The organism is Arthrobacter sp. FW306-06-A (assembly GCF_021870055.1).
Classification (GTDB): Bacteria; Actinomycetota; Actinomycetes; order Actinomycetales; family Micrococcaceae; genus Arthrobacter.
The window spans coordinates 2,451,618-2,562,941 of record NZ_CP084552.1 but is presented as its reverse complement, the minus strand read 5'-3'; the positions used below and the strand labels follow the sequence as shown (position 1 = coordinate 2,562,941).

Sequence of the window (111,324 nt, the reverse complement as noted above, 5' to 3'; positions counted from 1 at the left end):
CCATCGCGGCCGCCAACATGTTCACGCGCAACATCTACCGCGACTTCATTCGTCCCGACGTCGATCCCAAGACCGAGGCGAAGGTGTCCAAGATCGTCTCGCTGGTGGTGAAGGTGGGTGCCCTGGTCTTCGTGATCGCCATGGACCAGTCGGCAGCCATCAACATGCAGCTGCTGGGTGGCATCTGGATCCTGCAAACCTTCCCGGCGGTGGTGGCAGGCCTCTACACCCGTTGGTTCGACCGCTGGGCGCTCCTGATCGGTTGGGCGGCTGGCATCATCTTCGGCACCGTCTCCGCCTACAACGTGGTCAACCCGGTCACCAAGGCACACTTCGGCGGCTCGGTTGCCCCCATCCCCGGAACCGACCTCAGCGTCTACATCGCGGTGTCAGCCTTCGCGCTGAACCTGATAGTCGCCGCCGTCCTGACCCTGGTGATGCGGGCCCTGAAGGTCCGGACAGGCGAGGATCTCACCAGGCCCACGGACTACGAGGCGGACGAAACGGACCCGAAGGTGGTACAGATCGAGAAGACACAGCATTTCACCCAGCCGGGCGGCCCTTCACCGGTCGCCTGAGGGGCTAGACCGCCCTCCTGCCGGGTTACGTCCCGGCAGGAGGGCGCCCACATTACAGCCAGGCGTTCCGCCGCAGCGGCGGTTCTTCCCCGCCCGGCCGCCGGACCAGGACCTGGTTGACCCCGGTCAGCCCGTTTTCGAATCCCAGTGCGCTGGCCGCCATGTACAGCCGCCACACCCGCGCGCGCCCTTCGCCAACCAGCCGCACGGCCTCGTCCCAGTTCTGTTCCAGCCGGCTGACCCAGGCCCGAAGTGTCAGGGCGTAATGGCGCCGGAGGGCCTCCACGTCGAGGACTTCGAACCGGGCGGTCTCCAGGGCGGAGACCATCTCGCCGAGGCTGATCATTTCGCCGTCCGGGAAGACGTACCGGGGGATGAACGAGTCCGGGTCGGGGCTGGTGGGTCCGGCATTCCAGGAGATCGCATGGTTCAGCAGCCGGCCGCCGGGGCGCAGCAGCGCGAAGAGCGCCGTGGCGTAGGCAGGGGTCTGGGCCCGTCCCACGTGCTCGGACATTCCGATGGAACTGATGGCGTCGAACGGTCCGTCCTGCACGTCCCGGTAATCCTGCACGCGAATCTCCACGCTGTCGGTGAGACCGGCGTCTGCCGCCCGCTTGCGCGCCAGAACCGCCTGCTCCGCCGAGAGCGTCACGCCCACGACTGTGACGCCGTACCGGGCTGCAGCATGGATGGCGAAACTGCCCCACCCGCAGCCCACATCCAGGACCCGCATCCCGGGTTGAAGGCCCAGCTTCCGGCACACCAGATCCAGCTTGGCTTCCTGCGCGGCATCGAGGCCGCAGTCTGCGCCGCCGCGCCCGTCAGCGTCCAAGCCGCCGCGGCCCTCAGTGACCACGCCCTGGGCTGGATCCGCGCCCAGGCTGCTGCCAGCCGGCCGTGCGGCCGCATCGGCGGGCCATACCGCGCATGAATACACCATGGACGGGCCCAGCACCAGGGCGTAAAAGTCGTTGCCGACGTCGTAATGGTGCGAAATGGCAGCCGAGTCGCGGCTCCTGGAGTGCATCCTGCCTTTCCTTGCGACGCGCGCTTCCTCCGGCGGAGGGGCCGGGTTGGGCCCGACGGCCCCGAGCCGGACGGCGGTGCGCAGGAGCAGCCAGAGTTCGCCTGGGGAGAGCGGGCGGAACGGACCGGGCTCGGCGAACTTTCCAGCCGAACTCAAGGCCGTGAACGCGGCGAAGATATCGCCTGGGGCATCGATGTCGCCGGCTACATACGCCCGGCTCAGCCCCAGTTGCCCGGGCGACCAGAGCATCCGCCGCAGGGCCTTCCGGGATTTGAACTCCAGGACCGGGGCACCCGCTGGACCCGCCTCCGACCCGTCCCACGCCCGCAGCCGCAGTGGTATCTGCCCGGTGCCCAGCACCACCCCCAGGGCTTTTTCCAGCCGGGCGGCGTGGCCCTTGCTTCCGTTTCCGTTTGGTACTGCTGCTCCCGTCTCCATGCGCCCACCCTAAGGCCGCGCTGCCCTCCGCGACTATCATGGGGGAGTGATTCCTGACCCAACCGATGTGGTGGTCATCGGGGCGGGCCAGGCCGGCCTGTCGGCCGCCTACCACCTCCAGCGCCGGGGGCTCGACTATGCCGTGCTCGACGCCGAGGAAGGTCCGGGCGGCGCGTGGCGGCACCGCTGGAAGAGCCTGCGCATGGCCACCGTCAACGGGATCAGCGACCTGCCCGGCATTCCCAAGCCCGAGGTGGATCCCGCCGAACCCAGCTCCGAGTTCCTGACCCGCTACTTTGGCACCTATGAAGCGGAGCTGGGTCTCTCCGTCCGCCGTCCCGTCAAGGTGCGCGCTGTCAGGCGGGAAGACGACATCCCCGCCGGGCGGTTGCGAATCGAAACATCCGACGGCGACTGGAGCGCCAAGGCACTCATCAATGCCACCGGTACGTGGACCCGCCCCTTCTGGCCCATTTATCCCGGCCAGGACTCGTTCCGCGGCCGCCAGTTGCACGTTGCCGACTACGTCTCGGCGGACGAGTTCCGCGGCAAGCACATCATCGTCGTGGGTGGGGGCATTTCGGCCGTCGGCCTGCTTGAGGAAATTTCCCGCGTCACCACCACCAGCTGGTTCACCCGCCGGGAACCAGTGTGGCGGGACGCGCCGTTCGATGCCAAGGCAGGCCACGACGCCGTGGCGCTGGTGGAGGAACGGGTCCGCCGTGGGCTTCCGCCACAGAGCGTGGTTTCCGTGACGGGACTGATCTGGACGCCTGCGCTGCGCGCCGCCAAAGAACGCGGCGCACTCGACCGGCAGCCGATGTTCACCTCGATCGAGCCAGATGGGGTCCGCCGGGCGGACGGGAGCCTCCTGAAAGCCGATGTCATCCTCTGGGCCACCGGCTTCAGGGCCGAACTGGAACACCTCGCCCCGCTTCACTTGCGGGGACCCGGCGGAGGGATCGCCATGGAGGGCACCCAGGTGGCAGCCGAGCCGCGCGTCCACCTGGTCGGCTACGGCCCGTCGTCGTCCACTATCGGCGCCAACCGCGCAGGCCGCGCAGCCGTGGCGGCGATTATGGGACTGCCTGGAATGGCGGCAGCGGCAGAACCGGTAACGTGGGGGTGATGCCCCGGGCGCCGGGGACGGCAATCGCAACAGAAGGCGGCAGGGCACCGGTGGCAGCAAACAGCTTGGAGGACGTTTTCCGCGTCCTGCGCCGGCGGCCCGACGTGGAGGCCCCCAACCTTCAGGCCTGGGACGCCACGGACCGGCTGCTGCTGGAGACAGCAGTGCAGCTCGGGAGGTCCGGCAGCAGCTTCGCTGTCATCGGAGACCGTTACGGCGCCTTGACGCTCGGCGCTTCCGCAGTGCTTGCCCCCGCGTCCCTGCGTGTGCACCAGGACCTCATCACCGGGGAAAGGGCGCTGCGGCTCAACGCGGCCGAGTTGTCGAATGGGTTGCAAACCGGCCGGGAGGCTGCCGAAACCGAAGGTGCCGAAACCGGGTTTGTCCAGCTGCCCCTTGGCCGGGAGCTGCTGGAGGGAGCAGAAACCGTCCTGCTGCAGCTTCCCAAGACCCTTGCCGAACTGGAGGAAATTGCTACGGCCGTAGCGCGGCACGCGGCACCGGACGTCCGGTTGCTGGCAGGGGGCCGCATCAAGCACATGTCACTGGGCATGAACGCGGTCCTGGAACGGTACTTCGTGTCGGTGCAGCCGCAGCTCGCCCGGCAAAAATCACGGGTCCTGCTCTGCGCCGGGCCCAGGCCTGCCAGCGCCGCCCCACGTTTCCCCGTGGTGGAGCACGTTGCCGAGCTGGACCTGGACGTGGCCGCGCATGGAGCCGTGTTCGCCGGCCCACGGCTCGACATCGGCACACGCTTCCTGCTGACGTTCCTGCCCGCCATGAAACCGGCACGGCACGCCGTGGACCTTGGATGCGGCACCGGCATCCTCGCCGCAATGTACGCCCGGAAGTTCCCTGCCGCATCCGTAACGGCAACGGACCAGTCCGCAGCCGCCGTCCGGTCCGCCCTCGCCACCGCCCAGGCGAATGGCCTCGCCGACCGGATCACCGTCCTGCAGGACGATGCGCTCAGCAGCTTTGCCGATGCGTCCGTGGACGCCGTGCTGCTCAACCCGCCCTTCCACGTCGGCGCCGGTGTCCATGCCGGAGCCGGCCTGAAGATGATCGAGGCCGCCGGCCGTGTCCTGGCTCCCGGCGGCGAACTGTGGACGGTCTTCAACCGGCACCTGGCCTACCAGCCGGCACTGGAACGCTGTGTAGGGCCCACCGTGGTGGAGGGCCGGAACACCAAGTTCACCGTCACCCGGAGCACCCGCAGCCCCTGCTGACGGGAAAAAAGACATCGCGCCGCGCCGCCGTTCCCGCATGTGGGCGGCGGCGCACCCGTAACGTACGATTCAAAGCATCACCATCACCGGTAGCCGAAGACGTTTAGGGGACACAGTGTCTGAGATCCGCCAATCCTCTCCGAGACGCGGAACCAACTTGCCCAGGATGGGGGACTTCAACCTCACTGTCATCCTTGATGCAATCCGCAGGACCTCCGGTGGTCTCAGCCGGGTGGAGCTGGCCCAGATCGTGGGTCTGTCCCCCCAGACCATCTCCAATATTTCCCGCCGCCTCCTGGACCAGAACCTGATTGTCGAGGCCGGCAAGGAGGGCACCGGTCCGGGCAAGCCGCGCACCATCCTGCGCCTGAATCCCGGCGGCATGTACGCCCTGGGGGTCCACCTGGACCCGGCTGTCACCACTTTCGTGGTGCTGGACCTCGTGGGAGCAGTGGTGCGGCATTCAAGCATCAAAACCCCCGGCGGCAACGATCCCGCCGCGGTCATCGCTACCATCACAGCGGAAATCGCCCAGCTCGTGGAGGACTCGGGCGTGGACCGGGGCCGGATTGCGGGACTGGGAGTGGCCGCCCCCGGCCCCATCGACCTGGACCATGGAACAGTGGTGGACCCGCCCCTGCTTCCCGGCTGGGACAGGGTGGAACTGCGGGACGCGCTGGCCAGGGCCACCGGCTACTCAGTACTTGTTGACAAGGACGTCACCAGCGCCGCAGTGGCGGAAACCTGGGCGGGTGGCGCCAGTGGAGCCGGCAGCTTCATCTTCATGTACATGGGCACAGGCATCGGCTGCGGCATCGTGCTCAACGATGAGGTTGTCCGCGGCACCTCCGGCAACGCCGGCGAGATCGGCCACATCGTGGTGGACCCGGACGGTCCGCTCTGCGACTGCGGCCAGCGCGGCTGCGTCAAGTCCTCGGCCATCCCGCAGGTCCTGGTGGCCGAGGCCGAAGCCGCCGGCATCCTGGACGGCACCCGCGCGGGGAACAGCGGCGCCGAAATCCAGCAAAGTTTCTCCCGGCTGTGCGAACTTGCCGATGCCGGCAACGAAAAGGCCGCCGCCATCCTGGATAAGTCCGCGGTCCTGGTGGCCCGGGCGGCGTCGGTGGTCACAAACGCCCTGGACGTTGAAAGGGTTGTTTTCGGTGGCCCCTTCTGGAGCGGGCTGGCCGAACGCTACCTTGAACGGATCCCGCCGCTGCTGGACGGAAACAGCGCTGCCCGCCTCATCCACCCCATCGAGGTGGTGGGCACAGGCGTGGGGGAGGACGTGGGAGCCATCGGGGCCGCGTCCCTGGTCCTGGAACATACCCTCGCCCCCCGCGCCCAGCGGCTCCTGCTGGAGAGCTGACCAGCATGTTTCGACGGGCATCCAAGACAGCATCCCTGCTGGCCGCCGCGGTCCTGGTCCTCGCAGCCTGTACGCCCGCAGATCCGGGCGGCGGCGACAAGACCATCAAGGTGGCCTACCAGAAGACAGACTCGTTCACCGCCCTGGACAGCATGCTGCAGGAGGCGAAGAAGGAGTTTGAAGCCGCCAACCAGGGCGTGAAAGTCGAACTGCAGCCCATCCAGGCCAGCGACGAGGATTACGGCACCAAGCTGGCCCTGGCCCTGCGGTCGCCCTCGACTGCCCCGGACGTCTTCTACGAAGACACCTTCAAGGTCCGCTCCGATGCGGACGCCGGGTACCTCATGAACCTGGACAGCCGCTTGGCCGGCTGGGGGGACTGGGGCGCTTTCGACAACGCAGCGAAGGAAGCGGGGAAAGCGGACGACGGCGGCACGTACGCAGTGCCGTTGGGCACCGACACGCGGGTCATCTGGTACAACAAAAAGGTTCTTGCGGCAGCAGGCATTGGACTGCCCTGGCACCCGTCCAGCTGGCAGGACATCCTGGACACCGCGCGGAAGATCAAAGCCGCCAACCCGGACGTGATCCCCTTCAACATGTACGCCGGAAAGGGTACCGGTGAAGGAACCGTAATGCAGGGGTTCTACGAACTCCTGTACGGCACCGGATCAAGCCTTTACGACCAGGACTCCAAAAAATGGGTCGTAGGCTCGCCCGGCTTCAAGGACTCGCTCACCTTCCTCGAGACGCTCTATGGGGAGAACCTGGCCGTTCCTCCGGCCGAAGCGCTGGACCCGAACGTCTGGAAGAAGGTGTTCGGCGAGTGGTTCCCCAAGGCAAAACTGGGAGCAACCGTGGAAGGCTCCTACGCGCCGTCGTTCTGGCAGGCCGGCGGGAGCTACGCTTGGCCCGGCTACGAGCAGGAGATGGGCGTCGCACCGTTCCCCACGCAGAAGGGACAGGCGCCAGGCAAGGTCAGCATGTCCGGGGGATGGACGCTGGCCGTTGGCGCGGAAACCAAGCAGCCGGACCTGGCCTTCAATTTCCTCACCACCGCCCTCAACGCAAAGAACTCGCTGGCATTCACGCTGGCCAGTTCGCAGATCGCCGTCCGCAACGACGTCGCCGCCGACCCCGGCTACCAGTCCGCCAACCCGTTCGTGAAGGATGTCTCCGGCCTGGTGTCCGTCACCCGGTTCCGGCCCGCCACCTCCGACTATCCCCGGATTTCCGCTGCCGTCCAGGAAGCCACCGAGGCCGTCATCACCGGCAACCGGACCCCTGAGCAGGCGGCGGCCGACTATGACACGGCCGTGACCGGCATCGTGGGCGGCGACAAGACCATCCGGAAGTAGCGGTGGCCGCCAACCACCGCGGCCGGCAGGTGCTCCGCTACCTGCCGGTCCTGCCCGCCGTCGTGCTGCTGGCCGTGTTCCTGGCCGGCCCCGTGCTGTGGGCCTTCCACGCCTCGCTCACCAACGCCGGACTCACCGGCAAGCACGCCAGGAACCCCGAGTGGGTGGGGCTGGAGAACTACCAGCGGCTGCTGCAGGACCCCGCCTTTCCGCTTTCGCTGGCGCTGACCGTCCTGTTCGTTGCAGGCTCGGCCATCCTGGGCCAGAACGTGCTGGGACTGGCCCTGGCCGTCCTCATGCGGCGCGCACGCCCTATGGTGTCGGCAACTGTTGGCACCGCCGTCGTGGCCGCCTGGGTCCTGCCGGAGATCGTGGCTGCCTTCGCCGCCTACGCCTTCTTCAGCCGGGACGGGACGCTCAACCAGTTGCTTGGCGCGTTTGGGCTGGCGGAAACCGACTGGCTTTACAGCGTTCCGATGGTGGCCGTGATCCTGGCGAACACCTGGCGCGGGACGGCCTTTTCGATGCTGGTGTACCGGGCCGCGCTGAACGGCGTCCCGGCCGAGCTGACCGAGGCTGCACAGATGGACGGTGCCGGTGCCTGGCAGCGGCTGGTGTTCATCACCCTGCCGGTGATCCGGGGCAGCATCGCCACCAACCTGATGCTGGTCACGCTGCAGACGCTGGCGGTCTTCACCCTGATCTGGGTCATGACGGCCGGTGGCCCTGCCAACGGCAGCACCACCTTGCCTGTCCTCGCCTACCAGGAGGCCTTCAAGTTTGGCGACATCGGCTACGGTACGGCCGTCGCCGTGGTCCTCATCCTGATCGGGGCCGTGTTCGGGCTGGCCTACCTGCGCCTGCTCAGAGAGCAGAAACCGTGACAGGCCGGCATGGACGTACCCGGAGCGTGTGGGCCGACGTGGTCCTGCTGCTGATCGGTGCGTGTTTCCTGCTGCCGCTGCTGTGGCTGGTCCTCGGTTCCCTGGACCCGGCCGCCGGACACGGCACCAAACTTCCGCAGCAGCCCGGGTTCGACAACTTCGCGGCCGTCTTCACTCCGGAGCTGCTGTTCCGGCCACTGTGGAACAGTTTGCTGCTGTCGGCCGGAACCGGCATCGTTACGCTGGTGGCAGCCGTGCTGGCCGCGTATCCACTCTCCCGCTACCGGTCCCGGTTCAACACTCCGTTCATGTCGGCCATCCTGTTCGGCACCTGCCTTCCCGTCACCGCCATCATGGTGCCGGTCTACGGATTGTTCGTCCAGCTTCGGCTGCTGGACTCCATTTTCGCAACGGTGCTGTTCCTGGCTGCCACCGGCCTTCCCATGGCCATCTGGATGACCAGGAACTTCATGGACGCCGTGCCGCTGGCACTTGAGGAAGCGGCGTGGGTTGACGGCGCATCAAGGCTGTCCGGGCTGCGGTCCATCGTGCTTCCGCTGATGGGACCGGGCCTGGGCGTGGTGTTCATCTTTGTGTTCATCCAAGCCTGGGGAAATTTCTTTGTCCCGTTCGTGCTGCTGCTGTCCGAGGCCAGCCAGCCCGCGGCTGTGTCGATCTTCAGCTTCTTCGGCCAGCACGGCGCAGTGGCCTACGGCCAGCTGGCCGCCTTCTCGATTCTCTATTCCGTTCCGGTCCTGGCCCTGTACGTCATCGTGGCGCGCGGGTCCGGCAACGCACTGGCCCTTGCAGGTGCTGTCAGGGGCTAGTCAATGTCCTCGAGCACCACGCCGAAGGGCAGGGTATCGTCGAGGTGCGCCTGGTGGCCGGTGGGATTGTTCACCACCCGGACTCCGTGCAGCTTTTCCGCCGCAGACTGCATCAGGACCGGCCGGACCGTGTCGACGAAGTGCTCGCTTTTACCGGCGAGGTATTCCTTGTAGCTGGCTGGAAGCTCAATCATGGCAAAAGGATAGACCTGCCTGCCACCAATGGGGAGGGGTGCCCATTGCCGGACTCCCGGTGCCCGGCTTGGATAGGATGGCGGACGGGACATGGCCGGCCCGGCCAGCGCGACCAACGCCGTCATCAGGGGGAATACAGTGCTTTCGACCAGCGTGCCTGCAAGAATCCAGCCGGCGGAGCTGGCCAGGGCGCAGCAGGTGGTGGCCAATATTTCCCGCAATTTCGATGCAAAAGTGGTGGGGCAGTCCCTGCTGCGGGAGTCGCTGCTGGTGGGACTGCTGACCGGCGGCCATATCCTCCTGGAAAGCGTCCCGGGACTGGCCAAAACCACGGCGGCACAAACCCTCGCCGAAGCTGTGAGCGCCGAATTCCGCAGGATCCAGTGCACCCCTGACCTGCTGCCCAGCGACATCGTGGGAACCCAGATCTACGACGCCGCCAAGGGCAGCTTCCACACCCAACTCGGCCCGGTGCATGCCAATATCGTGCTGCTGGATGAGATCAACCGCTCCAGCGCCAAGACCCAAAGCGCCATGCTGGAAGCCATGCAGGAACGCCAGACGTCCATCGGAGGACAGGACCACCCCCTGCCCTCGCCGTTCCTGGTCCTGGCAACCCAGAATCCCATCGAGCAGGAGGGAACCTACCAGCTGCCCGAGGCGCAGATGGACCGGTTCATGCTCAAGGATGTGCTGGACTATCCCACTCCCGCGGAAGAAGCGGAGATCATCCGCAGGATCGATGCCGGCGTCTACACCCGCGAACAAAAGCCCGCAGCTGCAGCCTCCCTGGACGCCGTCACCGAAATCCAGGCTTTGGTGGGACGGGTCTACCTCGACCCGTCGGTCATCAACTACATCGTGGGCCTCGTCTACGTGACGCGGAACGCCTCCCAATACATCGACGCCCGGCTGGCCGGCTTCATTGAATTCGGCGCCAGCCCGCGCGCCAGCATCGCCTTCAGCCAGGCGGCGCGGGCGGTGGCGCTGCTGAACGGCCGCGACCATGTCATCCCCGAGGACGTCAGGTCGCTGGCCCACCGGGTACTGCGGCACCGGTTGATCCTGAACTTTGACGCCGTGGCCGAGCAGGTCCCGGTCGAATCGGTGATCGACGCCGTCGTTGCCGCCGTCCAGACTCCGTGACCCCGGATGGCCAGCCTCCTCCAGCGGGTGAAGTCGAAGATGGCCATCTTCGCGCACCGCAAAGCGCGTGGAATGCTCGACGGCGAGTACGGTTCCGTATTCAGGGGCCGCAGCCTGGACTTTGACGACCTGCGCGCCTACGTGCCGGGTGACGAGGTACGCGACATCGACTGGAAGGCCACGGCCCGGCACGGTTCACCCCTGATCCGGCGCTATGTGGCCGTCCGCCGGCAGACCGTCCTCCTGGTCACCGACACGGGACGAAACATGGCAGCGGAGTCCCGGTCCGGGGAAGTGAAAAAGGACATCGCCGTGCTCGCACTGGGAGTCATGGGTTACCTGGCCCACCGGCACGGTGACGTGGTGGGCCTGGTGTGCGGCGACTCCACCGCAACCCGGTCCCTGCCGGCAAAGAGCGGCGAAGCCCACCTGGAACGGCTCCTCAGGCACGTGGATTCCCTTACGGGCCTCGATGGGGCGCCCAGCAGGATCCAGGACCAGCTGGGCTACGTGGCACGCAACGTCAAGGGCCGCCACCTGCTCTTCGTCGTCGCCGACGAACTGGCTGCGGACGCTGCCACGGCCCAGCTCCTGCGCCGGCTCCGCGCCCAGCACGAAGTCCTGTGGCTGACCGTGCGGGACGCGGACCTCGCGCCATCCTCCAAGCGCACGGATCCCAACGCCCCCGCGGCCTTCAGCGCTGCCGACGATTCCCTCCTGCCCTGGCCGCCGGGGATGTCCGCCGCAGTGGAGGCCGCCTATACGAAAGCGGCCTCGGAGCGTGATGCGGACCGGCAGGCCATGCTGCGCGCGGCCGGGATCACTGAAGGGGACGTGTCAGGCAGCGGGGATGTCATCACCGGACTGTTCACGCTCCTCGAGAGGCACCGCCGTGCAGGTTGATCCCGGGTTCTTCGGCCCGCTGCAGTACAGCACCGCCTGGGCATGGTGCGGGGCAGCGCTGCTTGCCCTGCTGGCAGGGTGGTACGTCTTCGTGCTGGCCACCACCCGTGCAGCCAGGCGCTCCGAGCCGGCCGGCAGTGCCCAGGGACGGTCCGCGCTGACCGACCTGCCTGCGCTCAAGGCGGCCTACCTGCAGCGCATCCACGATGTGGAGCAGGCAGCGGCGGAGGGCGCCCTGGATGCGCGGCCCGCCCATCAGGAGATCAGCCTCCTGCTGCGCGGTTTTGTCCGGGACGCCACGGGCGTGGACGCCACCAGGATGACCCACCAGGACCTCGCCCGGCACCCTCTTCCCGCCGCGGCCGACGCGGTCCAGGCCCTTTACCCGGCTGAATTCGGTCCCGGGCCGCTGCCTTCCGTTGCTGCGTCTGCGGCAAGAGCCTCGGCGGCGGTGCGCGCGTGGAGCTGATGTTCTGGTGGCTGCTGCCCCTTGCGGCCGCCGCGGCGGGCGTGGCGGCAGGGGTTGCGTTGCGCAGCAAGAGGCGGGGCAACGTACGACGCCGGCCCGTGGCCCACGCGGACAGGCTCACCGCGCTGCCGGAATACCAGGCAGCCCTCCGGCGGTACCGGCGGTGGCTGGCCCTGGCCGCAACTGCGCTGGCCCTGTTGCTGGTGTCCACCGCGGTAGCGGCGGCCCGTCCCGTCTCGGTGGATACCGTCCGGCCGGAGCAGCACAACCGCGACATCATGCTCTGCCTGGACGCATCGGGCTCCATGAGCAGTGCCGACGCTGCAGTAGTGGAAGTCTTTGCCAAACTGGCGCGCGAGTTCGACGGCGAACGGGTCGGCCTGACCATTTTCGACAGCAGCGCCATCCAGGTCTTTCCGTTGACGGACGATTACGCCTACGCGCAGGAGCAGCTCCAGGGTGCCAAGGACGCCTTCGACGGCAAACCCGGAAGCTCCGGATTCCTTGACGGCACGTGGAGCGGCAGGGGCTCCTCCCTGATTGGCGACGGGCTGGCGTCCTGCCTCAACAGTTTCCCAGGGGCCGGCAAGCCCCAAGGGGCCAGCGGCGGGGGTACCAACTCCCAGCGCTCGCGGTCGGTGGTGCTGGCGACCGACAACTTGCTGTCAGGAAAGCCCATCATGGCGCTGGGCCAGGCGGCCGCGTTGGCCAAGGATCGGTCCGTCCGCGTCTATGCGCTGAACCCGGCAGACCTGGACTACGGCCCCGGTCCGGACCAGCCGGGTGCCCAACTGCGGGCCGCCGCAGAATCCACGGGCGGCGCATACTACGCCCTTGACCGCCCGGACGCCGTGGCCGGGATTGTCACCGGGATTGAGCAAACCGAGACATCGGCCATCCACGGCGCACCCCGGGCTGTGTTCGCAGATGTACCTGGCCTGCCGCTGGTTGCTGCGCTGCTGTCTGCTCTTGCCCTTTGCGTTGTCCTTTGGCGCCTGCAGGGCATCCGCCTCCGCAGCAAGGCGTGGCTGCGCCGGGGAGCAATTGTGCTGCTGCTTCTTGCAGCGGCCCTGCGGCCACACCTGCCGGGCGGCACCGTCCAGGCCGCCAGCGCGGACCTGAACGTTTTCTTCGTGGTGGACACCACCACCAGCATGGTGGCCGAGGACTACGACAACGGAAAACCGCGCCTGGAGGGCGTCCGGAAGGACATCATGGCCATCGCTGAACAGTTGCCCGGCGCCCGGTTCTCCGTCATCACGTTCGACACCACCGCGCACGTCCGCATGCCGCTCAGCACCGACACCCTTGCCCTGCAGACCATCACGGACGTCCTGGAACCGCAGGTGACCGCTTATGCCAAGGGCAGCAGCATCACCGCAGCACGGCAGGTGCTGTCCGAGCGGCTGGCAGCGGCCAGGGACAGCCACCCGGGCCGGCCCCGGCTGGTGTACTACCTGGGCGACGGTGAGCAGACCAGCGGCAGGGAGCCGGATCCCATGAAAGTCGACGGCGGATTGGTCGCCGGGGGAGCGGTGCTGGGTTACGGCACATCCGGCGGCGGCCGGATGAAGGAGAACACCGGTTTGGCGGACGACGGCGGGACAGGCGGGGGAGGGGAGGCCGGCACCCGCAGCGGCGGCTACGTCCAGGACACCCGGCCCGGCAGCAACGGTGATGCACTGTCGATGATTGATGAGGGACGGCTGCAGGCCATCGCCGGGCAGCTTGGGGTGCCATATGCCCACCGCGTTGCCGGCGCCCCAGTGGCGGACATGATGCAGCAGGCGCACCCCGGCAGGGCGGAACGCGCTGACGGGCAAGGGCAGCTGGCCGCCGGGACGGAGCTGTACTGGATCCTCGCCGCCGGCGCCTTCCTGCTGGCCCTTCCGGAAGCCGTGGCACTCGCGCGGCAGCTTCGCGGACTTCCGCGTGCGGGCCTGAAGGAGGAAAAGCGGTGACCCCACAGTCGACACCACGGTCCCGCAGGCGCCGCCTGCTGCTGTGGTCGGCGCTGCCGGTGCTCCTGGTGCTGTGCACCGCCATCAAACTGCTCAGCCTGGGCATCCTGGCTGACCGCGCCGCCGCCGGTTTTACCGCCGGGAACGCTGCCGCCGTTGATGCCGCCGCCCGGGGCCTTGGTTTCGCAAACGTCGTGGAGCCGCACAAGGCGACGTTCGCCGCCGGCGACGCAGCCGTGGCGGAGGAAGACTATGCGACTGCCAGGACACACTTCGAACAAGCTCTAGGCATGGTTCCCGCCAGCTCGGGGGACGCGTGCACCATTCGGGTCAACCTTGTGCTGGCGATCGAACGCCTGGGTGACCAGCGGCAGCTGGCCGGGGACGCGGCGTCGGCCGTTCTGTTGTTCAAGGAAGCGCTGGCAACGGCCGGGCAGGCGCCGGAAGGGTGCCTCGCCGGGAGTGCCGAAACCGGCGGCCGGCTGGCCGCGGCAAGGGAGCGGCTGGAGAGCAAACTCGGCGCTGCCGGACAGGGCGCGGACGGGACGCCGGCACCAGGGGAGGAGCCATCGCCGGACACGTCGGCGGACCCCCGGCAGGGCCAGCTGGACCAGCTCCAGGACAGCGCACGGCAGGCGGAACGGGAGCGCAACAGCGGGCGTGAGCGGGAAGAGTATCTGGACAGCAGCGGCGGGGCAGCTGTGGAGCGCCCCTGGTGAAGGCGCGTACTGGCGAAGAAAATTCTGTTGCCTTGGAAAACGGCCTGTAAAACAGTGTCTTAATTCGGTGCCGACTTGTTCCCTGCCGGTCACAGCCCATAGAGTCGTAGACAAGTTACCGCGGTAACGTGTCAGCGATCCTCCGATCTGGAGGGTGTGGGTGCCCCCATGTGGGCCTGACATTTGCTCACGGACTACTTCATGCAAGGCGTAACAGTCGCGGCTGCGTCCCTGGTGGAGTCCCTCCGTGTTCCCCAAACTCAATTCATTGCCGGTTTCGCGCCGTTTTTTCGGCGGAAAGCAGGCGATGGCCCAAAGCCAAGGACGCAAATGTCACCACCAAGTTTGATTGACGCACACCCGAACCTCTCCGACACCGCCCCGGTGGCGTTGTCCTATGAGCTGTTCCCGCCCCGTTCCCCTGCAGCAGCGGAAACCCTCTGGACCACCATCCGGGAACTGGAAACCACTGAGCCGGACTATGTCTCCGTGACCTATGGCGCCAGCGGCTCCAACCGGGACACCGCCGTCGAACTCATTAATCGGCTCCTGCTCGAGACCACGCTGCGGCCGCTGGCCCACCTGACCTGCGTGGGCAACAGCCCGCAGGAACTAGCCACTATCGTGGGCGAACTGCTGGACACCGGCGTACGGGGCATCCTTGCCCTGCGCGGAGACCTTCCCAAGGACGCCGGCGCACCCGCCGCCGGATCCCTTCGGTACGCCCAGGACCTCATTGAACTCATCCGCCGCGTGGAGCAGCGCCGTTCGGCCCTGCTCTGTGCCGGCAAGATCGCGGTCGGCGTGGCGGCGTATCCCGCCCGCCATCCGGAATCGCCCAGCGAGGAGCACGACGTCGAGGTGCTGCTGGCCAAGCAGCGTTCCGGCGCCGACTTCGCCATCACACAGGTGTTCTTTGAGACCAGGCACTATGCCGACCTGCTCACCAGGGCCCGGCGCGCCGGCGTGACCATCCCTATCATTCCCGGCGTCATGCCGCTCACCAGCCTCCGCCGGCTCAACCGCCTGGGACAGCTCACCGGCGTGGAGCCCGCGCCGGAACTGATGGCCAAGCTGGCCGCCGCCGAGACCGACCTCGAACGGCTCCACATCGGGGTCGACGCGACGGTGGACCTGGCCAACGCGGCCCTGGATGCCGGGGCTCCCGGCATCCACATCTACACCTTCAACGAGCATCAAAGCGCGCTGGAAGTGCTGGACAAGCTGGCCCTGCCCGGGCGAAGCCGACCCGGCAGCCAGCACGGCCGGCGGGAATCCGCCGCCCGCATCCAGCTTGCCAGCTGAGCGTTTCGCGCTCCGTACACACCTTTACCCGACCAGCCCGACGTTAGGGCTGCCCAAAAAACTTAGGATCTTCCATGTCTGAGCTGACTGCACCCAAAAACACCCCGTTCCCGTCCGCTTCACTTCTCGGCTACCCCCGCATCGGCCGCCGCCGCGAACTCAAGAAGGCCGTGGAGGCCTACTGGGCCGGCAAGATCGGCGCCGCTGCCCTGGACGCCGCCGCCAAGGACATCCAGCTGGCCGCCGCCCGCCGCCTCCAGGAACTCGGGCTCACCGAAGCCGCCGCCGTGCCGGGCACCTTCTCCTACTACGACCAGGTCCTCGACACCACCGCGCACCTGGGTGCCGTTCCTGCCCGCTTCGGCAAGCTGCTCAATGCCGACGGGCAGCTGGACATCGACGGCTACTTCACACTGGCCCGCGGCAACAAGGAGCAGCAGCCGCTCGAAATGACCAAGTGGTTCGACACCAACTACCACTACCTGGTGCCGGAAATCGGCCCGGAGACAGAGTTCACCCTGGCCTCCACCGCGAAGGTTGACGAGTTCGCGTTCGCCCTGGCCAACGGGATCGAAACCCGCCCCTACATCGTTGGGCCCGTGACCTACCTGCTCCTGTCCAAGGCTTCCGACGACGCCCAGGCCGGTTTCGCGCCACTGTCCCGCCTCGAGGACATCCTGCCCGTCTACGTCGAGCTGCTCGAAAAGCTCGCCGACGCCGGCGCCAACTGGGTGCAGCTCGACGAGCCGGCCCTGGTGGTTGACCAGGAAACCCCTGCCGCCGGCATCGAAGCAGCCGTTGCGAGGGCTTATGAGGTCCTGACCGCCGCGGCCAACCGTCCGCAGATTCTGGTTTCCACCCCGTACGGCTCGCTCGAAGGCCAGCTGGGCACCCTCGCTGCCACGAACATCGATGCCCTTCACATCGACGTCTTCAAGGGCGCCGTTCCCTCCGCCGCAGCGCTGGCTGGCCTGGGCAACAAGACCCTGGTGGCCGGCGTCGTGGACGGCCACAACATCTGGCGCAACGATCTCGCCGCGTCCGCCGCCAAGCTGGACCAACTGAAGGCCGCCGCCGGGAAGGTTGCCGTCTCCACCTCCACGTCCACCCAGCACGTCCCCCATGACGTCGCTGAGGAGACCCAGCTGTCAGAGCAGCTCCGCAGCTGGCTGGCCTTCTCCGACCAGAAGGCCGTGGAGGTCAAGACCCTGGCGTCCTACCTCGCGGACCCGGCCGCGGCGAAGGTTGCCATCAAAGAAGCCACCGCCGTGATCGGTTCCCGCGCCACCGCGGAAGGGGTGCGCCGCGCTGATGTCCGGGCCCGGACCGAAGCGCTTACCGCCAAAGACTTCACCCGCTCGGCCTACGAAGTCCGCGAGGCCGCCCAGGAAGAAGCGCTGCACCTGCCGCCGCTGCCCACCACCACCATCGGCTCCTTCCCCCAGACCTCCGAAATCCGTTCGGCCCGCGCCCGCAACAGCAAGGGCGAGCTGAGCGATGAGCAGTACGAACAGCTCATGAAGGACGAAATCAAGCGCGTAGTGGACCTGCAGGAAGAGCTGGGTTACGACGTCCTGGTGCACGGCGAGCCGGAGCGCAACGACATGGTGCAGTACTTCGCCGAGAACCTCGAAGGCTTCGACGTCACCGTCCATGGCTGGGTCCAGTCCTACGGCTCACGCTGCACCCGCCCTTCGATCCTGTGGGGCGACGTCACCCGCAGCGCTCCCATCACCGTCAAGTGGGCGGAATATGCACAGTCGCTGACCGGCAAGCCGATGAAGGGCATGCTCACCGGTCCGGTCACCATCCTGGCCTGGTCCTTTGTCCGGGACGACCAGCCGCTGGCTGAAACCGCCAACCAGGTTGGCCTGGCGCTGCGCGACGAGATCGCCGACCTCGAAGCCGCAGGTATCAAGGTCATCCAGGTGGACGAGCCCGCCCTGCGTGAACTGCTTCCGCTGCGCAAGGCAGACCAGGCCGACTACCTGAAGTGGTCCGTTGAATCCTTCCGCCTGGCGACCGCGGGCGCTGCCGACGCCACGCAGATCCACACCCACCTCTGCTACTCGGAGTTCGGCGTCATCATCGACGCGATCGACGGCCTGGACGCCGACGTCACCTCCATCGAAGCCGCCCGTTCCCGCATGGAGGTTGTCCACGACCTTGAGTCCCACGGCTTCGGCCGCGGGGTTGGTCCGGGTGTTTACGACATCCACTCACCCCGCGTTCCGGGCGAGGCCGAGGTCACCGAGCTTCTGTCGACCGCGGTCAAGCACGTCCCGTCCCGCCAGCTCTGGGTCAACCCGGACTGCGGGCTGAAGACCCGCGGCTATGCCGAGACGGAGGAGTCGCTGCGGAACCTGGTCAAGGCCACGCAGACGGTCCGTGCGGAACTGCTGCAAGCGGCCAAGTAGCGGACCCACGACGGCGGCTGGTCACCTGGGGTGCCCGGCCGCCGTCGTCTCCTTAATCCTCCAAGCGCTGACTGCCAGCCAAACACTTGCGGCGACAATCGCCACAATGCCGACCAACGTAGGCACTGAGTTGGCGTTGGAAAACCCTGTTTCGCCGATGATCCATCCCTGCGCCAGGTAGGCCAGCCCGGACAGCGCCATGAGCAGTCCGATGATCCGGGGAACGCGATGTGTGGCGGTCACAACAACGCCCAGCAGCAACAGTGCCGTTCCCAGCAGGAAGCTTTGGTAGCTGCGCGTGCCCCACTCCAGCCAGCGAATGCCCTCCGCCGTGGCGAAACGCGCCGCCTTTTCAGGCTCTGGAGCTGCGGCCCAGGCGTCCACCGCCTGCTTCAGGGCAACCCCGTCCACCGCCTGGAGTACGGCGTGAAGTGCCAGGGCGGCCGCGGCGGCAAGGGCACCAAAGCGGGCAAGCCAAGCCACGGCGTGCTGCTGGACGCCAAGGGCTGCCCACAGGGACACCAGGCCCGCGCATACAAGCGCCATCCCCACGAACTGGCCCAGGTGCACGGCGGTCCAGATGCCGCTGTTGGCGTAGGCGGTGAAGGAAGCGGCGTGGTCGTTGGCGTCGTGGGACTCGGCATGGAACACGCCGGCGAGTATCGAGGCCAGCACACCGGCCAGGAGCAGCGACGCAGCCAGCCGCCACGTTCCGGCTTTCACATCATGCATGAGATCCATCGTGGAACCGGCCGCTCAGCAGCGCCAGGGTCAAACGCCCTTCAGGACTCCCAGACGATCTCGTCGTCCACCACTCCGTCCTGGTCGGCGGAGGCCACCAGGACCTCATCCGTGAAGTGCTGGCCCAGGGTGAAGTCCAGGACGAAGTAGCGCTCGGGCTGGCCGGGGTAGATCCCTACGTGGCCGAGTTTCAGCGCCTTGAGGAACACCTCGTTGGTGAGCTGTTTGCGGTCCTGGACGCCGAACACCTTGTGCAGATGCTCGTCCTTGAGGGCGTTGCAGTGGAAGTGCAGGTACTCCTGGGGGCTGGTGCCCTCTTGCTCAAGTTCCTCGGCGATCATGGCCCGGACTTCGTCCACCAGCTCGGGAAGGAAGCGCAGCCGGTACTCGACTTTCCGCAGCGCGGCTTCATCGAAGTGGTCGTGCGCGTTGATGTTCAGGTCGAGTTCCAGCGGGTGGCCTCGCAGCTCGTGCTTGGCCGCGAAGAGGTGATCCCTGCCGTGGTTGAGCTCAATCTCCCCAAAGTGCTGGCTCGCTACCTTGTTCATATTCTCAACATAGACCCGAAGGGCAGACCATTCCAGCGTTCGGCCCTAATTCACCGCTGTGCGCATCCCGGCAAGGGTTTCAGCCAGCAGGTCCACGAAAAGCTGCACACGCGCGGTCTTCCGGTCGTTGATCAGCAGCGCAAACACGTTCCGTGCCAGCCGGATCTCGGGCACGTCCAGCACCACCACGCCTGCCGGCTTGTTCCGCAGCGCCAACTCCGGAACCAGGGCTGCACCCAGTCCTGCGGCGGCCATTTCCAGGCTGGCGTGGAAGTCATCACTGTGTGCCACCACGCGGGGATGCAGGTTGCAGCCGGCGAACAGCCGCTCGATCACCATGGCGTCACTGGTGCCGGGGTGATGCATGATCCACGGCATTTCCGAGAGATGGTCCGCCGCCACCTTGGCATCGGCCCGGAAGCCCCAGCCTGCCGGCAGCACCACGCGGAAGTCGTCGTCACCGATCCACTGCCGGTTGATGGTGTTGGGCCAGGCGAAGCCGGTCTGGCCCACCTGGAACACCACCGCGAGGTCCAGGTCGCCGCCGGTGCGCAGGCCCTGGATAGTCTGGCCGGGCTCCGCCACCGAAACCCGCAGGTCAATGCCGAGCTTCTTCCAGGCCGGATTCTTGAGGATCCGGGGCAGGACATAGGTGGCCAGGCTGGGGAAGATCCCCAGCCGCAGCTCCTGGCTTCCGGTGTCCTGGGTCCTTGACGCGGCAGCCATCAGTGCCTCGATGTCGGTGAGTACCTTGGCGGCATGGCGGGTCATGACGACGGCGGCTTCCGTAGGGACCACGGCGCGCGCCGAGCGCTGGAAGAGGGTTACGCCCGTTTCCCGCTCCAGCGCGGACATCTGCTGCGAGACGGCCGAGGCCGTGTAGCCAAGCGTTGCGGCTGCCGCAGCGAACGAGCCCAGCCGCGTGACCTCCAGGAGGGTCTTCAGGTGCACGGGATTTACCACGAGCCAACAGTACTGCACCCATCCGCGGCCGCTCCTGCGCCGAATTGCCGTCTGTATACCCGGCCCAGCGACAAATGTTCAGCAGAGGAGCATAAATTGTCACTTAACCCAGCAGGAAGTGCAGGCAGGCGGCGCATCGCCGTCATTGGCAGCGGCGTGGCGGGATTAACCGCCGCCTACCTCCTGAACAGGCAGGACGACGTCACCCTGTTCGAGGCGGACTCACGGTTGGGCGGCCACGCCCACACCCATGACATGCCGCAGCCGGACGGAAGCGTCATCGGGGTGGACACCGGATTCATAGTGCACAACGAGCGGACCTATCCCACCCTGCTGCGGCTGTTCGCCGAACTCGGCGTGGAAACGCAGGACTCGGAGATGAGCATGTCCATCCGCTGCGACGGCTGCGGGCTGGAGTACGCCGGTGCGCGGGACGGTGCCCGGGGAATCATCGCCAAGCCTTCCAGCCTGCTGCGTGGCCGCTACCTGCTGATGCTGCTGGAGGTCACCCGCTTTTACCGGAAGGCGAGAGAGCTGCTCAGGACGGCGCCGCCGTCGGCCGTCAGCGATGAGGTGGAAGTCCCGGAACTGACGCTGGGCGCGTTCCTGGAGCGGGAGAAGTTCAACCCTTACTTCATCTCCCACTTCATGACCCCGGTGGTCAGCGCCGTATGGTCCTGCGATCCCACCACCGCCCTTGCCTATCCCGCGCGGTACCTGTTCACCTTCCTGGGCCACCACGGCATGCTGGGCATCAAGGGCTCACCGCAATGGCGCACGGTCACCGGCGGATCCGCCCGGTACGTGGAAAAACTCGCTGCAACACTGGGCGACGTTCGGCTGAACACGCCCGTCACGGCCATCCGGCGTCTGCCCAACGGCGTTGAGCTCGCAACTGACAACGGACTGGAAGACTTTGACGCCGTGGTCATTGCCACCCATCCTGCCCAGGCACTTGGGTTCCTGGCGGACGCCACGCCTGAGGAGAAGGAAGCGCTGGGCGGGATGCCCTACTCGGTGAACCACACCGTGTTCCACCGGGATCCCGCCGTCCTGCCGGCGTCGGACAATGCGAGGGCGTCCTGGAACTATCGGCTGCCGGCTTGCGACGCCAGGCCGGACAAGGTCTTGGTGAGCTATGACCTGACCCGGCTGCAGCGGCTCACGCCGGCGGACGCCCGCCCCTACCTGGTGAGCCTGGGTGAATCGGAGCTGATCGCCGACGACGCGGTGCTGGAACGGATGGTCTATGAGCACCCGCAGTACACGCCTGAATCCCTGAAGGCCCAGCAGGCCATCGCGGCGCTAAGCAACAGCAGGATCGCGTACGCCGGGGCCTACCTTGGCTGGGGCTTCCACGAGGACGGCGCCCTCTCCGGTGTGCGTGCGGCAGAAAAGCTGGGCCGCACGTGGCCGCTGCCGCTGCCCGAGTCGGGCGACGCCACCGGTGAAGGGGAGCGGGAACTCGCCGCGGAACCTGCATGACCATGGGCGCCTCGATCTACCGCACGTCCATTTCCCATGTGCGGCGCAGTCCCTTGAAAAACGCCTTCACGTACCGGAGCTACAGCTGGTTCGTTGACGTGGACGCGATTCCGGCGCTGCCGTTCCTGCTCCGCCCGCTGGCAGTGTTCCGCGCCGGGGACCACCTGGGCAATCCGGAGGCCAGCATCCGGTCGAACGTGGAGCGGTACCTGCGCACCCAGGGCATAGAGCCCGACGGCGGGCCCATCCACATGCTGGCCAGCGCCAGGGTGTTCGGTTACGTCTTCAACCCGCTCACCCTGTTCTGGTGCTACCGCGCCGGCGGAGAGCTGCAGTGCGTGGTGGCCGAGGTCCACAACACCTACGGGGAACGGCACTGCTACCTGCTGCGGACCAACCCGGCAGGGCGGGCGTCGGTGCCGAAGGCGTTCTACGTTTCACCCTTTAACGACGTCGATGGGCAGTACCGCATGAAGCTTCCGGCGCCGGGCGAGCGGCTGGCGGTCTCCATCATCCTGGAGCGGGAGGGGCAGCGGCCCTTCGTCGCCACCATGGTGGGACGGCGGAGACCGGCCACCATCCCGAACATCCTCGCCGCCGCCTTGACGGTGCCCGCGGCGCCGCTGCTGGTATCCGCCCTTATCCGCATACAGGGCATTAAGCTCTGGGCAAGACGCCTGCCCGTCGTTGCCAGACCACACCACCCCTCACAGGAGGCAGTTCAATGACAATGACCGACGATAACGGCACCACTGCCCACCTCGAAGACCCGGCCCAGACCGCCGCGCACACCCCCGCAGCCTGGGGCGCAACCGGTGTGCCGGCGTCGCCCGCCACCATCGATCCTGACCGCTGGCCCGGTGTTGCCACGCCGCCGTCGGGCCCCAAGGCTGAGGTGGCCGGGAAAGCCGCCGGCCTGCTGTTCAAGGGAGCCGTCAAGCGGCTGCCGCTGCGGGTGGAATACCCGGACGGAACGGCCCTGGGGACCGGCGGTCCCGACGCCCCGGTGATGACCATGGTGCGGCCGGACGCGTTCGAGAAGCGGATCGGCGACAACGGGCTGATCGGACTGGGGGAGTCCTTCATGGCCGGCGACTGGGAAGCGTCGGACCTGGCTGCGGTGCTTGAAGTCTTCGCCGCCTCCGTGGACGCACTGATCCCGATGCCGCTGCAGAAGCTGCGCTCGCTGTACCTGCCCCGGACGCCCCGCCAGGAACGGAACGCCGAACAGAACACCCGGAGCAACATCTCCAGGCACTATGACCTGTCCAACGAGCTGTTCTCCAACTTCCTGGACGCCACCATGAGCTACTCATCGGCGCTGTTTCCCGAGGCAGCCGGCCCGCTGTCCTCGGTGAGTTGGGATTTCCTGGCGGCGGCCCAGCAGGCCAAGATCGACAGGCTGCTGGACAGGGCCGGCGTGGGAGAGGGGACCCGGCTGCTGGAAATCGGCACGGGCTGGGGTGAGCTTGCTTTGCGTGCCGCGGCCCGCGGCGCCACCGTTTACAGCGTCACCCTGTCCAGCGAGCAGCAGGCGCTGGCCCAGGAACGCATTGCGGATGCGGGGTTCGCGGACCGTGTGACGGTGGCGCTGCAGGACTACCGCGCGGTGGAAGGCGAGTACGACGCCGTCGTGTCCGTGGAGATGATCGAGGCCGTGGGCTACGAATACTGGCCCATCTACTTCCAGACGATCGACCGCGTCCTGGCCCCCGGCGGAAAGGTGGCCGTCCAGGCCATCACCATGCCGCACGGGCGGATGCTGGCCACCCGCAACGCCTACACATGGGTGCACAAGTACATCTTCCCCGGCGGGTTCCTGCCCTCCGTCCGGGCCATTGAGGGCGTGACGCAGCAGCACACCACCCTGCGCGTCCGGGAGCGCATGGGGATGGGCGACCACTACGCCGCCACGCTGCGGTTGTGGGAGGAACGGTTCCTTGCGCGGTCCCGGGAAGTGGGGGAGTTGGGCTTCGACGCGGTGTTCCAGCGGATGTGGCTCTTCTACCTCTGCTACTCCCGCGCGGGGTTCCAATCCGGTTACCTGGACGTGCAGCAGATTGTGCTGGACCGCCGGGAGGCGCAGCTTTAGTTTTGCCTTGGTGTTAAGGAAGGGGAGGGACAGGCATGAAACTTAGGACACTGGCATGGACGACGGCGGCGACGGTCGCCACTGCCGCCGCAGGCGGGGTTGCCACGGACCCCAGCTGGTACCTGAAGTTGCGGAAGCCGGAGTGGCAGCCACCGGCAATTGCGTTTCCCGTGGTGTGGACTGCCTTGTACGCCGATCTGGCGGTGACGTCCGCCGTCGCGCTGGACCGGGCTGCCGAACTGGACAGTGCTGCCGACAGTCCCGACCCGGTCAGAAAGAACCACCGCTGGGAGCTGCGTGCCTACCAGGGCGCATTGGCCGCAAACCTTGTCCTCAACGCATCCTGGAGCTGGTTCTTCTGGCGCTCCCGCCGGCCGTGGCTGGGCGCTGCCGAAGCGGCAGTGCTCGCGGCCAGCAGCGCGGACCTGGTGCGGCGGACCTACCGGCTGAACCGGACTGCCGGCGTTTCGCTCGCTCCGTACGCTGCTTGGTGCGGATTCGCCACCGTACTGTCCACGGCAATCGCCAGGCTCAATCCCGGCGCGAAGTAGGAAGCGGAGGCAATCTCTCACTGTCGCCTGCCGGACGGAAGGGTCCCTCATCACTACATGTAGTGATGAGGGACCCTTTTCCTGTGGCGGGACAGGTGGGCGACACGCCGGTGAATCACGACACGCGGACTGTGCAAAAGTGGGCAAGCCCGTCCACAGGGTGTGGACCAAGCCCGCAAAAAACCCGGGATCCCGGGCATTTTTCCGGCTCCTGCCTGTGGATTAACGGTGCATTAAATGACATACTTGTAATACATCATCTTGGGGTTCCAAAGAGGCGTCTGCACTACATGTAGTATCTACATACAGCTGGACGGGGACACCGAACCAGCAAGAGTTTAACTAAGGGGACAGGGACAATGACCGTAACGGTTTACACGAAGCCTGCTTGTGTTCAGTGCAACGCCACTTACCGCGCGCTCGACAAAAAGGGCATCACCTACCAGAGCGTTGACATCTCCCAGGACGCCGAGGCACTCGAGCGCCTGAAGGCACTGGGCTACATGCAGGCTCCCGTTGTGGTCACCGACCAGGACCACTGGTCCGGCTTCCGCCCGGACAAGATCGAAGAACTGGCACTCTCCGCCGTTTCTTCCGTGGCCTAGGAGCCACAGCTTTTTCCTGCCGGCGACCAACTACCAGCTGAGGTGACTCCCATGGCACCAACAGCACAGCGCGACCACACGGCTCAGCGTGTGGAGGTGTCCCCGCCGGCCGCAGATCGGAACGATCCCGGGCAGGCTCTCACGGAGAGCCAGCTCATCTACTTTTCCTCCACATCCGAGAACACCAGCCGCTTCGTTGCGAAGCTTGGCCGTGAGGTGGCCCGGATCCCGCTTTACGCAAAGGACGCACCCCTCCTCGCCACCCGGCCATTCGTGCTGGTGGTGCCCACCTATGGCGGCACCGGGGGAGAGGGGTCCGTTCCCAAGCAGGTCATCCGGTTCCTAAACAACCCGCAGAACAGGAAACTGCTCCGCGGCGTCATCGGCGCCGGCAACACAAACTTTGGGGACAACTACTGCATGGCCGCGGACATCATCGCCGCCAAATGCCAGGTACCCCACCTTTATCGATTCGAACTTATGGGAACGCCGGAAGACGTCACCCGGGTCAACCAAGGATTGGACAAGTTTTGGACACGACTGTCGCAGACACAGAAGTAACCAGGGCCCAGGAGCCTGAGATGCCCGCCGCCTACAAGGGGCTGGGCTATCACGAGCTGAACGCCATGCTGAACCTCTACGGTCCCAATGGCGAAATCCAGTTCGGCGCCGACCGTGAGGCTGCGCACCAGTACTTCCTGCAGCACGTGAACAACAACACCGTGTTCTTTCATGACCTGGAGGAGAAGCTCGACTACCTGGTGAAGAACCAGTACTACGAGCGCGAAACGCTGGACCAGTACACGATGAACTTCATCCGTGAGCTGTTCAACCGCGCCTACAAGAAGAAGTTCCGCTTCGAGACCTTCCTGGGCGCGTTCAAGTTCTACACGTCCTACACGCTGAAGACGTTCGACGGCAAGCGTTTCCTGGAGCGCTACGAGGACCGCGTCTGCATGGTTGCCCTGCACCTTGCCCGCGGCAATGAGCAGCTGGCCCTGCAGATGGTGGACGAAATCATCGAAGGCCGCTTCCAGCCGGCCACCCCCACGTTCCTGAACGCCGGCAAGAAGCAGCGCGGCGAATTGGTTTCATGCTTCCTGCTCCGCATCGAAGACAACATGGAATCGATCGGCCGCTCCATCAACTCCGCCCTGCAGCTGTCCAAGCGCGGCGGCGGCGTGGCCTTCGCACTGACCAACATCCGCGAAGTCGGTGCCCCGATCAAGCAGATCGAGAACCAGTCCTCCGGCGTCATCCCCGTGATGAAGCTCCTCGAAGACAGCTTCTCCTACGCCAACCAGCTGGGCGCCCGCCAGGGTGCCGGTGCCGTGTACCTGCACGCCCACCACCCGGACATCTACCGGTTCCTGGACACCAAGCGTGAGAACGCGGACGAAAAGATCCGCATCAAGACCCTCTCCCTGGGCGTTGTCATCCCGGACATCACGTTTGAGCTGGCCAAGAAGGACGAGGACATGTACCTGTTCTCGCCCTACGACGTCGAACGCGTCTACGGCATGCCGTTCTCCGATGTCTCCGTCACCGAGAAGTACTACGAGATGGTGGACGACTCCCGGATCAAGAAGACCAAGATCAAGGCCCGCGAGTTCTTCCAGACCCTCGCCGAGATCCAGTTCGAGTCCGGTTACCCGTACATCATGTTCGAGGACACCGTCAACCGGGCCAACCCGATTGACGGCAAGATCATCATGTCCAACCTGTGCTCGGAGATCCTCCAGGTTTCCCAGCCCACCACGTACAACGATGACCTCTCCTACGCCGACACCGGCAAGGACATCTCCTGCAACCTGGGTTCGCTGAACATCGCGAAGACCATGGACTCTCCGGACTTCGGGCTGACCATCGAGACGGCAATCCGCTCGCTCTCGGCGGTGTCGGACATGTCCAACATCACCTCGGTGCCCTCCATCGCCAAGGGCAACGATCAAAGCCACGCCATCGGCCTGGGCCAGATGAACCTGCACGGCTACCTGGCCCGCGAGCGGGTCCACTACGGTTCCGAAGAGGGCCTGGACTTCACCAACATCTACTTCTATTCCGTGGTCTACCACGCGGTACGGGCGTCGAACCTGCTGGCCATCGAGACCGGCCAGACGTTCGGCGGGTTCGAGAAGTCCAAGTACGCGTCGGGTGAATACTTCGACAAGTACACGGAGCAGGAGTGGGTGCCGCAGACCGAGAAGGTCCGTGAGCTGTTCAAGGATGTGCACATCCCCACGCAGGCTGATTGGCTGGCGCTGAAGGCCTCAGTCATGGAGCACGGCATCTACAACCAGAACCTGCAGGCTGTCCCGCCCACGGGCTCGATCTCCTACATCAACAACTCCACCTCCTCGATCCACCCGGTGGCGTCCAAAATCGAGATCCGCAAGGAAGGCAAGCTGGGCCGCGTGTACTACCCGGCTCCGTACCTGACGAACGACAACCTGGAGTACTACCAGGACGCGTATGAAATCGGCTACGAGAAGGTCATCGACACCTACGCTGCTGCCACCCAGCACGTGGACCAGGGCCTGTCCCTGACGCTGTTCTTCAAGGACACCGCCACCACGCGAGACATCAACAAGGCCCAGATCTATGCCTGGAAGAAGGGCATCAAGACCATCTACTACATCCGTCTCCGCCAGCTCGCGCTGGAAGGGACTGAGGTCGAGGGCTGCGTCAGCTGCATGCTGTAGTTACTCCTTCAACTAAAGGTGCCAGTACGACGGCGGGTGGCCGCCCGCCGTCGTACGCTTTAACTTAGTGAAACCCACCCAACGCTTAGGGGATGACATGACCGAGAAGGTCAAGCTGCTTAGCCACGTCGAGGCCATCAACTGGAACCGCATCCAGGATGACAAGGACGTCGACGTCTGGAACCGCCTGGTGAACAACTTCTGGCTGCCGGAGAAGGTGCCGCTGTCCAACGACGTCCAGTCGTGGAATACGCTGACCCCGGCTGAGCAGCAGCTCACCATGCGCGTGTTCACCGGCCTGACCCTGCTCGACACCATCCAGGGCACTGTCGGCGCCGTCTCGCTGATCCCGGATGCGCTGACCCCGCATGAGGAAGCCGTTTACACGAACATCGCGTTCATGGAGTCGGTGCACGCCAAGAGCTACTCGTCCATCTTCTCCACGCTGGCCTCCACCAAGGAGATCGACGAGGCATTCCGCTGGTCCACTGAGAACGAGAACCTTCAGAAGAAGGCGCAGATCGTCATGGACTACTACCAGGGCGACGATCCGCTGAAGCGGAAGGTGGCCTCCACGCTGCTGGAGAGCTTCCTGTTCTACTCGGGCTTCTACCTGCCCATGTACTGGTCCTCACGCGCCAAGCTGACGAACACTGCTGACCTGATCCGCCTGATCATCCGCGATGAGGCCGTGCACGGCTACTACATCGGCTACAAGTTCCAGCGCGGCCTGGAGGCTGTCTCCCCGGAGCGCCGCCAGGAGATCAAGGACTACACGTTCGAGCTGCTGTTCGAGCTGTACGAGAACGAGGTCCAGTACACCCACGACCTGTACGACGGCGTGGGCCTGGCCGAGGACGTCAAAAAGTTCCTGCACTACAACGCCAACAAGGCCCTGATGAACCTGGGCTACGAGGCGATGTTCCCGGCGTCCGTCACCGACGTTAACCCGGCCATCCTTTCGGCGCTGTCCCCGAACGCTGACGAGAACCACGACTTCTTCTCGGGGTCCGGTTCCTCCTACGTGATCGGCAAGGCCGTGAACACCGAGGACGAGGACTGGGACTTCTAGCCCCATCCGCCCACGCACCTTCCCGTCATGCCTCCGAGGGGGACTCCGCACACGTCGTGCGGAGTCCCCCTCGGAGGCATCCCCGGCAGCTTATTTGGCATCGAGGTAGGCGCGGAGAAACTCTTCTCCAGCCGAAGGCGGTATCTGAAGGTAGTCCACGGTCCCACCCAGAGCGGCGGGCATAGGCGTGCAGGGCCGTTGTGGTTGCCACTGACCGGCTATTGGCGCGAACGAAGACGGCCATTGTGGCGGTTCCCAGTCCTGGTGTTCGCTTTTGTACTTCCGCCCTGAAGGTGAAACCCAGCCGGGCGGCTCATTTTTCGTTGCCGGCGTCGGTGTCCAACCGCTGGCGTGTTTGAGTCTGTGGTGCCGGGGACAAGGTTGTCCCAGGTTGGCGATCCCGGTGGTTCCGCCGTGGTGCCAGGCCAGGAGGTGGTCGGCTTCGTTGTCCAAGGAGTGGTTGCTGCATCCGGGAAATGGGCATTTGCCGTCGCGCATCCGTAGCCAGTTCCGCATAGCCTTTGTGAGCCGGTAGCTGGTGCGCCCGATTTCCAAAGGTGCCCCATCGCGAGGGTCCACGAGCACGCGATGGAACGAATCCGCTCCATTGGCCACCAGATTGCGTGCCATGGAGGCGGGTATGGGTCCGAACCCGTCCAGCATCGCTGGCTCCTCCGTCAGTCCGAGCAGGGAGAACACAGGTACGGTGACCAGGACCTCGGCCCGGGGCGTGGGGATATCGGCTGGACCGTCGGCTGCTGCGCTGCTGCCGGTACTGCCGCTGCTGCAGCGGGTGCAGCCGACTTCGCTGCGGAGGGCTGCCGTTGCGAGAATGTCTACCCGCAACTGGGTGAGCGTTCGGTCCTCGAGGGGTCCCTGGAGGCCCCGCGCGATCGCGGTGATGCGGTTCCAGATCGCGGCTGCTTGGTCCGCTGGCAGGTAGGCGGACACCCGGGCCATCCCGTCCTGTTCGGGGGTGTATTCCAGGCATCTGTCCTGCGCACCCTTCGCATGGCGTTTTTCGATGCTGTCAGGGTGGTGCCGTTCGCGCCACGTCCGGGCCTTCCGCCGGAACCTAAAGGCCGGCATCTCGCCGACCGGGCAGCCGCGGACAGGGTTGAGCGCGCCGACATCGAGGAATTGGGCTTCAAGTGCACCCGCTGCGTCGCGGTCAAGGGTGGCGGTCTCATCGACGATCACCTTGGCGTGTTGCCACGAAACTGTTCCCTCCTGAAGTGCCGCCAGGGTAAGGGGTAGGAACGTAGTCAAAGCGTGGGATTGCTCAAGCAGCGTGCCTGCGGCCCGATCGCCGATGGCCAGTACGCAACCCACCTCAGCGGCTATGGCCATCTCCTGGGCCTGGACCGGCATGTCCAAGGGGGCCGCCGATCGCGCCGATTCCGCATACGTAGCCGTTGCCTCGGCCTTCAAGGCCGCGACGCGAGCCTCAACCCGTGCGCTTAAGGCAAGGACGTCCAGGCATCCGTCAGCGACAGAAGCCAGGGGGTCAGTGTCCGACGCCGGCCCAAAATGTAGCCCAGCCACTGCAGCGCGGATGATGGCAATGGCGTCGTCCATCGCCCCAAACGCCTTTTCCACTGCTTCGCTTGCCATGTACTCATTATTGAGGGAGGGTCCGACATTCACGCGGGCATGTCTTAAGGACGTGCAACTACATCCGGCGGACCCTGACTCCGTAGCCGGGAGAGGAATTCTTCCTCGCCCGGAGTGGTTCCAGCAGTATGAGCCTTCCCCTTCCGCGGATTTCCATTCTCGACCGTGCCAACGCCCGGGAGGGGTTTCCTGCTGCCGACGCCCTGAACCGGGTGCTGGAACGGGCCCAGCGGGCCGAGGAATGGGGTTACCACCGCTTCTGGGTCGCAGAGCACCATGCGGTGCCGGGCATTGCCGGTTCCGTACCCGCCGTGCTGATGGCCGCCGTTGCTGCCAGGACGCACTCCATCCGGGTCGGTTCTGGAGGCATCATGCTTCCCAACCACCAGCCACTCGTGGTGGCCGAGCAGACGGCCACGCTGGAGGCTCTTCATCCCGCGCGAATTGACTTGGGCGTTGGCCGGTCTGTCGGTTTCACCCCGGCAGTCCGGGATGCGCTTCGTGCCGGGAAACAGGAGGCTGAGCGGTTTGAAGACCAGGTGGCCGAACTGCTTGCCTACCTGTCCGGAACCGCATCCATCACAGCCCGGCCGCGGAACGACTCGGCTACACCGGTATTCGTGCTGGCCACGGGTTCGGGAATCGAAATTGCAGCCCGTGCCGGCCTGGCTGTCGTGCTGGGCGGGCCAGCCGTGTTCCGGACAGACCAGAGCGGCAGACTCCCGGCGCTGGACAGGTATCGCTCACAGTTCCGTCCATCACGCTGGTTCCAGCGGCCCTACATCATGGCTTCCGCGAACGTAGCGGCGGCCGCGACTCACCAAGCGGCAAGGGAGCTGCTTTTGCCCGAAGCCATCGCGCTGGCCCGTTCCAGGACCACCGGTGAATTCGCTGCCCTGGCGCCCGTGGGTCCGACCGAGTGGGCGGGGCTGACTGTCCGGGAAAAGGAAGCGGTCGAAAGAAGCCTGTCCACATCGCTCTACGGCACGGCCTCCGAGGTACGGACCCAAGTCCAGCACCTGCTAGCGACCTCCGGAGCTGACGAGTTACTCGTCACAGGCGGAGCCTTCGACGTCGCGGCACAGGCGGAATCGGATCGGATCCTGGCCGGGCTCTTTCCCCAAGAAGAGCTCCCCAGCATGGACGACCGTCGGGGATTCGTAGCATCCCGTTGACGCGCACGCCACGCTGAGCGGAACCATCGCCGCGTGCGGGGGCAGTCTGGGTGACCCGGGTTTAAGGGCCGGCGGCGGTTTGGGGGGCTGCATCCGGTCTCGGGATGCTGCGGCCGCCGGCCCTGTCCCCATGTGTAGAACCTGCCCCAGCGACAGGATCTTGCCTTCAAAGATAGGACCCGTTCCTAAACGGCAGCCCACGATGGGCACAAGGTTTGCTCAAGAGTGGCCAGGTCACTACCGCTGGGTCCCAGATTGCTGGCCGTCGGATAGGATGCCAATTCCACCAACGATAGAAAGACCGCAGTGAAGCAGAGTATTTTCTCCCGTGTCGCCCAGCTCGCCAAGGCCAACCTGAACGCCCTTCTCGATTCCGCCGAAGACCCGCAGAAGATGCTGGACCAGATGGTCCGCGACTACTCGGAAAACATCCGCGAAGCCGAGTCCGCAGTCGCCCAGACGATCGGCAACCTCCGCATGGCCGAAGACGACTACAAGCGGGCAGTGGACGACGCCAACACGTGGGGCAACAAGGCCATCGCAGCCTCCCGGAAGGCCGATGAGTTCCGCGCCGCGGGGAACAGTGTTGACGCGGACAAGTTCGATGCCCTCGCCAAGGTCGCCATCGGCCGGCAGCTGACTGCCGAATCCACCGCGAAGGCCCAGGCACCTGCTCTGGCCGCGCAGAACCAGGTGGTCGACCAGCTGAAGAACGGCCTGGACATGATGAGGGGCAAGCTCGGGGAGCTGACCGCTAAGCGCAACGAGCTGGCCAACCGCGCCCGGGTCGCGGCCACCCAGTCTCAGGTGAACGAGGCGCTCAAGGCCCTGGACGGCGGCGACCCAACTTCGGCGATCGGCCGTTACGAGGACAAGGTCCGGCGCCAGGAAGCCACCGTCCGCGGCCAGCAGGAACTCGCCGCCTCATCACTGGACGCCCAGTTCGCCTCCCTGGAAGACCTCGGCGAGCAGACCGAAGTGGAGGCACGGCTTGCGGCGCTGAAGTCCATGGACCGGAAAGCCATCGACTACTAGGACGTGGTCTAGGGCGGCGCGGCAAATTCCGTCAGACCAGCCAGCGCCACCAGCGTGGCTGCTCCGGCTCCGGTATCGGTTCGGGTTCCGGTTCTTCGCCCAGGGCCAGTGCGGCCTCAACGATGTCGTCCGCGGTGAGCGTCATGACTGCCTCACGATCGAGTGCGTCGAGACTTTGTTCCTCGTCAAGCGACAGCCGCAGCGCCTGGCGGTTCAGCGCCTGCTCGAACAGCGTGCGGGCGAACCGCGCATTGCCGGAGTCCTCACCCGCGTGGAGCCCGGCGAGGATGCGGCGCAGCATCTGGTCCGCACCCGGCTCCAGCCTGTACTCGTGCTGGGCCAGCATCTGACGGAAGATCGTCTGGAGTGCGTCGACGGAGTAGTCGGGGAATGTGATCTCGCGGGCGAACCGGGAGCGCAGCCCCGGGTTCGAAAGCAGGAAGGATTCCATCAGCCGCGGGTATCCGGCCACGATCACCACCAGGCGATGCCGGTGGTCCTCCATCCGCTTCAGCAGGACCTCGATCGCCTCGGGGCCGAAGTCCATCCGGCCGTCCTCCGGAGCCAAGGCGTAGGCCTCGTCGATGAACAGGACGCCGTCCAGGGCACGGCGGATGACCCGGTCCGTCTTGATGGCGGTCTGTCCGACGTACTGCCCCACCAGTCCGGAACGGTCCACCTCCACCAGATGGCCTTTCTGCAGCAGCCCTACCGCGCGGTACATCTCCGCCAGAAGCCGCGCCACAGTGGTCTTGCCCGTGCCTGGGTTTCCCAGGAACACCAGGTGCTGTGATGTGGCCACCTCCGGCAGGCCGTGGGCCTTGCGGCGGGCCTGGACCTGGAGCAGTGCGACGAGTGCCCGCACCTGTTCTTTGACCGTCTCCAGCCCGACCAGCGCGTCGAGCTCGGCCTGCACCTCGGACAGCGGCCGGGCCGGCCCGGGCCTGGGACCAACGAGATCGCCAACGAGGTCGTCGACGCGCTCCGAACCGGGCAGCTTGAGCTGATCGGCCAGGTGGCCGATGGTTTCGCGCAGCTCGTCGAGCGGTTTCCGACTGGCAGCCATGCCTCCACTGTAGTACCCGATTCCGGCCACGAACGTTTTCGTCCTGCTCCCAAACGACGGGCCGTAGCGGGGGAAAGGGTCCGGCCCTAGGATGGCGCCATGAGGAAGTGGGGCGAAATGCATCCCGCGCTCCGTGCAGTTTTGGTGGGCGTTGTGGCCTGCGCCGCCATCCTGGCGGCTGGTCTCATCCTTGGGGGCACTCTCGAAGACGCGGTCGCCAATGCCGTCTTCTATGCGCTGATGATCGGCGGCGGCGTGTTCTTTATGACGACGCGGTTCCCGACGGACGCGGCCAAGCCGGATGAGCCCGGCAAATTTGTCATCTTCCTGCGCTTCCCCGACTCATCGCCGGGTTCGCTCAGCAGCACATGGCAGATGGGCGTCGCCAGCCCAGGCCCGGGACGGATCGATTTCCAGCCGACCGTCCACGACGAACTCATAGCCAGTGGCCGCAGCAAGGCTCTTACGGGACTTAGGGCCACGGAGTTCCCACCGCGGAAGGCCAACCGCCAGGATGCCAAGCAGGAAGTGCCGTTGGACTTTCACGTCCTCAGCCTGAACTCGGACGCTGGCGTTATTGACATCGCAGCCAGCCCGGCCACTCTCCAGAATCTTCAGCGCGTCGTATTGGCGCCCTCGTAGGCGATGACGGCGTTCAAGGCGCTGCGCCGGCTATCGGCCGGTGCGCCCCATCAGTTTTCGGGAGGGGAGCAGACGTGACCCTCGGCGTCCATGGGGAACCCGCAGAGCGGGCATAGTGGACGCCCGGCGCCCACCACCTCACGCGTGCGCTTGGTGAATGCGCGAGCGGTGCCCACCGGCATTCTCACCAACACCATTTCGGGTACCTCAGCGTCGTCCTGGTCAAAAGATTCGTCATCACCAGCACCATCGACATCGCTGATGGGGTAAGCCTCTATGACCACCTGCGCCGTCGTTGGGTCCCACCCCAGGCTCATGGCGCCGGTTCGGAATTGCTCTTCAACGACCTCAAGCGGGTCGTTATCGACCAACTCGATAGGAGTACCCGTGGGGACGCTGAAGGGATTGCCCTCAAGGGTGTTGAGCTGGTCGAGAATTTCGTCTATCTTCTCTGCGAGCAGAGCTGCCTGCTGCTTTTCCAGACCGATGGTTACGATTTGCCTGCCTGTCCGTACTTGCAGGTAGAACGTACGCGCCCCCGGAACACCGACGGTGCCGATAACGACCCGGTCAGGCCAGGAAAACTCGTGAACAAGTGTAGGCATGGCAGTAGTCTAGGCGACATGAGCTTCGTCGGCCGGTGGGCCGGAACCATCGCATGGGCGCTGCTGGTCCTCGGTTCGATAGCCCTGATCGTCATCGGGCTGTCGAGGAGTATGTTCTTTATCTGGGCTCCGGAACCAGCGCTCGTCAAAACGGCGAGTATCGCCAGCCTCTACATTCACGCAGGGTGCGTATTGTCCGTGACCGCCGCTGTGTTGTCACATGTTCGGGGTAACCCTGTATGGGTCACGATTTGCGTGGGCCTGCCAGGGATCCTGGTGGGGTGGGCCGCATGGACGAACCCCTTCAGCTTGCTACGCCACTTGGCCGCCGCCGTGACCGTCCCACTTGCCTTGGGCGGCGTCGCCGAGGTCCTGTGGGCACGCGGGTACCGACAGAGGTAACTCTGTAGCGCGCGGGCCCGACGGATCCGTCCTGCTGGGTAGTGTGAATAGATGCACTTCTCTTCGGAACTCCTTGAAGGCGTTGTCCTCCGGCCAGTCCAGAAGCTGGACGCCAGGGCGCTGGCTGAGGCGTTTCAGAAGAACCGCGCCCATCTTGCGCCGTGGGAACCGATTCGGCCCGACAAGTTCTACACAGTCCAGGGACAACAAGAGGTGATCATCAGGCAGCGACGGGAACTTTCTGCGGGCACCGGCCTTCCAATGGTGTTGGTGCGTAAAGATGAGGTCGTCGGCCTGCTGACCCTGAGTTCGATCGTGCGGGGTGCCTTCCAAAACGCACATCTGGGTTACTGGGTGGACCAAGCTTTGCAGGGTTCCGGGATCATGACGGCGGCGGTGGCAGCCGCTGTCAACATCGCCAAACATGACCTCGCGCTGCACCGTCTTGAGGCCGCGACCCTGGTGCACAATACGGCATCACAGCGGGTGCTGGAGAAAAATGGATTCGAGTCCTACGGCACCGCGCGAGCCTATTTGCGGATAGCCGGGTTATGGCAGGACCACCGCATGTTCCAGCGGATTCTCTAGACGACAGGAGTAGGAGGGAAGGCTCATTGGGCGGCTGAGTGCGGAATCGCGGCAGTCATGAGTTCGACGGGGATGCTGACGGCCCGTCAAAACTACTGCACACCATCTCAGGGCATGGGATGGGCAGGGGCCGGTTAGTCCGCTAAGGAGTAGGAAGAGCCCGAAGGGGTGCGCTGCAGGACGCCGAAGTCGACCATGTAGCGGCGCAGCAGCACCACGTCATCGGTATAACTGAGCAGCCGCTCATTGACCTGCCTTTCAGCGAGCTTTTCGCCGGGTGCGATGGCCTCGGTGGCGATCCTCGCCAACAGCGCCCTCCGTTCTGCCAGGTTCGCCGGATATCTCTCTATTCGGCCCAGTCGCATGAACCTGTCCAGCCCGGTCTGTTGCTGCCGGCGGGGTTGCTGGGCCAGCAGGTCCCGGAAGATGGTCTCCTCCGCCACCAGCTCACCGGATGCCCGCCGCTGGACGAGCCCAGACTCCAGCAGCGCGGCGATGGCCCGGTGGCGCCGCTGCTCCTTCACGTCAGGCAGGATATCGTTGGGGGCCGCCCCCAGTACTATCTGGGCATAGGCGGTCCTGGTATCACTGTTGCCCAGCGCCGCCAGCACGCGACGCCAGTGGGGTCCGTTCATTTTCGATCCTCGGGCCACGCCATTCTCCTCCTGTGCCGTCGAGCTGTGCCGTCGAGCCACACCATTGCCTCGAGGCGTGTTGGCGATCGTAGCCCGCGGGCCGCAGTTCCCGGAAGCTGGCTGCACGCTAAGACAAACCGCAGCGTTGCCCAAGTATTCGGGAAAGATGCTGCCAGGAAACCCAATAACCGGTCCGGACACGCACTGCAGCCCCTACGCTCATCATGCACGCATCACAAAGTGGGGGAGAAAACCGTGAGCAGTCATTCAGCACCGCCACACTTGGGGGCCCGTGTACCCGGCCAGGCCGTCATCGAGGAGTTGCTGGCATTGCAGGGCAGGGTGCCGCCGCGCTCTACGCTTCAGCGGATCCTCGGAGTGAGCCCCCTCAGTGCGGAAAGCTCACCCTGGTACCGAGGTGCCCTCGGTGAGCTGGTGGTTGGAGAGATTCTGGAAAATCTGGGACCCGAATGGCTGGTTCTCCACGCCGTCCCGGTCGGGGCAGGTTCTTCCGACATAGACCACGTGCTGATCGGCCCCGCCGGCGTCTTCACCATCAACACGAAGAACCATTCCGGCCAGTCGGTCTGGGTGGCAGGCAGGACCCTCATGGTTGCCGGCAGGAAGACCCGGCACCTCTACAATGCGGCCCACGAAGCTGCCCGCGCCTCAAAGCTGCTGACTGCCGCGGCGGGCCTTCCTGTTAAGGTGACTGCCGTCGTCGTTATAGTCGAGCCCAAGACGCTGACTATAAAGGCGCGCCCCGAGCAGGCGGTGGTGGTCACCGACGCCCAATTGGCGGGCTGGCTGCGCAGGTCCAGCCCCGTGCTCGCCTGGGCGGAACTGGCCCGTATCTCCGGCGTCGCCGTCCAGCCTGGCACTTGGCACAAGCGTCCGGCAGCACAAAATGACCCGCAGCTGCTTCAACAAAACTTCGACGCGCTCAGGCACCTTGTTGTCCAGGCACGACGGCGGCGCGCGGCATGGGCGCTTGGCGTACCGGCGGTGATCCTCCTGGCGTTGGTGAACGGGGCCTCCCTTGGCGCGGCTATCCTGCACCGGTTGGCCGGGCACTAAGAGGCACCGGGACATTTGGCACTGTTCCGGGTCCGGGTAGCGCTCCACACTGAGGGGATGCGACTCCCGACGCGCTTCCTCCCTGTGCTGGGGACCGCGGCCGTGGCGGGCGCCTACATCCGCTGGTTTCGTCCCTGGCAACTCACTTGGGGCGCCACGCCTGAAGAGGTCTCGCGGGCGATGCCCGGCGACGAACTGGTGCCCAAACCGACGTTCAACGCCACGAGGGCCATCACCATCGGCGCAGCGCCGGAACGGATATGGCCATGGCTGGTCCAAGCGGGGCTTGGCCGCGGCGGTTGGTACAGCTACGACATCCTGGACAACCTGGGGCGCCCGAGTGCACGGCGCATCATCCCGGAGCTGCAGGACCTTACCGTAGGTGACATTGTTCCCATGAGCCCCGACGGCAAACACGGCATCCCGGTCCAGAGGATGGACCCGCCACTTTCCATGGTCTGGGGCACGCCGGGGGATAACAGCTGGACCTGGCAGCTTGAGCCCATGAGCGACGGTTCAACCCGGCTTGTCAGCCGTATCCGCGCCCGCTACCGCTGGTTTTCACCCGCAATTTTGTTCTCCGCACTCGTTGAATTCGGCGACATCTGGATGATGCGGAAGATGCTGCTCAACCTCCGCCAGCGCGCCGAAGCCGCATCGAGGTGAGGTATGGACCCTCGCTACGCCTCCTCAGCTTTCGCATAGAGCGCGAGCAGGTCGCGGCTGAACTCGTGCGGGGACGTTTCGCAGGGGCTGTGCCCGCCCCGGTAGACGCCGATCCGGGCACGGATTGCCTGCGCGAACAGCCGGTGCAGCTGGAGCGGCCACAGGTCATGCTCGCCGACGGCCACGAACTTCGGAAGCGGAGCTTCGGCCAACTGCGGGCGTAGGTCCGGTACATGCTGCATCAGCGTGTAGATATCGCGGATGGAGGAGCGGCGCGTGAAACGGAAGCGGTAGTTTACGAACCGCTGCCTTCCGGGCGGTACTTGGGCCACCCTGCCGCTGCGGATTCCCCAAATGAGCAGCGCGGCGCCTGCCCTGCCGTTGACCCACGTGCTGAACCGGCCGATGCGGCTCACCCCCCGGAAACTCGGGCCCGGTTCCGGCGGGCACCCAAGGAAGGTGATGGACCGGAAGAGGTCCGGCCGCTCAACATAGGCGAGCTGGGCGATGATGCCCGCGAAGGAATAGGCCACAACGTGCACAGGGGTTGCCGTAGATTCCATAACCGCCAGGAAGTCGTCCACGAACAACCGGTAGTCGTAGTGCTTCCGGGGCGGCACCAGGTTCTCCGGCCCTGCGCCCGCCGACTGGTACTGGCCGGAAAGATCGTACGTCAGGGCGTAGTACCCCGCGCCGGCCAGGTCCGGCAGCATGAGGGAAAAGTCCTCTTTGGATCCGGTGGCGCCGGGCACCAGGACGACGCACGGATCCTCCGGATTGCCCAAGGCCATGGCCGCGAGCTTGCCGCTGGGGACGTCCAGCGTAAAGTGCACCGAGCCAGGCGGCGGCACCGACCAGTCGACGTCCCCCAGCTCCGCATCCAGCAGGGCAGCCGCATCCACGCGGGCAGAGCCAAATTCCTCGGGGTCAACCCCGTGCTCTCGTTGGCCCGGCTCCGACATGGTCCCAAGATAACCCAGCCGGCGGGGCCTAGTCAGCGGCAGAGGGTGGACCCGCCACGTTGCCCACGAAGGCATGGAGCCGCCGGTACACTTCCTGGGATTCCGGGTAGCGGTAATCCTGTTGCCAGGTATGTTCGGTGTTGGCGCTGGCCCAGGGGTAGATGAGGGCATCCACGGGAACGCCATGGTCCTGCAGTCGCTCGATGAAATTGAGGTTGGACCGGTAAAAGAAGTCGCGCTCGGAGGTGGTGACGAAGACCGGCGGGTGGCTCCCGTCCAGCCATTCGATAGGGGACAGGTACCCGGCTGCAGACTTCAGTCGTGCTGGTGTCAGGGGAGCCGTGGCCGGCAGCAGCATGCGAACGAAGTTCAGGCTGAGGACAAAGCCGCTTTCAAAAAACACCGAGAAATCAACGGCGCTGCAGTGCTGGACAAGCCCTTTCACATGCCCCGCCGGAACGGCCGGCAGCAGCGAGTAGTGCGTGGCCAGCTCAGGGCGCAGGCTGATGGCGGTGAGCAGGGCCGAAATCTGTCCGCCCGCGGAGTCCCCGCCCAGGATCAGGCGCGCAGGGTCCCCGCCGTACTCCTTGATGTTGGCCACAACCCACGCAAGGGCGGCGTTCGCGTCCTCGAGCACGTGCCCCATGTGGAACCGCGGCGCGTGCCGGTAGTTGACGTTGACCACCACCATCCCGCCCAAGGCCTGGTTGGCGCAGTACTTGGTCAATGCTGACTTGTCGCCGGACGTCCATCCTCCGCCGTGGAAATAGACGTAGACCGGCAGGCCCCTGCCATCTGCCACCGCACCTTGAGCCGACGCCTGTGCCACCGACAAGGGTGTCACTACATCCAGGCGGTGGGCGCGCAGGCCATCGCCCACATAGTCGAGGTCGTGGACATAGGCCACCTCGGTGACGGGATCCGTGTTGAACCGGATCCGCTCCCGCGAGCTGACCGAACGCATCAGCAGCCGCCACGTCCACACAGGTACCCGGCGCAACGCGTTCCGGGCCCGGCGGGCCAGCGGGAACGCGCCACCGGAATGGGCAGCCACCGTCATTCCTCCATTTTACGAGCCGATGGCCCGGGCCTACCCCTACCCGCCGTCCATGATCCGCCGCGCATCCTCCTGGGCCTTCAGGGCCAGGGCTGTCACCACCTCACCCCTCATCACCGGGCTGGAGGCGGAGCCCATGTTCCGGAGTTCGGACACCGTGCGCGGCGGGTTCACGCTGTGGGCCACCACATGGCAGTTGGGGCACAGCGGAATGAGGTCGGCTATGGGGTCCAGCTGGTATCCGCTGTCCAGCATGTCCGGCGGCACCACATGGTGCACGGCGAGCGCCTCTGGGGCGTTGCCGCCGTAGGCGGACTCGAAAGAGAACCCGCAGGCGGCGCACGATGTGCCGTGAAACGCAAGGCAGACGCGCCGCGCGTCAGGGTCCCGTTCGTAGCGGCTTACCTGGACAGTGCTGACGGCGTCGGGCTGCAAGCTGCCCCCGACCACCTCGGCGCAGCCCGCCGTCGTGGGCCCGCAAGCACGCCACAGCCGGCGCAGGGGAGGCTCGTACGACGGCGGCAAGGCCACCAGGGAGGGTCCGCCCGCCTTGGGCCAGTGGTCACGGGGGAGCGCGTCGCCAAGGATGCCGGGCCGTATCTGCTCACCCAGTGCGAGCAGCGCATCGAAGGCGACGGCGACGAACCATTCGCCCGTTCCGGCCAGCTGGTACGGTTCCGACGCGACCACTCCGTGACCGATCAGGCCGCTGCCGGCTTCATTGCTGCCGCACAGCAGGAGCCAGGCTTCGGTGCCCGGGCTGAGGCCAGGGCCGGCGTCCGGGTGCTGCTCCAGGCACCACCGCTCCACCGCCCTGCCGGATTCCGCGACGTGCTCGACGACGGCACGGTAGTCCCAGCGCAGAAGCTTGTTTGTGTCGCACCCGAGAATTACCGCAGCCACTGCGCACCCAACTCCACCACGCGCCGTCGAACGTCAAACACCGGGGCGGGAATTAGATCGGTTCCTTGGCCAATGCCTTGGTCTTGGCGGGCGTTTCGCGGCCCAGGCGTTGATCGAGCGTGACGCGGAGCCGCGCCGCCGCAACCTGGACACGGTGCTCGGCGGCCGAACCGGTTTTCTTGGCGGGCTTGGCTGCGGTGTTCCGGGGAGTGTGGACGAAACGATGTTCAGGCGATGTTGCGCTCACGGTCCAACCTCCTTGGTACTGTCGTCATCCGTCGTTCCATTCTCGCCTAAGTTGCCGCCGTCGTCCACGAAGGCCAGCTCCTGCCCCGGCCCGGCGTCCACCTGGCCATCGTCCCCGTTCTCCTCGCCGTTCTCGTCCCCGGACACGCTCTTCCAGGCGATATCGAACAACTCGAGTTCCTCGGTCCGGGCCAACTCGCTCCTGGCCAGGACCTCCAGGGTCGCCAGCCCCAGTGCCTTGGTCCCTTCATCCGGGTCCAGTGCCCGGTCCAATGCCCACTGGGTGCGGCGCCACCATTCCGCCCTGCTGTCCGCCTCGGTCTTCTGCTGAAGGGCGTTGGCATCGGCTTCGCGCTTTTGATCCAGCGCTGTCTTGTCCGCGGCAGTGCGCTGTTTCAGGGTGCGCCAGTTGATGTAGAAGGCCAGCAGGGCGGCGATGAGGACAGCCAGGGGCCCCAACCCCGCAAGGATGACCCACCAGTCAGCCGGACCGGAGTGGACGACGACATCCAGCGGATCGGGGGAGGGAACTGGGGTCACCGGACCAGCTTAGGCGCCAGGTTCCGGCGGCAGCGGGACGACACTCCACCTGCATTCCCCGTCATCAGCAGATGGGCGGCTGCTTCAACTGCGCTGCTTCAACTGCCGCTGTTTTAACTTCCCCGGCGTGAGATGAGGACCGGGCCCTGGGCGTGGTGCAGGACAGCATGGGCGGTGGAGCCCATGGTTTCCCTGAGGATGCCCTGGCCCTGGGAGCCCACCACCACTATCCGGGCTTCTGCGGAGGCCTGGAGGATGGCATGCGGGACCGAGCTGTCCGTAAGGATCTTTCCGTCAATGCGGATAGCGGGTGCCGCGGCACGTGCATGGGCCAACGCGGACGACAGGATTGTCCGGGCGTCACTGTCGGAGTCCTGAGTGTCCGATCGCCGGCGGCCCGGGGGCTGGTGCTGGACATGGACTACCTCGAGTGGGGCCCGCCATGCCGTCGCCAGGGCACAGGCATCCTCCAGCGCTGTGGGGGAACCTGAAGCGTCGACGGCGGCGACGACCGGCCCGTCCGGGTGGAGGTCCTGCCGGATCACGGCGACCGGGCAGGCAGCGGTGGCTGCCAGCTCCAGGCTCACGGAACCCACAAGCAGGCCCAGGAATCCGCCCAGGCCGCGGCTGCCGACAACCAGAAGTTCTTCTCCCCTGGAAACATGGGCCAGAAGCTGCGCAGGGAGTCCGTGGAGCAACGTGCTCCTGACCTGAAGGCCTGGAACCTCTGCTGCCGCCTGTGCCACGCCCTCTTCCAGGACGGCCTGGGCTGACTGTTCCAGGCCACTGCCTGACACGCCCGGAACCGGACCCAGGTGCCTGGTGAGCAGCGGCCATAGTGAACAATGCACCACGTGGAGCCGGCGGTTCACCGCCCGGGCGTGCCTGGCTGCCCAACGGACAGCGGCCGCGGCCTCATCCGATCCGTCGTAGCCGACCACCACGGCTCTGGGTTCCTGCGTCATGTGACTCCGCTCCCATCAGACCTAGCCTCACCAGCGGGACCTTCGGCCCTTTGGCGGCCCTGCACGTTGGCCCATCCTGATTCTAAATATTGGGGAGGGATATGGGCAGCGTGGTCAGCCGGATTGCCGCGATGATGCTTGTCCTGGCTGCCCTGCTCCTGGGGTTCGCTGTCCCAGGCAGCGCAGTGGCACCCGTGGCTGTCATTGTGGAGGACACCGCAGGGGTGCTTGACCAGAACACGCTGCTGCCCGCCGTCGAACGCATCCAGTTCTACGAGCCCACCCGCGTTGCCGTCTTCACCTACAACGGAAAAGCGGAGGACAACCTCAACGAAGAAGTGCTGAAGTTTGCCCGGTCCAGGCATCCCGAATGGATCAGTGCCGACGGCCAGAAATGGGCCGACGGGCTGTTCATTTTCGCGCTGGACCCTGTGGGCCGCCACGTGGGGACCTACATGGGCGAGGACCGGAAGGTGTCGCTGGAACAGCGCAGCGACATCCAGGACGCGTCGAAGGAACTGTTCCGGGACGCCCAATGGACCGAAGGAACGGTGGCAGGCATTCGACGTGGCGCCGAGCTGATCAACCAGCCGTGGTACAGGTCCGCCGCGTTCACGATCACGGCGTGGGTCACCGGCGGCATTGCGGTGCTCGGTGCCGCCGCATGGCTGATCGTCCGGGCCGTGACCAGAAGCACCTGCCGGAAACACATCGAACGCGGGGACCGCAGCTACTCCAACGTCAGTATGGACCTGGACGTGACGGAACTGAATGCCGGGACCATCCCGGAATCGTCCCGCTATGGGAGCCAGGTCCTGGAGAAACACCGCACCTTCCTGAGCCGGTACGCCGCCGTCACAGAGCTGTCCAACCAGGTGCACGCAATGGGCAGGCGATCCTTGAGTAGCCGGAAGAACCTCAAGCTTGCCCGCCAGTTCGCGGACAGCGCCGCCGAGCTGGATGCGCTGGATGACGTCATCGCGGACAGCAACGCCCTGCTGAACCGCGCCGACACGTGGCCCACCGCCTGGGACCGGCAGCTTGCCCCGTTCCGCAGGGACTTGGCCGGACTCGAGCAGCTCCTGGCCAAGCGGCACGGACAGGGGGACTCCGCAACGGCCGCCGCGCTGCGGTCCTTCCGCGACGAAAGCCTGCGGGAGATCGAGCGGTGGACCGCAGAACTGGCAGACGGACGGATCTCGCCGGAGGAGGCCCTGGACCGGCTGTACAAAACACGTACCCGGCTCTCCGAGTTGCTGGAGAACCACGCGGAAACGGTGATCGAGGGCTTTGCCAGGAATGAGCGGGAGGCACGCCTGATGCGGGAGCAAATGGAAACCGCCCACGAAGGCCTGGACCACCACAAACAGCGGACTTATGAACCAAGCATCCTGGGGACGGTCTACCCGTCGTACCAGTTTTTCTCCGTCGCCACCTTCAACTCCGGATTCAACACAGGGGTCAGCAGCGTCAATTCGGCCAGGGGCGGCGGCAGCACCACCGGTTACGGCAGCAGCGGCGGAAGCTTTTCCGGCTCCGGCAGTTCGTCCGGCTTCTAGATTCCCCTGGCGGTAGTGGACGCCCGCTCGGCTTTGGCGCCGCGTGGCCGGCAGCAGACGCACAGGAGTGGGGCCCATCGTCAGCGATGGGCCCCACCGGTCTTCCTGGTCAAAGGGCCGTCCGCCCTGAGGCCTTGGACGGCGCTTATCTTATGCTGCCCCGACAGAGTTGAGCCGGCGGGTCCCGCGGCGTACCGCATATCGCGGATGCGGTACCGAAGCATGGAGAACGACTGGCGGAGGCGGCGCCACATCCCGGATCAGGCCGGTGCCTGCGCATTCACGTACCTCTTCGATGGCGGCGGCCGCCGCCTGCTTGTCGGTGAACTGTCCGGAAACCGCCAATACATGTCCATCGGGCATCACTAGCCGGAACCGAATCTGCGAATCATCATCGACAAACAGTTCGAACGTACCTGCCATAAGCCTGGTTCTCCTCCATCGTCCTGCCTCCGTTGGTGAGGCTACGTCCCGCGCCGGTATCCGGCGCAGTGAAATGCTGGTGCACAACCACGGCGTTGTGCACCGTTCGACCTGAACAACCATCCCAGAAGCCCGGTCCGGCTTTTAGGGACCAAGGTCCCGGATTGCAAAGGTGGGGGATGCTAGGCAGCCAGGCGCGAAAGGCGGATCAACACAATCCCTGTGGCAATGAACCACACCCAGAGCAGGATGCCGTAGCCCCAGTAGAAGTCCGGGACAGCCTGCCGAAGGACCTCACTGACCACTCCCAAAGCACCGGTGCCGATGCCGAACCACGCCAGGAGCTGTGGGAAGGGCGCCCTTGCCGTCAGCATCGCCAGTCCCATCAGGAGGATCCCGAAGGCGGAGAGGACGCCCACGATGGCAGGTGTGTTGTTCTCGGCGATGATTGCTTCAGCAGCGGTAGCGTAAGCGCGGCGTTCCTCGTCCCTCCCGGTGGCCATGTAGCGGTCGCTGAGGTAGACGAGGTTGAGGGAGCCCCTGCTGGTGACCGGGACGGCAAGCAGGAGCGCCCAAGGCAGGGCGCCAAAGATCAGCGCGATCAGGGGCAAACTCTTCCGGAAGGGCACAAGCGCCACGAAGAGTCCTGTGAAAACAAGCACCGGGAGGATGTTCGGCAGGATCCACAGGACCTGCTCGGCCACGTAGTTCGCCTTGTTCGCCGCAATGAACTCCAGGGTGGGGGCTCCGCCGTGCACCGGCGGAGGCGCCAGGAAGTCAAGCACCAGCGCGGCTACCAACAACAGGACGAACAGGATCGATGATGCCCCCGCCGTGAGATAGAGGAGCCCCCATTCCCGCTGGGCCCGGGGAGCGCCGTGCCGTTTCATCCCTGGAGCCTGCCATCCGTAGGGCGCGTCCGGTAGTGCCGATGGGCCCGGTAGACGGGTCTCCATTGCTGCCGCCGGTGACCAACGGCCCTGTTCCGCCATGCCAGTCCTTGGCAAACTGCCTTTTTGAATACCGATTACGTTCGCCGGGAGTGAGACATGTCCGTAAATGAGCCGCACACAGGCAACGGCACGGAGGAGCATCTGCGGATAGAACTGGAGGACGCGGCATCGGTGAAATGGTGGGTGCGAATCCTCTCCACCCTTGGCTCTCAATACGGACGTACCCAGCTTCGGTTCGTTGGCAGGACGGAGGACGGCCGCAGGCTTTATGTCAGTGACACGTTCCCCGGGCCGCCCCTGAACGCCACCCCTCCCGCAGAAGCCTGGGCTCCAGGCCTGGAGGCGAGCCTCAGCCAGTTGCGCGGGGAAATTGCCCGCGACGGTTGGTCGGAGACCGGCCAGGGGGCGCAGCCGTGGGAGTTAACCTACGTCCGCCGCAAGGGCTTGTTATCTTGACTCTTCTCCCATGGAGGAATTGTGTGTCCCGGCGGCGCAGGTGCGCCGGACCAGGCGTCCAGGGCGCGAAGACCAGATCCCGGCATGGATAAGTTGGGGGTTACCGGGTGCCGCCGAGCAACGTTCCAGCCTCGTCCGAAGGCTTCAGCAGCCAGTCCCGCGCCTTGTCAGCGGACGTGAAGTACCGTATCGGGAACCCGGCAGAGATCAGGGACAGGCGGAACATGGCGATGACGCGGTCAACGGGTGAGGTTCCCAGAAGTGCCATGCGCGAGATGCTGGATGCGTCGGGGAAGAGTTTCCGGGCGGCCGCGGAGTGGGTGACGCCCTGAATTTCGACCAGCATTGGCAGCCTGGCGCCCCGCGCCAGGGTGGAGATGGCTTCCAGGGCGGCCTTGGCGACGTCGATGCCGATGTAGACTCCCGGATTCCAGCGCAAGTGCAGGACCCCATCGGACAGCTCCACCGTGCCCTTGCCTTTGATGTCCACCGCGCTCCTCCCTCCCTTGTCCTGACCCGAATCCAGCCTTGACGGTAGCCGAACCGAACGGCACCTGCACCAGGACACTCCCGAACGTCGTCGGGCCGGAGACCTTTCATCTGCTCATATAGCCTAGGTGCAGCGCTCGCGGGGGGGTAACAGGAATCAGTGCTTCCCGCGTCGAGCGCGACTGTCGCCCAACCCTGTTTTACGCTGTGTCGCAGGGCGGATGAGCAGCAGCGCGAGCACCACGACCCACGCAAGGGTCGTCATGATGTTGACGCGCTTCCAGAGCCCCGCCCACGGCGTCGGCAGGTTGGCTTGGAAAGCCGGGGCATCCCCGGCGGTGAGTACGCCGAAACCGATGAGAAGCAGGATTGTGGCTGTGGTGTACAGACGGAACCACAGGTCCAACGCAACGGCTGCGGAGATCATTGCCGCCATCATCAGCGCACTGGTCACCGACACGATGATCAAATGCGCTGTGTCGGCCGCAGTGGCGCCGCCGGCGGCCAGTACTTCGCGGGTGTGCATCGAGGCGAACGGGTAGGCCAGTCCGGCCAGCACGTAGGCGGCCAGGAGGATGGCGGACACGCGAAGCGACTGGCGTCGGCTTCCGGACTGCCAGACGCCGGCTGCGAACGCAGCCATCAGGGCGCTCCACAGCAACCCCAGCCATACCCAGAGGATCCTGGTGGGGACATCCCATGCCGAGAGCTCGCTGACCGTCTGTGAGATGGGGTCGTACCCGGGATACCGGATCAGCCAGATCATGACTCCGTAAAGCACCGAGGCAGCAGGTCCGCACAACAGCAACGACCTCCGCCGGGTAGCGGTCGCGAGCAGGGAGTGCTGGACTGAACTGGACATGCCTACCTCCGGGCCTCGGCCTCGGTGTTAATGAAGCTTGTGAATTTCCTGCCTGAGCCGCTGCCGCCGGCACGCCTCTTTTTCGGTGCGTTTGATTTCATTGGTGGAGGCCCTGCCATGTGCCCTGCTACTGGTACTCAGCGACAGCGGAATACATGATCACGCCCGCCGCTACCGCCGCGGCAAGGGCGGCCGAGGTGGTGAGCCAAATCAGGACCGAGCGTTCCTTGTAGTGAATGATGCTGACGAGCCCGAGTGCTGCTGCTGCAGCTGCAGGTCCCGCGAAGGCCTGCCCAAGGGCGTGCCACACCCAAGTGGCAGACGGGAAGCCCAGCATGGGCAGCAGAACGATCCATGCAAGGAGGGAGGCCAGCACGGTGATGGCAGCGAAGAGCAGGCTCCAGCGCCCGGCTGCCGACTTTGGTGTGATTGCGAGTGACATGTCTTCTGCTTACGGGTGCGGTGTGAACATGCTGATGAAGAAGGCGAGGTCAAAGACGGCCAGCTGCGCCGGGCCGGCGACCAGTGCGGTAGCTGCCAGCACCGAGCGGTCCCGGTAACTGATGATTCCGGCCAGCGCGAGGGCCGGACCAGCCCCTGCCACCGGTGTCAGGACGGCCCACGGGCTATATGAGAGAACCAGACCGACCACCAGGAAGGCCGCGGCCCACCACCCTGCCGGTGTCGTCGGCAGGAATCGGATCCTATCTCGGTCAGCCCGGAACGCCGCGAGGATGAACAGCACGGCCGCCACAGTGAGGGCATAGGACGCGCCGGAGATCAACACGTCCGGGGTCACGGGCAACTGCGTTCCCGGCGTGAAAAGTATCGAGGCAGCAGCCATGATCACGGCCGAGAGAATGAGAAAAGCCAGGGCCCAGTAGCCCAGCCGCGTGCGGACCACGCGGTGTTCCCGCACCTGCGCTGCGATCCCTGCAACAGCGCTGAGGAAGAAACCGCCGACGACGACGCATGCCCAGACAACCTGTCCCGTTGGGGGCTCCCCAAAGGGTATCGACGCCACGGTCAGGGCCACGATGAAAAGCACAACGGCCGTTCGCGAAAGCCAGATCACCGGCAGAGCGGCCCGGTGGGGAATTGTGGATTGGATCGGGATTGCCATCGAAGGCTCCAGTGGGTTTGTGTGCTTGCGGGGTCAGGAGTGGCGAAGCGGGACCTCAGCTCCGCGTTCCCGGGTTCTCAGCCCACAGCCTCAGGCGACCGGCCACACCACCCTGGTCTGCCACGTCGCAGGATCCGGTTGCTGTTCCGGATCGGTCAGGTAGTACTCCCACATTGTGTCCGAGGGGGCGGCACCATCGGCCTCCATCCGTTGCCGGATGGCATCGTAGGTGGTACCCAAGGTGTCATAAGGGCCGGTATGGACAGCTTCGAACGCGTCCGTATCGGGCAGTGTCCCGCTGGCCACTTCGCCTGTCCCCCGGAAGTTCCCGGCGATAGGGAACCCCGCTTCAACATCCACAGTTTCGCCCGGCATCCCGTGGTACAGCGCGAACGGCGGCCCCGCCGGCCTGGCTCCCTGCATCTGGACTGCCGCCATCACGGCGCCGAAAGCGCGGCCGAAGAAGCCTGTCAGCGCGTCCATGGGGACCCTTTCGCGCACCACGGCAACGGGTTGTTCGGGAACATGGATCTTTCGGGGCTGCTGGCCATCTTCAGTCATGGCATCAGCTTTGACCTGCCGGCAACAGCGCGACAGGGCCAGAGGACTCTAACTGTCAGCCCGCAGCGCCGTACGCTTCCTGCATCCACGTCCGGACCTCGGCATCGAGTTGGGTGCTGTCAGTGAGCTCCAGGTGGTGCATCCAGGTTTGGGCCGAAGGATGCACGATCTGCTTGAAGCGCGGTGAACCCAGGTCCCGCGGCAGGGCCAAAGACAGGACAAGCGGAACCGCGGATTTCACATAAAGACCGGGCCGCCAGAGGTACGCGAACCCGCGGCGCCGGCGAAAGGAAATCTGGCTCTTGCCCACCCTTATCCCAAAGGGTCCCAGGCCCGCCGCCATTCGCTCCACCGCTTCGTAGAGGCCAAGCGCGGTGGGCGCCCCGTCGAAGAACTGTTCCACCGTCCGTAACTGCACCGACATTGCCGCCCTATGGCTCACTGGTGCTGATCGTTACGGCTTGCATGTGGGCTCCGGTCTGCGTCGGCGGCAGGTCTTCCCCCAACGTTGCCGAGACGCCCGGAGCCGTGGACAGGGCCGAAGGTCACATCGGCGGTAACAGAAGGCGGGCTGGGGCCAAATGCCCTAGCCCGCCTGACGGCAGCAGGGTAGGTTCAGTTCCATGTGCGATGACCTTCACCGCCTCGTGCCGAAGGGTCCTGGATGAGGAAGCAGGCGTCCCCAACCATGGCAACCGGCCCTGGTCCGGGCAGCCTTGATGCCGGTGAACCTGCCGGCTCGCCCATGGAAAAGGCCCGGGTCTTTCTCAGGCGGTATCCCGTCGTCGCACTGACTTTGCTGGTGCTCCTGGCCACGCTGGTGCTGGTTCAGTTCGGCCTGGAACTGCAGGTCCGCATCCTGGCGTCGGCTTACGCGGCCGTTATCGTGGTGGCGCGCGCGGCCGGCATGGTCCGGTCGCTGCGTGAAGGCCGCTGGGGCATCGACCTTTTGGCGCTGATGGCCATTGCCAGCACCGTGGCGGTGGGCGAATACCTCGCGGCCCTGGTGGTGATCCTGATGCTCACCGGCGGGGAGGCGCTGGAGAATTTTGCCCAGGGCCGCGCAGCGCGGGAACTGCGGTCCCTGCTGGACCGGGCGCCCCGCTTTGCCCACCGTGAGGAATCCGGTGGAGCCCTGGTGGACACCCCGATCGGCGAGGTTGCGCCGGGGGACATCCTGGTGGTCCGCCCGTCCGAACTGGTACCCGTTGACGGTGAACTCCTGTCCGATTCAGCCAGCCTGGATGAGTCGTCGCTGACGGGCGAAAGCCTGCCGGTGGAACGCACCCGGGGGCAACAGCTGCTCAGCGGCGCCGTCAACGGCGTGGCGGCCATCCGGATGCGGGCAGCGGCCACCGCGGCAGACTCGCAGTACAGCCGCATCATCGCCCTGGTGGAGGAGGCTTCCAACAGCCGCGCTCCCGTAGTCCGGATGGCCGACCGCTACGCAGTGCCCTTCACCCTCCTGGCCCTGGCCATGGCGGGTACGGCATGGCTGCTGTCCGGCGAGCCGCTGCGCTTTGCCCAGGTCCTGGTGGTGGCCACGCCGTGCCCGCTGCTGATCGCGGCGCCGGTGGCCTTCCTGGCCGGTACCAGCCAGGCCGCCCACAAGGGCATCATCATCAAGAACACCAGGACCCTTGAACAGCTGGCGAAGGCGCAGTCAGCGGTCTTCGACAAAACCGGAACCCTCACGTCGGGGCGTCCCGTCCTCGATGAGATCAGGGTGTCGCCCGGTCACGGTGAAACGCTGGGCAGCAGGAAGATCCTGCAGCTTGCAGCCTCCGCGGAACAGTACTCCTCGCATGTGCTGGCAGCTTCGGTGATCGAAGCCGCAAAGGCGGCCGGCATTGGACTCCTGCCCGTGACGCAGGCGACTGAAAACGCCACGCACGGTGTGGAGGCCATCTGTGACGATCAACAGGTGGTGGTGGGAAAAGCGGGCCTGGTCCGCAGTTCATCCACCGGGTTCCGGGAGGCTGCAGTGCACAGCGGTCAGCTTGCCGTCCATGTGGCCGTCAACGGCGGGTACGCCGGTGCCTTGATCATGAAAGATCCATTGCGCGGCAACGCCGTGGTTACCCTGGCGCGCCTGCGCAGCCTCGGCGTGCAGAACACGATGCTCCTGACCGGTGACGCCAAGGCCACGGCCGCGCACATTGCCGAGGAAGCCGGGATTGACCGCGTCCAGGCGGAATGCCTGCCCGAGGACAAGGTCAACACTGTGGCCGCGTTGGCGGAACGGCCGGTCCTGATGGTGGGCGACGGCGTGAACGACGCTCCCGTCCTGGCCGCTGCGGATGTTGGCATCGCGATGGGGGCCAAGGGCGCCACGGCGGCGAGCGAATCCGCGGACGTGGTGATCATGCTCGATGACCTGTCCAAAGTGGCCCAGGCCGTGGCCATCGGAAAGCGCACGGTGGGTGTTGCCCTGGTGAGCATCTGGACGGGCATAGGACTCAGCATCGTCCTGATGGCCATTGCCATGACCGGATACATTCCCGCCGTCGCCGGCGCACTCCTCCAGGAACTGGTTGACCTGGCCACCATCCTGAACGGCCTTAGGGCACTGCACGGTGCCGATAGGAAATCCGGTCCACGGAGGCCGCCGGCGGCATGACTTTTGGCCCTTCCCAGCTCAACCCGCAGCCGGGATCGTGGTGACCATGAACGCAGAAACAGGAGCCAAGCCGGTCATCGTGGGTGTGGACGGGTCCGAATACTCCTCCGCAGCCCTCCGCTACGCGGGCACGCTGGCAGCCCGCCTGGGCACACGGCTCGAAGTCATCTCATGCATCGGGATGCCGGACTACCTGGTGATGTCACGCCTCGAGGGGGCCGACCGGCAGTTCACCGCCAGGTTGGAGGACGCTGCCGGGCGCCTGGTGGAGGATGCCCTTGGCCGGGCGTTTTCCGCTGAACGGCCGGAAAACATCGACGTGACCATCAAGTTCGGATCACCGGCGAAGGTGCTGGTGGACGAGAGCCGGCGGGCACAAATGCTGGTGGTTGGACGGCACGGCGAAGGCGGCCTGCTCAAGTCGTCCATGGGCTCCGTCAGCAAGGCCTGCGCTGCCCACTCCAACTGTCCCGTGCTCCTGGTTGGTCAGGAGGCGGACGCTGTGTGAGGACCGCGGAGGGCCTGACCTCTGAACAGGCCGCGCAGCTCCTGAAACAGGCGGGCCCCAACCAGCTTCCCGCGGAGAAACCCGTTCCGCAGTGGCGGAAGCTCTGGGGCGAAATGACTCACTTCTTCGCCCTCATGCTGTGGTGCGCCGCCGGGCTGGCTTTCATCGCGGACATGCCGCAGCTCGCCGTGGCGATCATCGTCGTCGTCATTGTCAACGGAGTCTTCGCGCACATTCAGCAGGAACGCGCCCAGCACGCCGCCGCCCGGCTGCGTGGCCTGCTGCCCGCCGACGTGGTGGTCCGGCGGGACGGGAAGGTGCGCAAGGTCCACGCCAGCGAGCTGGTGGTCGGCGACGTGGTGCTGCTCGCTGCCGGCGACCGCGTCCCCGCGGACTTGGTGCTGCTGTCGGCGTCTGCCTGCGCGGTGGATGAATCCATGTTGACGGGCGAAAGCGCCCCTGTGCCCAAAATCGCGGGTGACCCGGCTTGGGGCGGCACGTTCCTGGTCAACGGCTACGCGGAAGCAGCGGTTTCCGCGACAGGTGCTGGAACCAGGCTGGCCGGCATCGCTGCCCTGACCAGCGGGGCGGTTTCTCCGCCTACGCCGCTGTCCCAGGAACTGCGCCGGATCGTCCGCGTTACCGCCGGTATGGCGCTGGGGATCGCGGCGGTCTTCTTCCTGGCATCGCTGCTAGTGGGCTTCCAATGGCGGGACTCGTTCCTGTTTTCCATCGGCGTTGCCGTGGCGCTGGTCCCGGAAGGCCTCCTCCCCACCGTCACGCTGTCGCTGGCCATGGGGGCCCAGCGCATGGCTTCGCGCAGCGGGCTGGTCCGGAACCTTGAGGCAGTGGAAACCCTGGGTTCCACCACTTTTATCTGCACCGACAAAACCGGGACCCTGACGCAGAACCGGATGAACGCCGTCGAAGTCTTCACAGCGGCTGGTCCCGTCCACGTGACGGGCCAGGGATACGCTCCCGACGGCGACGTGCAGGGAAGCGGGGTGGAAGAGGCAGCCGCGGCGGCGCTGGCAGCGCGTACCGCTTCCCAGGGCCGCGCCGAGTTCCACGACGGGCAGTGGCGGGCGCAGGGCGACCCCATGGAAGCGGCCATGGACGTCCTGGCCCGCAGGCTCACAGGCACCGAGGCCGGCGCTGCCCCGTGGCGCCGGTTGCCGTTTGATCCCGTGCGGCGGCGCGAATCCGCCCTCCTGGGAACCGATCTGTTCTGCAAAGGTGCCCCCGAAACCGTGCTGCCGGTCTGTGAAGCCGTGCCCGGCCCAGTCAAGGAACAGGTGGAGGTGATGGCCGCACGCGGGCTGCGCGTCATCGCGGTTGCGAGGCGTCGGCTCGGCGGAGCGCCTGCTGCGTGGCAGTCCACTCCAGCCTTGGAACTCGAAACGGGCATGGAATTCCTGGGCCTGATCGGACTGCAGGACCCGCCCCGGGAGGATGTGGGGGACGTGATCCGCGCGGCCCGGCAGGCAGGGTTGAGGATTGCCATGATCACCGGCGACCACCCCGCCACGGCGGCAGCGATTGCCCGCCAGATCGGCCTTACCGGGAGCCCCGAACTTGTGCTGGAAGGCGCGGACCTGCCGGAGGACGACCAGATATTGGGCGCACTCCTGGACCGCGACGGAGTGGTGGTCAGCAGGGTATCACCGGAGCAAAAGCTCCGTGTGGCCAAGGCGCTGCAGGCCCGCGGGCATGTGGTGGCGATGACCGGCGACGGCGTTAACGACGGCCCTGCTCTCCGTGAAGCGGACATCGGTGTGGCTATGGGCCTCAGTGGAACAGACGTGGCACGTGAGGCCTCGGATCTGGTCCTCCTTGACGACCATTTCGGCACCATCGTGGCCGCCATCGAACAGGGCAGGGCCACCTACGCCAACGTCCACCGGTTCCTCACCTACCACCTCACAGACAACGTGGCGGAACTGACCCCCTTTGTCATCTGGGCACTGTCCGGCGGGCAGTTCCCGCTGGCCCTGGGGGTCCTGCAAATTCTCGCCCTGGACATCGGAACCGATTTGCTTCCGGCCCTGGCCCTTGGCGCAGAACCGCCCGGCAGGCGCATTCTGGCCCGGCCGCCCGAACGACGGCACCTGATGGACCGGCAGTTGATTATCCGGGTCTTCTGCATCCTGGGTCCCGTGGAGGCTGCAATGGAAATGGCAGTGTTCTCCGCTGTCCTGGCCGGCGGCGGATGGAGCCGGGGCCAGGTTCCCGGGGCAGGGCTGCTGATGGCGGCCTCCGGTGCCGCTTTCATGGCCGTCGTGCTGGGCCAGCTGGCCAACGCCTTTGCCTGCAGGAGCGCCACGTTGCCGCCCTGGAAGCTGGGCTGGGCGACCAACAGGCTTCTGGTATGGGCCGTCCTGGCTGAACTGGCCATCCTTGCCGTCTGCCTGTACGTGCCCTACCTCGCCACGCTGCTGGGCCAGGCACCGCCAACACCGGCGGGTTTCCTGCTGGCGCTCCTTGCGGCACCTGCTGTCCTCCTGGCGGACTGGATCCACAAAACGGCGCGCGGGCGGCTGCGGCGGAGCAGGACCTAAGACTCTGCATGCCCCGGTTGGTGGAGTCCAGAATCAAGCCATGAGTGCCGCCGCAGACACGTCCCTGGCCAACGCCAACGTCAAATGGATCGAGGACACCGGGATCGCGGACATCCCATCCGTGGGAGGGAAGAACGCCTCGCTGGGCGAATTGAGCCGTGCACTGCAGTCCGCGGGGGTCAGGGTACCCGAGGGGTTCGCCACCACAGCTGCCGCCTACCGGGCGTTCCTTGCTGCGAACGGCCTGGAGCCGCTGATCAGGAAGCACATGGAGGACCAGCGCTCCGGAACGTCCACGCTCCGTCAGGCCGGGGCCGCGATCCGTGAGCTGTTCCTGCAGGCCACCTTCCCTGCAGACATCGCCGCGGACATCCAGGAACACTACCTGGCCCTGTGCGAGCGGGCCGGGCAGACCCAGGTTGCCGTTGCGGTCCGCAGCAGCGCCACTGCGGAGGACCTCCCGGATGCCAGCTTCGCCGGCCAGCAGGAAACCTTCCTGAATGTGGCAGGCGGCCGCGCGGTGTTGGACGCTTGCCGGCGCTGCTATGCCTCCCTGTTCACGGACCGCGCCATCAGCTATCGCGAAATGAAGGGATATGACCATCTGGACGTCGCCCTGTCCGTGGGTGTGCAGCGGATGGTCCGCTCAGACCTGGGCGCGTCAGGGGTGATGTTCTCGATCGACACCGAGTCCGGTTTTCCAGGCGTGGTGGTGATCAGCGCAGCCTGGGGACTGGGAGAGACGGTGGTCCAGGGGACCATCAACCCGGATAAGTACCAGGTGTTCAAGCCGCTCCTGGCAGAGGAACGCTTCAGCCCCGTGATCGAGCGCGAGCTCGGTGCGAAGGAACGCAAAATGGTGTACAGCCAGGGCGGGGACGCGCGGACCAGGATGGTCGAGACCTCCGAGCGGGAGCAGCGCTCGCTGGTGCTGGATGACCGGGAGGTTGTCCTCCTGGCCCGCTGGGCCGTTGCCGTGGAGGAGCACTATGGCCGCCCGATGGATATGGAGTGGGCCAAGGACGGGATCACCGGAGAACTCTTCATGGTGCAGGCAAGGCCGGAAACCGTGCAGGCCCGCAGGAGCACAACCACGTTCCGGACCTACCACCTTGCACAGCCCGGCAAGGTCCTGGTCTCCGGCGCCGCGATTGGCGACGCCATTGCCCGGGGCCAGGCCTGCGTGGTGCGGGATGCCAAGGACATCGAATCCTTCGTGGACGGGTCCGTGCTGGTCACCCGGATGACGGACCCGGACTGGGTGCCCGTGATGAAGCGTGCCGCGGGCATCATCACGGACCACGGCGGCCCAACCAGCCACGCGGCCATCGTCAGCCGCGAACTGGGCGTCCCCGCCGTCGTGGGCACCCGCAACGCCACCGAAGCACTGTCCGACGGCGTCCCGGTCACCTTGTCATGCGCCGAAGGCGAGGAGGGCCGCGTCTACGAAGGACTGCTGGAGTTCTCCGTGGAAGAAGTGGACATGCAGACACTTCCGGCCACCCGCACGGCCGTGATGATCAACATCGCCAGCCCGGCTGCCGCCTTCAAATGGTGGCGGCTGCCCGCCGCCGGCGTGGGCCTGGCCCGGATGGAGTTCATCATCAACAACCTGATCCGCATCCATCCCATGGCCCTGGTCCACCCGGAGAGGGTGGCGGACCCGGAGGAGGCTGCGCTCATCCGGCAGCTGACCCGCGGCTATGAGGACCCGCAGGAGTATTTCGTCGACGTGCTGGCAACCGGGATCGCCAAGATTGCCGCTCCCTTCCATCCCAAGCCCGTCATCGTCAGGTTGAGCGATTTCAAGACCAACGAGTACGGCCACCTGATCGGCGGCAGCGCCTTCGAACGCCCGGAGGAAAACCCCATGCTCGGGTTCCGCGGGGCCTCCCGCTACTACAGCAGCCACTACCGCGAAGGATTCGCCCTGGAGTGCAAAGCCCTGAAACGCGTGCGCGAGCAGGCGGGGTTCGGCAACGTCATCGTCATGGTTCCCTTCTGCCGTACCGTGCGGGAAGCAGACCAGGTGATCGCGGCCATGGAGGAACAGGGATTGGTCCGCGGCAGGGATGGGCTCCAGCTCTACATGATGTGCGAGATTCCGTCGAACGTGGTCATGGCAGCGGAATTTGCCAAGCGCTTTGACGGCTTCTCCATCGGGTCCAACGACCTCACCCAGCTGGTGCTGGGCGTGGACCGCGACTCGGAGGAACTTGCGGGGCTGTTCGACGAGCGGGACCCGGCAGTGATGGCCATGATTGCCGAGGCGATCAGCAAGGCCCACGCGGCCGGCATCAAGATCGGGATCTGCGGGCAGGGGCCCAGCAACCATCCGGACTTCGCAGAGTTCCTGGTCGGCCTGGGCATCGATTCCGTGTCCCTGAACCCTGACACCTACGTGCGGACGCTCCCTGTCATTGCCGCGGCGGAGGCACGGGCGTACGAAAGTGCCTGGCAGCCCGAGGGGTGATCCCCGGGAAGCCAGGCACCGGCGTCGTGCTTAAACTGTACTTAACCCCTGCTGATGGGGATCTTTGACGCCGCAGCTTCCTGCCCCTGGTCCGGCATCGGAGCCCGGACTTCGAGGAGGCCGTCCTTGTACGAGGCAGTGATGTCGCCTTGCTGGACGCCGCTGGGGAGGGGAATCCGGCGCATGAAGGAGCCGTAGCGGAATTCGGACCGGTAGCTGTCCTTGTCCTTGTGCTCTTTCTTTTCCTGCCGCTCCGCCTTGATCGACAGCACGCCGTCGGCAATCGTGACGTCAACGTCCTTTTCCGGATCTATGCCGGGCAGCTCGGCCCGCACCACGAGCGTGTTGCCGTCCATCATCTCCTCAACCCGAATGGCCGAGGAACCCATGTCGCCGTCGAACAGCCTCTCGATAACATCCATCGGGGAGCGCCGGGTGTCGAACCATCTCATCAGGTCAGTCATTCTTGCCTCCTGCTCATGTGGAAGCCGGACCATCGCGTTGCCCGGCAGTTCCACCTTCCCCTTCCCGGGTGGCCGCTTCCAGAGTCAAAGGTCCCAGCCCGCCTTTGTGGCCGCGCAAGGATGGCCGCCGGGTAAAACGCCCCACCAGCTCAATAGCCACGCAACCTGCTGCGGCAACGGCGGTGGAAAGGATCAGCAGGGCGGGAGGCGGCCAGTCCACGCGGAAGAAGTCCTGCGCCACCGGGACGGTGAACAACAGGACCAGCCCTGCGTACATTCCGGCAAGGATCAGGACCTTGGTTGGGCTGAGGGGGCGCGATGTCATCACCAGGATCCACGCGGCCACCAGGCCCAGGGTCAGGGTGGCCGCAGACTGCGCAGACTCTTCGCTGTATCCGCCCCATGTCTGGGCATAGCCGCTGACGGCAAGGACGCACAGGGCGGCGCAGATGCCGGCCGGAACAGCGAAGGCGAGGGAACGCCGGAGGAACCCCGGAGCGTAGCGCTGCCCACCGGGCTGCAGGGCCAGGAAGAACGACGGCAGGCCGATGGTCAAACCATCCAGGGCCGACAGCTGCCGGGGCAGGAACGGAAAGGCCAGCAACAGGATGCCGGACACCACGGAAATGATGGTGGCGTAGACGGTCTTGCTCAGGAACACCAGGGAAACGCGCTCGATGTTGCTGATGGCCCGTCGTCCCTCGTCCACTACGGCCGGCAGCCGTTCGAAGCGACCGTCCAGCAGGACCAGGCGGGCCACGGCCTTGGTTGCGGGGGAGGCCGAGTCCATGGCGATCCCCAGGTCGGCCTCTTTGAGCGCCAGGACATCATTCACCCCGTCACCGGTCATTGCCACGGTGTGCCCCCGCCGTCTCAGTGCCTCGATCAGGTCCCGCTTCTGGGAAGGTGTCACGCTCCCGAAGAGGCTGTTGGCCTCCACCGTTTCCTCCAGTTCGACGGTATCGTCAGGAAGCCGGCGTGCGTCACAGGCAGCACCGGTGACAAACCCCACGCGGCGGGCCAGCGCCCCCACCGTGCGGGGGTCGTCTCCGGAGATGATCTTGACGGTTACCCCCTGCCGCCGGAAATAGTCCAGGGTCGAGGCTGCGTCCCGGCGGATGCTTTCGCGGAACGTCAGCAGCATGACCGGAACCAGGTCCGGCGGGATTCCCGCGCCTGCGGCATCCCGGGGCAGCGGCCCGTCCAGGTACACCAGGGCCAGGGTCCGGAGGCCCGTTGCGGCGAGGGTTGCGGCGCTGGCGTGCGCCGCCTCGCAGCCGCGCCCATTGAGTACTGCGTCGGGGGCTCCGAGGATCCATGTGCCGGCAGCGGCGGAGCCCGGCGCAAACGTCACCGAGCTCCACTTGCGGGCAGAGGAGAAGGGGACCGAGTCCTGCTCCTGCGGAGGGACCGGCGCAGGGAAGGCCTTCCCGATGGCTGCCGCGGTGCTGCTGCTGTCTGCGTTGGAACCGAACCACTCCAGCGCCTGCTGCCACCCAGGGGCAGGAACAGTCCCGGCGTGATGGACGGCGTCGAACACCATTGAGCCGGAGGACAACGTGCCGGTCTTATCCAGGCAGAGGACGTCCACCCGTGCCAGCACCTCGACGGCGGCAAGTTCCTGGATCAGCACCTTTTGGCGGGCAAGCCGGAGCCCTCCCACGGCGAAAGCCACGCTGCTCATCAGGAGCAGGCCCAACGGAATCATGGCCATGATGCCCGCAACCGAACCCACGGCCGCCGGCACCCAACGCCCTGATCCCATTGCTCCGGCCCACCCGCCCTGCTCCTGCATTTGCGCATTCGTGAGCAGCAGGGCGGTGGGAAGAAGCAGCCACGTGATGACGGCAAAGACCTTTTCCAGGCCCCGCCGGATCTCTGAAGTCACCAGGGAAAACCGGCGCGCCTCAGCTGCCAGCCCGTAGGCGAACGTGTCGGGTCCCACCCGGAGCACCTTGGCACGCCCGCTACCGGCAAGGATCAGGGACCCGGAGAGCAGCACGGCGCCGCCCTGCTTGGGCACGGGTTCGGATTCGCCGGTCAGCAACGACTCATCCACCTCAAGCGGGTTCCCGTCCAGCAGCATCAGGTCCGCCGTGACCTGGTCTCCGGCGTTGAGTACCACCAGGTCGTCAGGCACCAACTCCTCGGAGGAGATGGTTTCCCGGGCCCCGTTCCTGACCACCGTGCTCCTGGCGGCGTGCAATATCGCAAGCTGGTCCAGCGAGCGCTTGGCCCGGTATTCCTGGATGATGCCAATCAGGGAATTGCTGATGGCGGACAACCCGAACAGCGCGTCCCGCCACTGGCCAAGGACCAGCAGCAGGATGAAGCACCCTCCGACAACGCCGTTGAAAAGCGTGAAGACGTTGGCCTGGACAATCTCTCCGACGCTCCTGCTGGTAGCCGTCGGAACGCTGTTGATGCGGCCGGCAGCAGTGCGCTCCCGAACTTCGGCAGTGGAGAGCCCGTCCCGGGCATGGCCGATGTCCAGGCCCGGGACCGCGGCCCCGTTGTCCCCGGCTACCGTCATGACGTGGCCAGGCTGCTGACCCGGTCAGTCGTGGTGCTGCTGCCTGTGCACGCGGGTGATGACCGTAGGGCAGGGCGGCTGGGTAAGCACCGCGTGCGCCGTGGACCCCAGGAGGAGCCTTTCGAAGCCACCCCTGCCACGGCTGCCCAGGACCAGCAGACGGGCACCGGCAGCTGCGCGGAGCAAAGCGTCTGCAGGTTCCAGGACGGTCTCCATCACGGTTTGCACCCTGAGGTCCGGGTAGTCCTGCCGGAGGCCTGCCTCCGTTTCGGACAATACGATCTGCTCCTCCTCCACCACATGGGTGGCGAAACTGCTTTGCGGCAGTCCGGCGGAGATCCAGCGGTTGGGGCCGGTGAACGCGTAGAGGACGGTCAGGTCCTCCCCGAGGGCGTCAGCTTCGGCCGCGGCAAAGGCAACAGCCTGCGTTGATTCCCGTGATCCATCCACACCCACCACGATGCCGCGGCCCGGTTCCTGGGCGTCGCCGATGACGGCCACGGGGCATTCGGCCGTGGCAGCCGCCTGCAGGGCCCGGTCCGTGAGGGCACCGCGTGTGTGGCCGCTGGTCCCAAGCACCAGCATGCTGGCATTTTTCGAGTAATCGCCCAGGGCGGCCCCTACGCCGCCCTCCAGGAGCTGGAGGGTCACCTGCAGGCCGGGCTCGGCAGCGGTGGCCTTCTCACCGGCTTCCTTCAGCAGGCCCAGCCCCGATTCGCGCAGGACTTCAAGATAGGGCAGGACTTCGGCGGCCATCCACCGGTCGTCCACCACATTCACGACGGCGAGGGGAAGCTTGAGCCTGTTGGCCCGGGCTGCTGCCCACAACAGGGCGGCATTGGACGCCGAGGAATCAGTGATGCCGACGGCGATTGGCTTGGCAGGTGCCATGGGGGACCATCCTTTGCGGGTTCTTGTGACGGGGTGTGGTGCAGGAGCAGTGGAGTGTTCGCGTGCCGACCTAATCCGCGCTCGGTTCGCGCGGCGGCCACCAGTGGGTTGGCGCGGCGATGACGAACCTGCGCCCACTGATTTCGTGCGGCGTGATCCGGATCAGGACGTTCTTTTGGCCGGGTTGCCATGGGGAAAGCCCTGCATCCATGGCGTCCTGCGTTTCCTCGGCATCGGTAACGATCAGCGCGTGCCCCTTGAGGATGACGCTCCAGGCGATGGTGCCGTACTGGTTCATCCCGTCCGCCTCGACGGCCACTGCCTTATGTTCGGCGAGGGAGGCAAGCTTGGTTCCTTCCCCCGTCCGGATGAGCAGGGTGCCGTTGGTGGGGACAAAGTTCACGGGATAGTTCTCAACAATGTCCCCGTCCGTGAAGGCGATCCTGCAAAGGGACGTTGAACGAAGGTATCGCCAGCAATCGTGGACGCCCAGTTCCTTGATTTCCGGTTCAGTCGCTGCGGTGTTCATGGCCGTAGCCTAAAGCCGGGTATGGCCCCCGGCTAGGGAAGAAGGTCCCGCGCCCCCCAGCGCCCCTATTCGGGGACCATTGGGGGTATTTTTTCCCCTGTGCTCCTAGAATTAATCGGGAAGCGCCTTCATGCTCAGTTGAAGGTGGAATTGGGGGGCGGAGGCCGGCACTTCCGTTTCGAACACTTGGACCGCGCCAGGGACCCGCAGCGCCGCAGGTTCCTGCCGCAGGAGGTGGCACGTGAGCACTGACCAGCCCTGGCGCTCGCCGATGAGGGACAGAGTTGAAGACCTGGTACGGGACTTTACAGCCCGCGGGGACGAATTGCTGGATACGCAGGAACGGATCAACGGCCTGTTGGCTGCGGTGGTGGCCCTTGCCGAGGACCTGAGCCTCGAGGCCGTGCTTGACCGGCTCGTGCGGTCTGCGTGTGCCTTGGTGGGCGCGAGGTACGGTGCTTTGGGGGTCATCGGCGAGGACCGCAGGCTCAGCCACTTCATCACGGTGGGAATTGATGAAGAGGGCATCCGTTCCATCGGTGACCTTCCTACCGGCCATGGAGTGCTGGGCCTTTTGATCCGCGAGCCGCGGCCCCTGCGCCTGCATGACCTTGGCCAGCACCCCATCGCTTCGGGTTTCCCTGCAAATCACCCGCCCATGCGGACCTTCCTGGGCGTACCGGTCCGCCTCCGGGACGAAGTCTTCGGCAACCTCTACCTGACGGAGAAACAGGGCGGGGAGGACTTCACAGCTGAAGATGAGGACCTTGCCGTGGCCCTCGCGGCTGCGGCCGGAGTGGCAATCCAGAATGCCCGCCTTTTCGAAGACAGCAGCCGGCGGCAGAAGTGGCTGGAAGCAGGGATGGAGCTGAGCAGCAGATTGATCATGACGTCCCACCCGGGAGGTGGGGACAACCTGGATGTTGTTGCCGATACCGCCCTCAAGGTGTCGGACTCGGTGCTTGCGGTCGTGGCCGTGCCGGCCGGTGACGGCTCGCTTCGCTGCCGGTCATGCCTGGGGGTGCAGGGAATCCAGGCAGGCCAGGAGTTGATGGTTTCACGGGCGGTATCGGGCGTCCTTGAGGGCGGCGGGTCGTTGGTGGTGAAGGATCCGCGGCAGGTGTTCGAGGACGGGGTAGCGGAGAAGCTTGGTTCCGTCCTCGTGTGCTCGCTCGGGCACAGCTCCAGTGACAACGGGGTCCTGCTGCTGGCGCGCGGACAAGGAACTGCCGTGTTCAACCAAGCTGAGGCCGAATCCAGTGCCATCTTCGGAAGCCGGATCGGACTGGCGCTCGACCTGGCCCGCGTGAATGCACTTCGCGAACAAAACCTTCTTTTCACGGACCGGGAACGGATTGCCAGGGACCTGCATGACCTGGTCATCCAGCGCTTGTTTGCTGCCGGGCTGAGCATCCAGAGCCTGCGGCGGTACACCCTGGATCCGGTGGCGCATGAGCGTATCGCCGCCGTGACCACGGAGCTCGATGACACCATCCGGAAACTGCGGGACACCATCTACTCGCTCCGCACGGCGGATGAGGAACGTGAACCGCTGACGGGCCGTATCCTGCGGGTGGTCCGGGAGAATTCGCGCAGCTACGCCCTGACCCCAAAGGTATCCCTGGACGGACCGGTGGACTCGGTTCGTGAGGATGTGGCAGTGCACTTGTTGTCAGTGCTGTCGGAAGGGCTCAGCAATGCGCTGCGGCATTCCGGCGCGGACGATATCCAGGTGAGCGTTGCCGTGGGGAGTGGCGACGCTTCGGGCAGGGACGTTCACCGCGGGAACTTTGATGGCAGGAATGCCAGTGCCGGGAGCGCCAATGCCAGGAATGAAGTCCAGCTCCTCATCCATGACAATGGCCGGGGGTTCGCCGAGCACGGCCAGGTAAGCGGACTGGCGAACATGCGCCACCGCGCTGAACTGCTGAAGGGCAGCTGCGTCATCGAAAGCGTCCCGGGGCAGGGTACGTCCGTGCGGTGGTCGGTGCCACTGGCCTGACCTGTCCGGTCAGGCGGAGTCCGGTGAACTCTTGGTGACGTAGACCGCCGCCTGCGTCCTGCGCTCGAACCCCAGCTTGGCCAGGATGGACGAAACGTAGTTCTTGACGGTCTTCTCGGCCAGGAACAGCTCGTCGCCGATTTGGCGGTTGGTCAGCCCCTGGCCGATCAACGCCAGCACCTTCTTCTCCTGCGCGCTCAGGCCCTCCAAACGGGGATCTGTAGGCGCCGTGGAAAGCCCGGTAATGATCTGCTGCTCCACCCCAGGATCAAACAGCGATTCTCCGGCAGCGGCCCTGCGGATCCCGGCCAGCAGGTCGTCACTCCTGATCTGTTTCAGGATGTAGCCGGAGGCACCTGCCAGGACCGCCCCGCGCAGGGCCTGTTCGTCGTCGTAGCTGGTGAGGATCAGGCAGCGCAGGCGGGGATCCAGCGAACGCACGTCCCGGCACACTTCGATTCCCGTGCCGTCAGGAAGCCGCCCGTCAAGGATGGCGATGTCCGGGTGCAGGGCGGGGATGCGGCGGGTGGCTTCGGCTGCGGACCCGCTTTCGCCTACGACAAGGAATCCTTCGCCTTCCAGCAGGTCCTTCAGCCCCTGCCGGACAAGCTCATGGTCATCGAGGATGAACACCCGGACCTGCCCCAAAGATCCTGTTGGCCCATCAGTCCCTGCTTCATGCTTGTACACCGAACGCTCCCAATGTCTTCAGGATCAAGGCCCCGCTGCAGACGGGGTAGCCCCCGGGGAGGGCCTGGTCCCATTGTTACCCGGGGAGGCGGCGGCGGGAAGGGACCAAAGTCCACGTCACCGGACCTTGGCCGGGAAAGGGGCCCCTCGGCTTGCAAGGACGTGATGACCTTCGGCCCTTCCACACGGAGCGTTTGTGGTCCATTCTGGGACCGTGCCAAAGGATGGCACCCGGCCACAGGAAAGCATATGGCAGGGCAGCACTTGGCAGGACAGTGATGGGAGCCGGCATGGATGGCCTTGAACCGCACCCGAGGATCATAGTCGGGGTGGATGGATCCGAAGCCTCCGTCGCCGCGCTCCGGGTGGCCCGGGCGATGGCGGAACCAATGTCGGCCAAGGTTGAAGCCTGGGCGTGCTGGGACGTTCCGGCCGGCTACGGCGTGTACCTCGCCGTCGGAATCGAGGGGTTCAAGTATGCCGCGGAACAAGTGCTCCAGCAGGCGCTGGCAGACGCTTTCGATGAACTGCCTCCGTTCGTGCACCCCCGGCTGGTCAGGGGCAAGCCCGGTCCAGCGCTGATTGACGCGAGCCGCAACGCGTCCCTGCTGATTGTTGGAAGGCGGGGGCACGGGAGCTTCGTCCCCGGTTCGGTGAGTTCGGCATGCGTGAGCCACGCGCACTGCCCGGTGCTGGTGGTCCACGCCCCGGAGTCAAAAGACCCGGAAGAAAAGGCAGAGGCGGAGGCCGCAGTGGGGGTTGCAGACCCCCGCACCGCTGTGGTTCCCTGACCGTGCACCTGATTGTCCAGCAGTTCAGCGCCGAGCCAATGCACATGCGCCTCAATGCAGGTGCGCCCGCTCAATGCTTGTGATGATGTGCTGCGCCTTCTCCCACCAGTTCGTGCAGTCCTTCCACTGCATGGGCGAGCGACAGTGCGGGGGATTGGATGACGAAAGGCATCAGGAGGCGGTTCTCTTTGTCCAGGTGCAGGGCGAAGATCCGCTGGATGGCACCGGCCGCCACAGCCGCGGCCACCCCGTCAGCCGTTCTGAGCTCCTCGATCAGGCCCACGATGACCTGGTGCTCCGCCAGCATGCCGTCCACCAGCAGCTTGGCCTCCGGCATGCCGTGCGGCCCGCTGTAAAGCGGCCCTTCCTCGGCCAGGGCGTGAGGCACCAGCTCCTTGTCACACCAGTCAAGAAGGGTGGCCTGCGCAGCCTGGGCGGCACCGGCATCTCCAGCCTCCACGGTCTCCGTCAGCAGGCCCACCAGCCCGTTCAAGTGCCGCAGCATATCCGCATGGTGGGTTTCCACCGCCTGCAACGCCTGCCGTTCGGACGAAAGGTCCTTGCCGTTCCCGTTCATTCGTTGTTGCCTTCCACTTGGGTAACGCGCCGGTTCCTGCTCCGCAAGGACCACCGGAGGTCCTTGATGGCCCAGTAGCCGCCCCCGTTCATGAGGGCAAACCCTGCGATGCCCACGGGGGGCACCCGCATCACCAGGCCCAGGAGGAGGACGCAGACACCTGCCGCGAAAACGACCAATCCGCGGCTGATCCGGGCCCTGCGGGACAGCGCGGCGCTGTCCCTGCTGAGCATGTCGGCGAGCCGGGGATCGTCCTCTTCCAGGCCGTGGCCGATTAGTTCAAGTTCGCGTTTCTCGAATTCAGAGAGTGGCATCGTTGCACCCCCGCGGTTCGTTGCCTGTAGGACCCGGGAACTCAGGCACCCGGCTGGCCGCGCAGGACGGACAGCCTGTTCTGGTATTCCAGCGCGTCGATCTCGCCGCGGGCAAACCGCTCGGCAAGCACGTCCTCTGCCGGCCGCGGGGACTGCTGCAGCGGGTGCGGAGACGGCGCCCGCAGGGAGCGGGCCAGCAGGACAATACCGGTGATGATTGCTCCCCAGACCACCACCATGCTGATGCTCATCAGGACATAGCCCCACAGGCCCATGCCGTCATCCCAGCCGTACACTTCCACGACCTCCGGGTTCTGAAAGGCGGGCGCCAGCCGTCTGCCTTCCCTTTCAGTATTGGGCGCCCAGGGTGCGGAAGGGAGAGCCATTGGTCCTGTTCCAGCGGCGTGCACCACCGCTTTGGCCGGCTTGCCCAACGGGGCTTTTGACACTGGCGCAGGTGGTGCAGGCCCGGGACCCTGAAGCACGGCGTGATTCTGGAATCGCGGACAACCCGCGGAAGCAGAGAGAGGAGCGCATGGCCTCCAGGGAAAAAGCCGCCGACGGCGTGACGCCGCAGCATGCGTTCCTCGCTGCTTGGGTGGGCTGGGTAAGCCTCGGTGAGAGCATTGGGTTCCTTGCCCCGGCTCTTGCCCAGTTCCTTGCCGCAACTGTCTGGCCCGGCGCGGATTTTGGGCTTCTGGTCCTGGCCGGGTTGGCTGAAAGTGCTGTCCTGGGCTGGTCCCAGGCCCATGTCCTGCGATCGCGGCTGCCGCGCATGTCCACTTCACGATGGATTCTGTTGACCGCGGCGGGTGCGGCCTTCGCCTGGTCCGTGGGAATGCTGCCGTCGGCCTTCGAGACATGGCAGGATTGGCCGCCGGCGGCCTGGATAGGGGCCGGCGGTGTGGCAGCCATCCTGCTGCTCGGGTCCATTGGAACTGCCCAATGGTTCGAGCTGCGCCGCCATACCTTCCGGGCATGGCGCTGGGTCGTCGGGAGTTCTGCGGCGTGGGCCGCGGGTCTGTCGGTCTTCATGCTTGTGGCCCCTCCTCTATGGCAGCCGGGGCAGCCTGCCTGGCTGATCGCTGCCATCGGGGTGGCGGCAGCAGTTCTGATGGCAGTAGTGATGGCCCTGGTCACCGGCCTGGTGCTGATACGCCTTCTGCAGGTGACCCCGACGGCCGGGGCAGGACGTTGAAGCGCGGAACCTTGATGCCCGCGGAATTAAAAGCCACGGCGCCGGAAGCGCTTGTCCAGGGCGACGACGAGGGAGGCCAACAGCGCCAGGCCGAAGATCCGCAACCACGCCTCTGCGCTGATGGGGGCGGTGTGGAAGAGTTCGTTCATCAGCGGGATGTAGGTGAGGGCCAGTTGGCCGGCTGTCTGGACCATGACGCCGAGGAGCAGCCAGCGGTTGCCGAAGGGCCTTATCCGCCAGGCGGGGCGGGTCAAGGACCGGCAGCTGAAGAGGTAGAACACCTCCACCGCCACGAAGAGGTTCACTGCGGAGGTGCGGGCCTGCGCCACCGATGCGCCGACGGCCGCTTCTTGTTCGAAGAGCCACCAGGCCCCGGCCACCAGCAGGGCCGACACGAGCAGGATCCTAACGGTGAGCGCCCACGTCAGGAGGGGGCGGTCCGGTGCCCTGGGCGGTCGGGACATCAGGCCTTGCTCCTTCGGCTCGAAGGCGAGCATCAGTCCAAGGGCGACGGCGGTGGTCATGTTGATCCAGAGGATCTGGGTAGGCAGGATGGGCAGCGTAGCGCCCAGCAGGATGGCCACGAGGATCACCAATCCCTCGGCCATGTTGGTGGGGAGGGTCCAGACGATGAACTTGGTCAGGTTGTCGAAGACATTCCGGCCCTCTTCGACCGCTGCTTCAATGGTGGCGAAGTCGTCGTCAGTCAGGACGATGTCCGAGGCCTCCTTGGCCACCTCGGTTCCGGTGCGTCCCATCGCGATGCCCACGTTCGCCTGCCGCAGGGCGGGGGCGTCGTTTACGCCGTCGCCGGTCATGGCGGCCACATGCCCGCGGGATTGCAGGGCATCGATAAGGCGAAGCTTCTGTTCGGGCGAAACCCGTGCAAAAACCGTGGCGCGCTCCACGGCATCCGGGAACCGGTCTGCCGGGATGTCGTCCAGCTGGGTCCCCGTCAGGGCAGTTCCGGCATCATGGTCTGCGGCCAGCCCCACCGCCGCGGCCACGGTCACCGCCGTCCGTATGTGGTCTCCCGTGATCATCTTGACGCCCACGCCGGCACGCCGGCAGGCCGCAACGGAGGCCGCGGCCGGCCGCGGTGGGTCATGCATGCCCTGGAGTCCGGTAAAGGTCATCCAGCCCCGCAATTCCATGGTGGAAAGGGGACCGCCGGTAGCGGGGAGGCGCATCATGGCAGTGGCCAGCACCCGCAGCCCGGTGTCTGCGAGCGCGTGTGCGGCGCTGAGCACCGAATGCCTGTGGAGGGGACTGGCGCCGCCGTCGGTGTCCATTTCGTGGCCGCAGAGTTCCAGGACCCGTTCCACGGCGCCCTTGACGAACACCGTTCCGCCGCCGTGGGGGAGCGTTGAAGTGTGCAGTGTTGCCATGAACTGCCGCTCGGAGGTGAACGGCTGCTCGGCCTGCCGCGGGTTGGCGGCCAGGAATTCCCGGACCCGGATGCCGCCTTTCCCTGCCGCCACCAACATCGCCGCCTCGGTAGGGTCACCCCGAACCTGCCATCCGGACCCCTCGGGCCGGATGGTTGCGTCGTTGCAGGCGGCACCACCCAGGAGGGACCAGTACAGGGCAGCATCCCGGTCTGCCGGCCGCGTTGCCGCGCCGGGTGCCTGTCCGCCGGTGCCGTCTCCGGCTGAAGGGATGATGAGGCCCTCCGGTCCATAGCCGGAACCCGTGACGTCGTACCTGCCCGAGGGCGTCCAGAGCGCCCGGACTGTCATCTGGTTCTCCGTGAAGGTGCCTGTCTTGTCGGAGCAGATCACCGTGGTGCTGCCCAGCGTTTCCACCACTGGAAGCCGGCGGACCACGGCACGGCGGCGGGCCATCCGGCGCACGCCGATGGCAAGCGTTACCGTGACGGCGGCGGGAAGACCCTCCGGAATGGCGCCCACGGCCAGCGCGACGGCGGCGGTGAACATCTGTCCCGGGCGTTCCCCATGTGCCAGGCCGGCGAGGAAGGCTACGGCAGCGAGGGCAAGGATGGCGATGGTGAGCGTGGTGCTGAAGCGTGCCAGCTTCAGGGTCAAAGGTGTGGCCACGGGGCGGACGGCGCCCATGAGGCGGTGGATCTCGCCGAGTTCGGTTTCACCGCCGACGGCGACGACGATTCCTGCGCCGGTGCCGGCGGTCACCAGTGTGCCGCTGTACAGCATGTTCCTCCGGTCGGCCACGGGCGTGACCTGGGGGAGTACCACCTCGTCCTTGGCCACGGGGTCCGATTCTCCCGTGAGCGCGGATTCGTCCACCCGGAGGGCGGACAGGCGCACCAGGCGCAGGTCGGCGGGTACCTTGTCTCCCGCCTCGAGCAGCACAAGGTCGCCGGGGACCAGGTCTTCGGAGGGGACCTGCATCCGTTCGCCGCCACGCATTACGGCGGCATGCGTGCGGACCAGCGAGTGGAGGGCATCCAGGGCTGCTTCTGCCCGCACCTCCTGGACGAAACCGATCAGCGTGTTAACCAGGACCACGGCGAGGATGACTGCAGAGTCCAGGAATTCGCCAAGGAACACGGTAACCACGGCGGCGGCCAACAGGACATAGACCAGCGGGTTGTTGAACTGGCGTCCCAGTTTGCGGGCAATGCCTCCACTGTGTGACCGCGGTAGCTCGTTTCTCCCGAATTGGGCGCGTCGGCGCTCTACTTCGTCATGGCCCAGGCCTCTGGCGGCGTCCGTTCCAAGCAGGATCACCACTTCGTGGACCGGGAGACCGTGGTGGGCAGGATCCGGAGGGCCGTCCTGCCTCCGGCGGCCGGATCCAGGCTCCGGGCTCCTCAACCGCCCCTTCCCGGTGGTCCGCCGTCGTACTTCACCGGCCGGCACCGCGCTCACCCGCCCGGACGTCAATTACCGTCTTCGCAGCTGTCCTGGTCAGTGGTTTCCGGCGTCTTCGGAGTGCTCCTCTGGTGTGTGCACCACCAGGACCGGGCAATGGGCGTGAGCCACGATGGCGGAACTGACGGAGCCCAGGAGCAGGCCGCCGAACCCGCCGTGCCCGCGGCGCCCCACCACGATCATGTCCGCGTCGCGGCTGGCATCGATCAGCGCTTCACGGGGGTGGCTCCGGATCAGCGACGAGGTGACATTTGCCGGCGTCTCCGCTCCGAACGCCTGCACCACGGCCTCGTCCAGGACCTTTCTGGCGCCCTCCTCGAAGCCCTCGATGCCCATCATGACGTAGCCGCTGTACATCTGCGGGTACTCCCAGCAGGCCACTGCCTGGACCTTTGCGCCCAGGGGAGTGGCGAGCCGCTGCGCCTGGCGAAGGGCCTCCACGGATGCTTCCGATCCGTCAACGCCCACCACGATCCTGGCTATTGGTGCCCCGGCAATGCTCATTTCCGCTCCCTTGGTCCGCCCGCTTGCTTTAACCCGCGCTGTCACGCCTATCTTGCCTGCACAAGTGGGACCGGGCCAGGGTCCAAGGTCACGGCGCCCCGGCAGGGGGCACACCGGCCGGCGGAATGGCCACCCCGGACCATGCCGGTTCGGTTGCACCCTGGTCCAGCCGGAACGGCGGATATTCGTCCCGCATCAGTGCGGTGTACACCAGGACCCGGTAGATCCAGCGGTCAACGCCGAGGATGAAATCGAACAGCGGGCGCTGGTAGCGGCCCGTGAACAGCAGGATCACTGCCGCTATCAGGACCAGCAGCCCCAGCAGGGACGGGCCCGCTTCCTGGACATATGTCGTCCCGCCGAAGTTGTTTTCCGCCCGCCACCGCCACGTGGTGTTGGTAAAGGCAGCGACCACCAGCAGGTGCGGGATCGACAGCAGCCACCATTTCACCAGGACCAGGCCGCGGGACAGCCGCTCCGGGTAGTCGACGTCAAAGTCGGCGGGGTAATTGGTGCGCTTCAGTGTGAACGGCGGGTACAGGTCCGTGCCGACGGCGGCGTAGGCGTAGAACGCCACCCGCCAGTTCCACCGCATGACGCCCACGTTGAAGTCGAACAGTGCCCGCGGGTAGCGGCCGGTGAACAGGATGCCGAACCCGGCCACGATGGTGGTGATGACGAAGGCGAACCAGAGGAAGAAGAGCAGGATGAAATGCGGAATCGCCAGGAACCACTTCACCAGCCACATCCACCGCGACAGGGCCGGGTCGATGTCCCCGAAGAGCCTTGCGGGGTAGCCGGGGGCACCTGGCACCGGGGTGAAGGTTTCAGTGGGCGGCGCGGCCCCGGGTGCCGGGGGTGCTCCGACCACCGGCGCCGGGTACACAGGGGCGCCTCCCGCCGGCCCGCTGTAGGGAGGCTCACCGGCAGGTGGTCCTGCGGAAGGATGCGCGGCGTGCCGTCCAAGGCCGGACGCCCCCAGGATGATGAGGGGAATGCCGATCACCAAGGCAATGATCCCGCCTACCAGCAGGCCCGTTGCTGCCGGCTGGAAGAGGTCCGAGTGGAAGCCTGCCTGCAGCCGCACATCCACCCCTTGGGAGGCATCGGCGTTCATCACCACCACTTCCCAGGCGCCGGGCGCGATGTTCCAGGTGAGCTCCTGCTGCCCGGATCCTGTTGCGGAGGCGCTCCAGAAGCGCTGGTCGGCAGGCGGGGATGCAGGATTGTTGCCCGGAACGTCGCGGTAGTCCGCACGGAAGGGCTGCTGCCGGATGTTCAGCAGCTCCGAGTGATGCACGCCTGACAGGTACTGCTCCACGTCGGCCTGCCGGCCAATGCCAATGAACACGGGCTTGTCCGGCGTTACTGATGCAGCCCGCAGCCTCAGCTTTCCGATGTCAAAGGGCAGCCTGCCGGGAACGTCCTCCCCGATGGCGTCGGCCCGAGGCGAGGTGAGGGCAAAGGAATTGACGGAAAACCGTGACGTACCGGACGTCAGGTAGCCGTCGCCCTGGATGGTTCCCACCGCTGAGGCCACGGCTCCGCCCGCCAGTGCGGCCAGACCGGGGAGCGTGATGAGGATCCCGAGGATCAGCATGATGATGGCAGCGGGCTTTTTCATGGCGTCGAACCTTCGGCGTACGGAATACGGAGTGCCGGCAGGAAGACCAGCAGGCGGTGCAGCCTACATCGTGCGGGCAGCGTCAGTCCGGGTGATGATCACGGGGCACGGAAGGTGCTTGAGGACGCCGTGAGCGGTGGAACCGAGCAGGAGGCGTTTAAAGGCGCCCCGGCCGCGGCTGCCCACCACCAGCAGCCTTGCCCCGGCTGCGGCCTCCACCAGGGCGTCCACCGCGCCGCGTTCGGTTTCAAGCCGCTGGTGCACAATCAAGTCCGGGTAGTCTTCCTTGAGCCCGGCCACCGCCTCGGAGAGCACTACCCGTTCCTCGTCGGCGATAAGCTCCGCCATGGCTGCGGGCGACAGGCCGGCGTCGATGATGGGATCCGGCACGTCAACGGCGTACACGACGGTGAGTTCGTCGCCTTCGCGGTCTGCCTCCGCGGCCGCGAAGGCGACCGCCTGGGTCGATTCCGGGGATCCGTCAACGCCCACCACAACACCGGACCTGCCTTCGAGATCCTGTGTTCCGACGACGGCGACAGGGACCTTGGCGGCTGTGGCCACCTGGAGTGCGCGGTCGGCAAGGGTGCCGCCGAAGTGGCCGCTGCCCGAACCGATTACCATCATCGAGGTCCTCTTGGAGTACTTGGCAAGGGACCCGCCCACGCTGCCGGTCAACAACTCCGTTTCAGGGGTAACTGTAACCGTTCCTTCGAGGCGTCCGGCGGCTGTTTTCAGGAGTTCCTCCCCGGCCTGCTGAAGCGTTCCAAACCACGGATACGGTTCGGCAACCCACCGGTCGTCCACCACATGGAGGATTACCAGCGGCAGGTCCGCACGGTGGGCGCGGCGGGCGGCCCACACGACGGCGGCCTGGCTTTGTGCTGAGTCGTTGGTGCCCACAGCGATGGGTTTCCGGGATGTCATGGCCGCACTTCCTGCCTGTCGTGAACTGGCTTCTGCCATTCAAGACTGGCCCGGGTTCCGCCGGCTCTCTAGGGCCGAAAGTCACGGAAGCGCTGTTCAGGGGCGCTTCACGCCCCGGGCGCGGCCGGAGCAATAGGCTCCGGGCCGGGTGTGTCCCTGTCGGCCAGCGTCTTGTAGATGGTCCAGCCGACGGCGGTCAGCGGCACGGCCAGCAGCGCACCGATGACGCCGGCCAGCGTTGCCCCCGCGGCCAGTGCCAGGATGATCACCAGCCCGTGGATCCTCAGGACCCGGCCCATGAAGAGGGGCTGGAGGAGGTGGTGTTCCAGTTGGTTGGCAGCAACGAGGATCACCAGGACCACCAGCGCGGGAACCGGTCCGTTCTCCACCAGGGCCACCAGCACCGCCAGGCTGCCGGCGGTGGTTGCGCCGATAATCGGTATGAAACCACCCAGGAAGACCACTGCGGCGAGGGGGACCGCCAACGGAACCCGCAGGATCAGGAGCCCGGTAAGGACGATGACGGCGTCAATGGCTGCGATAATGAGTGTCCCCCGGACGTAGCCGCCCAGCACCACGATGCTGCGTTCGGCCGCCAAATGTGCCTTGCCCTGGCGGGTCCCCGGGAGGAATCCGATCAGGAACCCCCGGATCTTCTCGCCGTCCTTGAGGAAAAAGAACAGGATCACGGCTGTCAGGACTGAACCTGCCACAATCTCCCCGGCCGTCCGCAGGCCCGTCAGCGCGTCGGCGCCCAGGGTTCCTCCAGCCAAAAACTTCTGGAACTCGCCGCGGGCTGCGTCGATCTGGTCACTGGTAAGGGCCACAGGGCCGGTGGTGATGAATTGCTGCAGCTGGCCAATGCCTGCTTCTGCCCGGGCAGCCAGGACGGAGGCCTGCTGCCTCACCAGGGCGATGATTCCACCCACCACTCCGGCCGCCACCGCCAGGATCACCAGGAAGGAAGACAGCACCGCCAAGGCGCGGGGCCAGCCCCGAGCCGCGAGCCAGCGGACGGCAGGAGCCATTGCCGACGCCAGGATTAACGCAACCAGCACCGGGATGGTGACCAGCGGGACACGGATGGCGGCCGTCACCGCCACCCAGGCAAGTGCCAGGACGGACAGTGCCTGGATGGCCCGGATGCCGGCCCGGCCCAATGCGTCGGTCCATAGGAGGGACATCCGGGCGGCGAAGGACTGGGGCCGGGGCGGCTGTGCCGGGGGCCCGTCGGGGGACATTTTGGGTTCCATGCGATTCTCCTTGCTGGCCATCACGTTTTCTGCCCCATTTGCCTGTTCCTTACCCAGGACGGTTCACATCCAAGCCAGTTCGTCAGTATGCTTACTATTGTCCGCTGAACGGCAACAGGAAAGGCATCATCATGACTGAGCAGAACGTCCCCGACGATGAGCTGGAAGTTGTGGAGGAGGACGATGTGCTTCTCGACGAAACTCCCGGCGCGGCATCGTCGCTGGAACTGGACCCTGTGATGGGGGAACCCGACAGCTACCCGGGCGCTGCGGAGAACAATCCGGAACGCTGGCAGGAAGACCCCCTGTTGCAGAATGAGGCCGTCTCGGGAGAAGAAGAGGACTTCCTGAGCGAGCAGACGCTGCGGGACGAAAGCGCGCAGGCCCGCTACCGCTCCGGCGATGAACAGGTGCCCCCCGGTACGCCCACGCTGGGGGAGGCTGCGGCCGACGTCGATTTCGGCGAAAACCCCACAGGTCCCGAAGCGGACGCCAGCGACGACGAGGAAAACTTCGGCGGCTCCCCGCTCAGCCAATTTGAGCCGGACGACCTGGAACGATAGCGGTCCAAGGGTCCGGGCCCGCGGGGCCCGGACCGCGGGAAGGAAAGAGATGCACTCCAAAAACTGCTGCTGGAGGCCTTCGACCGGCTTCCTTCACTTGTCCGCCAGGCACTGGAAGGGCTGGACGAGGCGGACCTGCAGCGCCGTCCTGCCGGTAACGGCAATTCCATCGGCTGGCTGATCTGGCATACGGGCCGGGTGGAAGATGCACAGGTGGCCTCCGCCTCCGGGCTGGAGCAGGTTTGGACGGGAGAAGGCTTTGTATCCCGTTTCGGGCTCCCGCTTGCGGAACGGGACACGGGCTACGGCCACTCCAGTGAACAGGTGGACGCAGTCAGGGCGCCCCGCGGGCTCCTGCAGGAATACTACGAGGCGGTCCACCGGCAGACCGCCAAGGTCCTGCAGGGTATTGATGATCCGGACCTGGACCGCGTGGTCGACGAACATTGGGATCCGCCGGTAACCCTCGGAGTGCGGCTGGTCAGCATCCTGGGGGACTGCCTCCAGCACCTCGGCCAGGCAGCATATGCCAAAGGGCTGCACGCGGAGCCGGCAGACGCCCCAAGTGCGTGAACTCGTGGTGCTGGGCACGGCTTCCCAGGTTCCCACCCGCACACGGAACCACAACGGGTACTTCCTGCGCTGGGACGGCGAAGGACTCTTGTTCGACCCCGGCGAGGGCACCCAGCGCCAAATGATCCATGCCGGGGTGGCGGCAAGCCAGATCACCAGGATCTGCCTCACCCACGTGCACGGAGACCACTGCTACGGCCTGCCGGGGGTCCTGTCCCGAATGGCCCTGGACGGTGCTTCACACCCCGTTCACCTTCACTATCCTGCCTCCGGCGAACAGATTGTCCAGGCCCTCGTGGCTGTCAGTTCGCCCGGTATCGACCTGCGGCTCCATCCGCACTCCGGCGCCGGACCCGTGGCGGACGGCCTGGAGATCCGGCCGCTGAGGCACCGCATCGAGACGTACGGATACCTGCTCACCGAGCCTGACGGCCGCACCTTCCTTCCGGAACGGCTCCGGGCGGCAGGAATCGAAGGGCCTGACGTGGGCCGACTGCAGCGCCAAGGCTTCTTCGGCGCAGTCGCGTTGGAGGACGTAAGCGTCCCCAGGCCCGGCCAGCGCTTCGCGTTCATCATGGACACCGCGCCGTGCGCCGGCGCGGAGGAACTGGCCGAGGGCACGGACCTTCTGGTCAGCGAATCGACATTCAGCAACGACGACGGCGGGCTGGCGCACCAGTACTTGCACCTGACCGCCGGGCAGGCAGGGGAGCTGGCGGCGTCCGGAAAGTCCCGGACGCTGGTGCTCACCCATTTTTCCGCACGGTATGGCGACGACATGTCCCTGCTTGCGGAGCAGGCGCAGGCACGTGCTGCAGGGACCACGGTCATCGCAGCCCATGACCTGCAGCGCATAGCCGTGCCTCCGCGGCGGCACCAGGTGCGGGAATCAGCGGACCATTATGACGGCGATAGGGTTAAACCATGACGGCAGCAGCTGAATCCATGGTGGCTTTTGACGGCCGCTTCGCGCGTGAACTGTCGGAACTCGCTGTTCCCTGGCAGGCCGAGGAGGCCCCCAGCCCCGGCCTCCTTGTCCTCAACGAGAAACTGGCGCGTGACTTGGGCCTGGACGCGGAGTACCTGCGCAGTCCCGAAGGCGTGCGGCTCCTGGTGGGAAATCACGTTCCTCCTGGCGCCACACCGGTGGCGCAGGCTTACGCCGGCCACCAGTTCGGCGGATACTCGCCCCTGCTCGGTGACGGGCGGGCGCTTCTGCTGGGCGAGGTCACGGACCGGAGCGGACGACTCCTGGACATCCACCTCAAAGGCTCTGGACGCACGCCTTTCGCCCGCGCGGGGGACGGCAGGGCCGTCGTCGGGCCCATGCTGCGCGAATACCTCGTCAGCGAGGCTATGTACGCCCTGCACATTCCCACCACCAGGGCACTCGCCGTCGTGGGCACGGGCCGCCAGGTCCGGCGCGACGGTATGCTGCCGGGCGCCGTCCTGGCCAGGGTGGCAAGCAGCCACCTGCGCGTGGGCAGCTTCCAATATGCGCGTGCCACCGAGAACCTCGACCTTCTGAAGCGCTTGGCGGACCATGCCATCAGCAGGCACTACCCCCAGGCCGCGGAAGCCGAAAACCCCTACCTGGCACTGTTCGGGTCGGTCGTCTCCGCGCAGGCGGAACTGGTGGCCCGCTGGATGCTGGTGGGATTCGTCCACGGGGTCATGAACACGGACAACATGACCATCTCAGGGGAAACCATCGACTACGGCCCCTGTGCGTTCATGGATGCCTTCAATCCTGCGGCCGTCTACAGTTCAATCGACGTCAGCGGCCGCTACGCCTACGCCAACCAGCCGGTTCTGGCCGAATGGAACCTTGCCCGGCTGGCGGAGGCGATGCTGCCGCTTATCCACGAAGACCAGGAGCAGGCGGTTGCGCCCGCAGTGGAGGTGCTCGGCGGCTTCCGGGGCCACTACAGCAGGGCGTGGACCGGTGGCATGAATGCCAAGCTCGGCCTTGGCAGCCGCGGGGGAAGTGACGAGGAAACCACGTCCGCTTTGGTGGACGGCGCCCTTGCCATCCTGAAGGACGGTCCCGTGGACTACACCCTCTTCTTCCGTAACCTGGGCAAGGCCGCCCGTGGCGACCTTCGTCCGGTGCGCGGCATGGTTCTTGATCTGGCTGCGTTTGATTCCTGGGCGGAGCGGTGGCAGGCACTCGAACCGGACGCGGAGCTGATGGACAACGTCAACCCGGCGTACATTCCCAGGAACCACCTCGTGGAGGAGGCATTGGCCGCTGCCACGGCCGGAGACCTGTCACCCTTGCAGCAGCTTTTGGAGGCAGTCAGTGACCCCTTCACCGAGCGGCCCGGGCTGGAACGCTACGCCGAAGGCGCCCCCGAGGACTTCGGCAACTATATGACCTTCTGCGGGACCTGACGGCTGCGGGGGCAGGCGGCGGATGCGACAGGAGGGCGGCAGCCGGATGACCGGCTGCCGCCCTCCTGTCTAATGCCTGCGCTGTTGGGCGCCTGCGGTGATGCGAAGACTAGGCGACGCGGACCGCTGAGTAGCCGCCGAGCCAGCTGATGGAGTGCACCTGGGTGTCGTAGCCGTTCACGCCACCGCTGACAACCTGGCCGTTGCCGGCGTAAACGCCAACGTGGCCGGAGGTGATGATCAGGTCGCCGGGCGCAGGAGCGCCGACCACGGTGCCGTACTGGAAGAACTGGGTGGGGGCAAGATCGCCAACGGACTTGCCCACCGAGCGCAGCGCCTTCTCAACCATGGCAGTGCAGTCCTGCTTGATGCCCAGCTGGCCGTAGGCGTTTGCCAGGATGGCAGCGCCGGTGCCGCTGCCGGTGGGGGCGGACACGGGGGTGGCCGAGGCGTAGGACATGTTCATGCCGGTGTTGGCCGGAGCGGCGGCTGCGGTCTGCACGGGTGCTGCTGCAGGGGCCGGAGCCGGTGCCGGTGCCGCGGTGTAGCCGGCGGCGGGGATCTGGATCTGGTCGCCCGGGTAGATGATCGAGGACAGGCCCAGTCCGTTGGCGGACAGGACGCTGTTCAGGCTGACGCCATTAGCAGACGCAATGGCACCCAGGGTATCGCCGGAAACTACGGTGTGGACGCTGCCTGCTGCCGCTGCCGGGGCCGCAACAGGTGCGGAGTACGCCTGCACGTTGGTCTTTTCCGTGGTGTCAGGGCCGGTGACACCGGCGTGGGCCGGGGCGCCGACGCCGAAGGCAATGCCGGACGCTGCAGCAACTGCGAGCGCGGGGCGGCCCAGCGAGCGGGCCTGGGACTTGGCTGTCACGGCGAGGCCCTCGAGAACAATGGAGCGGGCCGGAGTTGCGCGGTGACGGGCAGTGGTGGAATTTTTTGACACGGTTGATCGCCTCTCCCATGCCTGCGGGGTGAGCTGTCGGGTTCGGGCTGGAGATACCCGGCCGGAAGCAACCCCGTAATGGACGGAGGCGCTATCGACTTAACCCCAAGGCCACAAGTGGCCGCGGAAACTTGGTTCCCCCGTCCCTGCCAGCTGGAGCGGTTGTATCCCATGATCAGTGGCAGGGCTCGGCATACTGATGGGAATGTCCCGTCTGAGAGGGACACCTGAAGACCATAACCCACATGCGGTGGCATTGTCACATTTGGATAACATACGAGGTTTCCCTCTCGAATTCCGCAAACGTTTGGACGTTACGGCTGTTATCGGTGTCGACCTCGGCTAATAGCCGGGCTTGCAGGACAGGTAACGGCCCGGACACGGACACGGGATGTTTGCCGCGGCTCCATGGAACTGGCCGTTTCCATTCAGGCGCTCCGCGATCCGACCGCTAGGCTGTTTGCATGCCAGATTTCGACCGGTTCCGGGTACTGCTCGAAGAGGAGCGGGCGCGGCGCCTGGAGTTGCTGCCGGCGCTGCGGGCTGACATCCAGGCAGCGAATTCGGCCCGGCAGGACTCCAATGTCGATGACGAGCACGACCCCGAAGGGGCCACGATCGCGTTTGAGCTCTCGCAGGCTTCGGCGCTCCTGAAGCAGAGCTCGGCCGGCCTGGACCAGATTGACGCGGCGCTGGCCCGCCTGGCAGCGGGGACCTATGGAACCTGCGCCGTGTGCGGGGAGCCCATTGCGGAGGGCAGGCTGGAAGCGCGGCCCTGGACACCGTTTTGTATCCGCCACGCCTCGTCCGGTCGGGGACGATGACTGGCCCTGCGGATGTGGTGTCCGCGGCGGCGGAGTTCGTTGACCGGACCCTCCAGAACGAGGGCGCCTGGTACCGGGCGGACGACGTCGGGAACCGGCTTGGCTGGGTGCTGGACTCTTACGGTTCCTCCATCGGAGCGGTGCGCGGCACGGTGCGCGATGCCCTGCGCAAATTCAAGGACCTGGACCACGACACCACGGTGATGCTTGCGTCCACCCTGTGGGGACAGCCCCGGCCCGGCTCCCGCCCCGTGTTTGAGCGCCGGTTGGCGGCCGTGGTGCTGCTGCAGTCACGGGTGCGGCTGCTCAGGCACTCGGACCTGACCCGGCTGGAAGGCTTCCTTCGTTCTGCCCAGGCTGCAGACCTGATCCAGCCCCTCCTGGGCGACGTCCTGGTGCCGCTGCTGTCCGGCCTCGGGGAGCGCGAGCGGCAGCGGGCCAACGCGGTCCTGGCCCGGTGGCGGGACGACCCCGACCCGCAGCTTCAGGCGGCGGCAGCCGCCCTTGAAAAAGATTTGATCCTTTGACCTCGAAACCGGGAGATCCGCATGAATGAGCACTTTGACCTTGACCGTTTTGTTGCCGCGCAAAACAGCGGCGGCACCTATGACCAGGCGCTGGGGGAGCTGCAGGTCGGCAGGAAGTCCGGCCACTGGATGTGGTTCATCTTCCCGCAGATCTCCGGGTTGGGGCAGAGCGCAATGTCCCGCAAATACGCCATCTCCTCACTCGCAGAGGCCCGTGCCTACCTGGATCATGAGGTACTGGGGCCGCGGCTCCTGGAGTGCGCCCTGGTCCTGGCCAACCATGCAGACCAGTCCGCGGAGGACATCTTCGGCGGCATTGATGCCAGGAAGCTGCGGTCGTCCATGACACTGTTTCTCCGGGCGGCACCCGGAGAAACAGTGTTCAAGACTGTCCTGGCCCAGTTCTTCGACGGCGAGCCTGACCCTGCCACCGATGAGATCCTGGCTGGCCACGCCGCTGGCTGACGCCGGGTTGGCGGATCAGCCAGGCCCGGGGAACCGGCTAGGGCGTGGGGCTGCCGCCGTTGACGTTCAGTGTTTCCCCTACCACGTAGCTGGACTCGGGTGAAGCCAGGAAGACGTAGGCGGGTGCCAGCTCCGCGGGCTGTCCTGCCCGGCCCAGGGGAGTCGACTGGCCGAATTCCGGCAGCTGCTCCTTGGGCTGGCCACTGCTGACCTGCAATGGCGTCCAGATGGGACCCGGGGCCACGGCATTCACCCGGATTCCCTTGGGTGCCAGCTGCTGTGCCAGTCCCTTGGTGAAGTTGTTGATGCTGGCCTTGGTGGTGGCGTAGTCCACCAGGGTGGGGGACGGGTTGTACGCCTGGATGGAGGTGGTGTTGATGATGGTTGAGCCGGCCGGCATGTGCGGGACGGCGGCCTTGGTCAACCAGAACATCGCATACACGTTGGTCTTGAGGGTGTGGTCGAACTGCTCGTCGGTGATGTCCTGCAGGTCCTCCTGGGCCACCTGCTTCCCGGCGTTGTTGACCAGGATGTCCACCCCGCCCAGCACGGCAACCGCCGTATCAACGACTTCCCGGCATGTGGCGGAATCCTTGAGGTCGCCCGGCACCTTGACGGCCTTGCGGCCCGCAGCCTCGATGATCCCGGCGATGCGGGAGGCGTCCTCCTCTTCCTGGGGCAGGTAGGAAAGGACGACGTCGGCGCCTTCCCTTGCAAAGGCAATGGCAGTTGCGGCGCCGATGCCTGAGTCCGCGCCGGTCACGATGGCGCGGCGGCCTTCCAGCCGTCCCGTTCCGCGGTACGTTTCTTCGCCCAGGTCAGCCTTGGGCGTCAATTCGGCGTCGAGGCCCGGCTCGGGCTGGTGCTGCTTGGGCGGGGAAATCTTTTCGTAGGCAGTCACGGGATTACGGAAGGTGTACTGGTCAGTCATGGTGGTCCTCCTGTTCGTGCGGACTCGGGCTGGTTCGTCGCCCCGGAAATTGAAGCAGCCTGCGATTAATGGATCACAGCAAGCCAAAAAGCTAAGCATGCTTACGGTTCCCAGCCTAGGCAATGAAACCCCGCCCTGCCAAGCGGTCCTTCGGCGTGGCCGCGTCAGTCCCGCCGTACTTCCACCAGCCTGACCTCCGCCAACCGCCCGCCGTCGACCTTCGCTTCCATGAATGTGCAGGAGGGCTGCCGGCGGCGGTCCGTGGGCGACCCGGGATTCAGCAGCCGCAGCCCGTTCGGCGACGCGGTGTCCCAGGGAATGTGGCTGTGCCCGAACACCAGGACATCGGCTTGCGGATACAACGCTTCGCACCGCAGTTCGCGGCCCTTCGCCTGCCCTGTCTCGTGGACCATCGAAAACCGGACGCCCTCCAAGGTCGCGCTGGCCGTTTCAGGAAGGCGGCGGCGCAGCTCCGCGCCGTCATTGTTCCCATACACGCCCAGCAGACGCCTGCTTCGGCGCTCGAATTCGTCCAGCAGCGCTGCGTCCACCCAGTCACCGGCGTGGAGCACCACATCGGCATTTTCAACGGCCCGCCACACCTGGGCGGGAAGGTCTTTGGCGCGTTTTGGCACGTGGGTATCGGCGATGAGGACAAGGTTCAAGGGCATATCCGCATCCTGCCATGAAGCTCTGTTCCCGCGCCCGCCGCAGTCGTACTCTGGGGCTGGGAGGTGATTGCCATGGAGGCAGCCCAAGGCGACCGCATCGTCGTGCACGGAAGGACCGTAGGGTCCTCGGACCGGCACGGGGTGATCCTGGAAGTCCGCGGCGAAGGCGGAAGCCCGCCCTATGTTGTCCGCTTTGACGACGGGCACGAAACGGTCATGTATCCCGGCGGCGATTTCGCCGTCGACCGCGCACACAACACCTGACCGGCGGTGCAAGCGGGACTGCGCCCCGCCGCTCCACCTGTCAGACTGGACGAATGGACCACTTTCCGTACTCCAGCACGTCATCCACCCCACCGCCCCGCTCCGGTCCGCGCGACCCGGGTGACGCCTGGGTGGAAGGGGACCGGGGCCGGTACTGGGGCAGGTTCGGTGCGGCCGGCGTCCTGGCCTACGACCCTGCCAAGGGGGTGCTCCTGCAGCACCGCGCCGTCTGGAGCCACAACGGGGGAACCTGGGGCCTTCCCGGCGGGGCGCTGCATGAGGGCGAAGAAGCGGTGGACGGCGCGCTCCGCGAGGCCTACGAGGAGGCGGCCGTCCCGTCGGAGAGCGTGGAAGTGCTGTTCACCTCGGTCCTGGACCACGGCTACTGGTCCTATACCACCGTGGTGGTGCGGGTGCTGGAGTCCTTCGAGCCCGTTATCAGCGATCCCGAAAGCATTGCGCTGCTCTGGATCCCGGTAGCCGAGGTGGACGCCCTGGAGCTGCATCCGGGTTTCGCGGCGGCCTGGCCGGAACTGCTGGCGCGGCTGGACTCCGGAGAGTCCTGGTAAACGGGGAGTCCTGGTGAACGGGGAACGCTGCTGAACCCCGGCCTGCGCCGCTGCTAGTAGCCTTCGCCGTACTCGGCCGTCACCAGGATGGGCAGGTGGTCCGAATTGCCGCGCGGCAGCGTCTCCACACTGGCGATGTCCAGGCCCAGTGACGTGGCGAAGTCGAAGTGGCCCTTGAACACCTTGTACCTGGTGTAGGTCCGCCTGTTGCTGAGGGACAGGGCGTATCCGGAGTTCTTCATATGCATGTCAAGGTTCTTGGTGAAGAACGGGTAGTTGAAGTCACCCACCATCAGGGTCATCAGGCCCTTGCCCATGCTCAGCAGCTCGGCGTGCGCTGCGTGGATCTGCTTGCGCCGCAACGAGTTGGAGGCAGTGAGCGGGGCTGCATGGAAGGAGCCGATCACCAGCTCATGCTGGGTTTCGTTGTCCATCACCCTGGTGCCGATCAGCCGCTCATGGGCCGGGGCCAGCACCCTGTCATGCATGGACTTCTTCAACGCGAAGGACTGGGTGTCCAGTGCAGTGAAGCGGCTGGTGCGGTAATAGATGGCCAGGCCCAACCGGTTGCCCTTGGTGGCATCGGCAAGGTGCAGGGGGCCCAGGGTTTCGGGAAGGTCGCTGGCATCCACTTCCTGGAGGCACAGCGCATCGATGTCATGGTTCCGTGCCAGGGCGAGGAGCTCGCCGCTGGCATTGTGCTTGCGGAGGTTGTAGCTGATGACGCGCATGAAACACCTCTTTTGAGGGTTGCTGACAGGACCAGTTCCTTACTCTAGTCCGATTGCCGCCCCCACCCTCCAACATTTCGCCGGCCGTCCCGGCGCGCCGTTCCCGTGAAGGATAGAGTTAGTGGCAATTCACTGAACGTTTCGTAAGGGGCCAGCCTTGACTGCAGACCTGCCCGAACTTGCCGGGGGCAACTTTTACTACCAGGACCTGGGGGAGGGAGCGTTCCGGTCCACCATCCATGCCCAGGGAGCGTGGAATGTCCATGAACAGCACATGGCACCGGCGTCCGGCCTTCTGGCGGACCGGCTGGAACGGCACGAGCCGCGCGAAGACATGCGGATGGCGCGAATCAGCTATGAGATCCTTGGCCTGATCCCGGGCGGTGAGTTCAGGATCGACACCACCACGCTGCGGCCCGGCAGGACAATCGAACTTGTGCAGGCCGAGCTGGTAGCAGGCGGCAGGACGGCGATCCGCGCCACCGGGTGGCGGATGCTGACCAGTGACACGGGTGAGGTGGCCGCCGTCGAGGACGCCGCCATACCCGGCCCTGACGAATGCAAGCCCTATGACGGCTCAGCCGTCTGGCCCGGCGGTTACATCCGGTCCCTGGAAATGCGGGTCGCCGAAGGACACCGGCCGGGCGCAGGGAAAGTGTGGCTGCGCACGGAACATCCACTCACCGACCGCGCCGACAGCGGGGATTTCGCACGGCTGATGGGGATGGTGGACACCGCTAACGGCATCGCCGCCCGGGTCCCACCGGGCAAGGACAGCTACGCGTTTCCCAATCTGGACCTGCAGATCCACATGTACCGCAGGCCCGAGGGGGAGTGGCTGGGGCTGGACAACGCTGTGTCGTTCGGCCGCGACGGGATCGGCCTCACATCCACCGTGCTGCACGACCGGCAGGGTCCCTTCGGCCGCGCGGAACAGATCCTGACGCTTCGCAGGACGTGACCTGCCCAGCTATGGTGCCCGCCTGTATCGCTGAGTATCGTTGTATATCGTTCGCGATTGACAAAGGAGTTCATCATGCGTTCGTCATACCCTGCAGGCGGATTCGGTCCCGGTAATTTCGATGGGATGTGGCAGGCCGTCGAAGAGCTGAGGTCGCGGTTCGAAAAGCGGACGGGAACCCGTGCCGGGAAAGGCGAGGTGCGGGCGGCGGTCCTGGCCCTGCTCGCGGAGCGGCCCATGCACGGTTACCAGATCATCCGTGAAATCGAGGAGCGCAGCGGCGGCAGCTGGAAGCCCAGCGCAGGTTCTGTCTATCCCACCCTGCAGCTGCTGGCCGATGAAGGAACAATCAGCGCCGAGGAATCCAACGGCCGGAAGATCTACTCGCTTACCGAAGCTGGGCGCGAGGAGGTGGCGGCCCGCCACGGTGCTGCGCCCTGGGATCCTGCAGGTCCCCAATCCGGAACCGCAATTGCTTCGCTCCCCAAAGCCGGCATCGAGCTGGCCCAGGCGGCAGCCCAGGTGGCCCGGACCGGATCGCCGGAGCAGGTGCAGCAGGCCGTAGCAGCGCTGGACGAGGCCCGGCGCCGGCTCTACGCCATCCTCGCCCAGGACTGACCCGGGTGGTGGCGTCGACCGTCCAGGACAAAGCCGCAGACCCCTCGCTGCCCGTGCGCGAGCACCGGGGGCGCTACCGGCGGATCCTGCGCTTCGCCGCCTGGAACCTCGCCGCCACGTGGTGGTTCGAACTGTTCCTGCCGAGGATCGGGCTGGGACGGATCTCCACGCGCACCCGCTCCAGGCGGATGCGACGCTTCGCGCAGCGGTTCCACGACCTGGCCGTGGAACTTGGGGGACTAATGATCAAGGTGGGCCAGTTCCTGTCCTCCCGGCTCGATGTCCTTCCACCGGAGATCACCAAGGAGTTGGAGGGGCTGCAGGACGAAGTGCCGCCGGTCGCGTTCCCGGCCATCTCTGCCCTGGCGGCACAGGAACTGGGGACACCGCTGGCAGGTGTTTTCGCGTCCGTGGACCAAACGCCCATCGCCGCTGCATCCCTGGGCCAGGCCCACCGGGCCCGCCTCAATGACGTTGACGCGGGGGACACCGGGCTCGACGCCGTGGTTTTGAAAGTGCAGCGCCCGGGTATCGGAGCCATCGTGGACGTCGACCTCGCCGCCCTCCGCAAGGTGGCCGGCTGGCTCAGCCACATCCGGCTCGTATCCCGCAGGGCCGACATGCCGGCCCTGGTGGAGGAATTCGCCCAGACCAGCCTCCTGGAAATCGACTACCTGCACGAGGCCGTGAATGCAGAGCGTTTCGCCGCCGATTTCGCCGGCGATGACCGCGTGGAGGTTCCTGGCGTGGTGTGGGAGCGGACCACCCGCCGCGTGCTGACCCTCGAGGACGTCACGGCCATCAAGATCACCGACGTCCGGGCGCTCCGCGCCGCCGGCATCGACCCCGCCGAGGTTGCGCCGGTGTTCGCCTCCATCATGTTCGACCAGCTCTTCACCAACGGCTTCTTCCACGCCGACCCGCACCCGGGAAACATCTTCGTCACCCCGGTCCCGCCAGGCACCGGGGAGCATCCCTGGAAGCTGACCTTCATCGACTTCGGCATGATGGGGGAAGTAACAGCCTCAACCCGCAGCGGGCTGCGGAAGCTGCTCATCGCGGCGGCCGCGCGCGACGGCAAAGGACTTGTGGCGGCCATCAACGACGTGGGCGTCCTGATGCCGTCAGCGGACAGCGTGGGCCTGGAACGGGCCATGACGCAGCTCTTTGCCCGTTTCGGCGGCATGGGGTTTGCCGAACTGCGTGAGGTGGACCCGCGGGAGTTCCGGGACTTCGCCGTGGAGTTCGGTGACGTGGTCCGCTCGCTGCCGTTCCAGCTGCCGGAGAACTTCCTGCTGATCATCCGTGCCATGTCCCTGACGTCGGGGGTGTGCAGTGCCCTCGACGAGCGGTTCAACCTGTGGGACTCGGTGGAACCCTACGCAGCACAGCTGCTGCGGGACGAGCGCGGCAACGTGGTGCAGGATGTGGCCCGGCAGGCCATCGATGCCGCCGCCGTGGCCTTCCGCCTGCCAGGCCGGCTTGACGCGTTGGCCGGCCGGCTCGAAGAGGGATCACTGGAGGTGGCCGTTCCCCGGCTGGAGCGGCAGGGGGCCCGGCTGGAAAGGGCCGTGCGCCGCTCGGCCTCCGCCGTGGTCTTCGGCGCCGTGCTGATCGCCGGCGCCATCGCCCGCGCCGACGACCTGGTACTGGGCAACGTGCTGATGGCAGCATCGGCAGTTCCACTGCTGCACGCACTGTGGGTGGGGCGCCGGGGGCGTTAAGTCGCGTGCCGCCGTCGGGCGTACCCTAGGGATGGCCCGTCCGGCCGCTGCCAATGAACCTGTCGCCACCAATACCCGTCGACGCCAAAGCCCAGGGAGCTTCGCCATGCACCATACCGCTACCGGACTCCGCCCGCTCACCGTGGTGCGGCAGGACGTGTCCCTCGGCGCGGGCCGCGACCTCGAATTTGGCCTGGAACTGTTGGCCAGGGCCAGGAGTGGCGGGATAGGGCCCACCCTGCGGCTGTACCGACCAGCTCCCACTGTGGCGTTCGGGCAGCGGGACACCCGGCTGCCGGGTTTCGACGCGGCCGCCCGCGCCTGCCGGGAGAACGGCTTTGAGCCCCTGGTCCGCAGGGCAGGCGGACGCGCTGCCGCATACCACCAGGGCACGCTGGTGGTGGACCATATCGAACCGGATGCGGATGCCGTCGCGGGCTCCAAGGCACGGTTCGGCTACTTCGGCGAACTCTTTGCGACGGCCTTGCGCAGCGTGGGGGTGCAGGCGGCTGTGGGCGAGATCCCGGGGGAGTACTGCCCCGGTGAGTTCAGCGTGCACGGCACCGACCCGCAGGACAGCTCGCGGCGGCTGAAGCTGGTGGGGACTGCCCAGCGGGTGGTCTCCGGCGGGTGGCTGTTCAGCTCCGTGATTGTGGTGGAGGACTCAGCCCCTATCCGTAAGGTCCTCACGGACAGCTACGCGGCGCTGGGCCTGGACTGGGACCCTGCCACCGCCGGTGCAGCCAATGACCTGGTCCCCGGCCTGGACGTGGCAGCCGTTGAGCAGGCCCTGCTGGAAACGTATGCGGGCCATGCCGTCCTGGAATCTGCTTCATTCAGCAGCCTGGGGGCATGACCCGCAAACAGTGGTGCGGCCGGCGCCGCATGGGATGGTGGCCGGATCAGGCGGCCAGGCGGCTCTTGACCTCGGCAGCCGACGGGTTGGTGGCTGCGGTGCCGTCCGGGAAGAGGACGGTGGGAACGGTCCGGTTGCCGCCGTTCAGCTGCTCCACGAGCTCGGCGGTACCCTCCACCTCTTCGATGTTGATTTCGTTGTAGCCGATGCCCTGCGCATCGAGCTGCTTCTTCAGCCGGTTGCAGTAGCCGCACCAGGTGGTGGAAAACATGGTGATGGTGCCGGATTCGGGAGTGAAGTCCACAGGGAGCTCCTATACGTCGCTTGGAAGGTTTCCTTACATTCAACCGTAGCGCGGCGGCCGGTATTCCCCGGTACGGCATTGCGTGGGCGGGGCTGGATGACAGTTTGTGGCGGGCGGTGGCAAGGTGGTGCCATGTGTGGACGCTACGTAATGGCCCGTGCCGTGGGGGACCTCCTGGCTGAGTTCGACGCCGAGCTGGAGGACGAGGTGAGCGTTCCGCCGTCGTGGAATGTAGCTCCCACCGACGCCGTCCCCATCGTGCTGGAGCGCCTGAAGGAGGACAACGCCGGGCCCAGGCAGGTGCGCCAGCTGCACGTGGCACGCTGGGGCCTGGTCCCGTCCTGGGCGAAGGACCTGAAAATCGGGTCCAGCATGATCAATGCCCGCAGCGAATCGGTGCTGGAGAAACCGGCATTCCGGAAAGCCGTAAAGTCACGGCGCTGCGCAGTCCCGGCGGACGGCTACTACGAATGGAAGCAGGGCCCCGGGAAGTCCAAGCAGCCGTATTACGTGCACCCGGTCCAGGGCAATGGGCTGGTTTTCGCCGGCCTCTACGAATGGTGGAAGGACCTGTCCGTGCCTGTAGGGCAGCCGGGGCGGTGGCTGCTGTCCACGTCCATCCTCACCGCTGACACGCCTCCGCCGGGGACGGAATCCACCATCTTTGGGAAGCTGGCGGAACTGCACGACAGGGTGCCCCTGCCCATGGACAAGGCCACGATGGAAGCCTGGCTGGACCCCCGGGCCGATGACGCAGCCGGGCTGGTGGACCTGGTGCGGTCACGGGTCAAGGATGCCGCCGCTGACTGGCAGGTGGATTCGGTGGGCAAGGACGTGGGCAATGTCCGGAACAACGGCCCGGAACTGATCCGCCCGGCGGAGGCACTGTTCCAGCAGCCCCTCTGAAGGTGCCCGGCCTTCACACCGTGACGGTGCCGGCGTCGTCCACTGCCCAGGTGGGGTTGTAGGCCACTTCCCAGCGGAAGCCGTCGGGGTCGGCGAAGTAGCCCGTGTAGCCGCCCCAGGGCTGGGTGACCGGCTCGGCGATGATGGCAGCGCCCGCCCCCGCCGCCTCCTCCAGGACCCTGTCCACATCCGCCGGGCTTTCCACGTTGTGGCTGAGGGTGATGCAGGGGATGCCAGTCGGCGGATTGGTGCCGGCTTCGGCCTGCATCTGGCGTGCGTCCCACAGGGAGAGCACCAGGCCGTGGTTCACCTGGATGAACAGCACCTCCCCTGCAACCTCCCGGTGGACCGGCCAGCCAAGGCCGTCAATATAGAAGGCGCGTGAATCCGCAACGTTGCGGACACCGAGGGAGATAAAGTCGACTCTGGGCTCCATGCTTCGATACTGTCAGACGATGGCGACAATTCAAGGAAACGATAGGGATGCCCGGGCCGACAAGGAACAGCTCGCGGCGGTCCGGATTGCCGTTGACGAGGTGGATGAGCAGATTGTCACCCTCATCGCCCGCCGTGAACGGCTGATCAGGATCGCCGGAACCCTCAAGGGTGATGACGCCGAGGTGCGCGCCCCGGGCCGGGTGGAGCGCATTATCGAGCACGTGCGCTCAGCGGCTGAGAAAAAGGACATTGACCCTGACATTGTGGAGTCAACGTACCGGGCCATGATCTCCGCGTTCATCGAACTTGAACTGCGGATCCACAAAGAAAACAGCTGACTTTAAAGTGTTGGTGGAGGTGGCCTACAGGGCCTCCTCCACCGGAACGCCGTGCTGGAACTCCCGTCCGTCCGCCTCGCTGAAGGCGGAAATGACGTGCCCCTGTCCCAGCCCGTTGAGGGCTGACAGGGGAAAGCTCCCGGTAATGGTGTTATCCGAGTGGGACACCCCGGACAGGTCGTAATCCTCCTCGACGCCCTGGTCCCGGTTGAACGAGTAGCAGGCGATTGCCTTCCCGTTCATGAACTCAATGCACAGCCGCCGCTGGAATGAATAGTCCGGCGAGGCCCCCATCAACCCCACCACGTAGGCGCCGGATTCCGGAATGGCGCCGTCGATATCGAACGTGGCAAGGATCGTGGAATCCTGGGCCTTGATGCTTGCCTGCTTGAGGAGTGCGTCATCGGTACTCATGCCAACATCCTGCTCCCTGCCGCACGCTCCGTCCACCCCCGCCTATGTTTTGCTCCCGACGCGGCGTAGACTGGCATTATTCGAATACATGTTCGAATAACGATTCCAGTTTTACCGTCCGGGGAGGCGCCATGGGCATGTTCAGCGAGTCCGTTGACGTGGTGTGCTCCGCTGCAGGCCAACCGGAATCCCTCACCTGGGCAGGAAAGTCTTACGCAGTCTGTGCCGAACCTGTCCGGTGGTTTGAACGCCGTCAATGGTGGGCGGAGGACGCCAGGGCTCCCTTGGGAAGCGGGCAGGGCGTGGTGGACCATGAAATCTGGCGCATCCAGGTGCTGCCCGTCCGGAAGCCATCCTGTTCCGGGGAATCCGGAGAATCTGACGGCACAGAACCCCTCACCCTTGACCTGTCCCGCCACATCCGCAGCGGCCGGTGGCGGCTGCTGCGGATCCATGACGCACTGCGCCCCAGAACTGCTTGAAACAGAACAGCATGAGCTTCACCCACCTTCACGTGTCCACAGCATTCAGCGCCCACTACGGCGTCTCCTGGCCGGAGGAACTGGCCGTGGCAGCCGCCGCTGACGGGGCCACTGCCCTGGCCTGCACCGACAGGGACGGCCTGTACGGCACCATCAAGCACCTCAAGGCCTGCATGGCAGCCGGCATCGATCCCATCGTCGGAGTGGATTTGGCAGTCTTTGACGACGACGGCGATCACCGCACGCAGGTATCCGGCAGGGTGGTGGTGCTGGCCAGGGGCAACAACAACGGAGCCGGATACCGTGCGCTCTGCCGGCTGGTCTCCGACGCCCACGCCAGGACTTCCGGGAAAGCCGGGGGAGCAGTGCCCGCGGCAGTCACCCGCGCCGAACTCGCCTCCCGCACCTTGGACCCCCAAACCCTCAAACCCGTGCTGACCGTCCTGCTCGGCCCCGACTCCGACGTCGGAAGGTCCATGGGCGGGCGTCGCTACCTGCGCCCCCGGACCTTGTTCAAGCAATGGATCGATGCCATGCCCGCGGGAACGGTCGTAGCGGAAATCGTCTCCCAGCTCAGCGCCCCGGGTACCCCGTTCAGCACGGCCCATGCTGTCCGCATGCTCAGGCTTGCCGAGGAACACCATGTACCCGCCATCCTCACCAATTCCGTCCGCTACTGCGCCGCCGATGGAGCCCCCACTGCCGACGTCCTGGACTCAGCCAGGACCCTGAAGTCCCTGCCGGAACTGGCAGGGGAGCCGCTCCTGCAGCCAACCGGACAGGGGTGGCTGAAATCCGGGGAGCAGATGCTAGCCCTGGGAAAGGAGATCATTTCCGCTGCCGGTTATGGCGCCGCGGACCTCAAACAGCTGATGGCCCAGACCGAGGCGCTCGCCGACCTCTGCAGGATTGACCCCACCGCCGATATGGGGTGGAAGCAGCCGGTGGTCCCGGAAGCATCAGTCATTGGCATCAACCAGGATCCGCACGCCGAACTTCTCCAGCGCTGCCATGCAGGAATCGGGAGGCGGTTCCCCGGTGTCAGCGGCAAGGCTGAGAAGGACATGCTGCTTCGGCTAGACCATGAACTCAGGATCATCAGCAACCTCGGTTTCTCCTCCTACTTCCTGACAGTGGCGGAGGTGTCGCGGATGATCCAGGACATGGGGGTCAGGGCGGCCGCCAGGGGGTCGGGAGCCTCCAGCCTGGTCAACTACCTGATTGACGTCAGCCATGTGAATCCCCTCCAGCACGACCTCATTTTCGAACGGTTCCTTTCCAACGACCGCGCCACCCTTCCGGACATCGACATCGACGTCGAAAGCGCAGAACGGCACAACGTCTACCGGCGGATCTTCGAACGGTTCGGGTCCGAGCGGGTCACCCTCATGAGTATGCAGAACGGGTACCGGGCACGGGGGGCAGTGCGCGACGCCGGGCTGGCGCTGGGGATGGACGACGGCGAGGTGGGGGAGATCGCCAAGCAGCTGTGGCGGTTCTCGGCGCGCAAGTTCCGTGAGGCGCTGCAGGAGAAGCCCGAGCTGCGGGAGTTTGCCGGCAGGGTTGAACAGCGCGATGCCGATGGCAACCAGCAGCTTGACCTGCTGGTGGACCTGACCGAACGCCTGGACCGGCTTCCCCGCCACATCTCAATGCACCCGTGCGGCGTGATCCTGGGCGATGCAACGCTCCTGGACCGCACCCCGGTCCAGCCAAGCGGGCTTGGCCTGCCCATGAGCCAATTCGACAAACACGACATGGACCCCATGGGCATGCTCAAACTCGATGTCCTGGGTGTCCGCATGCAAAGCGCCATGGCTTTCGCTGTCAGGGAGATCATTCGCATCCACCCCACCAAGAAGGAAGTGGTGGCAGCGGGCCGGCACCCACTGGGACCTGACGGCACCGGGCCGGACTACATTGCCGGAGATGGCCGAATCGACCTGAACGCCGTCCCCCTGGACGATGAACCAACCTACGAACTGATCAGGAGCACGCACACCCTGGGCTGCTTCCAGATTGAATCCCCCGGGCAGCGGGAACTGATCGGCAAGATGGCGCCCCGTGAATTCAACGACCTCATCATTGATATCTCCCTGTTCCGCCCAGGACCGATGAAATCAGATATGGTGCGGCCCTTCCTGGAACACCGCCACGGTTTTGCCCCTGAGGTGTATCCGCACCCGGACCTCAAACCCGTGCTGCAGGAAACCCACGGGGTCACGGTCTTCCACGAACAGATCCTGAAAACCCTCAACATCATGACCGGTTGCGGGCTTGCCAAGGCCGACGAGTTCCGCAGGGCGTTGAGCAACGAGGTCGGGGAAGCGCAGGTAGAGGAATACTTCCGGCGCCACGCCAAGGCCAGGGGATATACCCCCAAGGTAGTGGAAAAGGTATGGGGGACGTTAAAGTCCTTTGCCAGTTTCGGCTTCTGCAAAGCCCATGGCGCTGCTTTCGCCGTTCCCACCTACCAGTCCGCCTGGCTGAAGGCACACCATCCCGAAGCCTTCCTGGCGGGCCTGTGGGAGCACGATCCCGGAATGTATCCCAAACGGCTTTTGGTTTCCGAAGCCCGGCGGCTGGGCATCCCCATCCTTCCCCTGGACATCAACAGGAGCAAAGCCGAATACAGGGTGGAGCGGATCGAATCCGGCAAGGACACCGGAAAGCTGGGAATCCGGCTCAGCCTGAACGGGATCTACGGACTGTCTGCGGCCGAATTGAAACGGATCGTCGCCGGACAGCCCTATGACTCGCTGGCCGACCTCCGGGCGCGCTCGCGGCTCAGCAAGCCCAGCATCCGGCGCCTGGCCCAGCTGGGTGCCTTCGATTCCCTGCATCGGGAAGCAGGTGGCCCGGCCAACCGCGCGGACCTGGTGCACCATCTGCAGCAGCTCCAAACCGCCAACGGAACGCGCAAAGGCCTGGAGGTGCTGGAAGGGCAGCTGGCACTTCCCCTGGGCGACATCGAACTGCGGAACATCAAGCCGGGGCTTCCCGCCCCCACCCTGGTGGAAAACGTCAGGGCAGAACTGGACCTTATGGCCGTCGATGTCAGCACCCACCTGATGGACAGCCACCGGCCGCTGCTGAAAAAGCTGGGCGTCACCACAGCGGATAAGCTCCTCAGCCTGCGCAACGGCACTGAAGTGCTGGTGGCAGGAGTGCGCGTGGCCACCCAAACGCCACCCATGCGCGGCGGCAGGAGGGTGGTGTTCATCAGCATTGACGACGGCACCGGCTGCGTGGATTCTGTCTTCTTCCACGAAGCCCAGGAAAGCGCCGGCCCGCTCCTGTTCGGCACCCGCCTGCTGCTGATCCGCGGCACCACCCGCAGGACCGGACCCCGGGGCATCAGCATCAGCGCGAGCATGGCGTGGGACCTGAGCCGGACGGACACCTTGCCCTTCCCGGAAAACACGACGGCGGGCGGCGGGGACGTGCCCCATCCCCTGGATGGCATCATCAGGACACTGGCGATCACCGGTTTCAACGGGTGAGCCTGCAGTTTTTGTCCGCTGCACCTGCCGTGCGCCGCGTTGGTCGGCCCTGACCGGAACCGATAGCATTGACGGTGGCTGGCTGTGGTCCCCGTATGCCACAAGCTATGAAGCCTCAACTTTGAATAGGAGACACCCGTGTCAGATGCCCAGCAGATCACCCTTCTCGTCGATGGCGAAGAGACCAAGGTGACTACCGGGACAACCGGTGCGGAACTCTTCTTTGAGCGCCGTGACGTTGTCGTTGCCCGCGTTAACGGCGAACTGAAGGACCTGGACCAGGAACTTCCCGAAGGCGCCGAGGTGGAGGGTGTCACCATTGATTCCCCCGACGGCATGAACGTCCTGCGCCACTCCACGGCCCACGTCATGGCCCAGGCCGTGCAGCAGCTGCGTCCCGACGCCAAGCTCGGCATCGGCCCCTACATCACCGACGGCTTCTACTTCGACTTCGACGTTGCCGAGCCGTTCACCCCCGAGGACCTCAAAACCCTCGAAAAGATGATGCAGAAGATCATCAACCAGAACCAGAAGTTTGTCCGCCGCGTCGTCACCGAGGACCAGGCACGCGAAGCGATGAAAAACGAGCCCTACAAGCTCGAACTGCTGGGCAGGAAGAACGACGCCGCCGAGGCCGGGGAAGGCGTAAACGTCGAGGTCGGTGCCGGCGACATCACCATCTACGACAACGTAGAACGCAAGGAAGGCACCACCGTCTGGTGCGACCTCTGCCGCGGCCCGCATCTGCCCAATACCAAGCTCATCTCCAACGCCTTCGCCCTGACCCGCTCGTCGTCGGCCTACTGGCTGGGCAACCAGAAGAACCAGCAGCTGCAGCGCATCTACGGCACCGCCTGGCCCACAAAGGAAGCGCTGAAGGCCTACCAGGAACGCATCGCCGAGGCCGAACGCCGCGACCACCGCAAGCTGGGCTCCGAACTGGACCTGTTTTCCTTCCCTGACGAACTGGGCTCCGGCCTGCCCGTCTTCCATCCCAAGGGCGGCATCATCCGCAAGGAGATGGAGGACTACTCCCGCCAGCGCCACGTCGAGGCCGGCTACGAGTTCGTCTACACCCCGCACATCACCAAGGGGCACCTGTACGAAGTCTCAGGCCACCTGGACTGGTACAAGGACGGCATGTTCCCCGCCATGCACGTGGACGCCGAACTCAACGAGGACGGCACCGTCCGCAAGCCCGGCCAGGATTACTACCTGAAGCCGATGAACTGCCCCATGCACAACCTCATCTTCCGCTCCCGCGGCCGCTCCTACCGTGAACTGCCACTGCGGCTGTTCGAATTCGGTTCGGTCTACCGGTACGAGAAGTCCGGTGTGGTGCACGGCCTCACCCGCGTCCGGGGCATGACACAGGACGACGCCCACATCTACTGCACCCGCGAGCAGATGAAGGACGAACTTACCAAGACCCTCAACTTCGTCCTGGACCTGCTCAAGGACTACGGCCTGAACGACTTCTACCTGGAACTGTCCACCAAGGACCCGGAAAAGTACGTCGGGGACGACGCCACCTGGGAAGAAGCCACCAGGACCCTTTCCGAGGTGGCCCAGGAGTCCGGACTGGAGCTTGTGCCGGACCCGGGTGGAGCTGCGTTCTACGGTCCCAAGATTTCCGTGCAGGCCAAGGACGCGCTGGGCCGCACCTGGCAGATGTCCACCATCCAGCTGGACTTCAACCTGCCGGAACGCTTCGAGCTGGAATTCCAGGCCGCCGACGGCAGCCGCCAGCGCCCCGTGATGATCCACCGCGCGCTGTTCGGCTCCGTGGAGCGCTTCATGGGCGTCCTCACCGAGCACTACGCCGGTGCGTTCCCCGCATGGCTGGCGCCGGTCCAGGTGGTGGGCATTCCGGTCGCCGAAGCGTTCAACGAGTACATGTTCGACGTCGTCGATCAGCTTAAGGCAGCGGGTATCCGTGCCGAGGTGGACACGTCCTCCGACCGGTTCCCCAAGAAGATCCGTACCGCCAGCAAGGACAAGATCCCGTTCGTGCTCATTGCCGGCGGCGACGACGCGGAAGCAGGCGCGGTGTCGTTCCGCTTCCGTGACGGAAGCCAGGACAACGGGGTGCCGGTGGAGGAAGCCGTCAAACGGATCACCGACGCCGTCCGCAACCGGACCAGCTAGCCGAACGGAAGCAACACAGTGCAGGAGAACACAGGCGCAGGTTATCCAGGCGATGCCGGCGTTACCGACGATTTTGCCCTCGCCGGTGTCCCGGACGCCTTCCAGCGCCTGTGGACTCCGCACCGCATGGCCTACATCAAGGGCGGACAGCACCAGTTCAAGAACGAGAACGACTGCCCGTTCTGCGTGGGCCCCGGCCGCACCGACGAAGAGGCCCTCATCGTCCACCGCGGCCGCACCTGCTACGTGGTGCTCAACCTCTTCCCCTACAACCCAGGCCACCTGCTGGTCTGCCCGTACCGGCACATCCCGGACTACACGGACCTTACGGTTGACGAAACAGCAGAATTCGCCGACCTGACGCAGACGGCCATGCGGGTCCTGCGCAAGGTCTCCAATCCCGGTGGCTTCAACCTGGGCATGAACCAGGGAGTTGTGGGCGGTGCCGGGATCTCGGCGCACCTGCACCAGCACATCGTTCCGCGGTGGGGCGGGGACGGCAATTTCTTCCCCATCATCGCCCAGACCAAGGCCATCACGCAGACCCTTGACGAGGTCCGGCAGTTGGTGGCCGACGCCTGGCCCGGGGAGTCGGATGCTGAATAAGCATGCCCGCGGTTTCTTCACCGCCCTGTTTACCCCACTGGCCCGCTGGCTTCTGAAGATGGGTGTTTCCCCGGATGCGGTCACCATCCTTGGCACAGCAGGGGTTGCGGCGGGTGCCCTCGTGTTCTACCCGTTGGGCCAGCTCTTCTGGGGGACCCTCTTCATCACGGCGTTCATCTTCTCAGATGTCCTGGACGGCATCATGGCCAGAATGCAGGAGGTCAAGAGCCGCTGGGGGAACTTCCTCGATTCCACCTTGGACCGGATCGCCGACGGCGCCCTCTTCGCCGGTGTTTCCGTCTGGTTCTTCACCGGCGGCAACAACCCGCCCATCGCCGTCGCCGCCCTGCTGTGCCTTGTCCTGGGCATGGTGGTTTCCTACGCCAGGGCCAAGGCCGAGTCCCTGGGATTCACCGCCAACGTGGGAATCGCGGAGCGTGCAGAGCGCCTGGTATCCGTGCTGGTTGTCACCGGCCTGACCGGCCTTGGACTCCCGCCAGTGGTGCTCCTGGTCACGCTGGTGCTCCTGGCGCTGGCCAGCCTCATTACCGTGGTGCAGCGTGTACTCTCGGTGCACCGGCAGGCCTTGGCAGCGCCAACCTCCGCTGATTAAGCATGATTAAGCCGGTCCCGCGGCGGGGGACTAGTATATAAGTGCCCGGTCAAGGGACCCGGCAACCCGTGCGTGCACCTCCGGCAGCTGCCGCCGCATGCCCGGCGAAGATCATCTGTCTACCCATAGGGGTTTTTGTGTCTACACCTGATGTAAGCAACGAGGCCGGTTCGTCCGCGAGCAGCGTCACGGGCAGCAGCCGCGTGAAGCGTGGCATGGCCGAGATGCTCAAGGGCGGCGTCATCATGGACGTCGTCAACGTCGAGCAGGCCCGCATCGCCGAAGACGCCGGTGCCGTGGCGGTCATGGCGCTCGAGCGCGTTCCCGCCGATATCCGCGCCCAGGGCGGCGTGTCCCGCATGTCCGATCCCGACATGATCGACCAGATCATTGACGCCGTGTCCATCCCGGTCATGGCAAAGGCCCGCATCGGCCACTTTGTGGAGGCCCAGGTCCTGCAGTCCCTCGGCGTGGACTACATCGACGAGTCCGAGGTCCTGACCCCCGCCGACTACGTCAACCACATCGACAAGTGGAACTTCAAGGTTCCCTTCGTCTGCGGCGCCACCAACCTCGGTGAGGCCCTGCGCCGCATCAACGAAGGTGCGGCCATGATCCGGTCCAAGGGCGAGGCCGGCACCGGCGACGTCTCCAACGCCACCGGCCACATGCGCAAGATCCGCTCCGAGATCGCCAGGCTGTCCTCCCTGCCCGAGGACGAACTGTACGTCGCGGCCAAGGAACTTCAGGCCCCCTACGAACTGGTCAAGGAAGTCGCTGCTGCCGGCAAGCTCCCCGTGGTGCTGTTCACCGCAGGCGGCATTGCCACCCCCGCTGACGCTGCCATGATGATGCAGCTCGGCGCCGACGGCGTCTTCGTCGGCTCCGGCATCTTCAAGTCCGGCAACCCCGCCCAGCGCGCCGCCGCCGTCGTGAAGGCCACCACCTTCTTCGACGACCCCGACGTCATCGCCAAGGCCTCCCGCGGGCTGGGCGAAGCCATGGTAGGCATCAACGTCGACGAGATCCCCCAACCGCACCGTCTCGCTGAGCGCGGCTGGTAACTCACTACTCGTTTTGGCGCCTTGTCGGCGCCGGACGGCGCGATCCTCTGCGTGCTATCCCCGCGCTCCTTTGGCAGCTTTCGCGGCTGGCTGGGGCGCGGGGCCCCTTTACGCACGCTGCCGGACCGCACCGTCCGGCGCTTCGTGTCGCCAACCGCGGTGACTGACGACGCCGGTTCCTCACCTTCTTCTGGTGGGGGACCGGCGTCGTCCGTTTTTCAGGTCTCTTCTGGAACCGTCGATTGCTCCCCGCCGGCCCCCTAACCTTGCAAGCTCGGCCGGGGAACCCTGCCGACGTGGGCCCACGTACTTGTCGTTTTCGGGGCTCAGAACGACACTTGCTCAGCAATCGATGGGGTTAGTCGAGGCCGCGGCGCTTTAGCAGGGGCTCGAGCCTTGCTTCGCGGCCTCTCAGCGTGCGGAAGGAGTCCAGCGGGTCGCGGCTGTTGCCGCGGCTCAGGAGCTCCTGGCGGAAGCGTTCGCCGTTGCTCCTGGTGAGGCCGCCGTTCTCGGTGAACCAGTCCACCGTCTCGGCATCCAGCACTTCGCTCCAGATATAGGAGTAGTAGCCTGCCGCGTAGCCGGCGCCGGCGAAGATGTGCTGGAAGTAGCCGGTCCGGTAGCGGGGTGGAATCAGCGGGTGGGCAATTCCCGCCGCAGCGAGGGCCTTGGCCTCAAACTCCAAGGCATCCTCCGGCACCTCACCCGGCTCCAGCGTGTGCCAGGCGAGGTCCAGCAGGGCCGCGCCCAGGTATTCGGTGGTGGCGAAGCCTTCCCCCCAGAGGCGTGATTCGTTGAGCCGGTCCACAATCCCCTGCGGAAGCGGCTCCCCGGTGACGTGGTGGCGGGCGTAGTTCGACAGCACCTGCGGCCACATGATCCACATCTCGTTGACCTGCGACGGGTACTCCACGAAGTCCCTGGGCACGGAGGTGCCTGAGAAGCGGGGATACGTGACGTTGGAGAACAAGCCGTGCAGGGCGTGGCCGAACTCGTGGAACAGGGTCCGCAGCTCGTCCAGGGTGAGAAGCGTTGGCTCGCCCACCGGCGGCTTGGAGATGTTGAGCGTATTAGTCACCACGGGCTGCGTGCCGAGCAGGGCAGACTGCTCAACGAGCGAGTTCATCCACGCCCCGCCCCGCTTCGATTCACGCGCATAGTAGTCCCCGAGGAACAGGCCCAGGCTGGAACCGTCCTCATTCCGGACCTCCCAGATGCGCACATCCGGGTGGTAGGCCTGGAGATCCGCCCGCTCCTGGAAGGTGATCCCGTACAGCAATTTTGCGGCAAAGAACACGCCGTCGGTGATGACCCGGTCGAGCTCGAAATACGGGCGCAGGGCCTGTTCGTCGACGTCGTACTTCTCCCGCCGCACCTTTGCGGAATAGTAGGCCCAGTCCCATGCTTCCAGCGGGTGCCCGGCGACCTCGGCCAACGCGGCCGCTTCGGCATCCGCGTTACGGACGGCTGCCGGCGCCATTCGGTTGAGCATGGTCCGGACGGCCTCGAAGTCAGGCGCGGTCTGGCGGTCCGCGACAAGCTCGGCATAGTTGGCGAAACCCAGCAACTGTGCCTTTTCCGCCCGCAGCCCGGCCAGCTCGCGGGCCAGGTCCAGCACATCCAGGCTGCCGCCGTCACTGCCCCTGGCCACGGACGCTTCAAACAGGCGACGGCGGACGGCACGGTTCTCGAGCGAGGCCAGGGCAGGCTGGTTGCCCGGCTGGACCAGGGTGAGCAGGTATTTGCCCTCGTGCCCGGCGGCGCGGGCAGCTTCCGCAGCGCTGGCGACGTCATCGGCGGGCAGCCCCGCCAGGTCACGGACGTCCTCCACCAGCAGGGCAGCCGATTTCATGCCCTCTTTGACCCGCTGGCCGAACTCGGTGCCCAGCCGGGCCAGCCCGGCGTTAATTGCCCGCAGCCGTTCCTGGCCTGGGCCGTCCAGCTGGATGCCCGACTGGCGGAACTCCCTCAAGTACTCCTCTACCAGCCGGACGGATTCCGGATCACGACCGGCCGTATCAATGGCCGCAAAGCGCTCGAACAGCCTCCTGTTGAGGTAGACCTCGTCCTGGTGGGCAGAGAACCGCGGTGACAGCACCGTTTCGAGTTCCCTGATCTGCTCAGACGCGTCCGCCGAAACCAGGGTGAAAAACGCCGCGGCCGACCGGTTCAGGAGTTGTCCGGAGCGTTCCATGGCAAGGGCCGTGTTCTCAAACGTGGCCGGTTCGTCGTTGTCGGCGATGGCCTCGATTTCGTCCAGGTGCGCAGCCAGGCCTGCTTCGATGGCCTCACCGTATTGCTCCGGCGCGAGCGCCGCGAAAGGTGGAATGCCGTAGGGCAGGGGACTGGCAGTGAGGAGGGGGTTCGTCATGGGGTAAACCTTTCACAGCGGGGCACGCTTCTCAATTACCTGCCCATGGCGTCGTCCTCCCAGCCGGGATCCCTACAATTGCCGCTATGGAGTCCAGCCAGGACTGCAACCAGCGCGCCCAGCAGGGCAAAGTCCCAGTTCGGGTAACGACGAAGGAGACCAGGGTCCATGACCAAAAGTGGCACAAGGCCCGGGACCACCTTCCTGGGTGTACCGTTCCGGTGGCTGGGTCCGGGCGTGGTGATGGTGCTCGTGATGGCGTACGGCATCTTCTGGTACCTGGCTCGTCCGGGAAATGAGCCCGTTGCCGGTTACGTCGGGCAGCTCTTCGGCGGCGAATCCGTGCTGCTGTATTCGATCGCGCTGGTCCTGGTCAGTACCCTTCCCCTTGTCGAGCCTGTTTTCGGCGGCATCGACCACGCCGCCATCTGGCACCGCAGGGCGGCGATTACGGCAACCATCCTGCTGTTGCCGCACATCGAACTTGCGTCCAACCCGGAAGCCACCAGCCTGGGAAAAACCTTGGCCGTGGTGGCTATCTGCGGCCTCGCGGCGCTGGTGGTGTGGGCCATCCTGCCACGCTGGCGGACCATGCTTCCGGCACCCGTGCGGCGGCTGGTGGTCACCGCGCTTCAGTCCAAGCCGGTCCAGCTGGCCGCCCGCCTACTGGGCGGCTACGAGCGGTGGCGGGGCTTCCACCGCCTGACCGGCCTGTTCCTTGCGGCCGGATTCCTGCACGGCCTGCTCGATGCCAGCGCATTCGGTGCTGTACCCGGACTGCGGTGGAGCTACGTGGCCATCGGCGGAACGGGCCTGGCCTTCTATGCCTACCGCGAACTGCTGGCACGGCGCTTCCTTCCGCACCACGACTACCAGGTGGCCGGGGTCCGGCCTGTTGCTGCGGACCTGGTGGAGGTGGCGCTGCGACCCCTGGGCCGGCCGTTGGCCTTCAAGCCGGGCCAGTTCGCCATGGTTTACCTCGAAACGGCCGAGGGCTGGCAGCGCCATCCTTTCTCCATCTCCGGACCCGCCCCGGAGGGTGGAATCAGCATTACGGTGAAGGCCCTGGGCGACCACACGACCAGGCTTCCCGACGTGGTCCAGCCGGGCATGCCGGCGGTCGTGGGCGGTCCCTATGGTCGGTTTGACCGGCACCGTGGCACTGCCCACCAAGTCTGGATCGCGGGAGGAGTGGGGATCACGCCGTTCCTCAGTTGGCTGCGGTCCCTCGACGCGGAGCCTGACGGGCAACTGCAGCAAGAGGTCCACTTCTTCGTCACCTCGGCGGGACGTTCCCCATTCGCCGACGAGATTGCCGCCGTCGCCAGGAAGCATCCCCGGCTTACCGTACACCTGGTGGACACCGCCGCGGACGGACGGCTGACCCCGGAAGCGGTCCTGGCCTCAGTGGGCACCGAACCACGGCGGCTGTCGGTCTTCATGGGCGGCCCGGACGTCATGCTGCGGCAGTTCCGGAAAGCCTTCCAGGCGGCAGGCGTCCGCCGGGCAAACATCCACCGCGAGTACTTTCAGTGGCGTTGAGTACGGATACCGCAGCTCAGCGGGGGCGGCGGGCAGCGTGCTCCCGGGCGAGGACGGCGTAGGTGTCGTCCGGGTTGCCGGGGGAGAAGCTGCCGAATTTGCGCTCCGCAGCCGTCCGGATGAGGAAGTCCGCGATCGCCGGGTTCTTGGGCAACAGCGAGCCGTGCAGGTAGCTGGCCACGATGTTGCGGTAGCGGGCGCCCTCATGGCCATCGTTGCTGTTGTTCCCCATACCCTTGGGGACGGTGCCTAGCGGCCTGACACCGGCGCCCAGCGTCGTCTGTCCGCTGTGGTTCTCGTAGCCCAAAACCTCACCGAACTCTGGAGTGGAAATCTTGACGTTGCCGATCAGGCGCTCGTCGGTGCCGTGGGTTTCCACGTCCAGGACGCCGATACCCGGGATAACAGCGCCAGTGCGGGTCTTGAAGAAGCGGCCGAAGAGCTGGTACAGGCCGCAAATGAGCAGCATGGGCGCACCGTCCTCGGCCAACTCCTTGAGTTCTCCGGCCCGTGCCTGCAGGTCGTCCTGGATCACCAGTTGGCCGCTGTCCTGGCCCCCGCCTCCCACGATGATGTCCACGGCGTCAGGGAAGGGGTCGCCCACGTTGTACTCAAGCAGTTCGGGGGTGTACCCGTGCCAGGCGATGCGCCGCTGCAGGACCAGGGCATTCCCCCAGTCACCGTAGATGTTCATGTCGCGGGGGTACAACTGGACTACCCGGAGGGTGCCTTTGGACTGGGCGGCAGCCGCCGCTGCTTCTGCCGGATTCACGAGACAACCTCCACGGTGGTGATTTTGGACAGCTCGCGGCGAATGGCCAGCATCGCCGTGTAAGTGCAGAAGATCCGCTTTGGCTTGCCCCGGCCCTCCCTGACGAAGGCTGCGAGGGCGGCGGGGATCTCGGGCTCCACGGCCCCGACCTGGACGTCGTCGTACTGCAACCGCAGCGCCATGTCGTAGGCCCGGGACCCGGTGAGCAGCTCCACGCCGTCCTCCCGGAGGGAATCGAACTCCACGTCCCAGAGCCAGGACATGTCCCGGCCGTCGGCATAGTTGTCGTTGATCGCGATCATGGTGGCGTAACCGCCGGCAGGGAAGGATTTAAGTCCCAGCCGGAAACCGCTGGGGTTCTTGACCAACACCAGGTCCAGTGGCTGGCCGTCCACGGTGAGGCTTTCACCGCGCCCGAAGGCGGGGGCAACCTTGGACAACGCCTCGAGCAAGGTGGCGTGGTCCGCCGTCGCGGCGCCTGCCCCGCAGATGCTGCGAGCCAGGGTCAGGGCCGCGGACGCATTGAAGATGTTGTACACGCCGCGCAGCTTCATCGCTGTGGTGACCGTACCGCCGTCGTACTCAAACTCGGCACTCTCCGCGCCCACTTTCCGGAGCACGACGTCGGCGGCCGGCTTCTCCGGCAGGCCCGCCGGGGCGGGGCTTCCGGGAGCAGCCCGCATGTCGTCGTCATTGGGGAAGGTCGCCAGCAGGGAGTCGTCGAGGCCGAAGTACTTGACCTCCTGGCCCGTCAGGGTGTCTGCGATCCGTGCCACCCGCGGATCCTCGCGGTTGAGGACCACGGTTCCGGTGGTTTTGGCGGCAATGTGCTGCAGGAGCTGCGCGGTCTTGTCGATTTCGCCGAAGCGGTCCAGCTGGTCGCGCAGCACGTTAAGGAGCAGGCAGTAGCGCGGCGGGACACTGTTCACAAAATGCACCGCGTGGGCTTCGTCAAGCTCCAGGACGGCAATGTCCGCGTCCAGCCGGCCGCGCCAGTCCACTTCACCCAGGAGGGCCGCCGCCACGCCCCGCGTGAAATTGCTGCCGGTGCGGTTGGTGAAAACCTTCAGGCCCTGGCTCTCCAGCAGTTCCACCACCATCTTGGTGGTGGTGGTTTTGCCGTTGGTGCCGCTGACCACCGCCACACCGTGCGGCAGGGTGGTGAGCGTCCGCCGCATGAAGCCGGGGTCGATTTTCTCGACCACCAGGCCGGGCAGCGCGGACCCGCCGCCCCGCAGCCGGGACACCCTGCGGACCAGCTTGCCGAGCGGAACACTGTAGAAGACCATGTTTTGAATATATCCCAGCAGCGGCATGCAACCTTTGCCGGCAGGATGCCTGCGGCACCAGCCATACGGCCCGGGCCGTATGCTGGAAAGATGACAAACCCCCCATCTGCTGCCCAGGCGCGCGTGGGGTCAGGCCTGAAAATCGGTGTCCTGGCCCTCCAGGGCGACTTCCGTGAGCACCTGCGTGCCGCGGAAGCCACGGGCGCCCAAGGCGTGCCCGTGCGCCGCCCGGAGGAACTGGACGGCCTGGACGGCCTCATTATCCCCGGCGGCGAGTCCACCGCCATCGATAAGCTGGCCCGTGCCTTCGAGCTTGCCGATCCGCTCCGCAAATACATCGGCGAGGGCCTGCCCGTGTATGGCTCCTGTGCAGGCATGATCCTGCTCGCGTCCGACATCGCCGATCCGGCAACCGATCTCTCCGGTGCGCCGCAGCAGACCTTCGGCGGCCTTGACATTACTGTCCGCCGCAACGCCTTCGGCCGCCAGCGCGAATCCTTCGAAACCGACCTGGACTTCAAGGGCCTGGACTTCAGCGCCACCGAATCGGGCGTGGAACCGGTGCACGCAGTCTTCATCCGCGGGCCCTGGGTGGAACGGGTGGGAGAGGACGTGGAGGTCCTGGCACAGGTGGAACCGGCCGACCCCCACCATGCATCCCACGCCGCATCGCTGCCGGGGGCGGCTAGAATTGTGGCAGTGCGTTCCGGCCAGCTGCTGGCCACCTCCTTCCATCCGGAAGTGACCGGCGAGAAACGCGTACACGAACTTTTTATCCGAATGATCAGAGGAGAAGCGTAAAGCATGTCAGGCCACTCCAAATGGGCAACGACCAAGCACAAAAAGGCGATCATTGACAGCCGCCGCGCAAAGTCGTTCGCCAAACTGATCAAGAACATTGAAGTTGCCGCCCGGATGGGCGGACCGGACCTCGCCGGCAACCCCGGCCTGGAACTCGCCGTCACCAAGGCCAAGAAAACCTCGGTTCCCAACGACAACATCGACCGCGCCATCAAGCGCGGCGCCGGCCTCACCGGCGAAGTGGTGGACTACACCGAAATCATGTACGAGGCCCGCGGCCCGCAGGGCTCGGCCCTGCTGATCGAATGCCTTACCGACAACAAGAACCGGGCAGCATCAGAGGTTCGCCTGGCCATCTCCCGCAACGGCGGCACCATTGCCGACCCCGGCTCCGTCAGCTACCTCTTTACCCGCAAGGGCGTGGTGAACCTGCCCAAGAACGGCCTCAGCGAGGACGACGTCCTGATGGCCGTCCTCGATGCAGGTGCGGAGGAAGTCAAGGACAACGGGGAGACCTTCGAGATCCACTCGGAGCCGGGCGACCTGCAGGCCATCCGTGAAGCGCTGAAGGAAGCCGGCATTGAATACGACACGGACGAAGTGGAGTTCGTGCCCTCCATGCAGGTGGAGCTGGACGTTGACGGCGCCCGCAAGTTCCTGAAGCTCGCCGATGCCCTCGAGGACCTCGACGACGTCCAGAACGTCTACAGCAACGCCGACCTGAGCGACGACGTCCAGGCTGCCCTGGAATCCGAGTGACGTCCCACCTTGCCCGCTAGTCCGCAGGAATTTAAGTCGGGTTCCCCGGCCGAAGCGGAGTACAAATGACCCTCCGTGTCCTCGGTGTTGATCCCGGCCTCACCCGCTGCGGCATCGGCGTCGTGGACGTCGAACGGAACCGGCGCGCCAGCATGGTCGCCGTTGGCGTCGTGGGCACGTCCCCGGACGAGACCCTCGACCGCCGGCTGCTCGTGATCGCCACGGCCATCGACGAGTGGCTGGACCGCTACGAGCCGGAAGTACTCGCCGTCGAACGCGTTTTCTCGCAACTCAACGTGAGCACGGTAATGGGTGTCGCCCAGGCCTCCGGCGTGGTGATCGCGGCAGCCGCACGCCGGGGAATCCCGGTGGCGCTGCACACGCCGTCGGAGGTTAAGGCAGCCGTCACCGGCAGCGGGTCCTCCAACAAGGACGCCGTGACCAAACTGGTCACCAAGATCCTCCGGCTGGATGCCCCTCCGCGCCCCGCCGACGCGGCCGATGCACTGGCGCTGGCCATCACGCATGCGTGGCGCGCCGGCAGCGGTGCCGCCGTGGCCACCACCGGTCCCGGCAGCTCATCCCTGACGCCCGCCCAGCGCGCGTGGGCCGAAGCGGAGGCAAAGGCGCGCCGCGCACGCTGATTGTCCCTGCTGCTTGCTAGGGTATTCGTAGATATGTTCGGATAGCCGGGCCCCACGAACGGGCCCGCAGTACCACGGGAGCCCGGCCTTGATCAGTTTCCTCCGCGGAACGGTAGCGCACGTTGGCCTGTCAACGGCTGTGATTGACCTCAACGGTGCCGGGATGAGCGTCTATGCCACCCCGCAGACCCTTAGCCACCTCCGCGTCGGTGAAGAGGGCAAGGTGTTCACCTCGCTGATCGTGCGGGAGGACTCCCTAACGCTCTTTGGCTTTGCGGACGACGACGAGCGCGAGGTTTTCGAGGTTCTGCTCAGCGTCAGCGGAGTCGGGCCCCGGCTTGCCCTTGCTGTCCTGGCAGTCCATGACCCCGAAGCCATTAGGGTGGCGGCACACACGGGGGACAGCAAGACCTTCACCAAGGTCCCCGGCATCGGCCCCAAGGTGGCGGGCAGGATTGTGCTGGAACTCGCAGGGAAGCTCGTCCCGCAGGGGACAGCTCCAGCCCCCGGAGCCGGAACCCCTGCCGAGGCCGCCTGGAAGCCCCAGGTGGTGGCCGCAATGACCAGCCTTGGCTGGTCCGAGAAGGACGCGTCCACCAGTATCGACAAAGCCCTGGCCGACGAACCCGAAGTGTCATTCCGCGGCAACGTTCCCGAGATCCTCCGCACCACGCTCCGGTGGCTCGGCCAGGACGGCGCGCGCGCCGGCAACCGCGTAGGCACCCGTGGCTGAACCCTCACTGGTTGCCGCGGGAGAGGAGCCGGAAGAGCGCGCCATCGAGGCCGCACTGCGGCCCAAGAACCTGGACGACTTCGTTGGCCAGCACCGGGTGCGCAAGCAGCTGTCGCTGGTGCTGCAGGCCTCCCGGATGCGCGGGCGAACAGCGGACCACGTGCTGTTCTCGGGCCCGCCCGGCCTGGGCAAGACCACCCTTGCCATGATCGTCGCCGCGGAGATGAACGCGCCGCTGCGCCTCAGCAGCGGACCGGCCATCCAGCACGCCGGCGACCTCGCGGCCATCCTGTCCTCGCTGTCCGAAGGCGAGGTCCTGTTCCTCGACGAGATCCACCGCATGTCCCGTCCGGCGGAGGAAATGCTGTACATGGCCATGGAGGACTTCCGCGTCGACATTGTCGTGGGCAAGGGTGCAGGCGCCACTGCGATTCCCCTGGAACTGCCGCCGTTCACCCTGGTGGGGGCCACCACCCGTGCCGGGTTGCTCCCGGGACCGCTGCGCGACCGGTTCGGGTTCACCGGGCACCTCGAGTTTTACTCGGTTCCCGAGCTGGAGCTGGTTCTGCGCCGTTCCGCCGGGCTGCTGGACCTGAAGGTCAACTCCGCCGGATTCGCTGAGATCGCCGGCCGATCCCGCGGTACGCCGCGTATCGCCAACCGCCTGCTGCGCCGTGTCCGGGACTGGGCGCTGGTGCACGGCATCGAACAAATCGATGCAAGGGCCGCCTCCGCTGCCCTGGACATGTATGAAGTGGACAAGAAAGGCCTGGACCGGCTGGACCGGGCGGTCCTGGACGCCCTCATTACCAAATTCGGCGGCGGTCCCGTGGGCCTCTCCACCCTCGCTATTGCCGTGGGTGAGGAAACCGAAACGGTGGAAACCGTCGCCGAACCCTTCCTGGTCCGCGAAGGCCTGCTGGGCCGCACGCCCCGCGGCAGGATCGCGCTGGCGGCTGCGTGGACGCACCTTGGCTACGCCATCCCGTCCAACGTGTTCGCGCAGGAGCAGCTGGACCTTTTCGAGCCCGGCGGGGACGCTTCCGCGGCGGGGGAATGGGTCGCGGAGGGCCAATAGCAGGCTCCCTTCAGCTTTTCCCTTTAGACTGGTATGACGCCCGGCACGTTCGGGTCTTTGTTTCGCGGGTGGCCCTGACGCCCCCGTCGCTTGGGGAAGGAAAAGTCAGGCGCTCTGCCTGCATCACCAGCCCGCCCCGGCCGAAGCGAAGCCGACGTCGCTGGAAAACCAGCTGTACCAGAAAAAGAACGGAATTCCCCTTGGATCCAATGTCAATTCTCCTGTTCGTCATGCTCGGCGTGTTCATCTTCATGATGTTCCGCCGCAACAAGAAGACGCAGCAGCAGCAGGCAGAGCTCCAGTCGAAGTTTGGCCCGGGCGTGGAGGTCATGACCAGCTTTGGCCTTTTCGGCCGGATCGTGGACATCGACGAGGCCGACAACAAGGTCACGCTTGAACTTTCCCCCGGCAACCTGGCCACCGTCCACCGCCAGGCCGTCACCAAGGTCATCGAGCCTGCCGTGGAAACCACCCCTGAGGCCGAGCCCGCCGCTGCTTCCCCTGTGGTACCGGACGATGCGTCCTCCCTCACCACCCCGGAGACCGGGAGCACCGCCACCGGCGCGGAGACTCCGGAAGAAAACCTGAAGCGCTTCAACGACGAGGGCAAGAAGGACAGCTAGGCCCGCTGGCCCCTTTCCTCCCTCTACCGCTGCGGACCACCGCCGGCGCGGCCGTGGCCTGCGCCGGCGGTTCCTCCGCGAATAAGAGAAAGATCGACAATGGCACGAACTGGCCGCAAGAAGCCGGGGCTCCGCGTCCTGGTCTGGCTTGGCGTACTCCTGGCGGCGCTGACCGCCGTCCTGGCCGGCGGCACCATCGCCGGACAGGCCAGCTGGGCGCCCAAACTCGCCCTGGACCTGGAGGGCGGCACCCAGATGATCCTCGCCCCGAAGGTGGAGGGCGGATCGGACATCAACGAGCAGCAGCTCAACCAGGCCGTGGCGATCATCCGCCAGCGCGTTGACGGCTCGGGCGTCTCCGAAGCGGAAATCAGCACCCAGTCCGGGCGCAACGTGGTGGTCAGCCTTCCCGGCACGCCTTCCGCCGAAACCCGGAACCTGATCCAGGCCTCCGCGGACATGAATTTCCGCCCCGTGCTGCTCAATGGTGACGGCGCACCGGTGCCGCCGGAGTCGCAGACCCCTGAGACCCAGCTCCCCAAGCCGACGGCTGCCCCGGCGAACAGCAGCGACACCAACTGGATCACACCCGAGATCTACAAGCAGTTCGAGACACTTGACTGCAACAGCCCCGCAGCCGAGAAGTCCCAGCGGTCAGATCCCACCAAGCCGCTGGTCACCTGCGAGCCTGCCACCGACAAGTCCCCGGCGATCAAGTACATCCTGGGTCCCGTGGAGGTGAAGGGCAGCAACATCGTCACTTCGTCCTTCCAGCTGCAGCAGGGCGCCCAGGGCGCGGTCACCAATGAGTGGGCCGTCAACATCCAGTTCGACGCCGAAGGTACCGCGAAGTTCAAAGAGGTCACCGAGCGCCTGAACCAGTTCTACACGGCCGCCGGCGGGCAGTCGGGCAGCGACCCCAAGGCGCAGTTCGCCATCGTCCTGGACGACCAGGTCATCTCCGCGCCGCGTGCGCTGGCCGTCATCACCGACGGACGTCCGCAGATCACCGGCGGCTTCACCGAGCAGACCGCCAAGGCCCTGTCCGACCAGCTGAAGTTCGGCGCCCTTCCCATCAGCTTCGACATCCAGAGCGAGCAGCAGATTTCCGCCACGCTTGGTGGGGAACAGTTGCGCATGGGATTGTTGGCCGGCCTGATCGGGCTCCTGCTCGTGGTGGTCTACTCGCTGTTCCAGTACCGTGCCCTGGGCTTCGTCACCATTGCCTCCCTGGTGGTGGCCGGTGCCCTGACCTACCTGGCCATCGCCATCCTCGGCTGGACCGAGAACTACCGGCTGTCCCTTGCGGGCGTTGCGGGCATCATCGTGGCCATCGGCCAGACAGCCGACTCATTCATCGTCTACTTTGAGCGCATCCGTGACGAACTGCGTGAAGGGCGCGGCCTGGTGTCCGCGGTCGAAAACGGCTGGAAGCGGGCCAAGCGCACCGTCCTGGCTTCCAAGGCCGTCAACCTGCTGGCCGCGCTCGTCCTGTACTTCGTCGCCGTGGGCAACGTGCGCGGTTTCGCCTTCACCCTGGGCCTGACCGCCATTGCCGACCTCATCGTGGTGTTCATGTTCACCCACCCCACGCTGCAGCTTCTGGCCCGCACCCGTTTCTTCGGTGAAGGCCACAAGTTCTCCGGCCTGG

At 65.9% G+C, this 111,324-nt stretch carries 113 protein-coding genes and 1 riboswitch (2 of these 114 running past the window's edge); of the genes, 67 read left to right on the top strand and 46 right to left on the bottom strand.

The features are described 5' to 3' along the window. Positions 1 to 578, top strand: the end of a protein-coding gene (gene mctP, locus LFT49_RS11815) for a monocarboxylate uptake permease MctP (protein ID WP_236798585.1). The gene continues 1,099 nt to the left of window position 1, outside the view; only the last 578 of its 1,677 coding nucleotides appear in the window; its start codon lies beyond the left edge, outside the window; the stop codon is at positions 576 to 578. Between the two features lie 52 nt (positions 579 to 630). Here the strand turns inward: mctP and LFT49_RS11810 are convergent, their stop codons facing one another. Next, positions 631 to 2,043: an SAM-dependent methyltransferase gene (locus tag LFT49_RS11810; RefSeq protein WP_237428307.1), complete on the bottom strand. Its 1,413-nt coding sequence runs from the start codon at positions 2,041 to 2,043 to the stop codon at positions 631 to 633. Between the two features lie 46 nt (positions 2,044 to 2,089). On the opposite strand from LFT49_RS11810, the gene LFT49_RS11805 reads away from it, so the two are divergent. The 6 genes from LFT49_RS11805 (at position 2,090) to LFT49_RS11780 (ending at position 8,839) form a co-directional block, all read left to right on the top strand. Continuing rightward, positions 2,090 to 3,172, top strand: coding sequence for an FAD-dependent oxidoreductase (locus LFT49_RS11805; RefSeq protein WP_237428306.1), 1,083 nt, complete (start codon positions 2,090 to 2,092; stop codon positions 3,170 to 3,172). Between the two features lie 50 nt (positions 3,173 to 3,222). Beyond that, positions 3,223 to 4,401 carry a class I SAM-dependent methyltransferase gene (locus tag LFT49_RS11800; RefSeq protein ID WP_237428305.1) on the top strand — a complete coding sequence of 393 codons (1,179 nt, stop codon included), beginning with the start codon at positions 3,223 to 3,225 and terminating at the stop codon, positions 4,399 to 4,401. A gap of 166 nt (positions 4,402 to 4,567) precedes the next feature. Beyond that, a complete protein-coding gene (locus LFT49_RS11795) occupies positions 4,568 to 5,770 on the top strand; it encodes an ROK family transcriptional regulator (RefSeq protein WP_236798581.1) in 1,203 nt (400 codons plus the stop codon). Between the two features lie 5 nt (positions 5,771 to 5,775). Continuing rightward, a complete protein-coding gene (locus LFT49_RS11790; protein WP_237428304.1) occupies positions 5,776 to 7,128 on the top strand; it encodes an extracellular solute-binding protein in 1,353 nt (450 codons plus the stop codon). Positions 7,129 to 7,130: 2 nt separating this feature from the next. Beyond that, the gene (locus LFT49_RS11785) at positions 7,131 to 8,012 is read left to right on the top strand and encodes a carbohydrate ABC transporter permease (protein WP_237428303.1); all 882 of its coding nucleotides are present in this window, start codon (positions 7,131 to 7,133) and stop codon (positions 8,010 to 8,012) included. Continuing rightward, positions 8,009 to 8,839 (top strand): carbohydrate ABC transporter permease, encoded by an 831-nt coding sequence (locus LFT49_RS11780; protein ID WP_237428302.1) that lies wholly within the window; start codon positions 8,009 to 8,011, stop codon positions 8,837 to 8,839. The genes LFT49_RS11785 and LFT49_RS11780 overlap by 4 nt, the downstream gene beginning before the upstream one ends. On the opposite strand, the gene LFT49_RS11775 is transcribed toward LFT49_RS11780, so the two are convergent. Beyond that, entirely contained in the window at positions 8,836 to 9,033 is a 198-nt protein-coding gene (locus LFT49_RS11775) for a hypothetical protein (protein WP_236798577.1), read from the bottom strand. The genes LFT49_RS11780 and LFT49_RS11775 overlap by 4 nt on opposite strands. 139 nt (positions 9,034 to 9,172) lie before the next feature. Between LFT49_RS11775 and LFT49_RS11770 the strand changes: the two genes are divergently transcribed. From LFT49_RS11770 to metE, 7 genes are all read left to right on the top strand, one after another. Continuing rightward, positions 9,173 to 10,180: an AAA family ATPase gene (locus LFT49_RS11770; protein ID WP_237428301.1), complete on the top strand. Its 1,008-nt coding sequence runs from the start codon at positions 9,173 to 9,175 to the stop codon at positions 10,178 to 10,180. Positions 10,181 to 10,186: 6 nt separating this feature from the next. Continuing rightward, positions 10,187 to 11,083 carry a DUF58 domain-containing protein gene (locus LFT49_RS11765; RefSeq protein WP_237428300.1) on the top strand — a complete coding sequence of 299 codons (897 nt, stop codon included), beginning with the start codon at positions 10,187 to 10,189 and terminating at the stop codon, positions 11,081 to 11,083. Next, entirely contained in the window at positions 11,073 to 11,552 is a 480-nt protein-coding gene (locus tag LFT49_RS11760) for a hypothetical protein (RefSeq protein WP_237428299.1), read from the top strand. Before LFT49_RS11765 ends, LFT49_RS11760 begins: the two co-directional genes overlap by 11 nt. Beyond that, positions 11,552 to 13,513: a VWA domain-containing protein gene (locus tag LFT49_RS11755; RefSeq protein ID WP_236822032.1), complete on the top strand. Its 1,962-nt coding sequence runs from the start codon at positions 11,552 to 11,554 to the stop codon at positions 13,511 to 13,513. Before LFT49_RS11760 ends, LFT49_RS11755 begins: the two co-directional genes overlap by 1 nt. Next, entirely contained in the window at positions 13,510 to 14,232 is a 723-nt protein-coding gene (locus tag LFT49_RS11750; protein WP_237428298.1) for a hypothetical protein, read from the top strand. Before LFT49_RS11755 ends, LFT49_RS11750 begins: the two co-directional genes overlap by 4 nt. Positions 14,233 to 14,562: 330 nt before the next feature. Continuing rightward, positions 14,563 to 15,537 (top strand): methylenetetrahydrofolate reductase, encoded by a 975-nt coding sequence (locus LFT49_RS11745; RefSeq protein WP_237428297.1) that lies wholly within the window; start codon positions 14,563 to 14,565, stop codon positions 15,535 to 15,537. Between the two features lie 74 nt (positions 15,538 to 15,611). Continuing rightward, the gene (metE, locus tag LFT49_RS11740) at positions 15,612 to 17,954 is read left to right on the top strand and encodes a 5-methyltetrahydropteroyltriglutamate--homocysteine S-methyltransferase (RefSeq protein ID WP_237428296.1); all 2,343 of its coding nucleotides are present in this window, start codon (positions 15,612 to 15,614) and stop codon (positions 17,952 to 17,954) included. A gap of 21 nt (positions 17,955 to 17,975) precedes the next feature. On the opposite strand, the gene LFT49_RS11735 is transcribed toward metE, so the two are convergent. The 3 genes from LFT49_RS11735 to LFT49_RS11725 are packed head-to-tail and all read right to left on the bottom strand — an operon-like array spanning position 17,976 to position 20,206. Beyond that, positions 17,976 to 18,686, bottom strand: coding sequence for a DUF4386 family protein (locus LFT49_RS11735; protein ID WP_237428295.1), 711 nt, complete (start codon positions 18,684 to 18,686; stop codon positions 17,976 to 17,978). A gap of 50 nt (positions 18,687 to 18,736) precedes the next feature. Beyond that, complete coding sequence (locus tag LFT49_RS11730) at positions 18,737 to 19,243, bottom strand: DUF2004 domain-containing protein (protein WP_236798569.1); 507 nt, start codon at positions 19,241 to 19,243, stop codon at positions 18,737 to 18,739. 45 nt (positions 19,244 to 19,288) lie between these two features. After that, on the bottom strand, positions 19,289 to 20,206 hold the full coding sequence (locus LFT49_RS11725) for a LysR family transcriptional regulator (RefSeq protein ID WP_236798568.1): 918 nt from the start codon (positions 20,204 to 20,206) through the stop codon (positions 19,289 to 19,291). A gap of 96 nt (positions 20,207 to 20,302) precedes the next feature. On the opposite strand from LFT49_RS11725, the gene LFT49_RS11720 reads away from it, so the two are divergent. The 8 genes from LFT49_RS11720 (at position 20,303) to nrdF (ending at position 28,713) form a co-directional block, all read left to right on the top strand. Next, positions 20,303 to 21,691, top strand: a complete 1,389-nt coding sequence (locus LFT49_RS11720) for an NAD(P)/FAD-dependent oxidoreductase (protein ID WP_237428294.1) — start codon at positions 20,303 to 20,305, stop codon at positions 21,689 to 21,691. Further along, a complete protein-coding gene (locus LFT49_RS11715; RefSeq protein WP_237428293.1) occupies positions 21,688 to 22,419 on the top strand; it encodes a DUF1365 domain-containing protein in 732 nt (243 codons plus the stop codon). The genes LFT49_RS11720 and LFT49_RS11715 overlap by 4 nt, the downstream gene beginning before the upstream one ends. Next, positions 22,416 to 23,783 carry a class I SAM-dependent methyltransferase gene (locus LFT49_RS11710; protein ID WP_237428292.1) on the top strand — a complete coding sequence of 456 codons (1,368 nt, stop codon included), beginning with the start codon at positions 22,416 to 22,418 and terminating at the stop codon, positions 23,781 to 23,783. The genes LFT49_RS11715 and LFT49_RS11710 overlap by 4 nt, the downstream gene beginning before the upstream one ends. A gap of 35 nt (positions 23,784 to 23,818) precedes the next feature. Beyond that, the gene (locus tag LFT49_RS11705) at positions 23,819 to 24,334 is read left to right on the top strand and encodes a TspO/MBR family protein (protein WP_237428291.1); all 516 of its coding nucleotides are present in this window, start codon (positions 23,819 to 23,821) and stop codon (positions 24,332 to 24,334) included. Between the two features lie 359 nt (positions 24,335 to 24,693). After that, entirely contained in the window at positions 24,694 to 24,939 is a 246-nt protein-coding gene (gene nrdH / locus LFT49_RS11700; RefSeq protein ID WP_013601222.1) for a glutaredoxin-like protein NrdH, read from the top strand. Between the two features lie 51 nt (positions 24,940 to 24,990). Beyond that, positions 24,991 to 25,500 (top strand): class Ib ribonucleoside-diphosphate reductase assembly flavoprotein NrdI, encoded by a 510-nt coding sequence (nrdI, locus tag LFT49_RS11695; protein WP_373462200.1) that lies wholly within the window; start codon positions 24,991 to 24,993, stop codon positions 25,498 to 25,500. A 20-nt stretch (positions 25,501 to 25,520) separates the two neighbouring features. Beyond that, positions 25,521 to 27,641, top strand: coding sequence for a class 1b ribonucleoside-diphosphate reductase subunit alpha (gene nrdE / locus LFT49_RS11690; RefSeq protein ID WP_236798563.1), 2,121 nt, complete (start codon positions 25,521 to 25,523; stop codon positions 27,639 to 27,641). A 97-nt stretch (positions 27,642 to 27,738) separates the two neighbouring features. Beyond that, on the top strand, positions 27,739 to 28,713 hold the full coding sequence (gene nrdF, locus LFT49_RS11685) for a class 1b ribonucleoside-diphosphate reductase subunit beta (protein WP_013601219.1): 975 nt from the start codon (positions 27,739 to 27,741) through the stop codon (positions 28,711 to 28,713). 90 nt (positions 28,714 to 28,803) lie between these two features. Here the strand turns inward: nrdF and LFT49_RS11680 are convergent, their stop codons facing one another. Next, a complete protein-coding gene (locus LFT49_RS11680; protein WP_237428290.1) occupies positions 28,804 to 30,327 on the bottom strand; it encodes an HNH endonuclease signature motif containing protein in 1,524 nt (507 codons plus the stop codon). A 128-nt stretch (positions 30,328 to 30,455) separates the two neighbouring features. Between LFT49_RS11680 and LFT49_RS11675 the strand changes: the two genes are divergently transcribed. Both LFT49_RS11675 and LFT49_RS11670 read left to right on the top strand, forming a co-directional pair. Continuing rightward, entirely contained in the window at positions 30,456 to 31,502 is a 1,047-nt protein-coding gene (locus LFT49_RS11675; RefSeq protein ID WP_237428289.1) for an MsnO8 family LLM class oxidoreductase, read from the top strand. Between the two features lie 306 nt (positions 31,503 to 31,808). After that, positions 31,809 to 32,537, top strand: coding sequence for a PspA/IM30 family protein (locus LFT49_RS11670; protein ID WP_237428288.1), 729 nt, complete (start codon positions 31,809 to 31,811; stop codon positions 32,535 to 32,537). Between the two features lie 31 nt (positions 32,538 to 32,568). Here LFT49_RS11670 and LFT49_RS11665 read toward each other — a convergent pair whose 3' ends face one another. After that, positions 32,569 to 33,603 (bottom strand): AAA family ATPase, encoded by a 1,035-nt coding sequence (locus LFT49_RS11665; RefSeq protein ID WP_236798552.1) that lies wholly within the window; start codon positions 33,601 to 33,603, stop codon positions 32,569 to 32,571. Between the two features lie 99 nt (positions 33,604 to 33,702). On the opposite strand from LFT49_RS11665, the gene LFT49_RS11660 reads away from it, so the two are divergent. Further along, positions 33,703 to 34,245 (top strand): hypothetical protein, encoded by a 543-nt coding sequence (locus LFT49_RS11660; RefSeq protein WP_237428287.1) that lies wholly within the window; start codon positions 33,703 to 33,705, stop codon positions 34,243 to 34,245. A gap of 50 nt (positions 34,246 to 34,295) precedes the next feature. On the opposite strand, the gene LFT49_RS11655 is transcribed toward LFT49_RS11660, so the two are convergent. Further along, positions 34,296 to 34,850, bottom strand: coding sequence for a DUF3090 domain-containing protein (locus tag LFT49_RS11655; protein ID WP_237428286.1), 555 nt, complete (start codon positions 34,848 to 34,850; stop codon positions 34,296 to 34,298). A gap of 18 nt (positions 34,851 to 34,868) precedes the next feature. Here LFT49_RS11655 and LFT49_RS11650 point away from each other — a divergent pair, with 18 nt between their 5' ends. Next, entirely contained in the window at positions 34,869 to 35,252 is a 384-nt protein-coding gene (locus tag LFT49_RS11650) for a hypothetical protein (RefSeq protein ID WP_237428285.1), read from the top strand. A gap of 51 nt (positions 35,253 to 35,303) precedes the next feature. After that, positions 35,304 to 35,840 carry a GNAT family N-acetyltransferase gene (locus LFT49_RS11645; RefSeq protein ID WP_236798549.1) on the top strand — a complete coding sequence of 179 codons (537 nt, stop codon included), beginning with the start codon at positions 35,304 to 35,306 and terminating at the stop codon, positions 35,838 to 35,840. Positions 35,841 to 35,974: 134 nt separating this feature from the next. Here the strand turns inward: LFT49_RS11645 and LFT49_RS11640 are convergent, their stop codons facing one another. Further along, positions 35,975 to 36,475 (bottom strand): DUF2087 domain-containing protein, encoded by a 501-nt coding sequence (locus LFT49_RS11640; protein WP_237428284.1) that lies wholly within the window; start codon positions 36,473 to 36,475, stop codon positions 35,975 to 35,977. A 255-nt stretch (positions 36,476 to 36,730) separates the two neighbouring features. On the opposite strand from LFT49_RS11640, the gene LFT49_RS11635 reads away from it, so the two are divergent. After that, positions 36,731 to 37,552, top strand: coding sequence for a nuclease-related domain-containing protein (locus tag LFT49_RS11635; protein WP_237428283.1), 822 nt, complete (start codon positions 36,731 to 36,733; stop codon positions 37,550 to 37,552). A gap of 57 nt (positions 37,553 to 37,609) precedes the next feature. After that, complete coding sequence (locus tag LFT49_RS11630) at positions 37,610 to 38,218, top strand: hypothetical protein (protein WP_237428282.1); 609 nt, start codon at positions 37,610 to 37,612, stop codon at positions 38,216 to 38,218. Between the two features lie 14 nt (positions 38,219 to 38,232). Here the strand turns inward: LFT49_RS11630 and LFT49_RS11625 are convergent, their stop codons facing one another. The 6 genes from LFT49_RS11625 to LFT49_RS11600 form a co-directional block, all read right to left on the bottom strand. After that, positions 38,233 to 39,180: an alpha/beta fold hydrolase gene (locus LFT49_RS11625; protein ID WP_237428281.1), complete on the bottom strand. Its 948-nt coding sequence runs from the start codon at positions 39,178 to 39,180 to the stop codon at positions 38,233 to 38,235. Positions 39,181 to 39,208: 28 nt separating this feature from the next. Further along, on the bottom strand, positions 39,209 to 40,240 hold the full coding sequence (locus LFT49_RS11620) for an alpha/beta hydrolase (RefSeq protein WP_237428280.1): 1,032 nt from the start codon (positions 40,238 to 40,240) through the stop codon (positions 39,209 to 39,211). A 36-nt stretch (positions 40,241 to 40,276) separates the two neighbouring features. After that, positions 40,277 to 41,140: an HNH endonuclease gene (locus LFT49_RS11615; RefSeq protein WP_237428279.1), complete on the bottom strand. Its 864-nt coding sequence runs from the start codon at positions 41,138 to 41,140 to the stop codon at positions 40,277 to 40,279. A 52-nt stretch (positions 41,141 to 41,192) separates the two neighbouring features. Further along, a complete protein-coding gene (locus LFT49_RS11610) occupies positions 41,193 to 41,387 on the bottom strand; it encodes a hypothetical protein (protein WP_236798541.1) in 195 nt (64 codons plus the stop codon). Beyond that, complete coding sequence (locus LFT49_RS11605) at positions 41,384 to 41,926, bottom strand: hypothetical protein (RefSeq protein ID WP_236798540.1); 543 nt, start codon at positions 41,924 to 41,926, stop codon at positions 41,384 to 41,386. Before LFT49_RS11605 ends, LFT49_RS11610 begins: the two co-directional genes overlap by 4 nt. Before the next feature lie 113 nt (positions 41,927 to 42,039). Further along, positions 42,040 to 42,891 (bottom strand): universal stress protein, encoded by an 852-nt coding sequence (locus LFT49_RS11600; RefSeq protein ID WP_237428278.1) that lies wholly within the window; start codon positions 42,889 to 42,891, stop codon positions 42,040 to 42,042. A gap of 101 nt (positions 42,892 to 42,992) precedes the next feature. Between LFT49_RS11600 and LFT49_RS11595 the strand changes: the two genes are divergently transcribed. Continuing rightward, positions 42,993 to 44,450, top strand: coding sequence for a DUF5129 domain-containing protein (locus LFT49_RS11595; protein WP_237428277.1), 1,458 nt, complete (start codon positions 42,993 to 42,995; stop codon positions 44,448 to 44,450). Between the two features lie 150 nt (positions 44,451 to 44,600). Here LFT49_RS11595 and LFT49_RS11590 read toward each other — a convergent pair whose 3' ends face one another. After that, positions 44,601 to 44,873: a YegP family protein gene (locus LFT49_RS11590; protein ID WP_237428276.1), complete on the bottom strand. Its 273-nt coding sequence runs from the start codon at positions 44,871 to 44,873 to the stop codon at positions 44,601 to 44,603. A 182-nt stretch (positions 44,874 to 45,055) separates the two neighbouring features. Beyond that, the gene (locus LFT49_RS11585) at positions 45,056 to 45,763 is read right to left on the bottom strand and encodes a DUF4386 family protein (protein ID WP_237428275.1); all 708 of its coding nucleotides are present in this window, start codon (positions 45,761 to 45,763) and stop codon (positions 45,056 to 45,058) included. A gap of 159 nt (positions 45,764 to 45,922) precedes the next feature. On the opposite strand from LFT49_RS11585, the gene LFT49_RS11580 reads away from it, so the two are divergent. Further along, positions 45,923 to 46,282, top strand: a complete 360-nt coding sequence (locus LFT49_RS11580; protein ID WP_237428274.1) for a hypothetical protein — start codon at positions 45,923 to 45,925, stop codon at positions 46,280 to 46,282. Positions 46,283 to 46,382: 100 nt separating this feature from the next. Here LFT49_RS11580 and LFT49_RS11575 read toward each other — a convergent pair whose 3' ends face one another. The 6 genes from LFT49_RS11575 to LFT49_RS11550 all read right to left on the bottom strand — a co-directional run bounded on the left by LFT49_RS11575 (position 46,383) and on the right by LFT49_RS11550 (position 49,741). After that, positions 46,383 to 46,772, bottom strand: a complete 390-nt coding sequence (locus LFT49_RS11575; RefSeq protein ID WP_237428273.1) for a DUF7793 family protein — start codon at positions 46,770 to 46,772, stop codon at positions 46,383 to 46,385. A gap of 156 nt (positions 46,773 to 46,928) precedes the next feature. Continuing rightward, the gene (locus tag LFT49_RS11570; protein WP_237428272.1) at positions 46,929 to 47,633 is read right to left on the bottom strand and encodes a DUF998 domain-containing protein; all 705 of its coding nucleotides are present in this window, start codon (positions 47,631 to 47,633) and stop codon (positions 46,929 to 46,931) included. A gap of 127 nt (positions 47,634 to 47,760) precedes the next feature. Continuing rightward, positions 47,761 to 48,075, bottom strand: a complete 315-nt coding sequence (locus LFT49_RS11565; RefSeq protein WP_237428271.1) for a hypothetical protein — start codon at positions 48,073 to 48,075, stop codon at positions 47,761 to 47,763. Positions 48,076 to 48,084: 9 nt separating this feature from the next. Next, positions 48,085 to 48,756 (bottom strand): hypothetical protein, encoded by a 672-nt coding sequence (locus tag LFT49_RS11560; protein ID WP_237428270.1) that lies wholly within the window; start codon positions 48,754 to 48,756, stop codon positions 48,085 to 48,087. Positions 48,757 to 48,846: 90 nt separating this feature from the next. Continuing rightward, positions 48,847 to 49,317: a GyrI-like domain-containing protein gene (locus tag LFT49_RS11555; protein WP_236798530.1), complete on the bottom strand. Its 471-nt coding sequence runs from the start codon at positions 49,315 to 49,317 to the stop codon at positions 48,847 to 48,849. A gap of 55 nt (positions 49,318 to 49,372) precedes the next feature. Next, complete coding sequence (locus LFT49_RS11550) at positions 49,373 to 49,741, bottom strand: DUF5655 domain-containing protein (RefSeq protein ID WP_236798529.1); 369 nt, start codon at positions 49,739 to 49,741, stop codon at positions 49,373 to 49,375. A 240-nt stretch (positions 49,742 to 49,981) separates the two neighbouring features. On the opposite strand from LFT49_RS11550, the gene LFT49_RS11545 reads away from it, so the two are divergent. Genes LFT49_RS11545 through ppsA form a run of 4 tightly spaced genes read left to right on the top strand, consistent with a single transcriptional unit; the run spans position 49,982 to position 57,476 of the window. Further along, positions 49,982 to 51,937 (top strand): heavy metal translocating P-type ATPase, encoded by a 1,956-nt coding sequence (locus tag LFT49_RS11545; RefSeq protein ID WP_237428269.1) that lies wholly within the window; start codon positions 49,982 to 49,984, stop codon positions 51,935 to 51,937. A gap of 46 nt (positions 51,938 to 51,983) precedes the next feature. Next, complete coding sequence (locus LFT49_RS11540) at positions 51,984 to 52,445, top strand: universal stress protein (protein ID WP_236798527.1); 462 nt, start codon at positions 51,984 to 51,986, stop codon at positions 52,443 to 52,445. Then, positions 52,442 to 55,003 (top strand): cation-translocating P-type ATPase, encoded by a 2,562-nt coding sequence (locus LFT49_RS11535; RefSeq protein WP_237428268.1) that lies wholly within the window; start codon positions 52,442 to 52,444, stop codon positions 55,001 to 55,003. Before LFT49_RS11540 ends, LFT49_RS11535 begins: the two co-directional genes overlap by 4 nt. 40 nt (positions 55,004 to 55,043) lie before the next feature. Then, positions 55,044 to 57,476: a phosphoenolpyruvate synthase gene (gene ppsA, locus LFT49_RS11530; protein ID WP_237428267.1), complete on the top strand. Its 2,433-nt coding sequence runs from the start codon at positions 55,044 to 55,046 to the stop codon at positions 57,474 to 57,476. A 41-nt stretch (positions 57,477 to 57,517) separates the two neighbouring features. On the opposite strand, the gene LFT49_RS11525 is transcribed toward ppsA, so the two are convergent. The 4 genes from LFT49_RS11525 to LFT49_RS11510 form a co-directional block, all read right to left on the bottom strand. After that, positions 57,518 to 57,940 (bottom strand): Hsp20/alpha crystallin family protein, encoded by a 423-nt coding sequence (locus tag LFT49_RS11525; RefSeq protein ID WP_272910793.1) that lies wholly within the window; start codon positions 57,938 to 57,940, stop codon positions 57,518 to 57,520. A 13-nt stretch (positions 57,941 to 57,953) separates the two neighbouring features. Further along, positions 57,954 to 60,473, bottom strand: coding sequence for an HAD-IC family P-type ATPase (locus LFT49_RS11520; RefSeq protein ID WP_237428266.1), 2,520 nt, complete (start codon positions 60,471 to 60,473; stop codon positions 57,954 to 57,956). 24 nt (positions 60,474 to 60,497) lie between these two features. Continuing rightward, complete coding sequence (locus LFT49_RS11515) at positions 60,498 to 61,364, bottom strand: universal stress protein (protein WP_236798523.1); 867 nt, start codon at positions 61,362 to 61,364, stop codon at positions 60,498 to 60,500. A gap of 70 nt (positions 61,365 to 61,434) precedes the next feature. Beyond that, entirely contained in the window at positions 61,435 to 61,893 is a 459-nt protein-coding gene (locus tag LFT49_RS11510) for a pyridoxamine 5'-phosphate oxidase family protein (RefSeq protein WP_236819605.1), read from the bottom strand. Positions 61,894 to 62,164: 271 nt separating this feature from the next. Between LFT49_RS11510 and LFT49_RS11505 the strand changes: the two genes are divergently transcribed. Then, positions 62,165 to 63,895 carry a GAF domain-containing sensor histidine kinase gene (locus tag LFT49_RS11505; protein WP_237430513.1) on the top strand — a complete coding sequence of 577 codons (1,731 nt, stop codon included), beginning with the start codon at positions 62,165 to 62,167 and terminating at the stop codon, positions 63,893 to 63,895. A 9-nt stretch (positions 63,896 to 63,904) separates the two neighbouring features. Here the strand turns inward: LFT49_RS11505 and LFT49_RS11500 are convergent, their stop codons facing one another. Continuing rightward, a complete protein-coding gene (locus LFT49_RS11500) occupies positions 63,905 to 64,528 on the bottom strand; it encodes a response regulator (RefSeq protein WP_142135354.1) in 624 nt (207 codons plus the stop codon). Between the two features lie 347 nt (positions 64,529 to 64,875). On the opposite strand from LFT49_RS11500, the gene LFT49_RS11495 reads away from it, so the two are divergent. Next, positions 64,876 to 65,376: a universal stress protein gene (locus LFT49_RS11495; protein ID WP_237428265.1), complete on the top strand. Its 501-nt coding sequence runs from the start codon at positions 64,876 to 64,878 to the stop codon at positions 65,374 to 65,376. Between the two features lie 70 nt (positions 65,377 to 65,446). Here LFT49_RS11495 and LFT49_RS11490 read toward each other — a convergent pair whose 3' ends face one another. The 3 genes from LFT49_RS11490 to LFT49_RS11480 are packed head-to-tail and all read right to left on the bottom strand — an operon-like array spanning position 65,447 to position 66,563. Then, positions 65,447 to 65,953, bottom strand: a complete 507-nt coding sequence (locus tag LFT49_RS11490; RefSeq protein ID WP_237428264.1) for a hemerythrin domain-containing protein — start codon at positions 65,951 to 65,953, stop codon at positions 65,447 to 65,449. Beyond that, a complete protein-coding gene (locus LFT49_RS11485) occupies positions 65,950 to 66,267 on the bottom strand; it encodes a DUF3040 domain-containing protein (RefSeq protein WP_236798519.1) in 318 nt (105 codons plus the stop codon). Before LFT49_RS11485 ends, LFT49_RS11490 begins: the two co-directional genes overlap by 4 nt. Before the next feature lie 41 nt (positions 66,268 to 66,308). After that, positions 66,309 to 66,563: an SHOCT domain-containing protein gene (locus tag LFT49_RS11480; RefSeq protein WP_237428263.1), complete on the bottom strand. Its 255-nt coding sequence runs from the start codon at positions 66,561 to 66,563 to the stop codon at positions 66,309 to 66,311. Positions 66,564 to 66,802: 239 nt separating this feature from the next. Between LFT49_RS11480 and LFT49_RS11475 the strand changes: the two genes are divergently transcribed. Continuing rightward, a complete protein-coding gene (locus LFT49_RS11475) occupies positions 66,803 to 67,465 on the top strand; it encodes a hypothetical protein (protein WP_237428262.1) in 663 nt (220 codons plus the stop codon). A gap of 26 nt (positions 67,466 to 67,491) precedes the next feature. On the opposite strand, the gene LFT49_RS11470 is transcribed toward LFT49_RS11475, so the two are convergent. The 5 genes from LFT49_RS11470 to LFT49_RS11450 form a co-directional block, all read right to left on the bottom strand. Beyond that, positions 67,492 to 70,176, bottom strand: a complete 2,685-nt coding sequence (locus tag LFT49_RS11470) for a cation-translocating P-type ATPase (protein WP_272912507.1) — start codon at positions 70,174 to 70,176, stop codon at positions 67,492 to 67,494. Positions 70,177 to 70,353: 177 nt separating this feature from the next. Next, the gene (locus LFT49_RS11465; protein ID WP_237428260.1) at positions 70,354 to 70,821 is read right to left on the bottom strand and encodes a universal stress protein; all 468 of its coding nucleotides are present in this window, start codon (positions 70,819 to 70,821) and stop codon (positions 70,354 to 70,356) included. Between the two features lie 88 nt (positions 70,822 to 70,909). After that, a complete protein-coding gene (locus LFT49_RS11460) occupies positions 70,910 to 72,445 on the bottom strand; it encodes a DUF4389 domain-containing protein (RefSeq protein ID WP_237428259.1) in 1,536 nt (511 codons plus the stop codon). 63 nt (positions 72,446 to 72,508) lie between these two features. Beyond that, on the bottom strand, positions 72,509 to 73,372 hold the full coding sequence (locus LFT49_RS11455) for a universal stress protein (RefSeq protein ID WP_237428258.1): 864 nt from the start codon (positions 73,370 to 73,372) through the stop codon (positions 72,509 to 72,511). 107 nt (positions 73,373 to 73,479) lie between these two features. After that, the gene (locus tag LFT49_RS11450) at positions 73,480 to 74,625 is read right to left on the bottom strand and encodes an AI-2E family transporter (protein ID WP_237428257.1); all 1,146 of its coding nucleotides are present in this window, start codon (positions 74,623 to 74,625) and stop codon (positions 73,480 to 73,482) included. 131 nt (positions 74,626 to 74,756) lie between these two features. On the opposite strand from LFT49_RS11450, the gene LFT49_RS11445 reads away from it, so the two are divergent. From LFT49_RS11445 to LFT49_RS11430, 4 genes are all read left to right on the top strand, one after another. Next, the gene (locus tag LFT49_RS11445; RefSeq protein WP_237428256.1) at positions 74,757 to 75,188 is read left to right on the top strand and encodes a hypothetical protein; all 432 of its coding nucleotides are present in this window, start codon (positions 74,757 to 74,759) and stop codon (positions 75,186 to 75,188) included. Between the two features lie 63 nt (positions 75,189 to 75,251). Next, on the top strand, positions 75,252 to 75,761 hold the full coding sequence (locus LFT49_RS11440; RefSeq protein ID WP_237430512.1) for a mycothiol transferase: 510 nt from the start codon (positions 75,252 to 75,254) through the stop codon (positions 75,759 to 75,761). Next, the gene (locus tag LFT49_RS11435; protein WP_237428255.1) at positions 75,754 to 76,689 is read left to right on the top strand and encodes a ribonuclease Z; all 936 of its coding nucleotides are present in this window, start codon (positions 75,754 to 75,756) and stop codon (positions 76,687 to 76,689) included. The genes LFT49_RS11440 and LFT49_RS11435 overlap by 8 nt, the downstream gene beginning before the upstream one ends. Next, positions 76,686 to 78,155: a protein adenylyltransferase SelO gene (locus LFT49_RS11430; RefSeq protein ID WP_237428254.1), complete on the top strand. Its 1,470-nt coding sequence runs from the start codon at positions 76,686 to 76,688 to the stop codon at positions 78,153 to 78,155. The genes LFT49_RS11435 and LFT49_RS11430 overlap by 4 nt, the downstream gene beginning before the upstream one ends. Before the next feature lie 109 nt (positions 78,156 to 78,264). Here the strand turns inward: LFT49_RS11430 and LFT49_RS11425 are convergent, their stop codons facing one another. Beyond that, positions 78,265 to 79,104: a C40 family peptidase gene (locus LFT49_RS11425; RefSeq protein WP_236798507.1), complete on the bottom strand. Its 840-nt coding sequence runs from the start codon at positions 79,102 to 79,104 to the stop codon at positions 78,265 to 78,267. Positions 79,105 to 79,107: 3 nt separating this feature from the next. Further along, positions 79,108 to 79,278, bottom strand: a riboswitch (cyclic di-AMP (ydaO/yuaA leader). Positions 79,279 to 79,568: 290 nt separating this feature from the next. Here LFT49_RS11425 and LFT49_RS11420 point away from each other — a divergent pair. The 3 genes from LFT49_RS11420 to LFT49_RS11410 are packed head-to-tail and all read left to right on the top strand — an operon-like array spanning position 79,569 to position 80,920. After that, entirely contained in the window at positions 79,569 to 79,928 is a 360-nt protein-coding gene (locus LFT49_RS11420) for a TraR/DksA family transcriptional regulator (protein WP_237428253.1), read from the top strand. Next, on the top strand, positions 79,925 to 80,455 hold the full coding sequence (locus LFT49_RS11415) for a DNA alkylation repair protein (protein ID WP_237428252.1): 531 nt from the start codon (positions 79,925 to 79,927) through the stop codon (positions 80,453 to 80,455). Before LFT49_RS11420 ends, LFT49_RS11415 begins: the two co-directional genes overlap by 4 nt. 21 nt (positions 80,456 to 80,476) lie before the next feature. Then, positions 80,477 to 80,920, top strand: a complete 444-nt coding sequence (locus LFT49_RS11410) for a DUF1810 domain-containing protein (protein WP_237428251.1) — start codon at positions 80,477 to 80,479, stop codon at positions 80,918 to 80,920. 37 nt (positions 80,921 to 80,957) lie between these two features. On the opposite strand, the gene LFT49_RS11405 is transcribed toward LFT49_RS11410, so the two are convergent. Continuing rightward, positions 80,958 to 81,851: a glucose 1-dehydrogenase gene (locus LFT49_RS11405; RefSeq protein WP_236798503.1), complete on the bottom strand. Its 894-nt coding sequence runs from the start codon at positions 81,849 to 81,851 to the stop codon at positions 80,958 to 80,960. Between the two features lie 164 nt (positions 81,852 to 82,015). After that, positions 82,016 to 82,522 (bottom strand): metallophosphoesterase family protein, encoded by a 507-nt coding sequence (locus LFT49_RS11400; RefSeq protein WP_237428250.1) that lies wholly within the window; start codon positions 82,520 to 82,522, stop codon positions 82,016 to 82,018. A 72-nt stretch (positions 82,523 to 82,594) separates the two neighbouring features. Here LFT49_RS11400 and LFT49_RS11395 point away from each other — a divergent pair, with 72 nt between their 5' ends. After that, complete coding sequence (locus LFT49_RS11395; RefSeq protein WP_142133702.1) at positions 82,595 to 82,786, top strand: DUF1918 domain-containing protein; 192 nt, start codon at positions 82,595 to 82,597, stop codon at positions 82,784 to 82,786. A 53-nt stretch (positions 82,787 to 82,839) separates the two neighbouring features. Then, positions 82,840 to 83,355, top strand: a complete 516-nt coding sequence (locus LFT49_RS11390; protein WP_237428249.1) for an NUDIX domain-containing protein — start codon at positions 82,840 to 82,842, stop codon at positions 83,353 to 83,355. A 53-nt stretch (positions 83,356 to 83,408) separates the two neighbouring features. On the opposite strand, the gene LFT49_RS11385 is transcribed toward LFT49_RS11390, so the two are convergent. Next, complete coding sequence (locus tag LFT49_RS11385) at positions 83,409 to 84,086, bottom strand: endonuclease/exonuclease/phosphatase family protein (RefSeq protein WP_236798500.1); 678 nt, start codon at positions 84,084 to 84,086, stop codon at positions 83,409 to 83,411. Positions 84,087 to 84,243: 157 nt separating this feature from the next. Here LFT49_RS11385 and LFT49_RS11380 point away from each other — a divergent pair, with 157 nt between their 5' ends. The 4 genes from LFT49_RS11380 (at position 84,244) to LFT49_RS11365 (ending at position 88,245) form a co-directional block, all read left to right on the top strand. Further along, a complete protein-coding gene (locus LFT49_RS11380; RefSeq protein ID WP_236798499.1) occupies positions 84,244 to 85,047 on the top strand; it encodes a thioesterase family protein in 804 nt (267 codons plus the stop codon). Positions 85,048 to 85,122: 75 nt separating this feature from the next. Next, positions 85,123 to 85,665: a PadR family transcriptional regulator gene (locus LFT49_RS11375; RefSeq protein ID WP_237428248.1), complete on the top strand. Its 543-nt coding sequence runs from the start codon at positions 85,123 to 85,125 to the stop codon at positions 85,663 to 85,665. Positions 85,666 to 85,673: 8 nt separating this feature from the next. After that, positions 85,674 to 87,389, top strand: coding sequence for an ABC1 kinase family protein (locus LFT49_RS11370; protein WP_237428247.1), 1,716 nt, complete (start codon positions 85,674 to 85,676; stop codon positions 87,387 to 87,389). Positions 87,390 to 87,495: 106 nt separating this feature from the next. Beyond that, on the top strand, positions 87,496 to 88,245 hold the full coding sequence (locus LFT49_RS11365; RefSeq protein WP_236798497.1) for a lipoate--protein ligase family protein: 750 nt from the start codon (positions 87,496 to 87,498) through the stop codon (positions 88,243 to 88,245). A 46-nt stretch (positions 88,246 to 88,291) separates the two neighbouring features. Here LFT49_RS11365 and LFT49_RS11360 read toward each other — a convergent pair whose 3' ends face one another. Beyond that, entirely contained in the window at positions 88,292 to 88,549 is a 258-nt protein-coding gene (locus LFT49_RS11360) for a mycoredoxin (RefSeq protein WP_236798496.1), read from the bottom strand. A gap of 150 nt (positions 88,550 to 88,699) precedes the next feature. Here LFT49_RS11360 and LFT49_RS11355 point away from each other — a divergent pair, with 150 nt between their 5' ends. Then, on the top strand, positions 88,700 to 89,455 hold the full coding sequence (locus LFT49_RS11355) for an SOS response-associated peptidase (RefSeq protein WP_236802867.1): 756 nt from the start codon (positions 88,700 to 88,702) through the stop codon (positions 89,453 to 89,455). A 13-nt stretch (positions 89,456 to 89,468) separates the two neighbouring features. Here the strand turns inward: LFT49_RS11355 and LFT49_RS11350 are convergent, their stop codons facing one another. Further along, entirely contained in the window at positions 89,469 to 89,891 is a 423-nt protein-coding gene (locus LFT49_RS11350) for a VOC family protein (RefSeq protein ID WP_237428246.1), read from the bottom strand. 19 nt (positions 89,892 to 89,910) lie between these two features. Between LFT49_RS11350 and LFT49_RS11345 the strand changes: the two genes are divergently transcribed. Beyond that, positions 89,911 to 90,231, top strand: a complete 321-nt coding sequence (locus tag LFT49_RS11345) for a chorismate mutase (protein WP_142133710.1) — start codon at positions 89,911 to 89,913, stop codon at positions 90,229 to 90,231. 24 nt (positions 90,232 to 90,255) lie between these two features. Here LFT49_RS11345 and LFT49_RS11340 read toward each other — a convergent pair whose 3' ends face one another. Further along, on the bottom strand, positions 90,256 to 90,645 hold the full coding sequence (locus tag LFT49_RS11340) for a hypothetical protein (RefSeq protein WP_237428245.1): 390 nt from the start codon (positions 90,643 to 90,645) through the stop codon (positions 90,256 to 90,258). A gap of 131 nt (positions 90,646 to 90,776) precedes the next feature. Here LFT49_RS11340 and LFT49_RS11335 point away from each other — a divergent pair, with 131 nt between their 5' ends. From LFT49_RS11335 to pdxS, 6 genes are all read left to right on the top strand, one after another. After that, positions 90,777 to 91,127: a DUF6504 family protein gene (locus tag LFT49_RS11335; protein ID WP_237428244.1), complete on the top strand. Its 351-nt coding sequence runs from the start codon at positions 90,777 to 90,779 to the stop codon at positions 91,125 to 91,127. Positions 91,128 to 91,138: 11 nt separating this feature from the next. Continuing rightward, a complete protein-coding gene (locus LFT49_RS11330; protein WP_237428243.1) occupies positions 91,139 to 94,630 on the top strand; it encodes a DNA polymerase III subunit alpha in 3,492 nt (1,163 codons plus the stop codon). A gap of 138 nt (positions 94,631 to 94,768) precedes the next feature. After that, entirely contained in the window at positions 94,769 to 96,778 is a 2,010-nt protein-coding gene (gene thrS, locus LFT49_RS11325) for a threonine--tRNA ligase (RefSeq protein ID WP_237428242.1), read from the top strand. An 18-nt stretch (positions 96,779 to 96,796) separates the two neighbouring features. Then, positions 96,797 to 97,384, top strand: coding sequence for an HIT family protein (locus tag LFT49_RS11320; protein WP_236798490.1), 588 nt, complete (start codon positions 96,797 to 96,799; stop codon positions 97,382 to 97,384). Further along, positions 97,374 to 97,997, top strand: coding sequence for a phosphatidylinositol phosphate synthase (pgsA, locus tag LFT49_RS11315; RefSeq protein WP_236798489.1), 624 nt, complete (start codon positions 97,374 to 97,376; stop codon positions 97,995 to 97,997). Before LFT49_RS11320 ends, pgsA begins: the two co-directional genes overlap by 11 nt. A gap of 137 nt (positions 97,998 to 98,134) precedes the next feature. Continuing rightward, positions 98,135 to 99,061: a pyridoxal 5'-phosphate synthase lyase subunit PdxS gene (gene pdxS / locus LFT49_RS11310; RefSeq protein ID WP_141181666.1), complete on the top strand. Its 927-nt coding sequence runs from the start codon at positions 98,135 to 98,137 to the stop codon at positions 99,059 to 99,061. Between the two features lie 358 nt (positions 99,062 to 99,419). Here pdxS and LFT49_RS11305 read toward each other — a convergent pair whose 3' ends face one another. Continuing rightward, positions 99,420 to 101,432, bottom strand: a complete 2,013-nt coding sequence (locus tag LFT49_RS11305; RefSeq protein ID WP_237428241.1) for a M3 family metallopeptidase — start codon at positions 101,430 to 101,432, stop codon at positions 99,420 to 99,422. 168 nt (positions 101,433 to 101,600) lie between these two features. Between LFT49_RS11305 and LFT49_RS11300 the strand changes: the two genes are divergently transcribed. Then, positions 101,601 to 102,974 (top strand): ferredoxin reductase family protein, encoded by a 1,374-nt coding sequence (locus LFT49_RS11300; RefSeq protein ID WP_237428240.1) that lies wholly within the window; start codon positions 101,601 to 101,603, stop codon positions 102,972 to 102,974. Positions 102,975 to 102,990: 16 nt separating this feature from the next. Here the strand turns inward: LFT49_RS11300 and LFT49_RS11295 are convergent, their stop codons facing one another. Both LFT49_RS11295 and LFT49_RS11290 read right to left on the bottom strand, forming a co-directional pair. Then, entirely contained in the window at positions 102,991 to 103,746 is a 756-nt protein-coding gene (locus LFT49_RS11295; protein WP_237428239.1) for a type 1 glutamine amidotransferase, read from the bottom strand. Next, positions 103,743 to 105,035 (bottom strand): Mur ligase family protein, encoded by a 1,293-nt coding sequence (locus LFT49_RS11290; protein WP_237428238.1) that lies wholly within the window; start codon positions 105,033 to 105,035, stop codon positions 103,743 to 103,745. Before LFT49_RS11290 ends, LFT49_RS11295 begins: the two co-directional genes overlap by 4 nt. A 90-nt stretch (positions 105,036 to 105,125) precedes the next feature. On the opposite strand from LFT49_RS11290, the gene pdxT reads away from it, so the two are divergent. From pdxT to secD, 7 genes are all read left to right on the top strand, one after another. Next, positions 105,126 to 105,836 (top strand): pyridoxal 5'-phosphate synthase glutaminase subunit PdxT, encoded by a 711-nt coding sequence (gene pdxT / locus LFT49_RS11285; protein ID WP_236798484.1) that lies wholly within the window; start codon positions 105,126 to 105,128, stop codon positions 105,834 to 105,836. A 3-nt stretch (positions 105,837 to 105,839) separates the two neighbouring features. After that, positions 105,840 to 106,595: a YebC/PmpR family DNA-binding transcriptional regulator gene (locus tag LFT49_RS11280; RefSeq protein ID WP_236798483.1), complete on the top strand. Its 756-nt coding sequence runs from the start codon at positions 105,840 to 105,842 to the stop codon at positions 106,593 to 106,595. 65 nt (positions 106,596 to 106,660) lie between these two features. Beyond that, positions 106,661 to 107,239, top strand: a complete 579-nt coding sequence (ruvC, locus tag LFT49_RS11275) for a crossover junction endodeoxyribonuclease RuvC (RefSeq protein WP_159631890.1) — start codon at positions 106,661 to 106,663, stop codon at positions 107,237 to 107,239. Positions 107,240 to 107,327: 88 nt separating this feature from the next. Beyond that, the gene (gene ruvA / locus LFT49_RS11270; protein ID WP_236798482.1) at positions 107,328 to 107,972 is read left to right on the top strand and encodes a Holliday junction branch migration protein RuvA; all 645 of its coding nucleotides are present in this window, start codon (positions 107,328 to 107,330) and stop codon (positions 107,970 to 107,972) included. Beyond that, positions 107,965 to 109,050, top strand: coding sequence for a Holliday junction branch migration DNA helicase RuvB (gene ruvB / locus LFT49_RS11265; RefSeq protein ID WP_236798481.1), 1,086 nt, complete (start codon positions 107,965 to 107,967; stop codon positions 109,048 to 109,050). The genes ruvA and ruvB overlap by 8 nt, the downstream gene beginning before the upstream one ends. A 209-nt stretch (positions 109,051 to 109,259) precedes the next feature. Further along, positions 109,260 to 109,673: a preprotein translocase subunit YajC gene (gene yajC / locus LFT49_RS11260; RefSeq protein WP_237428237.1), complete on the top strand. Its 414-nt coding sequence runs from the start codon at positions 109,260 to 109,262 to the stop codon at positions 109,671 to 109,673. Between the two features lie 99 nt (positions 109,674 to 109,772). Beyond that, positions 109,773 to 111,324: the 5' portion of a protein translocase subunit SecD gene (gene secD / locus LFT49_RS11255; protein ID WP_237428236.1), read on the top strand. It continues 206 nt past the right edge of the window; the window shows 1,552 of its 1,758 coding nt (coding positions 1-1,552); it begins with the start codon at positions 109,773 to 109,775; its stop codon lies off the right edge, out of view.

Excerpts from the sequence above, each read along its gene's own strand:
- LFT49_RS11810 (WP_237428307.1), bottom strand. The coding sequence starts at position 2,043 with ATGGAGACGGGAGCAGCAGTACCAAACGGAAACGGAAGCAAGGGCCAC.
- LFT49_RS11795 (WP_236798581.1), top strand. The coding sequence starts at position 4,568 with ATGGGGGACTTCAACCTCACTGTCATCCTTGATGCAATCCGCAGGACC.
- LFT49_RS11790 (WP_237428304.1), top strand. The coding sequence starts at position 5,776 with ATGTTTCGACGGGCATCCAAGACAGCATCCCTGCTGGCCGCCGCGGTC.
- LFT49_RS11775 (WP_236798577.1), bottom strand. The coding sequence starts at position 9,033 with ATGATTGAGCTTCCAGCCAGCTACAAGGAATACCTCGCCGGTAAAAGC.
- LFT49_RS11765 (WP_237428300.1), top strand. The coding sequence starts at position 10,187 with ATGGCCAGCCTCCTCCAGCGGGTGAAGTCGAAGATGGCCATCTTCGCG.
- LFT49_RS11755 (WP_236822032.1), top strand. The coding sequence starts at position 11,552 with ATGTTCTGGTGGCTGCTGCCCCTTGCGGCCGCCGCGGCGGGCGTGGCG.
- LFT49_RS11745 (WP_237428297.1), top strand. The coding sequence starts at position 14,563 with ATGTCACCACCAAGTTTGATTGACGCACACCCGAACCTCTCCGACACC.
- metE (WP_237428296.1), top strand. The coding sequence starts at position 15,612 with ATGTCTGAGCTGACTGCACCCAAAAACACCCCGTTCCCGTCCGCTTCA.
- LFT49_RS11735 (WP_237428295.1), bottom strand. The coding sequence starts at position 18,686 with ATGCATGATGTGAAAGCCGGAACGTGGCGGCTGGCTGCGTCGCTGCTC.
- LFT49_RS11730 (WP_236798569.1), bottom strand. The coding sequence starts at position 19,243 with ATGAACAAGGTAGCGAGCCAGCACTTTGGGGAGATTGAGCTCAACCAC.
- LFT49_RS11715 (WP_237428293.1), top strand. The coding sequence starts at position 21,688 with ATGACCATGGGCGCCTCGATCTACCGCACGTCCATTTCCCATGTGCGG.
- LFT49_RS11710 (WP_237428292.1), top strand. The coding sequence starts at position 22,416 with ATGACAATGACCGACGATAACGGCACCACTGCCCACCTCGAAGACCCG.
- LFT49_RS11705 (WP_237428291.1), top strand. The coding sequence starts at position 23,819 with ATGAAACTTAGGACACTGGCATGGACGACGGCGGCGACGGTCGCCACT.
- nrdH (WP_013601222.1), top strand. The coding sequence starts at position 24,694 with ATGACCGTAACGGTTTACACGAAGCCTGCTTGTGTTCAGTGCAACGCC.
- nrdI (WP_373462200.1), top strand. The coding sequence starts at position 24,991 with ATGGCACCAACAGCACAGCGCGACCACACGGCTCAGCGTGTGGAGGTG.
- nrdE (WP_236798563.1), top strand. The coding sequence starts at position 25,521 with ATGCCCGCCGCCTACAAGGGGCTGGGCTATCACGAGCTGAACGCCATG.
- nrdF (WP_013601219.1), top strand. The coding sequence starts at position 27,739 with ATGACCGAGAAGGTCAAGCTGCTTAGCCACGTCGAGGCCATCAACTGG.
- LFT49_RS11680 (WP_237428290.1), bottom strand. The coding sequence starts at position 30,327 with ATGGCAAGCGAAGCAGTGGAAAAGGCGTTTGGGGCGATGGACGACGCC.
- LFT49_RS11675 (WP_237428289.1), top strand. The coding sequence starts at position 30,456 with ATGAGCCTTCCCCTTCCGCGGATTTCCATTCTCGACCGTGCCAACGCC.
- LFT49_RS11665 (WP_236798552.1), bottom strand. The coding sequence starts at position 33,603 with ATGGCTGCCAGTCGGAAACCGCTCGACGAGCTGCGCGAAACCATCGGC.
- LFT49_RS11660 (WP_237428287.1), top strand. The coding sequence starts at position 33,703 with ATGAGGAAGTGGGGCGAAATGCATCCCGCGCTCCGTGCAGTTTTGGTG.
- LFT49_RS11655 (WP_237428286.1), bottom strand. The coding sequence starts at position 34,850 with ATGCCTACACTTGTTCACGAGTTTTCCTGGCCTGACCGGGTCGTTATC.
- LFT49_RS11650 (WP_237428285.1), top strand. The coding sequence starts at position 34,869 with ATGAGCTTCGTCGGCCGGTGGGCCGGAACCATCGCATGGGCGCTGCTG.
- LFT49_RS11645 (WP_236798549.1), top strand. The coding sequence starts at position 35,304 with ATGCACTTCTCTTCGGAACTCCTTGAAGGCGTTGTCCTCCGGCCAGTC.
- LFT49_RS11640 (WP_237428284.1), bottom strand. The coding sequence starts at position 36,475 with ATGAACGGACCCCACTGGCGTCGCGTGCTGGCGGCGCTGGGCAACAGT.
- LFT49_RS11630 (WP_237428282.1), top strand. The coding sequence starts at position 37,610 with ATGCGACTCCCGACGCGCTTCCTCCCTGTGCTGGGGACCGCGGCCGTG.
- LFT49_RS11625 (WP_237428281.1), bottom strand. The coding sequence starts at position 39,180 with ATGTCGGAGCCGGGCCAACGAGAGCACGGGGTTGACCCCGAGGAATTT.
- LFT49_RS11620 (WP_237428280.1), bottom strand. The coding sequence starts at position 40,240 with ATGACGGTGGCTGCCCATTCCGGTGGCGCGTTCCCGCTGGCCCGCCGG.
- LFT49_RS11600 (WP_237428278.1), bottom strand. The coding sequence starts at position 42,891 with ATGACGCAGGAACCCAGAGCCGTGGTGGTCGGCTACGACGGATCGGAT.
- LFT49_RS11595 (WP_237428277.1), top strand. The coding sequence starts at position 42,993 with ATGGGCAGCGTGGTCAGCCGGATTGCCGCGATGATGCTTGTCCTGGCT.
- LFT49_RS11590 (WP_237428276.1), bottom strand. The coding sequence starts at position 44,873 with ATGGCAGGTACGTTCGAACTGTTTGTCGATGATGATTCGCAGATTCGG.
- LFT49_RS11585 (WP_237428275.1), bottom strand. The coding sequence starts at position 45,763 with ATGAAACGGCACGGCGCTCCCCGGGCCCAGCGGGAATGGGGGCTCCTC.
- LFT49_RS11580 (WP_237428274.1), top strand. The coding sequence starts at position 45,923 with ATGTCCGTAAATGAGCCGCACACAGGCAACGGCACGGAGGAGCATCTG.
- LFT49_RS11570 (WP_237428272.1), bottom strand. The coding sequence starts at position 47,633 with ATGTCCAGTTCAGTCCAGCACTCCCTGCTCGCGACCGCTACCCGGCGG.
- LFT49_RS11565 (WP_237428271.1), bottom strand. The coding sequence starts at position 48,075 with ATGTCACTCGCAATCACACCAAAGTCGGCAGCCGGGCGCTGGAGCCTG.
- LFT49_RS11560 (WP_237428270.1), bottom strand. The coding sequence starts at position 48,756 with ATGGCAATCCCGATCCAATCCACAATTCCCCACCGGGCCGCTCTGCCG.
- LFT49_RS11555 (WP_236798530.1), bottom strand. The coding sequence starts at position 49,317 with ATGACTGAAGATGGCCAGCAGCCCCGAAAGATCCATGTTCCCGAACAA.
- LFT49_RS11550 (WP_236798529.1), bottom strand. The coding sequence starts at position 49,741 with ATGTCGGTGCAGTTACGGACGGTGGAACAGTTCTTCGACGGGGCGCCC.
- LFT49_RS11545 (WP_237428269.1), top strand. The coding sequence starts at position 49,982 with ATGAGGAAGCAGGCGTCCCCAACCATGGCAACCGGCCCTGGTCCGGGC.
- LFT49_RS11540 (WP_236798527.1), top strand. The coding sequence starts at position 51,984 with ATGAACGCAGAAACAGGAGCCAAGCCGGTCATCGTGGGTGTGGACGGG.
- ppsA (WP_237428267.1), top strand. The coding sequence starts at position 55,044 with ATGAGTGCCGCCGCAGACACGTCCCTGGCCAACGCCAACGTCAAATGG.
- LFT49_RS11525 (WP_272910793.1), bottom strand. The coding sequence starts at position 57,940 with ATGACTGACCTGATGAGATGGTTCGACACCCGGCGCTCCCCGATGGAT.
- LFT49_RS11520 (WP_237428266.1), bottom strand. The coding sequence starts at position 60,473 with ATGACGGTAGCCGGGGACAACGGGGCCGCGGTCCCGGGCCTGGACATC.
- LFT49_RS11515 (WP_236798523.1), bottom strand. The coding sequence starts at position 61,364 with ATGGCACCTGCCAAGCCAATCGCCGTCGGCATCACTGATTCCTCGGCG.
- LFT49_RS11510 (WP_236819605.1), bottom strand. The coding sequence starts at position 61,893 with ATGAACACCGCAGCGACTGAACCGGAAATCAAGGAACTGGGCGTCCAC.
- LFT49_RS11505 (WP_237430513.1), top strand. The coding sequence starts at position 62,165 with ATGAGGGACAGAGTTGAAGACCTGGTACGGGACTTTACAGCCCGCGGG.
- LFT49_RS11495 (WP_237428265.1), top strand. The coding sequence starts at position 64,876 with ATGGATGGCCTTGAACCGCACCCGAGGATCATAGTCGGGGTGGATGGA.
- LFT49_RS11490 (WP_237428264.1), bottom strand. The coding sequence starts at position 65,953 with ATGAACGGGAACGGCAAGGACCTTTCGTCCGAACGGCAGGCGTTGCAG.
- LFT49_RS11485 (WP_236798519.1), bottom strand. The coding sequence starts at position 66,267 with ATGCCACTCTCTGAATTCGAGAAACGCGAACTTGAACTAATCGGCCAC.
- LFT49_RS11475 (WP_237428262.1), top strand. The coding sequence starts at position 66,803 with ATGGCCTCCAGGGAAAAAGCCGCCGACGGCGTGACGCCGCAGCATGCG.
- LFT49_RS11465 (WP_237428260.1), bottom strand. The coding sequence starts at position 70,821 with ATGAGCATTGCCGGGGCACCAATAGCCAGGATCGTGGTGGGCGTTGAC.
- LFT49_RS11460 (WP_237428259.1), bottom strand. The coding sequence starts at position 72,445 with ATGAAAAAGCCCGCTGCCATCATCATGCTGATCCTCGGGATCCTCATC.
- LFT49_RS11455 (WP_237428258.1), bottom strand. The coding sequence starts at position 73,372 with ATGACATCCCGGAAACCCATCGCTGTGGGCACCAACGACTCAGCACAA.
- LFT49_RS11450 (WP_237428257.1), bottom strand. The coding sequence starts at position 74,625 with ATGGAACCCAAAATGTCCCCCGACGGGCCCCCGGCACAGCCGCCCCGG.
- LFT49_RS11445 (WP_237428256.1), top strand. The coding sequence starts at position 74,757 with ATGACTGAGCAGAACGTCCCCGACGATGAGCTGGAAGTTGTGGAGGAG.
- LFT49_RS11430 (WP_237428254.1), top strand. The coding sequence starts at position 76,686 with ATGACGGCAGCAGCTGAATCCATGGTGGCTTTTGACGGCCGCTTCGCG.
- LFT49_RS11420 (WP_237428253.1), top strand. The coding sequence starts at position 79,569 with ATGCCAGATTTCGACCGGTTCCGGGTACTGCTCGAAGAGGAGCGGGCG.
- LFT49_RS11415 (WP_237428252.1), top strand. The coding sequence starts at position 79,925 with ATGACTGGCCCTGCGGATGTGGTGTCCGCGGCGGCGGAGTTCGTTGAC.
- LFT49_RS11410 (WP_237428251.1), top strand. The coding sequence starts at position 80,477 with ATGAATGAGCACTTTGACCTTGACCGTTTTGTTGCCGCGCAAAACAGC.
- LFT49_RS11405 (WP_236798503.1), bottom strand. The coding sequence starts at position 81,851 with ATGACTGACCAGTACACCTTCCGTAATCCCGTGACTGCCTACGAAAAG.
- LFT49_RS11400 (WP_237428250.1), bottom strand. The coding sequence starts at position 82,522 with ATGCCCTTGAACCTTGTCCTCATCGCCGATACCCACGTGCCAAAACGC.
- LFT49_RS11395 (WP_142133702.1), top strand. The coding sequence starts at position 82,595 with ATGGAGGCAGCCCAAGGCGACCGCATCGTCGTGCACGGAAGGACCGTA.
- LFT49_RS11390 (WP_237428249.1), top strand. The coding sequence starts at position 82,840 with ATGGACCACTTTCCGTACTCCAGCACGTCATCCACCCCACCGCCCCGC.
- LFT49_RS11385 (WP_236798500.1), bottom strand. The coding sequence starts at position 84,086 with ATGCGCGTCATCAGCTACAACCTCCGCAAGCACAATGCCAGCGGCGAG.
- LFT49_RS11375 (WP_237428248.1), top strand. The coding sequence starts at position 85,123 with ATGCGTTCGTCATACCCTGCAGGCGGATTCGGTCCCGGTAATTTCGAT.
- LFT49_RS11365 (WP_236798497.1), top strand. The coding sequence starts at position 87,496 with ATGCACCATACCGCTACCGGACTCCGCCCGCTCACCGTGGTGCGGCAG.
- LFT49_RS11355 (WP_236802867.1), top strand. The coding sequence starts at position 88,700 with ATGGCCCGTGCCGTGGGGGACCTCCTGGCTGAGTTCGACGCCGAGCTG.
- LFT49_RS11350 (WP_237428246.1), bottom strand. The coding sequence starts at position 89,891 with ATGGAGCCCAGAGTCGACTTTATCTCCCTCGGTGTCCGCAACGTTGCG.
- LFT49_RS11345 (WP_142133710.1), top strand. The coding sequence starts at position 89,911 with ATGGCGACAATTCAAGGAAACGATAGGGATGCCCGGGCCGACAAGGAA.
- LFT49_RS11340 (WP_237428245.1), bottom strand. The coding sequence starts at position 90,645 with ATGAGTACCGATGACGCACTCCTCAAGCAGGCAAGCATCAAGGCCCAG.
- LFT49_RS11335 (WP_237428244.1), top strand. The coding sequence starts at position 90,777 with ATGGGCATGTTCAGCGAGTCCGTTGACGTGGTGTGCTCCGCTGCAGGC.
- LFT49_RS11330 (WP_237428243.1), top strand. The coding sequence starts at position 91,139 with ATGAGCTTCACCCACCTTCACGTGTCCACAGCATTCAGCGCCCACTAC.
- pgsA (WP_236798489.1), top strand. The coding sequence starts at position 97,374 with ATGCTGAATAAGCATGCCCGCGGTTTCTTCACCGCCCTGTTTACCCCA.
- LFT49_RS11305 (WP_237428241.1), bottom strand. The coding sequence starts at position 101,432 with ATGACGAACCCCCTCCTCACTGCCAGTCCCCTGCCCTACGGCATTCCA.
- LFT49_RS11300 (WP_237428240.1), top strand. The coding sequence starts at position 101,601 with ATGACCAAAAGTGGCACAAGGCCCGGGACCACCTTCCTGGGTGTACCG.
- LFT49_RS11290 (WP_237428238.1), bottom strand. The coding sequence starts at position 105,035 with ATGGTCTTCTACAGTGTTCCGCTCGGCAAGCTGGTCCGCAGGGTGTCC.
- pdxT (WP_236798484.1), top strand. The coding sequence starts at position 105,126 with ATGACAAACCCCCCATCTGCTGCCCAGGCGCGCGTGGGGTCAGGCCTG.
- LFT49_RS11280 (WP_236798483.1), top strand. The coding sequence starts at position 105,840 with ATGTCAGGCCACTCCAAATGGGCAACGACCAAGCACAAAAAGGCGATC.
- ruvC (WP_159631890.1), top strand. The coding sequence starts at position 106,661 with ATGACCCTCCGTGTCCTCGGTGTTGATCCCGGCCTCACCCGCTGCGGC.
- yajC (WP_237428237.1), top strand. The coding sequence starts at position 109,260 with ATGTCAATTCTCCTGTTCGTCATGCTCGGCGTGTTCATCTTCATGATG.